43 protein-coding genes and 2 pseudogenes are annotated in these 88369 nt (G+C 65.4%); 23 read left to right on the top strand and 22 right to left on the bottom strand.

Going from position 1 to position 88369, the window contains the following annotated elements; translation table 11 throughout:
• A pseudogene (locus EGJ09_RS20730) lies at positions 1-401 on the bottom strand (electron transfer flavoprotein subunit beta/FixA family protein); the annotation flags it as partial.
• 538 nt (positions 402-939) lie between these two features.
• On the opposite strand from EGJ09_RS20730, the gene EGJ09_RS20725 reads away from it, so the two are divergent.
• Positions 940-2622 carry an electron transfer flavoprotein-ubiquinone oxidoreductase gene (locus EGJ09_RS20725; RefSeq protein WP_080516487.1) on the top strand — a complete coding sequence of 561 codons (1683 nt, stop codon included), beginning with the start codon at positions 940-942 and terminating at the stop codon, positions 2620-2622.
• 69 nt (positions 2623-2691) lie between these two features.
• Here EGJ09_RS20725 and EGJ09_RS20720 read toward each other — a convergent pair whose 3' ends face one another.
• The 5 genes and pseudogenes from EGJ09_RS20720 to EGJ09_RS20700 all read right to left on the bottom strand — a co-directional run bounded on the left by EGJ09_RS20720 (position 2692) and on the right by EGJ09_RS20700 (position 6005).
• Positions 2692-3093, bottom strand: a complete 402-nt coding sequence (locus EGJ09_RS20720) for a type II toxin-antitoxin system MqsA family antitoxin (RefSeq protein ID WP_012315362.1) — start codon at positions 3091-3093, stop codon at positions 2692-2694.
• 2 nt (positions 3094-3095) lie between these two features.
• Positions 3096-3387: pseudogene (locus EGJ09_RS20715) on the bottom strand (type II toxin-antitoxin system MqsR family toxin).
• Between the two features lie 94 nt (positions 3388-3481).
• On the bottom strand, positions 3482-4807 hold the full coding sequence (locus EGJ09_RS20710) for an MFS transporter (protein ID WP_125924679.1): 1326 nt from the start codon (positions 4805-4807) through the stop codon (positions 3482-3484).
• 71 nt (positions 4808-4878) lie between these two features.
• Complete coding sequence (locus EGJ09_RS20705; RefSeq protein ID WP_046785259.1) at positions 4879-5358, bottom strand: response regulator; 480 nt, start codon at positions 5356-5358, stop codon at positions 4879-4881.
• Positions 5359-5528: 170 nt separating this feature from the next.
• Complete coding sequence (locus EGJ09_RS20700; RefSeq protein ID WP_125924678.1) at positions 5529-6005, bottom strand: sigma-70 family RNA polymerase sigma factor; 477 nt, start codon at positions 6003-6005, stop codon at positions 5529-5531.
• 204 nt (positions 6006-6209) lie between these two features.
• Between EGJ09_RS20700 and EGJ09_RS20695 the strand changes: the two genes are divergently transcribed.
• Genes EGJ09_RS20695 through EGJ09_RS20685 form a run of 3 tightly spaced genes read left to right on the top strand, consistent with a single transcriptional unit; the run spans position 6210 to position 10760 of the window.
• Positions 6210-7388, top strand: coding sequence for an efflux RND transporter periplasmic adaptor subunit (locus EGJ09_RS20695; RefSeq protein ID WP_125924677.1), 1179 nt, complete (start codon positions 6210-6212; stop codon positions 7386-7388).
• Positions 7389-9353, top strand: coding sequence for a MacB family efflux pump subunit (locus tag EGJ09_RS20690; protein ID WP_125924676.1), 1965 nt, complete (start codon positions 7389-7391; stop codon positions 9351-9353).
• Between the two features lie 3 nt (positions 9354-9356).
• Complete coding sequence (locus EGJ09_RS20685; protein WP_125924675.1) at positions 9357-10760, top strand: efflux transporter outer membrane subunit; 1404 nt, start codon at positions 9357-9359, stop codon at positions 10758-10760.
• 31 nt (positions 10761-10791) lie between these two features.
• Here EGJ09_RS20685 and EGJ09_RS20680 read toward each other — a convergent pair whose 3' ends face one another.
• Positions 10792-12420: a PvdJ/PvdD/PvdP-like protein gene (locus tag EGJ09_RS20680; protein WP_125924674.1), complete on the bottom strand. Its 1629-nt coding sequence runs from the start codon at positions 12418-12420 to the stop codon at positions 10792-10794.
• A gap of 216 nt (positions 12421-12636) precedes the next feature.
• Between EGJ09_RS20680 and pvdM the strand changes: the two genes are divergently transcribed.
• The 7 genes from pvdM to EGJ09_RS20645 all read left to right on the top strand — a co-directional run bounded on the left by pvdM (position 12637) and on the right by EGJ09_RS20645 (position 33974).
• Complete coding sequence (gene pvdM, locus EGJ09_RS20675; RefSeq protein ID WP_125924673.1) at positions 12637-13983, top strand: pyoverdine-tailoring dipeptidase-like protein PvdM; 1347 nt, start codon at positions 12637-12639, stop codon at positions 13981-13983.
• A gap of 17 nt (positions 13984-14000) precedes the next feature.
• Positions 14001-15272, top strand: coding sequence for an aminotransferase class V-fold PLP-dependent enzyme (locus EGJ09_RS20670; protein WP_125924672.1), 1272 nt, complete (start codon positions 14001-14003; stop codon positions 15270-15272).
• Between the two features lie 12 nt (positions 15273-15284).
• The gene (locus EGJ09_RS20665) at positions 15285-16166 is read left to right on the top strand and encodes a formylglycine-generating enzyme family protein (RefSeq protein WP_125924671.1); all 882 of its coding nucleotides are present in this window, start codon (positions 15285-15287) and stop codon (positions 16164-16166) included.
• 74 nt (positions 16167-16240) lie between these two features.
• Complete coding sequence (locus EGJ09_RS20660) at positions 16241-17896, top strand: cyclic peptide export ABC transporter (RefSeq protein WP_125924670.1); 1656 nt, start codon at positions 16241-16243, stop codon at positions 17894-17896.
• A gap of 119 nt (positions 17897-18015) precedes the next feature.
• On the top strand, positions 18016-24429 hold the full coding sequence (locus EGJ09_RS20655; RefSeq protein ID WP_125924669.1) for a non-ribosomal peptide synthetase: 6414 nt from the start codon (positions 18016-18018) through the stop codon (positions 24427-24429).
• On the top strand, positions 24429-32966 hold the full coding sequence (locus EGJ09_RS20650) for a non-ribosomal peptide synthetase (protein ID WP_125924668.1): 8538 nt from the start codon (positions 24429-24431) through the stop codon (positions 32964-32966). The genes EGJ09_RS20655 and EGJ09_RS20650 overlap by 1 nt, the downstream gene beginning before the upstream one ends.
• 60 nt (positions 32967-33026) lie before the next feature.
• Complete coding sequence (locus tag EGJ09_RS20645; RefSeq protein ID WP_125924667.1) at positions 33027-33974, top strand: alpha/beta hydrolase; 948 nt, start codon at positions 33027-33029, stop codon at positions 33972-33974.
• 142 nt (positions 33975-34116) lie between these two features.
• Here the strand turns inward: EGJ09_RS20645 and EGJ09_RS20640 are convergent, their stop codons facing one another.
• The 3 genes from EGJ09_RS20640 to EGJ09_RS20630 form a co-directional block, all read right to left on the bottom strand.
• Positions 34117-36651, bottom strand: a complete 2535-nt coding sequence (locus EGJ09_RS20640) for a TonB-dependent receptor (protein WP_080952081.1) — start codon at positions 36649-36651, stop codon at positions 34117-34119.
• 372 nt (positions 36652-37023) lie between these two features.
• On the bottom strand, positions 37024-40119 hold the full coding sequence (locus EGJ09_RS20635) for an amino acid adenylation domain-containing protein (protein ID WP_125924666.1): 3096 nt from the start codon (positions 40117-40119) through the stop codon (positions 37024-37026).
• Entirely contained in the window at positions 40116-50330 is a 10215-nt protein-coding gene (locus tag EGJ09_RS20630; protein WP_125924665.1) for a non-ribosomal peptide synthetase, read from the bottom strand. Before EGJ09_RS20630 ends, EGJ09_RS20635 begins: the two co-directional genes overlap by 4 nt.
• 181 nt (positions 50331-50511) lie before the next feature.
• Between EGJ09_RS20630 and EGJ09_RS20625 the strand changes: the two genes are divergently transcribed.
• The gene (locus EGJ09_RS20625; protein WP_125924664.1) at positions 50512-51642 is read left to right on the top strand and encodes a cupin-like domain-containing protein; all 1131 of its coding nucleotides are present in this window, start codon (positions 50512-50514) and stop codon (positions 51640-51642) included.
• 88 nt (positions 51643-51730) lie between these two features.
• On the opposite strand, the gene EGJ09_RS20620 is transcribed toward EGJ09_RS20625, so the two are convergent.
• The 8 genes from EGJ09_RS20620 to EGJ09_RS20585 form a co-directional block, all read right to left on the bottom strand.
• Complete coding sequence (locus tag EGJ09_RS20620) at positions 51731-53122, bottom strand: aspartate aminotransferase family protein (protein ID WP_115274259.1); 1392 nt, start codon at positions 53120-53122, stop codon at positions 51731-51733.
• A 136-nt stretch (positions 53123-53258) separates the two neighbouring features.
• Positions 53259-54581: an ATP-binding protein gene (locus EGJ09_RS20615; protein WP_012315383.1), complete on the bottom strand. Its 1323-nt coding sequence runs from the start codon at positions 54579-54581 to the stop codon at positions 53259-53261.
• Complete coding sequence (locus tag EGJ09_RS20610; RefSeq protein WP_012315384.1) at positions 54578-55261, bottom strand: response regulator transcription factor; 684 nt, start codon at positions 55259-55261, stop codon at positions 54578-54580. The genes EGJ09_RS20615 and EGJ09_RS20610 overlap by 4 nt, the downstream gene beginning before the upstream one ends.
• A 148-nt stretch (positions 55262-55409) precedes the next feature.
• Positions 55410-55976 carry an NTP transferase domain-containing protein gene (locus EGJ09_RS20605; protein ID WP_125924663.1) on the bottom strand — a complete coding sequence of 189 codons (567 nt, stop codon included), beginning with the start codon at positions 55974-55976 and terminating at the stop codon, positions 55410-55412.
• A complete protein-coding gene (locus EGJ09_RS20600) occupies positions 55973-56944 on the bottom strand; it encodes an XdhC family protein (protein WP_125924662.1) in 972 nt (323 codons plus the stop codon). Before EGJ09_RS20600 ends, EGJ09_RS20605 begins: the two co-directional genes overlap by 4 nt.
• A 3-nt stretch (positions 56945-56947) precedes the next feature.
• Positions 56948-58159: a cytochrome c gene (locus EGJ09_RS20595; RefSeq protein ID WP_046785279.1), complete on the bottom strand. Its 1212-nt coding sequence runs from the start codon at positions 58157-58159 to the stop codon at positions 56948-56950.
• Positions 58160-58161: 2 nt separating this feature from the next.
• A complete protein-coding gene (locus tag EGJ09_RS20590; RefSeq protein WP_046785280.1) occupies positions 58162-58698 on the bottom strand; it encodes a (2Fe-2S)-binding protein in 537 nt (178 codons plus the stop codon).
• Positions 58691-61522, bottom strand: coding sequence for a xanthine dehydrogenase family protein molybdopterin-binding subunit (locus EGJ09_RS20585; protein WP_125924661.1), 2832 nt, complete (start codon positions 61520-61522; stop codon positions 58691-58693). The genes EGJ09_RS20590 and EGJ09_RS20585 overlap by 8 nt, the downstream gene beginning before the upstream one ends.
• Positions 61523-61787: 265 nt before the next feature.
• Here EGJ09_RS20585 and dsbD point away from each other — a divergent pair, with 265 nt between their 5' ends.
• The 3 genes from dsbD to dsbG are packed head-to-tail and all read left to right on the top strand — an operon-like array spanning position 61788 to position 65096.
• On the top strand, positions 61788-63500 hold the full coding sequence (dsbD, locus tag EGJ09_RS20580) for a protein-disulfide reductase DsbD (protein ID WP_125924660.1): 1713 nt from the start codon (positions 61788-61790) through the stop codon (positions 63498-63500).
• A complete protein-coding gene (locus EGJ09_RS20575) occupies positions 63500-64336 on the top strand; it encodes a TlpA family protein disulfide reductase (RefSeq protein WP_125924659.1) in 837 nt (278 codons plus the stop codon). The genes dsbD and EGJ09_RS20575 overlap by 1 nt, the downstream gene beginning before the upstream one ends.
• A gap of 1 nt (position 64337) precedes the next feature.
• Positions 64338-65096, top strand: coding sequence for a thiol:disulfide interchange protein DsbG (dsbG, locus tag EGJ09_RS20570; protein ID WP_125924658.1), 759 nt, complete (start codon positions 64338-64340; stop codon positions 65094-65096).
• 818 nt (positions 65097-65914) lie between these two features.
• On the opposite strand, the gene EGJ09_RS20565 is transcribed toward dsbG, so the two are convergent.
• The gene (locus tag EGJ09_RS20565; RefSeq protein ID WP_125924657.1) at positions 65915-78868 is read right to left on the bottom strand and encodes a non-ribosomal peptide synthetase; all 12954 of its coding nucleotides are present in this window, start codon (positions 78866-78868) and stop codon (positions 65915-65917) included.
• A 305-nt stretch (positions 78869-79173) separates the two neighbouring features.
• Here EGJ09_RS20565 and EGJ09_RS20560 point away from each other — a divergent pair, with 305 nt between their 5' ends.
• Complete coding sequence (locus EGJ09_RS20560) at positions 79174-79704, top strand: RNA polymerase factor sigma-70 (protein WP_119687510.1); 531 nt, start codon at positions 79174-79176, stop codon at positions 79702-79704.
• A 79-nt stretch (positions 79705-79783) separates the two neighbouring features.
• On the opposite strand, the gene EGJ09_RS20555 is transcribed toward EGJ09_RS20560, so the two are convergent.
• A complete protein-coding gene (locus EGJ09_RS20555) occupies positions 79784-80797 on the bottom strand; it encodes a GNAT family N-acetyltransferase (RefSeq protein ID WP_125924656.1) in 1014 nt (337 codons plus the stop codon).
• Positions 80798-80861: 64 nt separating this feature from the next.
• A complete protein-coding gene (locus EGJ09_RS20550) occupies positions 80862-81662 on the bottom strand; it encodes an ABC transporter substrate-binding protein (protein WP_125924655.1) in 801 nt (266 codons plus the stop codon).
• Between the two features lie 163 nt (positions 81663-81825).
• Between EGJ09_RS20550 and EGJ09_RS20545 the strand changes: the two genes are divergently transcribed.
• Positions 81826-82371 (top strand): exonuclease domain-containing protein, encoded by a 546-nt coding sequence (locus EGJ09_RS20545; RefSeq protein ID WP_046785288.1) that lies wholly within the window; start codon positions 81826-81828, stop codon positions 82369-82371.
• Between the two features lie 93 nt (positions 82372-82464).
• Complete coding sequence (locus EGJ09_RS20540) at positions 82465-82749, top strand: pyrimidine/purine nucleoside phosphorylase (RefSeq protein ID WP_125924654.1); 285 nt, start codon at positions 82465-82467, stop codon at positions 82747-82749.
• 113 nt (positions 82750-82862) lie between these two features.
• Here the strand turns inward: EGJ09_RS20540 and EGJ09_RS20535 are convergent, their stop codons facing one another.
• Positions 82863-83555, bottom strand: coding sequence for an alpha/beta family hydrolase (locus EGJ09_RS20535; RefSeq protein ID WP_125924653.1), 693 nt, complete (start codon positions 83553-83555; stop codon positions 82863-82865).
• A 49-nt stretch (positions 83556-83604) separates the two neighbouring features.
• On the opposite strand from EGJ09_RS20535, the gene ccoN (EGJ09_RS20530) reads away from it, so the two are divergent.
• From ccoN (EGJ09_RS20530) to ccoN (EGJ09_RS20505), 5 genes are all read left to right on the top strand, one after another.
• A complete protein-coding gene (ccoN, locus tag EGJ09_RS20530) occupies positions 83605-85029 on the top strand; it encodes a cytochrome-c oxidase, cbb3-type subunit I (protein ID WP_012315402.1) in 1425 nt (474 codons plus the stop codon).
• Between the two features lie 13 nt (positions 85030-85042).
• Positions 85043-85651, top strand: a complete 609-nt coding sequence (gene ccoO, locus EGJ09_RS20525; RefSeq protein ID WP_023381403.1) for a cytochrome-c oxidase, cbb3-type subunit II — start codon at positions 85043-85045, stop codon at positions 85649-85651.
• 5 nt (positions 85652-85656) lie between these two features.
• Positions 85657-85848 carry a CcoQ/FixQ family Cbb3-type cytochrome c oxidase assembly chaperone gene (locus EGJ09_RS20520; protein ID WP_125924652.1) on the top strand — a complete coding sequence of 64 codons (192 nt, stop codon included), beginning with the start codon at positions 85657-85659 and terminating at the stop codon, positions 85846-85848.
• A complete protein-coding gene (gene ccoP / locus EGJ09_RS20515; protein WP_046785291.1) occupies positions 85845-86786 on the top strand; it encodes a cytochrome-c oxidase, cbb3-type subunit III in 942 nt (313 codons plus the stop codon). Before EGJ09_RS20520 ends, ccoP begins: the two co-directional genes overlap by 4 nt.
• 368 nt (positions 86787-87154) lie before the next feature.
• Positions 87155-88369 (top strand): cytochrome-c oxidase, cbb3-type subunit I (ccoN, locus tag EGJ09_RS20505; protein ID WP_125924680.1); only part of this gene is annotated, 1215 nt, incomplete at its 3' end.

Below are 88369 nucleotides of genomic sequence, written 5' to 3'. Positions count from 1 at the left end.
AGCGCCGCCAGCATCTGGCCGGTCTGGTTGTTGTCGCTGTCGATGGCCTGCTTGCCGAGGATCACCAGCTGCGGCTGTTCTTTATCGACAACGGCTTTGAGCGCCTTGGCCACGGCCAGGGAGTTCAGTTCGTCAGCAGCTTCGACCAGGATGGCACGATCGGCGCCCAGGGCCAGGGCAGTACGCAACTGCTCCTGAGCAGTGGTCGGGCCGACGGAGACGACGACGATCTCGCTTGCCACGCCCTTCTCTTTCAGGCGCACGGCTTCTTCCACGGCGATTTCGCAGAAGGGGTTCATGGACATCTTGACGTTTGCAAGGTCGACGCCGGAGTTGTCCGCTTTGACGCGAACCTTGACGTTGTAGTCGACCACTCGTTTGACAGCTACAAGAACCTTCATGGATTCCTCGTTACTCTCCGGTGAATAGATAGTCGCCTGGGGCTAAGCCCTGCGATGCGCGTGGGTACAAGGGCACCTCTGAAAACGATGAGCGAGGTGCAATCTTCACGGTGACCGATCAGTCCTGTTGAGACTCTTGCGGCAAATACCCGCGGGTCATTTCCTGTGGTGGCGTGTAAACTCCACTACAAACCGTGTTCTGGCCCGAAAGCCTTACCCCACACCTGGTCTTTAGAGGTGTACCTGCGCCCGGCGATAAGCCTACGGCGAACGTAAAACCGCTCGTATCTTGACCGCAACACCCAATCCGGTCAATACGGCAAATCGGTCACCCTCCAGCCGCGTTCCTTTGATTTTACTGGCCTGCGGCAAATTCAAACAAACGTTTGTATTGGACCCGCCAAGTGGTGTAGATATAATGCGCGGCCAGGACAAAACGGTGTAGTCCATCCTCTGTGCCGCTACAGCTCCGCTCCCGTGAAGCGCGGCGCGCATGATCACGCCACACCCATAAGACAAAGCAACAGCACGAGCCTTGATGAGTAGGAGAGAACCAGTGGAACGCGAATACATGGAATTCGACGTGGTCATCGTCGGCGCTGGCCCGGCAGGCCTGTCAGCCGCCTGCCGCCTGAAGCAGAAGGCCGCCGAAGCCGGTAGCGAGATCAGCGTCTGCGTGGTCGAGAAAGGCTCCGAAGTCGGCGCCCACATCCTCTCCGGTGCAGTGTTCGAGCCCCGCGCCCTGAACGAGCTGTTCCCCGACTGGAAAGCACTCGGCGCACCGCTCAACACCGAGGTCAAGCGCGACGACATCTACGTGCTCAAGGACGCCGGCAACTCGACCAAGGTCCCTGACCTGTTCGTGCCCAAGACCATGCACAACCAGGGCAACTACATCATCTCGCTGGGCAACCTGTGCCGCTGGCTGGCCCAGCAGGCCGAGAACCTGGGCGTGGAAATCTACCCGGGCTTCGCCGCCCAGGAAGCGCTGTTCGATGAAAACGGCGTGGTCCGCGGTATCGTCACCGGTGACCTCGGTGTCGACCGCGAGGGTAACCCGAAAGACGGCCTGTACACCCCGGGCATGGAACTGCGCGCCAAGTACACCCTGTTCGCCGAAGGTTGCCGCGGCCATATCGGCAAGCAACTGATCAAGCGCTTCAACCTCGACAGCGAGTCCGACGTCCAGCACTACGGCATCGGCCTGAAGGAAATCTGGGAAATCGACCCGGCCAAGCACGAACAAGGCCTGGTGGTACACACCGCCGGCTGGCCGCTGGACGTGATGAGTGCTGAGAACACCGGCGGCTCGTTCCTTTACCACCTGGAAAACAACCAGGTGGTGGTCGGCCTGATCGTCGACCTGTCCTACAGCAATGCTTACCTGTCGCCTTTCGACGAATTCCAGCGCCTCAAGCATCACCCCGTGATGAAGCAGTACCTCGAAGGCGGCAAACGCATCAGCTACGGCGCCCGCGCCATCTGCAAGGGCGGCCTGAACTCGCTGCCCAAGATGGTGTTCAACGGTGGCGCCCTGATCGGTTGCGACCTGGGCACCCTGAACTTCGCCAAGATTAAAGGCAGCCACACCGCCATGAAGTCCGGCATGCTCGCGGCCGAAGCGGTGGCCGATGCGCTGATCGCTGGCAGCGAAGGCGGCGATGCGCTCACTACCTATGTCGACGCCTTCAAAGCCAGCTGGCTGCATGAAGAACTGTTCGCCAGCCGCAACTTCGGCCCGGCGCTGCACAAGTTCGGCCCGATCCTCGGTGGTGCGTTCAACTACATCGACCAGAACTGGTTCGGTGGCAAGCTGCCGTTCACCCTGCACGACACCAAGCCGGACTACGCCTGCCTCAAGCTTGCGGCCGACTCGAAAAAGATCGACTACCCCAAACCAGACGGCAAGCTCAGCTTCGACAAGCTCAGCTCGGTGTTCCTCTCCAGCACCAACCACGAAGAGGAACAACCCTGCCACCTGAAGCTGACCGACCCGAGCATCCCGATCGCCAGCAACCTGCCGCTGTACGACGAGCCAGCCCAGCGCTACTGCCCGGCGGGCGTGTACGAAGTGGTCAGCCAGGAGGACGGCAGCAAGCGCTTCCAGATCAACGCGCAGAACTGCGTGCACTGCAAGACCTGCGACATCAAGGACCCGGCCCAGAACATCACCTGGGTTACCCCTGAAGGCGCTGGCGGGCCGAACTACCCGAACATGTAAGCCCGGCCCTTGCAGCAAGAAAAAGCCCCCTGGCCTCACGGCCCGGGGGCTTTCTCGTTCAGGGCTGCCTCAGGCCGTACGGACTTCCTCGAACAACTCCGGATGACGGTCGAGCAGCTTGAACAGTTTGACCAGAGCAACCGGCGGCCTGGTTTTCCCATTTTCGTAGCGAGAGAACGCATTGACCCCACCGCCAAAGATTTCGCCGGCTTCACGCTGGTCGAGGTCGAATTTCTTGCGCACAGCGACAATGAAGTCGGGGTCCACTGCCGCGGCATTGACTTGGCGATTGAATGCGGACATCAAAGTACTGATGCGCATCGCTTCATCATGGCTGAGAACCGCCTCCCCACAGGCTGTACAGTATCCGCCACTGACATTTGGGATAACGGTCGCTTCACCTTTGTATCGATAGGGCATGTCCCGGGTATCAGGTGCAAGCTCCGCCCCCCCACAAACTGGACACTTCATGATTACAACTCCTTGAAAGACACGATGAGCACGTCATCCACCACAGACAGTTTCAGGTACACGTATCCCTTGCCCGTAAGGGGGCGATAAACGTCCTGCCATACGCGGTAATCACCGTGACATGTCATGCTTTTGTGAAAGTCTCTGCGCTCCAGACCGTTGATTATCTCGAGCATGTCCGGGTAATCCATCCCGAGTGCCTGTCCGCAAAGAGGCGGTTGTCGGGCTGATGCGCCCAGCGCTGACCAAGGCCCTGATCCGCTCCAGCGAACAATGAGGCGTTCTCTTTTCCATGAGAAATTAACCTTCCAGGTTAAATTTGGCTAATAGGTTATTCCAATAGCCCCCACCCGGAAGTCTGCCTCACTGCCCGCCAGGCGTTACCCGTTCATTTGTCACCGCACATGAGCGGCATTGGCTCGGCCGCAAATGCCAAAGGTTCCCGGCGGCCAAAGTAGAGGGCCGTGAGCAGCCCCACCGCGCCCATGAGCAGGCAAAAGCCAACGCACACCCACGGGCTCCACGGCATCAACGCTATCAACGCCAACGGCGTGGTACTGGCCCACAAGGCGTAGGCCACGTTGTAGGTAAAGGAAATGCCCGACACCCGGATCTGGGCCGGGAACAGCCCGACCATTACCGACGGCACCACACCCACCACACCACAGCAAAGCCCAGCCAACGCGTAAGCCAGCCACGTCATGCCCCACTGGCCCACGAGGCTCGTATACAAGGCACCGATACCCAGCGGCAGCAGCACGCTGTAGATCATCAGCGCCCGCCAGGCGCCCAGTCGATCGACCAGCAGCCCGGCCAGCACACAACCGATATTGAGAAAAACGATGCCTACGCTGCTCAGGGCGAACGTGTGCGCGGCGGTCATGCCGAAGCGCTGCTGCATTACCGTCGGCGTGATCACCACCAGCACCACCACCGCCGACGTCAACACGCAGGTCAGCAGCGCAGCCGGGATCAACGCCCCACGATGCTCGCCCAGCACCCGTCGCAGCGGGAACTTCACCGGCTGCTCCTTGCGCTCGCGCAAGGCCAGAAACACCGGTGTTTCACTCAGCCAACGGCGCAACCACACGCCGACAACACCAAATACCCCGCCAAGCAGGAACGGGTAACGCCAGGCGTAATCGAGGATTTCCTGGGCGGTAAACACCTGGGCCAACAGTGTCGCGGTCAGTGCCCCCAGCAAATAGCCAAAGGTCAACCCGGCCTGCAGGAAGCCCAGGGCGTAACCCCGCCGCCCTTGCGGTGCGTGTTCGGCAACGAATGTCCAGGCACTGGGCACCTCACCACCGACCGCAGCGCCCTGCAGAATGCGCAACGCCAGCAAGATCAGCGGCGCCGCGTAACCAATCTCGGCATAGGTCGGCATCACCCCGATCAGCAGGCACGGCAGCGCCATCATCAGGATGCTCAGGCTGAATACCCGCTTGCGGCCCAGGTGATCGGCGAAGTGCGCCATGACGATGCCACCCAGCGGCCGCGCCAGGTAGCCGGTGACGAAAATCCCGAAGCTTTGCAGCAGGCGCAGCCACTCAGGCATTTCGGGCGGGAAGAACAGCTGGCTGAGGGTCAGGGCGAAGAACACGAAGATGATGAAATCATAGATTTCCAGCGCGCCGCCCAGCGCCGCCAGGCCCAGGGTCCGGTGGTCGCCACGGCTGAACCGGGGCGGGCGAGCGGTATCGATGGCAGTCATGGCACAGGTCCGCAAATCGGCAAAGGGCAAGAGGATAGCAAATAGCTGCCCCCTTGCCCCGTCCGCTGCGGCTATCGGCTGAAGACCGTGTGGGCGAAGTTCCTGCGCGGGTAGGCCGGCGGGCCACTGCTGGAAAGGCCGGACGGCAAGGCCAGCTTGCCGACCACCACTGGCCCATCGATGAGCGCCATGAAGGACTCAAGGGCCTCGTTGTCCGGCACCTGCGGCAGGCTCACATTCACCGCCTGGCGCTCGGTCTGCGGCACGCTCGGGACCTTCAGATGCCGCGAGTGATACAGCAAGGCATGCTGAATCTGCGTGCTCACCCGGCAAAAGCGCGCCAGGTCGACACCTGCATGGCTGGCCAGTTCGATATTGCCCACCAGCAGGTTGAACGGCTGCAGCGCGCAGTGCACCAGGCGCTGCAGCTCGTCGAAGGAGTCCACCGGGGCAATCCGGTAATAGCCCAGGCCATTGAGCAGCCTCTCCAGCTGCAAGCGCTGGGACGGATGCTCGTCGGCGATCAGGATGCGCAGGGTCTTGTTGGTCATTGTCGGACCTGGGCAGTCAGGTGAATAGGGACACACTCCCTGACCAAACTGCGCCAGTAACAGGCAACCACCAGGGCGGCGCCTGGCGGGGTCAATCTAGATAGTTGTCTTGAAACAGTTAGAAATCAAGTTGCCAGCACACAGAATTTTCACCGGCACACCACCGGTTTTCAGGATTCCCACTGGCGCATGCGCACGCGGCAGTGCTTCATGGCGTTGACGATGTGCTTTTCCACCAGGCTGCGCGAGATGCCCAGGTGCTCGGCGATCTGCTGATGCGACAGGCCTTCGAGTTTGCGCAACAGGAAGCTGTCACGGCAGGGCTGGCTCAATTCATCGAGTGCTTTTTGCATCAGCGCCAGGCGCTGGTCCAACTGCATGTTCTGGGGGGGGGCCGGGGTGTGCCAGCGCTCGTCCAGGTCCAGCACCTCCAGCGGTTCGGACTGGCGCAGCAGGTGGCGGCGATGACGGTCGATCACAAGGTTCAGGGCCGTGCGGTAAAGGAACGCGCGCGGGTGCTCGATCTGCTGCGTACCGGTGCGTTCGAGCACCCGCAGATAGGCATCGTGAGCCACATCCTCAGCCGCCTGGCGGCTGCCCAGGCGCGCGGAGAGGAAGCTCACCAATTCGCGATAGTAATGTTCCACGACGGCACCTGGGGTACGTCCTGACAGGCTCGGACAGGGTCATGTGATATCAGCGTGGGATCTTACAAATTATAATGATTCTCAGCAACTCTCCTCCTCCAGCGCCAGCCCATCTAAATCCGCCCCGCGCGCCTTCGTTTAACTGGCACCTCCGTGCGCACCTTGACCTGGCTGCGTGTGGCCACCCTTTGGCTGGAAGTACGCATGAGACGCATACCCAACATTCGCCGCCACCTGCTGGCTGGCAGCTTCGGCCTGCTGGCCCTTGGCAGCCTGCTGGCCTGGAAGGCGCTCCCTCTGGGTGCCGTGCCCGTGAGTACCGTCGCGGTCGTCCGCGCGGACATCGAAAGCAGCGTCACCGCCCTGGGTACCCTGCAGCCACGACGGTATGTGGATGTAGGCGCGCAGGCCTCCGGGCAGATCCGCAAGCTGCACGTGGAGGCTGGCGATCAGGTGCACACGGGGCAGTTGCTGGTGGAGATCGACCCTTCTACCCAGCAGGCCAGGCTGGACGCCGGGCGGTTCTCGATCGACAACCTCAAGGCGCAACTGGCCGAGCAGCGCGCCCAGTACCTGCTGGCCACGCAGCAGTACCGGCGCCAGCACGAACTGGCTGGCGCGGGCGCCACACGCGAGGAAGACCTGCAGGCGGCCGACGCCCAGCTCAAGGTCACCCAGGCCCGCATCGACATGATCCAGGCGCAGATCCGTCAGGCCCAGGCCAACCTGCGCAGCGACGAGGCGGAGCTTGGCTATACACGCATCTATGCGCCGATGGACGGCACCGTGGTGGCGGTGGATGCCCGTGAAGGCCAGACCCTCAACGCCCAGCAGCAGACGCCTCTGATTCTGCGGATCGCCAAGCTCTCGCCGATGACCGTGTGGGCCCAGGTGTCCGAAGCCGACATCGGCAAAGTCAAACCAGGAATGACCGCCTATTTCACCACCCTGGCCGGCGGCAAACGCCGCTGGAACAGCACCGTGCGGCAGATCCTGCCAATCCCGCCCAAGCCGCTGGCGCACACCAGCCAGGGCGGCGGCGGCCCTGCCAGCGCGATCGCCGGTACTACAGGCAGCCAGGTGGTGCAGTACACCGTGCTGCTCGACGTCGATAACACCGATGGGGCGTTGATGGCCGACATGACCACCCAGGTGTTCTTCGTCGCCGGCCAGGCCAGCCAGGTACTCACCGCGCCGCTGGCGGCACTGGATGACAGCGAGGCCGATGACCTGCGCATGGCCCAGGTACTGGGCCAGGATGGCAAGGTCGAACAACGCACAGTGCGCATCGGCCTCAGCGACCGGCTGCGGGCGCAAGTGCTCGATGGCCTCAGCGAAGGCGAGCGCCTGGTCATCGGTGCGCCCCTGGCCAGCGGAGGTTGAATGGCCGTTCCCCTGATAGAACTGCGCGACATCCGCAAGTCATACGGTGGTATCGACACCCCCAAGGTCGACGTACTGCGCGGCATCAGCCTGAACATCCACCCCGGCGAGTTCATCGCCATCGTCGGTGCGTCGGGTTCGGGCAAGTCGACGCTGATGAACATCCTCGGCTGCCTCGACCGCCCCACCTCGGGCCACTACCTGTTCGCCGGCAAGGACGTTGCCCACCTGGGCAGTGACGAACTGGCCTGGCTGCGCCGCGAAGCCTTTGGTTTCGTGTTTCAGGGCTACCACCTGATCCCTTCAGGCTCAGCCCAGGAAAACGTCGAGATGCCGGCCATCTACGCCGGCACCCCGCCCGCCGAGCGCCACGCCCGCGCAGCCGCCCTGCTTGAGCGCCTTGGCCTGGCCAGCCGCACCGGCAACCGCCCGCATCAATTGTCCGGCGGCCAGCAGCAACGCGTGTCGATTGCCCGCGCGCTGATGAATGGCGGCCATATCATCCTTGCCGACGAGCCGACCGGCGCCCTGGACAGCCACAGCGGTACCGAGGTCATGGCCCTGCTGGACGAGCTGGCCAGCCAGGGCCATGTGATCATCCTGATCACCCACGACCGCGAGGTGGCGGCGCGGGCACGCCGGGTGGTGGAAATCCGCGACGGCCTGATGATCAGCGACTCGGCCTGCGACCAGCCTCCCGCTGCTGCACAACAAGGCCTGCAGGCCGATGACCTGCGCCAGCGCCTGGACCGCGGCGCGACCCTGCGTGGCGCATGGAAAGGCGAGCTGCTCGAGGCCTTACAGGCAGCGTGGCGGGTCATGTGGATCAACCGGTTCCGCACTGCCCTGACATTGCTTGGCATCGTCATTGGCGTGGCTTCGGTCGTGGTCATGCTGGCCGTGGGCGAAGGCAGCAAACGCCAGGTCATGGCTCAGATGGCCGCGTTCGGTTCCAACATCCTCTACCTCAACGGCCGCCCGCCGACGCTGCGCGAGCCAGGCGGCATCGTCACCCTCGATGACGTCGCCGCCATCGCCGAACTGCCCCAGGTTCGGCGCGTCATGCCGGTCATCGGCGGCGACCTGATGGTGCGCCACGGCAACAACAACCAGAGGTTCTACGTTGGCGGCAACAACGTCGAATTCCCCGCCATCCTCAACTGGCCGGTCGTGCAGGGCAGTTTTTTCAGCGAAGCCGACGAACGCAGTGGCGCTGCCGTGGCGGTCATCGGCCAGAAAGTCCGCGACAAACTGCTGGCACCCGGCACCGACGCGCTGGGCCAGTACCTGCTGATCGGCAACGTGCCATTCCAGGTCGTCGGCCTGCTCGCCGGCAAGGGCGCAAGTTCGGGTGACCAGAAGAGCGATGAGCGTATCGTGGTGCCCTATTCCGCCGCTTCCATGCGCCTGTTCGGCAGCCACGACCCGGAATACGTGATCATCGCCGCAGCCGACTCGGCCCGGGTCGCCGAGACGGAAACAGCGATCCACCGCCTGATGCGCAAGCGCCATCAAGGCAAGGACGATTTCGAGCTGACCAACGATGCGGCACTGATCCAGGCCGAGGCACGCACACAAAACAGCCTGTCGCTGATGCTCGGGGCGATCGCTGCGATCTCGTTGCTGGTCGGCGGTATCGGCGTGATGAACATCATGCTCATGACCGTGCGCGAGCGCACCCGTGAAATCGGTATCCGCATGGCCACCGGCGCACGCCAGCGCGACATCCTGCGCCAGTTCCTCAGCGAGGCGGTCATGCTGTCGATGGTCGGCGGGTTGACCGGCATCGTGCTGGCGCTGCTGATCGGCGGCGGGCTGATACTCGCCGACGTCGCTGTCGCCTTCGCCCTGCCCGCCATCCTTGGCGCCTTCGGTTGCGCCGCCATCACCGGCGTGGTGTTCGGTTTCATGCCAGCACGCAAGGCCGCCCGACTCGACCCGGTCAAAGCCCTTACCAGCGAATAATCCATGACACTGCCAAGCCGCATCAGCCTGTTGACCCTGTGCCTGGGCCTAACCGCCTGCAATACACCCCCTGCGCCCTCAAGCGGCATCAGCGCACCGCAACACTGGCAAGGCGAGGCAGCTGCGCCCGCCATCGCACTGCCATCGGGGCACTGGTGGCAGGCGTTCGCCAGCAGCGAGCTGGACCAACTGGTCAGGCGCGCACAACACAACGCCCATGACCTCGCCGCTGCCGCGGCCCGCGTACGCCAGGCCCAGGCCCGCGCCGTGATCGCTGGCGCGCCGTTGCTGCCAGAGGTGCAAGGGGGCCTCGATGGCAGCCGCCAACGCCTGCTGCACGGCGAAGGGTCTGACCAGCTGGACGTCAGTAGCAGCGAACCCACCTACACAGCCTTCGGCCTGCAACTTACCGCCCGCTACGAACTCGACTTCTGGGGCGGCCTGCGCGCGGCTCGGGCGAGCGCGCTGCACGGCCTCGACGCCAGCCGCTTCGACCGCCAGACAGTGGAGCTGACGCTGGTCAGCGCGGTTGCCGACAGCTACCTGCAAGGCATCGCCCTGGAAGAACAGCTGCGCATCGCACGCCTTAACCTGCGCAATGCACGTGAGGTGCTCAACCTGGTCGAAACCCGCCAGCGTGCAGGGTCCGCCACCCGCCTTGAACTGGCCCAGCAGCGCAGCCTGGTGGCAGCTCAGGAGCGCCAGGTGCCGCTGCTCGAGCAAAAGCGGCAAGACAGCCGCATCACCCTCGCCACCTTGCTCGGTGACCCGGTACAGGCCTTGCCGGTCAGCCACCAACCGATCACCACTGTGCAGTGGCCGGCAATCGGCAGCGGCGTTCCCAGCGAGCTGCTGACTCGCCGCCCCGACATCGCCGCTGCCGAAGCGCGCCTGGCCGCCGCCAACGCCAATGTGCAGGTGGCCAGGGCGGCCATGCTGCCGAAGCTGACGCTTGGCGCCAACCTTGGCACGGGCGCGAACACCTTTGCCCAGGTGCTCGACAGTTCCTACTACACACTCACCGCCGGCCTGGTCGCGCCCATCTTCAACAACGGCCGGCTGCGCGCCTCACGCGCGCTGGCCGAAGCCGAGCAGGATGAACTGCTGGAAAACTATCGCAGCAGCATCCTGGCCGGCTTTGCCGATGTTGAAAAAGCCCTTAACGCCATTGAGGGTGTGGAGCGTCAACGGCTGTGGCAGGACGAGGAAGTAGTGCAGGCACGCCAGGCTTTCGACCTGGCACAACAGCGCTATGGGGCTGGCGCCGAGACCCTGCTGACCGTGCTGGAGACCCAGCGCACGCTTTACCTGGCCCAGGACCAGCAAGCGCAGTTGCGCCTGGCCCGCCTGCAGGGCAGCGTGGCGCTGTACAAGGCGCTTGGGGGTGGCTGGCAGGTGCCGCACTGAAAAGGCCGCGCACGGCTTGCGGCCAGTTTTTTCAGCGCTGAGCCAGTTTCAGATTGCGCGCGTACCAGGGGCGTTGCGGGACTTTCGGCCGCAGCTTGGCGAACAGGTCATCGTCGCCAAAGATGATGCGCAACGCCAGCTTCATGGTCTCAGGGTCCATCTCCACGCTGCGCCCAGGCCGCAGCCCCGGTACCGTCGAGCAACCGTGGGTGTCTGGCCCCAGCCACGGGTCGGCCACTTCGACCCAGCGCCCAGGCGCGAACCACGGCACACCATTGACTTCCAGGCGCCTGACCTGGCCCGGGTGGACCCGCTCATGGGCACGGAACCAATCCTCGATACGGTCGTCGATCCAGCCGTGGAAGTGCCAGAACACCGGGTTTACATGGGATGAAAACGGGTCGCCGAGGAAGTCGTTCTCGGCCTGGAACCAACGCGCGGCAAAATCCTCCGGTTTGCGAGCGAAGGGCACTGGCAGGCCACTGGAAGGGTCGCGCGGCACCGAAGCCCAGCGCATGTGCAGCCAGTCGTGCAAACCCAGCTCCATTTCCGACCCGAACTGCCCCAGCGTAAGCGTGCTCAGGTAGTGCGGATCAGTGTACTTCGACTCCCAGACCTGGAAGTTGGCATGGAACGTTTCGGGCGTCTTTATATCGCGCACCCATTGGGTGTACGCGGCATCGTCCGAAGCCAGCCAGGTAGGCGGTAGGGCATTGCCATCATGGTTGTCGAAATAGCGGGCGAAGCCGATACGGTCGCGCTCAAGCTCCGGCTGCGGCAGCGGAAAACGCGGCCAGGAGGGTAGGTCCTGGAGGGCCCGGGCAGCACCCAGCATGTGCCGGTGCATGAAGAAAAAATCCACGCCCGAACCGTTGCGGTCCTTGTGCCGGCCCCGCGCATCGCGTTCATGGCCCCGCGGCCCTGGCTGCCAGCCCAGGCCGCGCAGCGCTGCCTGTTTGTCCTCGTCCAGCTTGTGCCACTTGTCGCGCGAGGCATGCCAGAGCTGATGGAACAACCGATGCTCCGGCGCGATCAGCCTCGCCAGCAAGGCCGGTGCCAGGGGCGCCCGTTCGCGGGCCTCGGGGAAAGGCCGCTTGAGCGCTAGAAACCGGTTGTCCTGCTCGGGCAGCGTCAATGCGCGGTTCAGCGGCAGGATGCGGCCATTGAGTGTCGCCTGACCGGCGTTGCCGAACCCGCCCCAGGCTTCGTCGAGGACCACCTGGCACTCATAGTTCGCCTGCTCCTGGCCCGGCTGCGTCGAAAACAGCCGCCAGCGCAGTGTCCCTGGCTTGTCCCCCAGCAGGTCGCCCATCACGCGATAGCGCGGCTCTTGCGGACCACGCAGGCGCTCGGGCGTGTCCAGATAACCACGCAGGCCACGCCCACTGTGGGCAACGTCCAGCAGCAGCTCCAGCTCCCCATCAGGCAAAACGTGCAGCCCTGCGTCCCTGCCCTGCGCTGTCCAGCGCCAGCACCCGCGCAAGGTGTCGCCCAACTGCTGCAGGGGCGCATCGGCAAGTTCGACAACGGCTTCGCCCGGGGTTTCAGGAAACTGCTCGTCGAACTGCTGGCGCTGCACGTGCCGCACATACAGCGCACCGGGCACCGCCATGCCTGTCAATGCCACACCGGCGATGAACCCGCGTCGAGAAATCGTCATTGCACTACCTGAGCATTCATTGCGGCCATGGAGCACGGCCCGTCCAAGGCTAGAACGTTGTGCAGTAGGCAAAATTTACCGCCGCGAGCGGACGGCCTGTGACGCAGCCAACGATAAATTTGCCCCGCCGTTGTTCGTCCACCTGATACCCAAGCCCTGCCCGCGCAGCAAACCCTGAGCCGGCAGCCGCCCTGATCACCGCGCAACGAGATGGCAATGACCAAGACCCGTTCCCGCAAAGCCCTGTACATCGGCCTGCCCCTGGCCCTGACCGTTGCCCTGGCAAGTGCCGCTGGCTACTTCTACTGGCGGCACCTGCACGCAGGCTACCCGCTCAAGATCGTGCAGCAGGCTGAGGAGCTGCACGAGCACATGCTCTCGTTCGACAGCCATATCACCGTGCCATTGAGCATGGGCAGCGAGGGGCACGAAGTGGACAAGGATGGCCCGGGCCAGTTCGACCTGGTCAAGGCCAACCGCGGCCGCCTCTCTGGTGCCGCCCTGACCGTGTTCGGCTGGCCGGAAATCTGGAACGGCCCGAACGCCCCGCACCGCCCCACTCCCGGCTTCGTCGATGCCGCCCGGCAAGAACAGGAAGGGCGCTACAAGATCATCACCGGCATGGTCCGCGACTTCCCCAACCAGGTCGGTATCGCTTACACCCCTGACGACTTCCGGCGCCTCAACGGCGAAGGCAAGTTCGCCATCTTCATCAGCATGCTCAATGCCTACCCGCTGGGCCACGACCTGTCGCAGCTCGACCTGTGGGCAGCACGTGGCATGCGCATGTTCGGCTTCAGCTACGTCGGCAACAACGACTGGGCCGATTCTTCGCGGCCGCTGCCGTTCTTCAACGACACCGCCGACGCCCTCGGCGGCCTGTCACCGCTGGGCGAGCAGGCAGTGAAACGCCTGAACGACCTGGGGGTGATCATCGACGTGTCACAGATGTCCACCTTGGCACTCGAAGATGTCGCTCGCCTGTCGCGCGCGCCAATCGTCGCTTCGCACTCGGCACCGCGGGCCATGGTGGATATCCCGCGCAACCTCTCCGACAAGGAGATGCAACTGATCAAGCAGAGCGGCGGTGTGATTCAGGTGGTCGGCTTCGGTCAGTACCTAAAGCCGTTGACCCAGCCGGTGGTAGACAAACTCGATGCCCTGCGTGCGCGCTTCGACTTGCAACCATTGCAAGGCCTGACCAATGCCCTGATGCCGGGCGACGCGGTGATCGCCATCTGGCCCGAGGCACGCTTCGGCGAGTATGCAAGCTCGCTGTACGCCATCCTTGAAGACGAACCCAAAGCAACCTTGAAACAGTATGTCGACGCCATCGACTACACCGTGAAAAAGGTGGGTATCGACCACGTCGGCATCGCCTCGGACTTCAACGATGGTGGCGGCCTGGAGGGCTGGAAGGACGTCAGCGAAATTAGCAACGTCACCGCCGAACTGCTGACCCGCGGCTACAGCGAAACGGACATTGCAAAGCTCTGGGCGGGCAATTTCCTGCGCGCCTGGGAGCAAGTCCAGAGCGCTGCCCAGCCTGTCGCCAACCGTTGAGTCGAGCCCTGCCTACCATGAGCAACCGCCGTAGTTTCCTGAAACAGGCCGGCCTGATGGCCGCGAGCCTGCCACTGCTGCCCCAGGCACTGGCTGCAACCAGCACACCGCTGACCGGCCCCGACAAATGGCGCAACCTGCGCACGCTGTTCCCGCTCGACCCACAGGTCGCGCACTTCGCCAACTTCCTGGTGACCGCCCACCCGCGCCCGGTACAGGCAGCGATCGACCGCCACCGTGCCGCGCTGGACCGCAACCCCGCCGCCCTGATGGACTGGGAAAGCCAGTACGAATGGCAGCGTGAGGACGAGGTGCGCGAGTGGGCCGGGCGCTACCTTGAGGTCAAGCCGCGCCAGGTGGCCCTGACCGGGAGCACCACCGAAGGCCTGGCGATGATCTATGGCGGCCTGAAGGTCGGCGCCCACCAGGAAATCCTGGTCACCGAGCACGAGCATTACTCCACCCACAAGGCGCTGGCCTTCCGCGCCCAGCGCCAGGGCACCCTGACCCGCAAGATCCGCCTGTTCGACGACCCATGGACAGTCTCCACCGACCAGGTGCTGAGCACCCTGGACAAAGCCATCCAGCCGCACACCCGCGTGCTCGGCATGACCTGGGTGCACTCCGGCAGTGGCGTCAAGCTGCCGGTGGGTGAGATCGGCGCGCTGGTACGCCAGCACAACCGCAACCGCAGTGAAGCCGAGCGCATTCTCTATGTGGTCGACGGCGTGCACGGCTTCGGTGTGGAGAACGTGCGTTTTGCCGACTTCAACTGCGACTACTTCATCGCCGGCACCCACAAGTGGATGTTCGGCCCGCGCGGTACGGGCATCATCTGCGCGGCCTCCACCGGCATGGAGCACCTCACCCCGACCATCGCCACGTTCTCCCGCGATGAAGACTTCGCCACCATCATGACCCCTGGCGGCTACCACGCCTTCGAACACCGCTGGGCCACCAACGAGGCCTTCAAACTGCACCTGACGCTGGGCAAGGCCGACGTGCAACAGCGCATCCACCAGCTCAACAGCCTGCTCAAGGCGCGCCTCGCCGAGCACCGTCAGGTGCAGCTGGTGACACCGCGCAGCGAGCGCTATTCGGCCGGTTTCACGTTTTTCCGCATCAAGGACCGCGACGCCGATGCCATCGCCGCCCACCTCACCGCCAACAAGGTGATGTGCGATGCGGTGTATCGCGATGTCGGCCCGGTGATCCGCCTGGCCCCCAGCCTGCTCAATGACGAGCAGCAGATCGACCGGGCCATGGCCCTGATTACCCAACAACTCTGACAAGGCACCCCCATGACCGCTTCCCTGCATCGCCTGACCCTGGCCGGCCTGCTGGCCGCCTGCAGCCTGCCGGCCCTGGCAGCACAAGCCGCCAATACCCCTGGCACGGTGTTCCGTGACTGCGACAAGCTCTGCCCGGAGATGGTGGTACTGCCCGCCGGCACCTTCAACATGGGCACCCCGGCCGACGAAATGGGGCGCCAGGATGACGAAGGTCCGCAGCATGCGGTGACCTTCGCCAAGCCCTTCGCCATCAGCCGCTTCCAGGTGACCGCCGAGCAATGGGACGGCTACCTCGAGGCCACGGGCACGCGCATCGCCGACGGCGACGATCGCCCTGGCCGCCGCTGCACCGCCAGCAAGCCCAGTTACAAACAGGGCCCGCAGCAACCGGCAGTGTGCATGAGCTACCACGATGTGCAGGACTACGTGGCCTGGCTGTCGAAAAAGACCGGCAAGCATTACCGCATGGTCAGCGAGGCCCAACGCGAATATGCCGCACGCGGCGCCAGCACCGGTATGTTCCCCTTCCCCATCGACCCGGACAGCACCCTGGAAATCAGCCAGCACGCCAACGTCTATGGCCCCAAGGATGGCTACAGCTATAGCTCGCCCGTGGGCAGTTACCCGGCCAACGCCTTTGGCGTGTACGACATGCACGGCAATGTCTACGAATGGGTCGCCGACTGCTACCACAACAGCTATGAAGGCGCCCCGGCCGACGGCAGTGCCTGGGGCCAGGCCAGCCGGGCCAAGGACAGCTGCAAGGTGGTAAGTATCCGCGGCAACGACTGGGGCGAGGCGCCGATCTTCTCCCGCTCCGGCAACCGCAACACCAATTTCCCGGGCCGCCTGGGTGACTGGCTGGGTGTGCGGGTGGTCCGCGACCTGTGACGGTACGCGGTTAAATTGCCCCGCGGGCCACTCGTCATAACGATGTACTTTTGCCTCTGATCCAGGAATTCAACATGACCTCCAAAACCCGCGGGGCGCTGAGCGAGCTATTCACCCTGCTCAAACCGTTCTGGCCGATCGTCACCCTGTCGGTCGTCATGGGCATGGTCGGCGGCCTGAGCGTTACCGCACTGCTGGCCACCATCAACAGTGGCCTGCACGCCGACGGCGGCCTGAGCAACAGCGTGATCCTCGGCTTCGCCGGGCTGTGTGCGCTGGCCCTGGCCAGCTCGATCTGCTCCGACATCGGCACCAACTACGTCGGCCAGCACATCATCGCCAAACTGCGCAAAGCCCTGGGCGAGAAGGTGCTGTCGGCCCCGATCGAGCAGATCGAACGTTTCCGCAGCCACCGCCTGATCCCGGTGCTGACCCATGACGTCGATACCATCAGCGACTTCGCCTTCGCCTTTGCGCCCCTGGCGATCTCGCTGACCGTAACCCTTGGCTGCCTCGGCTACCTGGCCACCCTGTCACTGCCGATGTTCCTGATGATGCTGCTGGCAATCGGCATCGGCAGTGTCGTTCAGTACATCGCTCGAGGCCGTGGCATCAAAGGCTTCATGGCGGCGCGCGAAGCGGAAGACCGGCTGCAGAAGCACTACCACGCCATCGCCGAGGGGGCCAAGGAGCTGCGCATCCACCGCCCGCGGCGCCAGCGCATGTTCCGCCAGGGCATCCAGGACACCGCCGACGCGATCTGCGCCACCCAGGTCCGCTCGATCAACACATTCGTCATTGCCAAGAGCTTCGGCTCCATGCTGTTCTTCGTGGTCATCGGCCTGGGCCTGACCCTGCAGTTCCTCTGGCCAAGCGCCGACCCCAAGGCCATCAGCGGCTTCGTGCTGGTGCTGCTGTACATGAAAGGCCCGCTGGAACACCTGATCGGCACCTTGCCGGTGGTCAGCCGCGCGCAAATCGCCTTTCGCCGTATCGCCGAGCTTTCCGAGCAGTTTTCTTCGCCTGAAGCGCACCTGCTGCTGGAGGACCACGGCAACAAGCCTGTCGTGGTCGACAGCCTGGAATTGCGCGAGGTGAGCTATGCCTATCAAGCCAGCCCCGGTGCCCAACCGTTCCAGGTAGGGCCGGTGAACCTGCGCATCGCCCAGGGCGACATCGTCTTCGTGGTCGGTGAAAACGGCTGTGGCAAGACCACCCTGATCAAGCTGCTGCTGGGCCTGTACCCGCCGCAACAGGGGCAGATCCTGTTCAACGGCCAGGCCGTCGACGCACAGGTTCGCGACGACTACCGGCAATTGTTCACCACGGTGTTCGCCGACTACTACCTGTTCGATGATGTGGTGCAGGGGGACACGCACATCCCCGACGACGCCAACCGCTACCTGGAGCGCCTGGAAATCGCTCACAAGGTCAGCGTCAAGGACGGTGCGTTCAGCACCACCGACCTGTCCACCGGCCAGCGCAAGCGCCTGGCGCTGATCAACGCTTGGCTGGAAGAGCGCCCGGTGCTGGTGTTCGATGAATGGGCCGCCGACCAGGACCCGACCTTCCGGCGGATTTTCTACACTGAGCTGCTGCCCGACCTCAAGCGCCTGGGCAAGACCATCATTGTCATTTCCCACGATGACCGCTACTTCGACATCGCCGACCAACTGGTGCGGCTGCAGGCCGGCAAAGTCGTCGTCGAACACGCACCCGCCCTCGCCTGAGCCCCACCCGGCGCGCCCCACGCGCGCCGGGTGCAGCTGTTTCGCCACCTGCCTAAATCACCCCCCTGCCCCTTCGTCTCTCTCAGTACGCTTAATTCTCCAGTGATGGCGAGACCGAGATGACACCCCAGAACCGATCCACCGATGACGCGCTGCTGGCCCTGCTCTGCGAACTCGACGAAACCGCCGCTGCCCCTGCCGGCATCGTTGCCCACGGCGCCGACCACGCGCCGCTGTCGTTCGCCCAGGAGCAGCTGTGGCTGCTCGATCAGCTCGACCCCGATGCCGCCACCTACAACCAGCCGCGCGCCTTTTTGCTCCAGGGCCCGCTGCAGGCGCAAGACCTGCAACAGGCACTGGACCGGGTCATCGACCGTCACGACATCCTGCGTACCCGCATCAACGAGGTGCAGGGCCAGCCACGCCAGCAGGTCGACCGCGCAGCGCGGCTGAACCTGCGCTGCGTCGACCTGCGCGGTCAACCACAGCACGTGCTGCGCGAGGCGCTGCACACCGAGGCCGCCACCCCGTTCGACCTCACCCAGGCCCCACTGCTGCGCGCCTGCCTTTACCAGCTGGGCGCGCAACGCCATGTGCTGGCCCTGACCAGCCACCACATCGTCAGTGATGCCTGGTCCAATCCGGTGCTGCTGCGCAACCTCTCGCAGGCCTACGCCAACGTCTGCGCCGGCAGTGACTGTCAGCTGCCTCGCCCAGCGGTGCAGTACCTGGACTTCGCCCACTGGCAGCGCGGCGTCTACCAGGCCAGCCCGGCCCACCAACGCGCTGCCAGCTACTGGCGCCAGTACCTGCAAGGTGGCCTGCAACGGCTGGAGCTGCCCACCGATCACCCGCGCGACAGCCGCCCCGCCACTGCCGCCGGGACCTGCACCCTGGCGTTGCCCGCCGCGCTGTTCAGCCAGCTGCAGGCAGCCTGCCGGGCCAATGGCCTGACGCCGTTCATGGTGCTATTGGCCGCCTGGCAACTGGTACTTGGCCGCCATGCCCGGCAGGAGGATTTCATCGTTGGTGTGCCCAATGCCGGGCGCACCCAGGAACAGGTACAGGACCTGATCGGCTTTTTCGTCAACAGCCAGATCCACCGGGCACGCCTGGACCCGCGCCAGTCCGTTGCCGGCCTGCTCGAGCAGGTGCGCAAGCACGCCCTGGCGTGCCTGGAACATGCCGACTACCCGCTTGAGCAAGCGCTTGCCGAACAACGCCAAGGCACCAACGGCGTACTGTTCCACTGCCTGTTCAACTGGACCAGCGACAATGCCGAGCAGCCCCCGGCCGGTTTCGCAGGTTTGCACATCGAGCCCTTGCCCAGTGCGCCGACTGCCGCCAAGTTCGACCTCAGCCTCAACGTTCAGGCGGGTCGCGAGCGGCTCGGCATCAGCCTCGACTACGATGCCGCGCTGTTCGAGGCAGCCACCGCTTTGCGGCTGGGCGAGGACTGGCTGGCCATCCTCCAGGCCATGCTCGACCACCCCGAGTGCGCTATCGGTGAGCTTCATGCGCAACCTGCCTTGCAGCGTGAACAGTGGCTGGCGGCCGCACAGGGCCCCGCTGGCGATGCCCTCGACGGCCTGGCCGTGCACCAGCAGTTCGCACGCCTGGCGCGCAGCCACGGCGAGGCCGTTGCGCTGGTCGCCGGCGACGCGCGCCTGAGCTACCGCGCCCTCGACAACGCCGCCGAGCGCCTCGCCCGCCGGCTGCAAGCCGCCGGCATTCGCCCCGGCGAGCGAGTGGCGGTGGCCCTGGAGCGCGGCGCGCCGCTGATCGTCGCCTTGCTGGCCACCCTCAAGGCCGGCGCGGCGTACGTGCCGCTGGACCCCCAGTTCCCCGCCGAACGCCTGGCCTACATGCTTGAAGATTGCGGCGCCCCCCTGCTGCTGAGCCAGGCCTCGGTGCTGGCTGCCCTGCCAACGCCAGGCCAGCAGGTACTGCTGCTCGATGACTTCGACCTGCAGGCCACGCACCAGCCCGAACCGGCCCTGGCCCTGGACTGCCCACCGCAGCAACTGGCCTACGTGCTCTATACCTCCGGTTCGACTGGCAACCCCAAGGGCGTGATGGTGCCCCATGGCGCACTGTCCAATTTCGTCGCGGCCATGGCCAAAGCCCCCGGCCTGCACCCGGGCCAGCGCCTGCTGAGCATCACCACCTGCTCCTTCGATATTTTCGGCCTGGAGCTGTACCTGCCACTGTGCACCGGGGCGTGCATGGTGCTGGCCGACAAGCACACCGTGCAGGACCCGGCGGCAATCCTCGACCTGCTGATCAGCGAGCACATCGACGTGCTGCAGGCCACCCCGTCGACATGGCGCATGCTGCTCGACAATGACCCCGACCAACGCCTGCCTGCACTGACCGCGCTATGCGGCGGGGAGGCGCTCGGCGATGACCTGGCGGTAAGGCTGCTGGCCCGTTGCGCCGCGCTGTGGAACCTGTACGGCCCGACCGAAACCACCATCTGGTCGGCGCGCCACGCACTGGCCCGCGCCAGCGCCCGCCCCGAACTGGGCCAGCCGATCGAGCGCACCGGCCTGTTGCTGCTCGACGGCAACCTGCTGCCCAGCCCGCCGGGTGTACCGGCCGACCTGTACATCGGCGGCGACGGCCTGGCCCAGGGTTACCACCAGCGCCCCGGCCTGACCGCCGAACGCTTCGTGCCGCACCCCTATGGCAAGCCCGGCGAGCGCCTGTACCGCACCGGCGACCTGGCGCGCCGCCACGCCAGCGGTAGCCTGGACTTCCTTGGCCGAGTCGATCATCAGGTGAAGATCCGTGGTTTTCGCATCGAGCTGGGCGAGATCGAAGCGGCCCTGCTCACCCTGGACGCGGTGCGCGAAGCCGCAGTGGTCGCCCGCGACGGCGTCGATGGGGCTCAACTGGTCGCCTATGTGGTGCCTGCCAGCAGGCCCGCCGACAGCCTGGCCTTCATCGAACACTGCCTGGCGCCGCTGCGTGAGCAACTGCCAGGCTATATGTTGCCAGCACGCCTGCACCTGTTGCAGGCCATGCCGCTGACACCCAACGGCAAGCTCGACCGCAAGGCCCTGCCGGTGGTCGATGAAAGCCCGGCGCAGGCTCGATACCTGGCGCCGACCACTGACCTGCAACGCCAGGTTGCGGCCACCTGGGCCGAGCTGCTGAAGGCCGAACGCGTCGGGCTGGGTGATGATTTCTTCGCCCTGGGCGGCCATTCGCTGCTGGTGGCGCGGGCAGTCTCGCGCCTGCGCCATGAGCTGGCGCTGAACTTCCCCCTGCGCCTGCTGTTCGACCAGCCGCGCCTGGGCGACTTCTGCCAGGCCCTGGCGCATTTGCAAAAGGCTACGCCGCTGGCCCTGCCGGTGCAGACCGCGCGCGACCAACTGCCGCTGTCTTACGCCCAGGAGCGCCAGTGGCTGCTGTGGAAGCTGGCCCCAGAAAGCAGCGCCTACCACATTCCCAGCGTGTTGCGCCTGCGCGGCCCGCTGGATGTCACCGCCCTGAGCCGAGCATTCGACCAGCTGATTGCCCGCCATGAAGCGCTGCGCACCTGCTTCACCCTCGAAGGTGAACGGCCGCACCAGCACATCCTCGCCCCCTGGTCGCTGAACCTGCAGTGCCAGCCACTTGAAGAGAGCCAGTGCCAAGCCTTTATCGCAGGCCTGCTCGGCCAGCCCTTCGACCTGGCCAACGGCCCGCTGCTGCGTGTAGGGCTGGCGCGCCTGGCGGCCGACGACCACGTGCTGGTGCTGGTGCAGCACCACATCGTCTCCGACGCCTGGTCGATGCAGGTGATGGTCCGCGAGCTGTGCGCGCTCTATCAAGGCCAAGCCTTGCCCGCACTGGCACTGCAATACGCCGACTTCGCTGCCTGGCAGCGTCGCTGGCTGGATGACGGTGAGCGCGAGCGCCAGCTGGCCTACTGGCGCACACGCCTGGCCGGCGAGCAACCGGTGCTCGAGCTGCCCTGCGATCACCCCCGTCGCGACAACGCCAAGCGCCCGGCAGCACGCTTGCATCTGGCATTGCCCACGGCACTGGGCGAAACCGTGCAACGCTTCGCCAGCGCGCACCAGGCGACAGTTCCGATGGTGCTGCTGGCGGCCTGGCAGGCCCTGCTGCACCGCTACACCGGCCAGCCGGACATCCGCATCGGCGTACCGGTGGCCAACCGCAACCGCCTGGAAACCGAGCAATTGATCGGCTTCTTCGTCAACACGCTGGTGCTGCGCGCCGACTGCACGGCCGACCTGTCGTTTGCCGGGCTGCTGGCGCAGACCCGCCAGGCCATGGTCGAAGCCCAAGACCACCAGGACCTGCCCTACGAGCAACTGCTCGAAGCCCTGCTGCCCCAGCGCGGCCCGCAACAGGGCTTGTTCCAGGTGCTGTACAACCACCACCAGGCGGCCGATGCCGCGCCACTGGGTGCGCTGCACCTGGAGGCACTGGACAGCCAGCCGCAGGAGGCCCAGTTCGACCTGGCGCTAAGCACGGCCCAGGGTGAACACGGCCTCAGCGCCAGCTTTACCTACGACCGCACGCTGTTCGACGCCACCACCCTGCAACGCCTGGCCAGGCACTGGCTGAACCTGCTCGAACAGGCCCTGGCCCAGCCAGGGCTGCCGCTCGCACGACTGGCCCTGATGGACCCGGCCGAACGCTCGCAGGTCCAGGACGCCTGGAACGGCGCGCCGGTCGCCCACCCACAAACGCAAGCGCTGGCGGCACGCATCGAAGCCCAGGTACAACGCCACCCGCAGGCTGTTGCCCTGCGCTATCAGGGCCAGGCCTTGAGCTACGCCGAGCTCAACCAGCGCGCCAACCGCCTGGCACACCGCCTGATCGCGGCAGGCGTGGACGCCGAGGTGCCGGTGGGCCTGGCGGCCGAGCGCGGCTTCGCGATGATCGTCGGCTTGCTGGCCATCCTCAAGGCCGGCGGCGCCTACGTGCCGCTCGACCCCGCGCACCCGGCAGAGCGCCTGGCCTTCGTGGTCCGCGACAGCGGCATCAAGGTACTGCTCGACCAGCCCGGCCTGCTCGCCGAACTGCCAGAGTACGACGGGCTGCTGCGCCTGAACCTGGAGGCCGGCTACGACGACCAGCCGGTGGACAATCCCGCGCCGCGCAGCAGCGTCGACAACCTCGCCTACATCATCTACACCTCCGGCTCCACCGGCCTGCCCAAAGGTACGCTGCTCAGCCAGCGCAATGTCCTGAGGCTGTTCAGTGCCTGCGATCGCTGGTTCCGCTTCGACCACAATGACGTCTGGACCCTTTTCCACTCCTTTGCCTTCGATTTTTCGGTGTGGGAGATCTTCGGTGCGCTCCTGCATGGAGGCCGCCTGGTGATCGTGCCGCAGGCCTTGAGCCGCGACCCGCAGGGCTTCCTGCAACTGCTGGTGGATGAGCGTGTGAGCGTACTCAACCAGACACCTTCGGCATTCAAACCACTGACCCAGGCCGCGTGCAGCGCCACCTCGGCAGACCTTGCCCTGCGCCTTGTGATCTTCGGCGGCGAAGCGCTCGACGTGGCTGCACTGCGCCCCTGGTTCGAGCGCTTCGGCGCACAGCGGCCACAATTGGTGAACATGTACGGCATCACCGAAACCACCGTGCACGTCACCTATCGACCGATTGGCCTGGATGACCTGAACCGCACGGTGAGCCCGATCGGCGAACTGATCGACGACCTCAGCGGCTACCTGCTCGACGGCGAACTCGAGCCGGTTCCGGCGGGCTGCGTCGGCGAGCTGTACATCGGCCAGGCGGGCCTTGCCCGAGGCTACCTCAACCGCGCCGGGCTGAGCGCCACGCGCTTCATCGCCAACCCGTTCTCCACCCAGCCCGGCAGCCGCCTTTACCGCACCGGCGACCTGGCGCGCCGCCGTAGCGACGGCACCCTCGAATACATCGGGCGCATCGACCAACAGGTGAAGGTCCGCGGCTTCCGTATTGAACTGGGCGAAGTCGAGGCCAGCCTGCTGGCGCAGCCGGCGGTGGCGCAGGCAGTGGTGATCGCCGACCAGGGGCCCGCCGGCACCCGCCTGCTCGCCTACCTGGTGGCGCATGCAGGCCAGGGCGGCGACACCGGCGCCCTGCGCGCCGCGCTCAAGGCGCAGCTCCCCGACTACATGGTGCCGGCCCATTGCATGTGGCTCGAACAGCTGCCCCTGACCGTCAACGGCAAACTCGACCGCAGTGCCCTGCCGGCACCAGCCGACAGCAACGCCCAACGCACTTTCCGCGCCCCCCACACACCGTTGCAGGAGCAGCTGGCCGGCATCTGGCAACAGGTGCTCGGCGTGCAGGCCGTGGGCCTGGACGACGACTTCTTCGAGCTGGGCGGCCATTCGCTGCTGGTGATCAACGTGGTCTCGCGCATCCAGCTGGAGCTGGGCCGCGAGCTGACCCCACAGGCCCTGTTCCAGCATCCGACCCTTCAAGCCCTGGCGCTTCACCTGGACACCACTACAACTGCGGTCGATGAAAACAAGCTCGACACCCTCGAAGCCTGGCTCGACGAAATGGAGGAACACTGATGGACAGCACTGCCGCTTCGAGAATTGCCAAGCGCTTTGTCCTGCTGCCGCTGGAAAAGCGCCGGCAGTACCTGTTGAAAATGCGCGAGCAAGGCCTGTCGGTGGCCAGCCTGCCGATCCCTCAGGTACGTGAAGCGTTCGACCGCCTGCCGTTGTCGTTCGCCCAGCAACGCCAATGGTTCCTCTGGCAGTTCGACCGCCAGGCCAGCGCCTATCACATCCCCTGTGCCCTGCGCCTGCGCGGCGCACTGAACGTGGCGGCGCTGCAGGCCAGCCTTGAGGCGCTGGTGCGCCGCCATGACAGCCTGCGCACGCGTTTCGTCGAAGACGAGCAAGGCGTCGCGCAGCAGGTCGACAGCACCGTCGCACTGCCCCTGACGCTTACCACGCTCGATGAACAGGCCGTACAGGCCCATATCCAGGCGCGGGTACGTGAACCTTTCGACCTGGCTTGCGGCCCATTACTGCGTGCCGAGTTGCTGCAACTGGGCAGCGATGACCATGTGCTGCTGCTGGTGCAGCACCACATCATCAGCGACGGCCGCTCGATGCAGGTGATGGTCAAGGAGCTGACCCACTGCTACGCCCGCTTCAGCCAGGGCCTGACCAGCCAGTTGCCAGAACCACAGCTGCAGTACGCCGACTACGCCATCTGGCAACGCCACTGGATGGAAGCCGGCGAGCAGGAACGCCAGCTCGACTACTGGCGCCAGCGCCTGGGCAGCGCAGTGCCAGTGCTGGAACTGCCGTTGGACCGGCCACGCCCGAGCGTGCAGCGATTCGACGGTGCGCGCCTGCCGCTGGCCATCCCGCCTGCCCTGTCCCTGGCCGTGCGCCAGCTGGCCCAGGCACGCCAGGCCACATCGTTCATGGTGCTGCTGGCCTCGTTCATGGCCCTGCTGCACCGCTATACCCGCCAGCAGGACATCCGCGTCGGCGTGCCCAGCGCCAACCGCAACCGGGTCGAGGCCGAAGACCTGATCGGCTTCTTCGTCAACACCCTGGTCATCGATGCCCAGTGCCAGCCAACCCTGTCCTTCGAGCAGCTGCTCGACCAGGTCAAAGCCGCCACCTTGCAGGCCCAGGCCCACCAGGACCTGCCCTTCGAGCAACTGGTCGAGGCCTTGCAGCCGGAGCGCAACCTCAGCCACAACCCGTTGTTCCAGGTCATGTTCAACCATCAGGTCGGCGCGCCCCAGCCGAACGAAACAGCCCTCGGCCACGGCCTGGCCATCGAGCCGCTGCCACTGGCAGGCGAGACCGCGCAGCTGGACCTGACCCTCAACACCTTTGAGGACGCCCAGGGCCTGAGTGCGAGCCTGACCTACGCCACAGCCCTGTTCGACCACACGTCCATCCAAAGCCTGGGTGACCACTGGCTGCGCCTGCTGGCGCAAGTGGTGCATGCCCCGCAGCAGGCGCTTGGCGAGGTGACACTGCTGGCCGATGAAGAACGCCAGCGCTTGCTCACCCAGTGGAACGCCACCACCCACGCCTACCCTGCCACGCCGTCGATCCATGCCTTGGTCGAAGCCCAGGCACGCCGCACACCCGATGCCACCGCACTGCTGTTCGGCGACAGCGCGCTGAGCTACGCCCAGCTCAACCGTCAGGCCAACCGGCTGGCCCACGCCCTGATCGCCCAAGGCGTGCGCCAGGACACGCCGGTCGGCATCGCCGCCGAGCGCAGCCTGGAACTGGTGGTTGGCCTGTTGGCCATCCTCAAGGCCGGCGGCGCCTACGTGCCGCTCGACCCTGAATACCCCGCCGAGCGCCTGAGCTACATGGTCGAAGACAGTGGCATCGGCCTGCTGCTGACCCAGTCGCACCTGCGCGATCGCCTGCCGCTGCCGCCCCGGCTGCCCGTGCTCCTGCTCGACCAGGCGCTGGCTGCGCAGCCCGAGCACGATCCGCAGCTGCCGTGCGCGCCCGAGCAACTGGCCTACGTCATCTACACCTCCGGTTCCACCGGCCGGCCGAAAGGCGCGGGTAACAGCCACCAGGCCCTGGCCAACCGCCTGCAGTGGATGCAGGCGGCCTACGGCCTGGATGCCAGCGACACAGTGCTGCAGAAGACCCCCTTCAGCTTCGACGTGTCGGTGTGGGAGTTCTTCTGGCCGTTGATCACCGGCGCCCGCCTGGCCATCGCCGCACCGGGTGACCACCGCGACCCGGCGCGCCTGGTACAACTGATCGCCCAGCATCAGGTCACCACCCTGCACTTTGTGCCCTCGATGCTGCAGGCCTTCCTGCTCGACGACCAGGTTGCCCACTGCAGCAGCCTGCAGCGCATCGTCAGCAGTGGCGAAGCGCTGCCGGTGGAGGCGCAGCAGCAAGTGTTCGCGCAGCTGCCGCAGGCCCAGCTGTACAACCTGTACGGGCCCACCGAAGCGGCCATCGACGTCACCCACTGGACCTGCCGTGACGAGGGCAAGACCGGCGTGCCGATTGGTAAACCGATCGCCAACCTGGCCTGCTGGATCCTCGATGCCGGCCTGCAGCCGCAACCCGCGGGCGTCATCGGCGAGCTGTACCTGGGCGGCGTGGGCCTTGCCCGCGGTTATCACCAACGCCCGGCACTGACCGCCGAGCGTTTCGTTGCCTGCCCGTTCCAGCCTGGCGCACGCATGTACCGCACCGGCGACCTGGCGCGCTACCGCGCCGACGGCGTGATCGAGTACTGCGGGCGCATCGACCACCAGGTGAAAATCCGCGGCCTGCGCATCGAACTCGGCGAGATCGAAGCGCGCCTGATGGAGCAACCCGCCATCCACGAGGCCGCCGTGCTGGCCGTGGACAACCAGCTGGTCGCCTACCTGGTGGCCAAGGCCGGCACACCGCTGCCGGAGCGCGAGCAACTGAGCCAGGCATTGCTGGCCCACCTGCCCGACTACATGGTGCCCAACCAGTGGTTGTTCCTGCAGCGCATGCCGCTGAGCCCCAATGGCAAACTCGACCGCAAGGCCCTGCCCGCCCCGGGGCTGGCGCAGGCACAGGCCAGCTACAGCGCCGCCGAAGATGAACTGCAGGCACGCCTGGTGCAGGTCTGGCAGCGGGTGCTCAAGCGTGAGCACGTGGGCATTGATGACAACTTCTTCGAGCTGGGCGGCGACTCGATCGTGTCCATCCAGCTGGTGAGCCAGGCTCGACGCGACGGCCTGCACTTCACCCCCAAAGACCTGTTCAGCCACCAGACCGTGCGCACGCTGGCCCACGTCACCCTGACCCAGGCCGAACCGGCCGAGGCCGCATACCTGCCGGCCAGCGGGCGCAGCCTGCTACTGCCGATGCAACAGCAGTTCTTCGCCCAGGCCGTACCACAGGCGCAGCGCTGGAACCAGTCGGTGATGCTCAAGGCCAACCAGGCGCTGGCCCCGGCCCATGTGCGCCAGGCACTCGCTGCACTGCTGGCCACCCACGATGCCTTGCGCCTGCGCTTCAGCCAGGTGCAAGGCGAGTGGCAGGCACACTTTGCCCCGCACGTGCCCGACGACGACGTGCTCTGGCTGTTCGAGCCAAGCCAGGGCGACAGCTGGCAGGGCCTGTGCGACCGTGCTCAGGGCAGCCTCGACCTGGCCCAAGGCCCGTTGCTGCGCGCAGTGCAGGGGGTGGTCGACGGTGAGCTGCGCCTGCTGCTGGTGATCCACCACCTGGCCGTTGACGGTGTGTCCTGGCGCATCCTGCTTGAAGACCTCCAAAGTGCCTATTCCCAGGCGGCTGCCGGCCAGGCCTGCGCGCTGCCACCGCGTACCCTGTCGGTGCAGGACTGGGCCCTGCGCCTGCAAGCGCACGCACAGAGCCCGGCCGGGGAGCAGGAAGCCGCCTTCTGGCAACGCCAGTGCGCCGATATCGACAGCACGCTGCCGGTGATCGATGCCGACGCTGCGCTGCGCCTGCGCGACAGCCGCAGCGTCACCACCCATCTGGATGCCGCGACCACCACGCGCCTGCTCAAGGATTGCCCGGCCGCCTACCGCACGCAGATCAACGACCTGCTGCTGGCCGCCCTCGCCCGCGTGCTGCAACGCTGGACCGGCGCCGATGACCATCTGGTGGAACTCGAAGGCCATGGCCGCGAAGCCTTCGCCGACGTCGAGGCCGACCTGACCCGCAGCGTCGGCTGGCTGACCAGCCTCTACCCGGCCCGCATCAGCGCCGGCAGCTCGCTGGCCGAAGCGATCATGCTGACCAAGGAACACTTGCGCGCCCTGCCGGGCAAAGGTGCTTTCTTCGGTGCCCTGCGCAGCTTCGCCAGCCCGGCAATACGTGAGGCCCTGGCCGCGCTGCCCGCTGCGCGTATCACCTTCAACTACCTGGGCCAGTTCGACAGTGGCAACGACGATGCCGCCACGCTGATGCGGCCGATCCCGGCAGACAAAGGCCGCGAACACAGCGCCGATGCACCGCTGCAGAACTGGCTGGCGCTCAATGGCCAGGTGTTCGACGGCGAGCTGCGCTTGAACTGGAGCTTCAGCCAGCGCATGTTCGAGCCGGCTCAACTGCAGCGCCTGGCCGATGACTACGCCGCCGAGTTGCGCGAGGCCGTGGCCCTGTGCGGCCAGGGCGTGCGCCGGGGCCTGACCCCTTCGGACGTGCCGCTGGCCCGCCTGAGCCAGGCCCAGCTGGCCCTGTTGCCCTTCGCCTGCGACCAGGTCGAGGACATCTACCCGCTGTCCACCGTGCAGCAGGGCATGCTGTTCCACACCCAGGATGCCGGTGCCGGGGACTTCTACATCAACCAGACCAGCGTCGAGGTCCAAGGCCTGGAGGCGCCGCGTTTCATCGCCGCCTGGGGCCGGTTGGTGGAGCGCCACGAGATGCTGCGCAGTGCCTTCTGGCAGGCGCCGCAGCTGAGCGAGCCACTGCAGGTGGTGCTGCGCCAGGGCCAGCTCGACGCCCGGGAGCTGGACTGGCGTGGCCAGGCCGTCGAGCCGGCGCGCCTGGCCGCCGCCGCCGAAGCCGAGCGCCGCCGCCCGTTCGACCTGCTCGCCCCGCCCCTGCTGCGCCTGTTGCTGGTGCGCCTGGATGACGAGCGCCACCAACTGATCCTGACCAGCCACCACATCCTCATGGATGGCTGGAGCCAGTCACGCCTGCTCGGTGAACTGTTCCAGTGCTACGCCGGCCAGCCGTTGCCGGCTCAGCAAGGCCGCTACAGCGACTACATCCGCTGGCTGCAGGCGCCGGCGCAACAGGCCAGCGAAGCCTTCTGGCGGCCACGCCTGGCCGAGCTGCAGGCCCCCACCCAGCTGGCCGGTGCGGCCGGCAGCCGCAGCGCCCAGGAAGGCCACGGCGCGCTCTACCTGCACTGGGACGAGCAGCGCACCACCTGGCTGCGCGAGCAGGCCCAGCGCCTGCGCGTAACCCCCAACACCCTGGTGCAGGCTGCCTGGGTGCTGCTGTTGCAACGTTACACCGGCCAACAGACCGTGTGCTTCGGCGCCACCGTGTCCGGTCGCCCGGCCAGCCTCCCGGGTGCCGACAGCCTGCTGGGGCTGTTCATCAACACCTTGCCGATCATCCAGGCACCGCACCCGGCACAAGCGGTGCAGGACTGGCTGCAACAGTTGCAGACCTGCAACCTGGAAGTGCGCGACCACGAGCACACGCCGCTGGTGGACATCCAGCGCTGGGCCCAGAGCAACGGCCAGGCGCTGTTCGACAGCATCATCGTGTTCGAGAACTACCCCATCGATGAACGCCTGCAATCGGCCGGTGCCGCCGGCCTGCGTTTCGGCGAAGCGCAACTGCGCGACGTCACCAACTACCCGATGGACTTGGCGGTGCACCTCAATACCCGCCTGCGTATCGAGTTCCTCTACCGCCTGGACCATTTCCAGGCGCAGCAGGTGCAGGCCATCCGCCGCCACTTCGAAGCCTTGCTCGAACGCCTGCTGAGCCACCCCGAGGCGGCAGTCGGCACGCTCGGCCTGCTCGACACCGTCGTGCAGCCACACGCACAGCCCTGCGATACAGCACAGCATGACCTGGCCAGCCTGATCGGCCGTCATGCAAAGGAGCGTGCAGACCAGGTGGCAGTGCGCTGCGACGGGGTGCAACTGACCTACGGGCAATTGGAAGAGCAGGCCAACCGCCTGGCCTGGACCCTGCTCGAACGCGGTATCGGGCGCGAGGACCGGGTGGGCATCGCCCTGGACCGCTCGGTGCGCACCATCGTTGCTTTCTACGCGGTGATGAAGGCTGGCGCGGCCTATGTGCCGCTGGACATCGATTACCCCGCCGAACGCCTGCAGTGGATCATCGGCGACGCCGACGTGGCCCTGTTGCTGACCGACAGCGTTATCGGCGAGCGCCTGGGCATCGCCCCCGAGCGCCGCCTGGACCTGGACCGGTGCGAGCTGTCCGCGCAGCGTCACGCGCCGCAACAGCAGGCGCTGGACGATCAGCTCAGTTACATGATCTACACCTCCGGCTCCACCGGTAACCCCAAGGGCGTGGCCGTGGCCCGAGGCCCGCTGCGCATGCACTGCCAGGCGATCATCGAACGCTATGAAATGGGCCCGTCGACCCGCGAACTGCTGTTCATGTCGTTCGCCTTCGACGGTGCCCAGGAGCGCTGGCTGTCGACCCTGATCAGCGGGGGCTTGCTGGTGGTGCGTGGCAACACCCTGTGGACCCCGCAGCAGACCTGGGACGTGCTGCATGCCGAGGCCATCAGCATCGCCTGCTTCCCGCCGGCCTATCTTCAGCAACTGGCCGAATATGGCCAGGCACAACCGGCCCCGCCCCCTGTGCGCATCTACTGCTTCGGCGGCGATGCAGTGGCCGATGCCAACTTCGAGCAGGTCAAGCAGGTGCTCAAACCGCAGTACCTCACCAACGGCTACGGCCCTACCGAAACCGTGGTCACCCCACTGCTGTGGAAGGTGCCGGTGACGGCGCGCTGCGAAGCGGTGTATGCACCCATTGGCGTGGCCGTGGGCAACCGCACGCTGCATGTACTGGATGATTGCCTCAACCCGCTGCCGGCAGGCCTGGCCGGCGAGCTGTACATCGGTGGCGAGGGCCTTGCCCGTGGCTATCACCGCCGCCCGGGGCTGAGTGCCGAGCGCTTCGTCGCCGACCCGTTCAGCGCCACTGGCGGGCGCCTGTACCGCACCGGTGACCTGGTACGCCAGCGCCCGGACGGGGTGTTCGACTACCTCGGGCGTTTGGACAATCAGGTGAAGGTCCGCGGTTTTCGCATCGAACTGGGTGAGATCGAGGCGCGCCTGCGCGATATCGCCAACGTGCTCGATGCCGTGGTGGTGGCGCGCGAGGGTGCCAACGGTAAGCAGCTGGTCGGTTACGTGGTACGTGGCGACGGCGAGCGGGCTGTCATCCCGATGCTCGAGTACCTGCGCCAGGTACTGCCGGACTTCATGGTACCGGCGCAACTGATGGTGCTCGATGCCTTGCCGCTAACCCCCAATGGCAAGGTCGATCGCCGCGCACTGCCCGAGCCTCTCATGTGCGAACGCCAGTACCAGGCACCGGCGGATGACCGCCAGCGTGCGCTGGCGGCGATATGGGCCGATGTGTTGGGCCTGGAGCAGGTTGGGGTGAGTGATCATTTCTTCGAACTGGGGGGCGATTCACTGGGTGTGCTCAAGGTGCTCTCGCGCTTGCGCAACCAACCGCAACTGGGCCTGAACCTGAAGCTGCGCGACCTGATCGCCCGCCCGACCATCGCCGAACTGTGCCCGGCCGAGGCGCGCGAGCAGGCGGCGCTCGACCCACTGCTGCTGCTCAACCGCAAGGTCGAACGCCAGGCACCGCTGTTCTGCCTGCATGCAGGCTTCGGCACGGTGTTCGACTACCGCGCACTGGCTCAGCGGCTGGACGGCGTTTGCAGTGTCTATGGCCTACAGAACCGCATGCTGCTCGACCGCCAGTGGCAAGACGAGTCGCTCGAAGCCATGGCCATCGACTACGCCCAGTACATCCGCCAGAAGCAGCCCCAAGGCCCCTACCGCCTGCTGGGCTGGTCGCTGGGTGGCACCCTGGCGCTACTGGTGGCCCGCGAGCTGGAGAGCCAGGGCCAGCAGATCGACCTGCTTGGTCTGGTTGACCCGTATGTACCGGGTGAGCCAGGTGCGGCGCTGGACGAAGACTGCGGCGGCGACCTGCGCGCCTTCCTCGCCGTGGTCAGTGGCCGCCCGGCCGACAGCCTGCCGCTGTTCCCGGTAGCGGCCAATGCCGATGCCACGCAGCTGCAGGCACTGATCGAGCGGAGCCTGGGCGCAGAGGCCATGGACGGCCTGCAAAGCAGCGAGGATCTGGCGCGCACGTTTACCGTCGCCATGACCCTCAAGGCCCTGTCGCTGCAAGTGCACGCCCTGCCTGCGGTACGCGCCAGCCTGGACTGCTGGTGGGCACAGAGCAGCGAAGCGGGCGTCTGCCAGGCCTTCGAAGCGCGCCACGCGATCCACTCCAGCCAGTGCCTGGCCGCAGATCACTACGCCATCGTCAGCCATGGTGCACTGCTCGAAACCGTGCTTCACCGCCTGCAGCCGGTGGCCGCACCAACCCTGTGAGCCTGCGCCCGGCCGCCCTGCGCGGCCGGGCCCTTATCCAACAATGTGAAGGAAACCCGAATGTCCCTGGATGGCGATCTGGAAGCGTTCCTGGAACTGGCCGAACTCGGCCGCCTGACGGGCAAGAGCCAGCCCATGCATCAGTTGGGCATCGCCCAGGCGCGGGCGGAATTTGAAAACGCCTCGCGCCTGCTCGACCCCGACCCTCCCGCCCACGTCGAGGTGCGCGCCCTGCAGTTCAGTTGCCGCGATGGTGCGCAGTTGCCCGCCCGCCTCTACGTGCGCCCGGGCGTCACGCCCAAGGCCACCCTGCTCTACCTGCATGGCGGTGGCTATGTGGTCGGCAGCCTGGACTCGCATGACTGCGTGTGCCGGCGCCTGGCCTGCCTGGGTGACTATGCGGTGTTCGCTGCGCACTACCGGCTGGCGCCGGAGCAACCGTTCCCGACGGCCCTGCACGATTGCCAGGACGCCGCCAGCTGGCTGCAGCACAGCGCCACCGAACTGGGCCTGCCGAGCGCGCTGGTGCTGGCCGGCGACAGCGCGGGGGCAACCCTGGCCACGGTGCTGGCGATCGAAGCCGCGCAACACCCGCAGGCCATGGCAGTGAAAGCGCAGCTGCTGTTTTACCCTGTGGCCGAAAGCAATACCCGGCGCGCCTCGCACCAGCGGTATGCCGAGGGTTATCTGCTGGAGAGCGGCACACTGGACTGGTTCTATGACCATTACCTGGGCGCCGCCCAGGCGCACAATGACTGGCGCGCCTCGCCTCTGCTGCACCCGGCGCTGCCGGCCATGGCGCCGGCGTATGTGAACCTGGCCCAGTACGACCCGTTGTTCGATGAAGGCCTGGACTATGCGCGCAAGCTTGAGGCGAGCGGCACACCGACCACCCTGCGCATAGAGGCGGGGCTGACCCACGACTTTCTGCGCATGTCGGGGATCACCGGAGCGACTGGCGAGGTGTATGCCGCGGCAGGATGCTGGTTGGAGCAGGTGCTGGCCTGATGCGAATCTGGGGCCGCTTTGCGGCCCATCGCCGGCAAGCCGGCCCACAGGTACAGCGCAGACCTCAAGAACTGCGCTGTACCTGTGGGGGCCGGCTGGCCGGCGATGGGCTGCGCAGCAGCCCTGATTACGCTGACTGAAATCAGTACGTCGCCCGTACCGTCAGCATGAAGTTGCGTGGATCGCCATAGTAGTTGCCGTAGGTCGAGGTACCGACTGTCTGGTAGTACTTCTTGTCGAACAGGTTGTTGCCGTTGAGGGTCACGTTCCAGTGCTCGTCGATACGGTAGTCGACCATCGCGTTCCAGATCGCATAACCGCTCTGCTGGTATTCGAAAGGCACATCGGACTGCACTACGTTGCCCAGGCTGTCGTAGGTCGCTGCGGTGCCGCTGACCTTGGTCGCACTCTGGATGTCCACGCCACCCCCGACGCGGAAGTCGTTCAGCACACCCGGCAAGCGGTAGGTGGTGAACAGCTTGGCCATGTGCTTGGGCGTGACGGTGCTTAGCGCAGAGCCCGTGTCGCGGTTCTTGTTGATGTTGAGGGTGTAGCTGGCCATCATCATCCATTCCGGCAGGATTTCGCCGGAGATTTCCATGTCGATGCCCTTGCTGATGGTTTCCCCACCATTGACGTAACAGCAGTTACCGCCGAATGCCACCTGGCTCAACGGGTAGTTCGGGTCCTGCACCGCCTGGTCTTCACGCTTGGTGTAGTACAGCGCAATGCTGGTGTTGACCGCACCGCCAAACAGCTCGCCCTTGATGCCGGTCTCGTAGGTTTTGCCGGTCATCGGGTCGAGGGTGCTGCCAGAGGTCGCAGGCCCGGCCAGCAGGTTCTGCTGTGGCTTGAAGATCTCGGCGTAGCTGGCATAGGCCGCCCATTCGTCCGTCAGGTCATAGACGATGCCGCCAAACGGGGTGACTTTGGTCGGTTCGCGCATGTCCACCCGCGACTGCTGGGTCCAGGTCGACCCGGTGGCGTCTGCCGTCTGGTAGGTCTGGTCGAACTTGTAGCGCTGTGCACGGGCACCGACGATCAGGTGCAACGGCTCGGCCAGTTGCAGGCGCAGGCTCGAGTACAGGCCGTATTGGGTCTGGCTGTTGGGCTTGTAGTCGCGGCTGATGACCGGCCGGGCGCCTGGATCATCCCATGGGGTGGAATCGGGATCGAATACATTGACCGGGCCGCCGGCAGTGGTGAAGCGGCCAGTGCCGCGCCAGCGGCTGTCGATCTCTTGATAGTCGCCACCCACCACCAGGCGGTGGTCGAGGCCGAACATGCTGAAGTCGCCGGAGACGTTGACGTCCCAGAGGTTCTGCTCGCTCCACTGGGTGTTGTAGGTGCCGTAGCGGGTCACGCCGGTGCCGGTGACCGGGTTAACAGAGCCCAGCGTGGTGGCGTTGTTGGTGGTGATGGTGTCGTAGATGTTGGTGTAGCTGAGGTTGAGCTTCCAATCATCATTGAGGCGATGGTCGATCTTGGCGAAATACTCGCGGGAAAAGCCGTCCGCGTACGCCCAAGTGGTAGACAGGCCGGTATGGCGCGGCAGGCCAAGGTCTGCACCGTTGCTGTAGCGTGGCACGGCCGAGGCGGTGCCGGTCTCGTGGACCTTGTTGAAACGCAAGCCTGCGGTGAGCATGGTGTCGTCGGTGACATCGGCTTCAAGCACGCCATAGAAGAACGGCTTGTCGGTGGCACGGTTGTCGACGAAGTACTGGCGGTCCTGGTAGGCCACCACCATACGGCCACGCAGCTTGCCATCGAAGCCCAGCGGGCCGGTCACGTCCAGCTCGCTGCGGTAGTTGTCCCAGCTGCCCGCCGAGGCGGTGAACTTGAGCTGGTAGAAGTCCAGCGGGCGCTTGCGCACCAGGTTGATGATACCGCCCGGGTCACCGGTGCCGCCAAACAGTGCGCTGGCACCACGCAGCACTTCGACATGGTCGAACTCGGCGATGTCGTAGATGTTCGACGCGTAAAAGCTGCCGGCGGTGGTGCCCAACGCCATGGGGGCGGCGCCGTCGAGCTGGATGTTCTGGATCGGGAAGCCGCGTGAATAGAAGTCCTGGATACGGAAGGTGTTGCTCTGCACGGTCACACCCGGCACGGCCTTCATCGCATCGTTGATGTCGGTGAACTGGCGGTCTTCGATGACCTGGCGGGTGATCACCGACACCGATTGCGGGGTTTCCTTCAACGAGGTCGGGCTCTTCGAGCCGACGCTGGTCAGGCCCGGTGTGTAGGAGCCGGTGTTCTCGGTAGCCTGGCCCATCCCCTGGCCCATGATGGTGGTTTCGCCGATAACCAGAGCACCGGCGCCGACATCACTGGTGTCGGTGCTGATCAACAGGACCGAATTGTTCTCGATGCGGTAGGTAAGGCCTGCGCCTTCCAGCAGTTGCGCCAGGGCCTGGTCCGGCTCCATGGTGCCGCTGACCTTGGGTGCACGCTTGCCGCTGACCAGGTCGGGCGAGTAGACCATCTGCAGGCCGGTCTGCTGGCCAAGGGCGATCAGGGCCTGGTCCAATGGCTGGGCTGCGATGTCCACCGCAACCGGCTGGGCATGGGCATGGGCCATGGCCAGGCTCAGCACCAGTGCCGAAGCCCGCAGGCTCCACTTCGATGGCCCGGCGGCCAAGGCTGCCCCCTTGTTTCGCATACGTTTGGACTTCATGTGCGCAACTGACTCCGACTGTTCTATGAGTGTGTAGGTGACGGTCTCGACGTACCGTTTCTATAAGGGCCTTACGCGTTCGAGCGACGCGTTTTCAGCGGCTTACAGGTAAGACGCACGAACGTGAAAAAAACTGATAACTTTTTTCATTTGCGTTCAATTTGTCGATGGCTCGGGGCTGCCTAACCTCGCACTCATGAAAAACCCGAAGGCTAATGCCAGTCGGTCAAGCGATTTGGGGCCGCTTTGCGGCCCATCGCCGGCAAGCCGGCTCCTACAGGTTCAGCGCGGTTCTTGAGGCCTGCGCTGTACCTGTAGGAGCCGGCTTGCCGGCGATGGGCTGCGTAGCAGCCCTATCAAACGCTGTTTGAGCTATGCCGTAACGTTCTTCGCCTTGGCCAGCATCTGCTCCTTTTCCTCAGGGCTCATGCGCTCCAGTTGCAGGCGCGCCTGGGCAATTTTGAGCAACTGCCCGCGGTTTGCCTCGCTGGCCTGCAATGCCTCGGCCAGCCCCGCCACTGTGGGGTGCTCGAAGACCAGCGCCGGCGCCACTTCACAGTTCAACAACTTACGGATCCCAGCCACCAGCTTGATGATCAGCAGCGAATGGCCGCCGGCAGCGAAGAAGTCGGTGTGGATACCGATGCTGTCGCGCCCGAGCAACTGCGCCATGCGCTGGGCCAGCAACGCCTGCAATGCGTCCTGTGGGGCATCCTGCTGGCCGCCCTGCTGCGGCAGCTGCAGCAGCTGCAGCAGCGCGCGACGGTCGAGCTTGCCGTTGGCCAGGCGCGGCAGGCTCGGCAGGCAACGCAGCTGCGTCGGTACCATGGCCGCTGGCAGGCACTCGGCCAGCCGCGCACGCAGCGAGGCTTCATCGAGCCCTTCGGCTTCGCCGTGCACGGCGTAGCAAGCCAGCAGTTCCAGTTGCCCGGGCTGGGTTTCGATCGCCAGCACCGCCCCCTGGGCGACCCCGTCGATCTCCAGCAGGCGCGCTTCCACTTCGGCCAACTCGACACGGAACCCGCGAATCTTCACCTGGTGATCCTGCCGCCCCTGCAGCAGGATGCTGCCATCGGCCTGGTAACGGGCCAGGTCACCGCTGCGGTACAGGCGCTCGCCGGCTTGCAATGGGTTGTCGATAAAGCGCGACGCCCCCTGCTCGTCCCCCAGATAGCCCCGGCACAACTGGCGCCCGGCCACATGCAGTTCACCCAGCTCACCCACGCCCGCCAGTTGCCCTGCAGGCGTCAGCAAGTAAACGCGGTTGCCGGCCAGCACCTGGCCCAGGCTCGCCATCGGCGCCTCGGCCCGCAGTGGCTGGACCAGCACGCCGACGGTGGCCTCGGTCGGGCCATAGTGGTTGAACACCCGAGCCTGAGGCGCCAGCCGTGCGATGCGCGCCAGCAACTGCGCACTCGGCGCTTCGCCGCCCAGTACCAGGGTCGCTGGCAGGCTGGGCTGCGCGCTGTCGAGCAGCGCCGCCAGGTGCGACGGCACGATCTTCAGGCAATCGATACCTTCGTTGCGCACGAACGCGGCAAAGGCCGCCGGGTCCTGCATCACTGCGTCGCTGGCAACGTGCAAGGTGGCGCCAACCTGCAAGGCGCCGAACAGGCTGGTATGACCGAGGTCAGCCGCCACCGTGGCGCTGAACGCAAAGTGCCTGCAGGCCGAAAGGTCCAAGGCCTGCTCAGCGGCCTGCAGGTACCCGGCCAGTTGCCCGTGTTCGATGACCACCCCCTTGGGCTCACCGGTGGAACCCGAGGTGAACAGCACATAGGCCGCCGTATTGGCCGTGAGCGCTTGCGCCTCGAACGGCGCAGAGGTGTCCGCCAACTGCTCGAACAGCGTGGCATCGATCTGCAACTGCGCGCCGGCCAGGCGGCTGACCTGCTCGCGTCGCGCTGCGGGCCAGAGCGGGTCCAGCGGCAGGTATGCAGCGCCGCACTTCCAGCAGGCCAGCACCGCCGCCAGCCAGTGCACCGAGCGCGGCAGGGCCAGGCCGACAACGCTGGCGCTGCCAACGCCCTGGGCCTGCAGGTGCGCGGCCAGCGCAGTGGCCAGCTGGTCGAGTTGCTGCCAGCTCCACCCCTGCCCTTGCTCGATGATCGCCAGCGCCTGGGGCTGTTCGCGCAGCCAGCGGGCGACCCGTTCCGGCAGCAGTTCGGTGACCGCTGGCAGTGCAGCCTGGGCGTTACGCTCAAGCACCAGGCGACGCTGTTGCTCACCGACAAGGCCCAGGCTGGCCAAGGCCGCGTCTGGTGTCTGAGCGATGCTTGCCAGCAGCGTTACGTACTGCTCGAGCAGTAGCTGCGCCAGTGCCGGGCTATGCCACGAGGCCCAGTACTGCAACAGCGCCTGTGGCGCTGCGCGGTCGCTGTCGACTTGCAGCAGCAGGTCGGGGCCGACCCTCGGCGCGTCCATGCCCACTACCTGCCAACCCCCGGCCAGCGGCGGGCAGGCGGGGATCAGGCGAAAACCGATGGCGGCAGGCTCCAGCGCGGGCGTGTGCTCGGGGGTGAAGTATTCCTGCCAAACTGCATGCTGCTCCAACTGCGCGGCCAGGCCGTGCAGCCAGGTACGCAGTGGCAGCTCGGCCTGGTAGTCGACAAGCACCGGCAGCTGCTTGTGATACACCCCTGCGCTGTCGGCGAAATAGGCGTAGTCGCCGCGGCTGTCGTGGCACCAGTTCACCACCTGCGCAGGCTGACCATCGAGCCGCGCCAGCAGCAGCCACCAGGCTGCCTGCAACACCATGTCCAAGGGCAGGCCAAGGCCGGCCAGGTGCTGCACAACGGCCGGGTCAAGCGCGGCGCGGGCCTGCGCGCGCTCACCGCGCGGGCTGCCTTGCGGGGGGCGCCAGGGCAGTTGCTGGGCGCTTGCAGGCTTGCCGTTCAGCGCGTTCCAGTAGCTGCGCGCAGTGCTGGCGTCTTCATCCACCACCACCTCGCTGCGCCACTGCAGGTACTGTTCGAAATCGCCGTCTTCGGCTGTTTTCAGTGCGCCCTGGCAGATCGCCGCAAGGCTTGCAGCCAGGGCCGGCAGGCTGGCAGCGTCAACCAGCGCAGCGAGCACACCAAGTACCAACTGGCAGCGCCCCTCGGCCTGCTCGCACACCAGCACGGCGACGCCCGCCCCGGCCTGCACCTCCACCTCACGCTCGAACCAGGCCTGGCGGCCGGCGGTATCGCCCGCCGCCAGCCACGTCAGGTCCACCGCTGCCGCCTCGCGCTGAAAAAACTGACGCAGGCCGCGATAACCTGCGGCTTGGCCGATGCGCAGGCGCAGCGCGTCGTGCTGGCCCTGCCACAGCTGCAGGGCAGCCCGCAGTGCGGCGGGCGCCGGCACGCTGTCGAGCTGCAAGGTAATGCAGTGCGCCGCGTCCTGCCAGCGGCCAGGCAGTGCAGTCAGCTCGAGCACCTGCATGGGCAACAACGGCAGGCCGCTCGATTCAACGGTGATGTTCATGCTTGCACTCCTGTGCGGTTCAAGGTGAGGGTTTCAAGGTCGGCACGTTGCATCATGTCGCCCATGGCGACGACGATCTTGCGTGGCCCCTGGAACGGGTCGCGGGCATGTGCGGCCAGCATGTTGTCGAGCAGGATCACATCACCGGCCTGCCAGTCGAAACGCACCGCGCACGCCTCGTACAGCTCACCGATCAACGCCATGTCGGCGTCTTCGATCGGGCTGCCATCGCCGTAGTACACCTGACGCGGCATGCGCTCCAGGCCATACAGCGCCAACAAGTCCTCGCGCACGTCGGCATCCAGGCAGAACACGTGGTGCAGCTGCACCTGGTTGAAGAAACTCTTCTCACCGCTGACCGGGTGCTCGATCACCGCCGGGCAAGGCGTGCGGATCTGCAGTTCGTCGTTGTCCAGCCAGCGCCACTGGATACCCGACGCCTGGCAACGGCGCTCGACATCCGCACGCGAGTCGGTCTTGAAAAAATGCTGCCAGGACACGTCCAGCTTGTCGGTGAAAGTACGTACGTAGAGCAGGCCCTTGTCCTCGAAACGCTGGCGCAGGGGTGCGGGCAGGCGCTGATACATCTGCCGGCAATCGACCACCGGGGTGGCACCGCCAACCGGCGAAGGCAGTTCACAGAAGAACAGCTGTTTGCGCGGCCAGCGGTCCTGGTGGGCACTTTCGTTGTGGAAGAGGATCATCTTCTGCTCCGGATACGGCGTAGAGCGGTAGGTGTTCTTGCCGCCTTCCTTCTTAGGCAGGTCACCGTACTGGCCGTACAGCCCAGGCTGCACAGCCTCGGCGAAGGCCTCGAAGTCCTGCGGGGTCTGCAAGCCGAAACCGCGAAACAGAATGCCGCCATGAGCTACCAGTTTGCGTTCGATCTCGGCACGGTGCTTCACCACCCAGTCGGTCAGGCTCACGCCGGGATCGACCGGTTCGATCAGCAACGGAAACGCCTGCCCCGGCACCATCGCAGCCTCGCGCACTGCGCTGGCCGGCCGGGTTGGCGTGCCGGCGCCGCGCTTGAGGAAACTGCCCAGCTTGTCTTTTTTGGGTTGCCCGCCGGCGGCGGCAGGCGCCGCCACGATTTCACTGTGAAGCGCCATAGTGATCTCTCTCAGTTGGATGTGTGGGTTGCCCAGCACCTGGCCCAGGATGTCCAGCCAGCCACGCAGCAGTGCCTGGACCCGTTCTGCCTTGAACAGCTGTGTGGCGTACTGCCAGGTGACGCGCCAGCCGTCCGCGACCGGGTCGATGAACAGCCCCATGTCGAATTTCGAATAGCCGCCCGCCTGCGGCAGCACCTGCACACTCAGGTCGGCCAGGCCGCCATGCGCCAGCGGCATGTCGTTCATCACGAACAGCACCTGCACCAGCGGGTTCATGCCTGGGTGGCGCGGCGCGCCAGCAGCCTCGACGATCAGGTCGAACGGCAGTGCCTGCTGCTCGCTGGCATCGAGCAAGGTGGTGCGGGTGCGCGCCAGCCACGCGGCGAAGTCCAGTTGTTCGTCCAGTTGCGAGCGCAGTGGCAGGACATTGACGAAGAAGCCGATCAGCGCCTCAAGGTCGGGGTGTTCGCGGCCTGCAACATCCGCCCCGAGCAGCAGGTCGTGCTGGCCGCTGGCGCGGTGCATCAGCAGCTGGAACGCCGCCAGCAGCAGCATGTAGGGGGTCACGCCCAATTGCGCGGCCCGTTCGCGTACCGCCACGACCGTAGCCGGCGGCAGCTCGTGATAGAGGTTCTCCCCCGCCTGGGACGCCTTGGCCGGGCGCGGCAAGTCAGTGGGTAACTGCAAGCGCCCGCTGCTACCGTGCAAGGCCGTGCGCCACCACTGCGCCGGGGCCTGCAGCAGCCCGGCACGCTCGCGCTCGGCCTGCCATAGCGCATAGTCGGAGTACTGCAGCACCAGCGGCGCCAGCACGGGCGCCTGGCCACGGGCAAGGGCGCTGTAGCTGGCGATCAGTTCGTTGACCATCAGCGCCATCGACCAACCATCGGAAATGATGTGATGCATGTTGAGCAGCAGCACATGGGCGTCGCCGGACAGGCGCAGCAGGCGTGCACGCAGCATCGGCGCCTGGTCCAGGGGCACCGGCTGACGCACGTTGGCCAGTTGCGCTTCAAGCACGCGCAGCTGTTGCTCGGCGGCAGCCAAAAGGCTCAGGTCGTCCACTGGCAGGTCCAGGTCGACCGCCGCCTGGATCACCAGCAGCGGTTCACCTTCGTCGTCACAGGCCACCGCGCTGCGCAGCACTTCGTGGCGCTGCACCAGCACCTGTAATGCCTGCTTCAGGCATGCGGGCTGCAACGGCCCGTCCAGGCGCAGGCCCAGCGGCATGCCGTACGCCCCGCCACCCTGGGCAAACTGTTCGGCAATCCACAACCGGCGCTGGGCCAGCGACAGCGGTGCGCTGGCCTTGACGCCCAGTGCGCGCAGTTGCGGGCCGGTATCGCTTACCGGCTGCGCCTGGCGCAGGCGCTGAGCGAAATCACACAAGCGCGGGGCGCTGAACAGGTCGCGTACACCGACCCCAGTGTGGCCGTCGCGGTGCAGCCGCGCCACCACCTGCGTGGCCAGCAGTGAGTGGCCACCAGCCTCGAAGAAGTGCTCGAAACGGCCCACTTCGCGCCTGCCCAGCACACTGGCCCAGGCCTGGGCGACCTCGCGTTCGAGCGCATCCAGGGGCGCACTGAACGCTGCTTCAGAGGTGTCGACCTCGATCGACGGCAATGCCTTGCGGTCGACCTTGCCGTTGGGGTTCAGCGGCAAACTGTCGAGCAGTTGCAGGCGTGACGGCACCATGTAGGGCGGCAGCACGGCGCGCAGCGCGTCGAGAATGCGCTGACGCAGCCCGGCATCGGCCTGCGAACCGCTGACCGGTACCAGCCAGGCGGCCAGGTACAGGTCGGCACCTTGACCGCCCGGCATCACCACGGCCTCGCGCACCTCAGGCAGGGCCAGCAGGCAGGCTTCGACTTCACCGGGCTCGACGCGGAAACCGCGGATTTTCACCTGGTGGTCCAGGCGGCCGATGAACACCAGCTCGCCATTGGCCTGCTGCCGCACCAGGTCACCACTGCGGTACAGGCGGCCCCCGCCGACCGTGTCGTAGGGGTCGGGCACGAAACGTTCAGCGGTCAGCGCCGCCTGGCCAAAGTAACCACGCGCCAGGCATGGGCCGCCGATATACAGCTCGCCGTCAGTGCCGGTATCGAGCAGTTGCAAGGCTGCATCGAGCAGGTAAGCGGTACGCCCCGGCACCGGCGTTCCGATCGGCGCATAGCCGGTGTCGATGCGGGTAGACCCGTCGGCCTGCCACAGCAGCGGGGTGATCACTGTTTCGGTAGGGCCGTAGCCGTTGACGATACGCTGCGGCTGCAAGTGGGCCTGGATTCGCTCGAAGCCTTCACGCGCCAGCGCCTCCCCGGCCACGTTCATGCAGCGCACCGGCAGTGCCCGGCCCTGCTGATGCGCCCACTCGGCCAGCTGACAGGCGTACTGGGTGGGGAAGTAGACCACGCTGGCGCGCTCGCGCTCGATCACCTCGAATGCCTGGGCCGCGGTCCAGATCTCATCGCCACGCACGATGCAGCAGGCGCCCTGGCTCAACGGCAACAGCCACTGCTCAGTGCCCCAGTCGAAGTTGATCGACGCGAAGTGCACGAAGCGGTCCTGCGCCGTCACCTGGTACTGGCCGACCATGGTCGCGATGTGCGCGGCGATGGCGCCATGGGTCAGGGCCACACCCTTGGGGCGACCGGTGGAGCCGGAGGTGTAGATCAACCCCAACAGGTTGTCGGCGGTGGCTCGCGGCGCAGGGTTATCGTCCTGCGGCGCCAGGGGCTGGTCCAGCCACAACCACTGGGCCGTGCCTGCCAGCGCCAGTGGCTGCGCGGCGCTACGGGTGCCCAGCACCAGCCTGACGGCGCTGTCGTCGAGCATGTCCTGCAGACGCTGACGCGGGTATTGCGGGTCCAGCGGCACGTAGCCGGCACCGGCCTTGAGGATCGCCAACAGGCCGACAACCATCGCCAGGCCTCGCTCGCTGCACAGCCCTACCAGGTCCTCGGGGCCGACACCCCGCGCGATCAACTGTTGCGCCCAGGCGTTGGCCAAGCCGTTGAGCTGGCCGTATTCCAGCGTACCGTCCTCGGCAACCACCGCAACGGCGCGCGGGTTGTGCGCCGCCTGGGCCTCGATCAGCTGGTGCACGCCCAGTGCCGGAACACTGCCGTCAGCGGCCTGCCATTGACCCTGGCAACGCTGACGGCTGGCGGCATCCAGCAGGCTCAGCTCAGCCAGGCATGGGTTACCCGCGCCAGCGATCGCCTGCAACAGGTGGCCAAACTGGCCAGCCAGGCGCTGCACGTCGGCCAGGCTGAAAGCGTCGTGGCGCAAGCGATAGTCGACCTGCAACTGCTCACCCATGCCCACTGACAGGGTCAGGGCGTAGTGGGGTTGCTCGTGGCTGGCCGGCACACCGAAGCGCGGCCCGTCACCGCCACCTTGCAGCACCTCGGCCACGGGGTAGTTCTCGAATGCCAGCAAGGTGTCGAACAGTGCCTCGCCAGCCCTGCCCGCCCAGCGCTGGATGTCGGCCAGTGGCGTGTATTCGTGCTCGCGCAGTGCCAGGTTGCTGGCCTGCAGCTGTTGCAGCCAGTCGTCCAGGCGCTGCTCAAGGCGCGGGGCGGCCACCAACGGCACGGTGTTGATGAACAGCCCCAGTTGCGCCTCGATGCCCGGCAACTGAGAAGGCCGCCCCGATACCGAAACACCGACGCAGACGGTGTCCTGACGGCAGTGCCGTTGCAGCAGCAAGAGCCAGGCCGCCTGCACCAATGTATTGACGGTAACCTTGCGCGCCCGCGCCGCCGCCTTGATCTGCGCCGATGCAGCGCTGCCAAGGCGTTGCTGCCACAGGCCGTAGCCGGCCGCTTCAACGCTGCGGCGCTGGCTGGCGAGCAGTGTTGGCGCCTGCATGCCCTGCAGCTGCGCCTGCCAGAACGACTGGTCCTGCTGGCGGTCACGCGTGGCCAGCCAGGCCAGGTAGGTACGTGGATGCGCAGGTGCCTGGCGGGGTGCCTGGCCACGGTAGCGTTGCATCACTTCAGCCAGCAACCGGGCATGGCTCCAGCCATCGAGCAGCAGGTGGTGATGGGTGTAGATCATGTGCCAGCGCTGTTCGCCCAGGCGCACCAGGGTGATGCCCAGCAAGGGCGCCTGATCAGTCGCGGCCATGGCCAGGCGCTGCTGCTCGGCCAGGATTTGCAGGTAGTCGGCCGACGCGGCCTGGTCGCGCCAGTCGAGCTGGCTGAACGGCAGCTGCAACTGGCGGCGGATCACCTGCACGGGTTGCTGCACGTCGACCGGCCAGTGAAAGCTGGCACGCAGCCCCGCGTGGGTGTCCAGCGCCCCCTGCCAGGCGGCCTGGAAGCGTTGCGGGTCGAGCTGGTCGATATCCAGGCGCAACTGGTTGATGTAGTCGCCGGCGGCGGCCGCATGCAGGCAGTGGAACAGCAGGCCCTGTTGCAAGGGAGACAGCGGCAGGATGTCCTCGACCTGGGCCAGGTCCACTGCCAGGGCGGCGAGCCCGGTGCTGTCCAGGTTGCTCAGCGGGAAGTCCGACGGCGTGGCACTGGCAACCCCCGGTTGCAGGCAGTGATCGACCAAGGCGCGTAGCTGGCTGGCGAAATCGCTGGCCAGGGCATCGATGGTGACCTCGTCGTACATCGCCTGGCTGTAGCCGAAACTGATGCCCAGCTCGCCCTGGTAGACCTGCCCCTCCACGCTCAGCCAGTTGGCCAGCGGCGCGTCGCCATCCTGCCCCTGCCCGGCCCCCTGAGGGTCGGGCTGCCACAGCGCACCCTTCTCGAACTGGCTGTCGAACTGGCCCAGGTAGTTGAACGTCACCCGCGGTTGCGCCTGGCGCGCCAGTTGCTCGCGTTGCGCCGGTGTGCCCAGATAACGCAGCACCCCATAGCCCAGGCCACGCTGGGGTACGGCGCGCAGTTGTTCCTTGATGGCCGCGATGCAGGCACCGGGCTGTGCTTGCGGACGCAAGGCGACCGGATACAGGCTGGTGAACCAGCCCACGGTACGCGTCAGGTCGATATCCTCGAACAGCTCCTCACGGCCATGCCCTTCGAGCTGCACCAGTACCTGCTGATTGCCGCTCCAGTTGCACAGGGCACGGGCAAGGGCCGCCAGCAGCAGGTCGTTGACCTGCGTACGGTAGGCGCTCGGCGCCTGTTGCAGCAGGGCCTGGGTAATGGCCGGCGGGAAACTGACCCGTACCTTGCGCTCATCCGCCACGCGCGTCTGCGTTACCGCACGGTCACGTGGCAGGGCCTGCGCCCCGGCCTCGCCAAGTGCCAGCCAGTAATCGAGCTGCCCCGCACAGGCGTCGGCATGCCCGGCCAGGCGCTCGGCCCAGGCCTGGTAGCTGCTGGTCCGGGCAGGCAACGGCTGGCCCAGGCAGGCACGTTGCAGGTCTTCGAGCAGGATGCGCCAGGAAACGCCGTCGACCACCAGATGGTGGATCACCAGCAGCACGCGCTGACTGCCGTCGGCCATGGCCACCAGCATCGCCGCCAGCAGTGGCCCCTGATCGAGCCGCAGGCTGCGCTGGGCCTCATCGCACAATGCAGCCAGCGCTTGCTCGCTGCCTGCCTGGCGGTGCCAGAGCTGCGGCACGCCAGCGGAGGCCGGCGCGTGTTGCTGCTGCCATTGGCCATCAGCCTGGGTGAAGCGCAGGCGCAAGGCGTCGTGCTGCGCCACCACCTGAGCCAGGGCCTGCTGCAGCTGCGCCGCTTGCAGCGGTTCGCGGGGCACCAGCAGCACGGCCTGGTTCCAGTGCTGGCGCACCGGCATGGGCGTGTCGAAAAACTGCAGCTGCACCGGGGTCAGGCGTGCCTCGCCCTCAGCCGGGCGCTGGTCGGCCTGGCGACTGTCCACGCTGCCCGCAGCCTGGGCCAGGGTGCGCAGCGTCTGGTGCTGGAACAGGTCACGCGGACTCAGCGCCAGCCCGGCCTGACGGGCGCGGCTGACGACCTGGATAGCAATGATCGAGTCGCCACCAAGCTCGAAGAAGTTGTCGTCCAGGCCCACCTGGGCGATGCCCAGCACTTCGCACCAGACCTTTGCCAGCTGGCGCTCGGCCGCGCTCTGAGGCGCAACATGGGTACCCTGTGCCCCGGCCTCGGGCTGTGGCAGGGCCTTGCGATCGAGCTTGCCGTTGGGTGTCAGCGGCAGGCCGTCCAGTGGCATCAGCTGGCTGGGCACCATGAATTCGGGCAGGCTTTGCAGCAGCCAGTCCTTGAGCTGCCCTTGCCAGCCCTCAGGCGTTGCATTGAGCACCAGGTAAGCCACCAACCGGCGACCATCGAGGGCCAGCACCACGCACTCGCGTACCAGCGCATGCTCGGCCAGACGCGCCTCGATCTCACCCAACTCGATGCGCAAACCACGGATTTTCACCTGGTGATCGAAGCGCCCCAGGTACTCGATCACACCGTCGGCACGCTGGCGCACACGGTCACCGGTACGGTACAGGCGCTCGCCGGTGCCGAACGGGTCGGCGACGAAGCGCTCGGCCGTCAGCCCTGGGCGGCGGTGGTAGCCGCGCGCCAGGCCCACCCCGCCCAGGTACAACTCACCGGCCACACCGACAGCGACGAGCTCAAGGCCGGCGTCGAGCACATAGGTGCGGATATTGGCGATCGGCTGGCCGATAGGCACGCTGTCCTTGCCCTCTTCGACGCAGGTCCAGTGGGTGACATCGATGGCAGCCTCGGTGGGGCCATAAAGGTTGTAAAGCCCCGCTGCAGGCAAACGCGCGAACACCTGGCGCTGGGCGTCCACAGGCAGCGCTTCGCCACTGCAGACGATGCGCGACAGGGTGCTGCAGGCGTGCACACCGGGCTCATGGATGAAGGCCTGCAGCATCGAAGGCACGAAGTGCAGCGTGGTCACCCGGTAGTGCTCGATGGCGCGGATCAGGCGTTGCGGATCGCGGTGCTCGCCCGGCGCCGCGATGGCCAGGCGGGCGCCGGTCATCAACGGCCAGAAGAACTCCCACACCGACACGTCGAAGCTGAACGGGGTTTTCTGCAGCACCGTATCGCTGGCGTCCAGGCCATAGGCTTGCTGCATCCAGCACAGGCGGTTGGTCAGCGCCTGGTGGCTGTTACCCGCGCCCTTCGGGCGCCCCGTAGAGCCGGAGGTATAAATGACATAGGCCAGCTGCGTCGGCTCGACCTTGAGACCCGGGGTGCTGTCCGGCATCGTGTCCAGCACCAGGGTGTCGAGCGCCACGCACTGCACACCGTGCGGCAGCGGCAGGCTGTCGAGCAGCGCCTGCTGGGTCAGCAGCAGGCCGATGCCGCTGTCCTCGATCATGTAGGCCAGGCGCTCCTCAGGGTACTCCGGGTCCAGGGGCACATAGGCCGCACCGGCCTTGAGGATCGCCAGCAAGGCAACGACCATCTCGATGCTGCGCTGAGCCGCGACCCCGACCAGGCTGTCGCTGCCCACACCTTGACCACGCAGGTAATGGGCCAGGCGATTGGCCTGGGCATCGAGCTCGGCGTAGCTGAGCAGGCTGTCGGCGAACAGCAGTGCCGGCGCGTGCGGGGTGCGCTGCGCCTGAGCCTCGATCAGCTCATGCACGCCATACTGCAGCGGGTAGCTGGCAGCCGTGGCGTTCCAGTCCTGCAGCACCCGTTGGCGGGTGGCCTGGTCGAGCATGGGCAGTTGCCATAGCGGACGTGCAGGGTCAGCCACCAACTCACGCAGCACGGTGAGCCAGTGCCCCGCCATGCGCTCGATGGTCGCCGCATCGAACAGGTCGGTCGCGTAAGTGAACGCAGCGCGCAGCACGCCACCCTGCTCGTACGTGTCCAGGCTCAGATCGAACTGGGTGGTGCGGCTGCGCCACTCCAGTGCGGACAGCTCCAGGCCAGAGCCCAGCGTGACCGCAGCCAGGTCGGCCACCTGCGGCTGGTGGTTGTACATCACCTGGAACAACGGCGCGTGGCTCAGGTTGCGCTCCACCTTCAACGCATCGACCAGGCGCTCGAAGGGCAGGTCCTGATGAGCCTGGGCGCCCAGCACGGTTTGCCGCACTGCCTGCAAATAGGCCAGTGCGTCAGCTTGGGCATCCGGTTGCAGGCGCAATACCTGGGTGTTGACGAACAGGCCGATCAGCCCCTCGACTTCTGCGCGATTGCGGTTGGCCACCGGGCTGCCGATGCGCAGGTCGCACTGGCCGGTGTAACGCTGCAGCAGCACGCCGAAAGCACCGAGCAGAACCATGAACAGCGTCAGGTTGTGCTGCGCCGCAAAACTGCGCAATTGCTGAGCAAGCGCCGTGTCCACCACCAGCTCCTGGCGGCTGCCTTTGAAACTTGGCGCGGCCGGGCGTGGGCGGTCGAGCGGCAACTCCAGCACCGGCTGCTCTTCACCCAACGTGGCTTGCCAGTAGGCCAGCTGGCGTTCGAGTTCGCCGGCTTCAAGCCAGCGCCGCTGCCACAGGGCGTAATCGACATACTGGATCGGCAGCGCCGGCAGTTGCGGCTGTGTGCCAGCGGCGCAGGCGTCATAGCAGCGGCTGAATTCGTCGATCAGCACATTCATCGACCAACCGTCAGCGACGATGTGGTGCAAGGTGAGCAGCAACACGTGGTCCTGCTCAGCCAGTTGCAGCAGGCGGATGCGCAGCAACGGGCCATGCTCCAGGTCGAAGGGGCACAGCGACTCGGCCTCGACCTCGGCTTGCACCCGTGCCTGGCGGGCGTCTTCGGCCAGCTCGCGCAGGTCCAGGCGCTGGATCTGCGGCGCGCCCGGGCGGTGCACCTGGCACAGGCGCTCATCGGCCTGCTGCTGGAACACACAGCTCAGGCTCTGGTGACGTTCGATCAGGTGGCTGAACGCCTGCTGCAAGGCGGCCTCGTCAAGTGCTCCCTTGAGGCGGACCGCACCTGGCAGGTTATAGGCACCGCTGTGCGGATCCAGCTGCCAGAGCACCCACATGCGTTGCTGGGCGAACGAGGGTGCAAGACGGTCGTCAGCCCCAACCCCGGCCGGAATAGGGAACTGGGAAAAGTCGATGCCCTCTCTGGCCAGGGTTTCAAGGAACAGGCGGCGCTTTTCCAGCGGCAATTCAATGAAACGGCGGGCCAGTTGCAGGGACTTTTCGGGATTCATCAGCTTGCTTTCCGTACGAGTGGGGTACCACGGGCAGTGCCCGGCTATCCCTACGAAACGGATACAACCTGCAAAAAATTAACACCGCCAACCCCCTGGCCAGCGCCGGGCGGCGCGCTAAATTTCGCAGCCCGCCCTTCGTTCCGTTCTCACACCCCTCCCCCCACGAAGAGGCTGCGCCGTGGAACTGCAACCTTTGCTGAGCAAGCTGTTCGCCAATGCCGGTGCCGTCGGCGTCGAAGGCACCTTCCAATTCATCTTCGGCCCGCAGCAGGCCTACTGGTGCGAAGCTGGTACCCAGCCGCGCACCGAGGCCGGTCGGCATGCCACGCCGGATGTCACCATCGAAGTCACCCAGCAAGACCTGCTGGGCATCATGGCCGGCAGCGCCAACGTCGAAGAGCTGTTTGCTGGCGGCCGGCTGAAAATCGGCGGCAACCTGGGCCTGGCCACTTTGCTTCCGCAAATCATCGACCTGGCGCGCAAGGGGGTGACGGCGCAGAAGACCGACATGAACCAGCGCCATGTCACGCCACCGCGCTACAGCGAACGTGTGTCGGCCAGCCTGCCACAGCTGACCGAGGTAGAAAGAATCCCCGCCGCGCAGCTGGATGCCGAGCGCTTCCAGCGCAACTTCCTGCCGTACGGCACACCGGTGGTGATCAGTGACGCCCTGGGTGAGTGGAAGCTGTTCAACCTCGAGCGCCAGGCTTCGCTGGAGCACTTCGCCGAACTGCAGGGCATCACCCGCCATGGCGACTATGTGAAGAAGACCTTCTCCACCGAGCGCGACTTTCGCTCCACTTCCATGGCAGATTTCATCAACTCGCTGGACAACCCGCAGCCACGCACCGGCAACGGCGAGCCACCGGCTTACATGGGCAACAACATCGTGCCTGCGCAGTTGCTTGAGCTGATCCAGTACCCGCCCTACTTCGAGCGCTCGCTGTACATCGCACCGCGCATCTGGATCGGCCCCAAAGGCACCCTCACCCCTTTGCACCGCGACGATGCCGACAACCTGTTCGCCCAGGTGTGGGGGGACAAGTCGTTCATCCTGGCAGCGCCGCACCATCGCCCGGCACTCGGCACCTGGTCGACCTCACCCAAGGGCGGCCTGGACGGGTGCGACTTCAACCCCGATGCACCGGATTACCAGCGCTTCCCTGACGCGCGCGGGGTGACCTTCCTGCGGGTGCTGCTGCAAGCCGGCGACCTGTTGTTCCTGCCCGAAGGCTGGTTTCACCAAGTGGAGTCGGTGTCGACATCGCTGTCGGTGAATTTCTGGGTCAACTCCGGGCGCGGCTGGTAAGCGGCACAGGACGCGACAGGCATGCCGCGCCAACTCCCGTGGCAGCGGGCTTGCCGAGAAATGGGGCGCAACGCGCCCCCTCGTGAGCTCAGACCGCCGCAGCCAGTGCCTCGGCAAAGCGCTGCGCCACGTCATCGATCTGCTGCGCGCTGATGATCAGCGGCGGCAGGAAGCGCACCACCGCACCGTGGCGCCCACCCAACTCCAGAATGAGCCCGCGTTTGAGGCATTCGCGCTGTACCTTGGGTGCCAGTTCGCGATTGGCCGGTGGGTGGCCCAGCACGTCGCGCGGGCCTTGCACATCGACCAGTTCGACCCCGAGCATCAGGCCACGCCCACGGATATCGCCCAACTGCGGATAGTCGCGTTGCAGCCGCTGCAGGTGATCACGCAGGCGCTGGCCCATGGCCTGGGCATGCTCGGCCAGCCGATGCTCGACCAGGTAATTGATCACCGCCGAACCCGCCGCCATGGCCATCTGGTTGCCACGGAAGGTGCCGGCATGGGCGCCCGGCTTCCAGGTGTCGAGCCAGTCGCGGTACACCACCACCGCCAGCGGCAGGCTGCCACCAATGGCTTTGGACAGGGTGACCACATCCGGCACGATGCCAGCGTGCTCGAAGGCGAACATCCGCCCGGTACGGGCAAAACCGCTCTGAATCTCATCGACGATCAGTGCAACACCGGCTTGCTCGGTGATGCGGCGCACCCCCTTGAGCCATTCGACATCGGCAGGAATCACCCCGCCTTCGCCCTGCACCACCTCCAGGATCACGGCAGCGGGCAGCGGCACGCCGCTTTCAGGGTCGAGCAGCAGGTTCTCCAGGTAATGCAGGTTGGCCTTGACCCCGGCTTCGCCACCCAGGCCGAACGGGCATCGGTAGTCGTAGGGGTACGGCATGAACTGCACCCCGTTGCCCAGCAAGGCACCCAGCGGCTGCTTGGGGCCATGGCTGCCCATCAGGCTCAGCGCGCCCTGACTCATGCCATGGTAGGCGCCCTGGAAGGCCAGCACGGTGCTGCGCCCGGTGGCGCTGCGCACCAGCTTGAGCGCTGCCTCCACGGCGTCGGTCCCGGTCGGGCCGCAGAACTGCACCTTGGCTTCACGGCGCAATGCTTCGGGCAGGATGCCGAACAGGTCCTGAACGAAGCGGTCCTTGACCGGCGTGGTCAGGTCGAGTGTGTGCAAGGGTATTTCATCGGCCAGTACACGCTGGATGGCCTCGATCACCACCGGGTGATTGTGGCCCAGGGCCAAGGTGCCGGCGCCCGCCAGGCAGTCGATGAACTGCCTGCCCTCGACATCTTCGACATGGATGCCACGGGCGCGCTTGAGTGCCAGCGGGATGCGCCGCGGATAGCTGCGGGCGTTGGATTCCTGTTGCTGCTGGCGTTGCAGCAGGGGCGACTCGGTGAACTCGTACAGCGGTTGCGGCGCACTGGCCGGCGGGACCTGGGCAAGGCTGGAAGCAGTCGACATGGGTAAATCCTCGCAAGCAAGCGAATGTGCGGGTAGTTGTCGCTTGGAAAACGCTTGGCTGGGGGGAGGATTTAGCGCTTGTTATGGGATTTTTTGGGGTCTGTACCGGCGATGGGGCCGGTACAGGCGGCGAAGATCAAGCCCCCGAGCGCGCCGGCACTTGCAGCACCACCCGCAAGCCATCGCTCTGGCTGTCGAAGCGCAAGCTGCCGGCACAGCGCTGCACGATCGCCTGGACAATCGCCAACCCCAGCCCGCAGCCACCGCTCTGGCCGTTGCGCCAGAAGCGCTCGGTCAAGTGCTGCAGGTCATCAGCGGCAATACCAGGCCCATGGTCGCGCACCATGAAACCAATCTGCCCGTCGGCCATCTGCACCTCCAGTTCCACTTCAGTATCACCGCCATGGCGCAGGGCGTTGTCCAGCAGATTGCGCAGCGCCGCCACCGCCAGCGGGGCCGGCATGCCGAGGTAGATCTGCGTGGCCTGCTCGGGCAGGCGCAGAACGATGCGCCGGTTGTCACCCCCACCGGCATCCTGCACGGCCTGCCGGGCGACCTGTTCGGCGCTGCACTGCACGCCATCTTCGAACGACAGGCTGCCTTCGACCCGCGCCAGCAGCAGCAGCTGTTCCAGGGTCCGGTGCATGCGGTCGGTGCCCTGTTCTGCATGTTCCAGCGCCTGTTCACGCACTGCGCCATCGGTCATGCGGGCCACCTGCAGGTGGGTCTTGATCGCCGTCAGCGGGCTGCGCAGTTCATGCGCGGCGTCGTCGGTCAGCCGCCGTTCGCGCTCAAGGGTCTGGGCGATGCGCAGAAACAGCTGGTTCTGGGTGTCGAGCAAAGGTTGCAACTCACTGGGCAAGCCCGCCACCTGCAACGGCTCAACGCTGTCGGCACGCCGCCTGCGCAAGGCGTCACGCATGCGATTGAGCGGCTCCAGGCCTTTGCCCAGGCCGATCCACACCAGCCCCAGGCTGCCGAGCAAGGCCATCAGCACCGGCGCCGAAGCTGCCAGCAGGATCGACTGGTTAAGTGCCTCGCGCTCCATGTGACGGTCGGCAGTGGTGATGCGCACATCGCCATGGTTGTAGGTGAAGGTACGCCACAGTGCACCGTCGATGGTCTGGTCGCGGAAGCCGCTTTGTTCATCGTCCATGCCCCCATCATGCTTGTGGTTGCTGGCAAGAATCTCGCCGCGCAGCGAACTTACCTGGCAGGCCATGCCGTCGGGCACGGTGAACTGGTCGGCGGAAAAGTGCGCCTCTTCGCCCTTGGCGGTCAGCGGCTTGGGCAACTGGTCGATCAGCCCGGCAACCATGCGCGCCGAAGCCACCAGGCGCTGGTCGAGGGAGAACATCATCTGCTGGCGCAGGTCGCGCAGCATCCAGGCAGCAGCGAGCACCCAAATGATGATGAACGCGCTGCCCAGAATCAGGCTCAGGCGTACCCGCAGGCTCATGATGCGGCTTCCTCTGGCGCCTGCGCCGGGCCAAGGCGGTAGCCCAGGCCGCGCACGGTCTCGACGATGCTGTTGCCAAGCTTGCGGCGCAAGTGATGGATATGCACGTTGAGGGCGTTGCTTTCGACTTCGTCGCTGAAGCCGTACACGCAGTCCTTGAGCTGTTCACTGGACAGCACCCGGCCCGGGTTCTGCAGCAGCGCCTGGAGCAAGGCCTGCTCGCGCCGCGACAGGTCGACCGGCTGGCCGGCCAGGGTCGCTTCGCAGCTACTGGGGTCGTAGCGCAGCGGGCCATGCTCGATCACGTTCACCGCCCGCCCGGCAACCCGGCGCAGCAAGGTGTGCAGGCGCGCGGCCAGCTCGCGCAGGTCGAAGGGCTTGAGCAGGTAGTCGTCGGCACCGGCCTGCAGGCCGTCGACCCGATCGGTGACCGCATCGCGCGCGGTGAGCACCAGCACCGGCAGGTCGATGCCCTGCTGACGCAAGCGGCGCAACAGCTTGAGGCCGTCTTCATCGGGCAGGCCGAGGTCAAGGATCATCACGTCGAACTGCGCCGCCTGGAGCATGGCACGGGCGGCACCGGCGTTGGCTACGCGGTCGACGGTCAGGCCTTGGGCGGTGAGGCCGGCGCAGATGCCGCTGGCGATCAGGTCGTCGTCCTCGCAGAGCAGAACGTGCATGGTGGGTGCTCCCGGAGTGGTGTGGCTGGCATTGCACTATTGGGGGATTAAGGGGGGATTATGGGCTTTTTTCCGGTAGCGGGTGTGTCGGTTGTTTGAGGCCCGACGCAAGAATTCTAGCGCCGGTGAGATCGAGTGCCGCCCGCGCTCAGCGGTTTACCGCCTCTGGCCGGTCCACATCCTGCAACACCCCGGCGTCCTGCACTTCAAACCTGATGCAACTCGCCGGGTGTGCCTTCACCACAGAACGCGCCCCTTCATCACCCGTCAGGCGTGAAAGCGCCGGCCAGAAATCGCGCCCGAACAACACGGGGTGCCCCTGTTGGCCGTCATGTTCTGGCAAGACGATCGCAGATGCATCGGCAACCGAAACAAGCTGGCCTAATGTTGCCTGAGCGATCCAGGGCATATCGCCCAACAGAACCGCTACCGCCTGTGCCTCACTGTCGATCAACGACGCAGCCCCAGCCGCCAGGCTATGCCCCATCCCCAACCCGGCATCCGGGCTGGCAATGATCCGGCATGCGCCCGGCAAGCCCAGGTCCTCGCCCCGCTCGCCATCGCGCAGTACCACGCGAACATCGCTGAACACCGAGCAAGCCCGCTCGACGCTATGCACCAGCAAGCTGCGCCCGTCGCCCAACGTGGCCCGGCGCTTGTCGCCACCGAAACGCACGCTGCTGCCCGCCGCCAGCACCAGCGCAACGATACTCACAGCGCCGCCCGCTCGATGCCGTTACGCATGCGCAGAATATCGGCCAGCACTGCCAGGGCGATCTCTGCCGGGGTCTTGCTGCCCAGGTTGAGGCCGATCGGTGCGTGGATGCGCGCCAGCTCGCCGCTGGCCAGGCCACCGATGCGCTGCAGGCGTTCGCGACGCTTGTCGGAGGTGGCCTTCGAGCCCATCACGCCAATGTAAAACGCCTCGGTACGCACTGCTTCAAGCATGGCCAAGTCATCGATTTTGGGATCATGGGTCAATGCAACCACTGCCGTGTCGGCATGGCAACCACCGTTGGCGATGAATTCTGACGGCAACTCGCGACGCACTTCGACGCCGTCCAGCACCACGCCTTCGAGCACCTCGTCACGCGGGTCGCAGAGGATGACTTCAAAACCCAGCCCTTTGCCGAACTCCGCGCAATAATGCGCAACGCTGGAATACCCCGCCAACAGCAGCCGCTGGGCGGCGCCCACACGCAGGCGCACACGGGTGCTATCACGTTCGACCCTTGGGCCCTGGCACGAGTCGTCGCTGAGCCGGCGCGTGCCGTCAGGCAGGCTCACCTCGCGCAAAAGCCGCCGCTGGCCCTGCAACGCACCAGCCAAGGCGCGCAGATGCGCCTGCACTTCGCAATCGGCCGGCAGATTTTCCACCAGCACTTCCAGCACCCCGCCACACGGCAGGCGAATGCTCGAACGCCGGTCGCTGCCATCGCCATAACGCACGATCGCGACCGGCTCGGGAAACTCGCCAAGGGCCACGCGCTCAAGGAAGTCTTCCTCGACGCAGCCGCCCGACAGCGAGCCCACCCACTGCCCTGCCTCGTTCACCGCCAGCAGCGAGCCCGGCGCGCGAGGCGCCGACCCGTAAGTGGCAAGCACCGTGCACAACCAGACCCGCTGGCCGTTGCCCGACCACTGCATCGCCTGGTGTACGACCTGCAGATCTAGATGTTGCACGTATTACTCCGCCTTCAGCTCAGCTAGCTGCTGTACGCTCAAATCACCCGGCAATCCGCCCCAGGCCTGACGCAGGTAGTTGACCATATCCGTGACCTGCTCATCACTGAGTTTGTCGGCAAAGCCTGGCATTGGCTGCATGCGTTCGAAGCCTGTGAATTGCTGCTCACGGATACCGTCGAGGATGGCCTTGACCAGGTTGCGCGAGTCCCCCTGACGCAGCACCGTGTTGCCCTGCATGGCCACCGCGATATGCGGCTTGCCTTCGCCGTCGACACCGTGGCAGCCGGCGCAGACGTTGAGGTACTGCTGACGGCCGCGCTTGGCGCTGTCGCTGAGCTGGTCCAGGGGGACTTCCTGTATGACCTTGGCAGGCGGTGGCTGTTCACCCAACAGATAAGTGGCCATGGCAGCCAGGTCGGCGTCCTTGAGATGCTGGGTGCTGTGGTGCACCACCGGGTACATCTCGTTGAACATGCTGCCCTGGGCGCTGATGCCGTGCTTGAGGAAGGTGGTGAGGTCGGGGTGGGTCCAGCCACGCTCGGCCAGGTCCTTGGCCAGCAGGCTCGGTGCCAGGTAGCCATTGAGCAGCCCGCCGGTCAGGCGCTGATCCTGCTGCAGCGCACCAATCGGGTTACGCGGGGTATGGCACTCGCCGCAGTGGCCCATGACTTCGACCATGTACTGCCCGCGCTGCCATGCCGGGCTCTTGCCGTCGGTGGGCTGCAACTGCACGCTCTTGCCGTACAGCATGTTCCAGCCCGACAGGCCCATGCGCACGTTGAACGGGAAGCTGAGCTTGGTCTGCGGTGCCGGGCGGTTGATCGGCGGCACGGTCATCAGGTATGCAAGGATCGCGTCCGAGTCTTCCCGCAAGATCAGGTGGTACGAGGTGTAGGGCATGGCCGGGTACAGGTTGGCGCCGTCCTTGCGTTTGCCCTCGGTGACGGCCGCAAAGAATTCGTCGGCCGTGTAGTTGCCGATGCCGTACTGTTTGTCCGGGGTGATGTTGGTGCCATAGATGGTCCCGAACGGCGAGTGGATCGGCAGGCCGCCGGCATACGGCGCGCCGCCTTCGGCGGTGTGGCAGGCCATGCAGTCGGCAGCACGGGCCAGGTATTCCCCACGTTTGACCAGCGCCTGGTCATCTGCCTGGGCAACCATGGCGACGGCAAGGCCCAGCGCCAGCGTGAGACCGGAACGAACGAACGCCATGCTCAACCCTCCTTGACCAGGCCGAGGTCGTTGAGGACCGTGCGGGTAGCATCGTAATAGCGTACGTAGCCGGTGCAGCGGCAAATGTGATGCCCCAGGCTCTCTTCGATGCGGTCTTCAAGTTCGCTCTTCTTCACCGGTTGGCGCTGGGCACTTTCCACCAGCACGGTCGCCGCGTTGACGAAGCCGGGTGCACAGTAGCTGCACTGGAAGGCGAACAGGTCGACGAACTTCTGCTGGATCGGGTTCAGTGTGAAGTTGCCGGCCTCGTCCTGCTTGGCATGGCTCTCGATGGTACGGACCTTCTTGCCGGCAAAGTAGTGGGCACCGGTGATGCAGGTGCGCACTTCTTCGCTGGTGCCATCGGGGTTGTCGACGATCACCACGCAGGCATGGCAGATACCCTGGCCGCAACCCAGGCGCGAGCCGGTGAGGTTCTGGTGTTCGTGCAGGTAATCGATCATCGCCAGGTCGTCGGGGACCTCGACCGGACCGACAGGTTGACCATTGAGGGTCAGTTGAAGCGGACGGTTAGCCATTGAGGGCCTCCTTGATGCGGGCTGGAGTAATCGGAAGATCGCGAACACGCTTGCCAATGGCATGGGCCACGGCGTTGCCGATGGCACCGACCACCGGGATCATCACCACCTCGGCAATGCCCTTGGACGGGTCGGTGGGCGACAACGGTGGGAGGATCTCGGACGTCTGCTTCCAGACGGCCACGTCCTTGGCATGCGGCAGGCGATAGCGGTTGAAGTTCCAGTCGCCCTCCCCCGGGCCACCCTCATGCAGTGGCATCTCTTCGGTCAGCGCATGGCCAATGCCCATGGCGATGCCGCCTTCGAGCTGGCCCTTGACCAGCTCCGGTACCAACACCCGGCCGCACTCGACCCAGCTGTGATGGTTGAGCACCTGGACTTCATGGGTGCCCTTGTTCACTTTCACTTCGACGATAGTGGCCACCGGGCTGTAGTAAGTGACCATGGCGTTGTTCAACTGGGTGGCCGGGTAGGCGGCGTTCTGCCGGTCGAGCAAGTGGTAGCCGTTGCTGCTCATCTGCGCTTTCTTGGCGTTCGGTGCACCCTCACCGTATTTAACGGCCACGGCATCGAGCGGGAAACGCTCGCGCACGCCGTCGATGACGAAGTCGGCTTCTGCCCAGCTCCAACGGTTGAAACCGTGAACGCTGACGCCGGTGACCAGGCCCATTTCGTGGGCTTTCTTCGCAAGCTCGGCGAAGGGAATAGGCGCCAGCCCGTTGCCGGTCAGCTCACCATTGACCCATACCGCGTTCTCGCGGCGCACCACCAAGGGGTTGGCCTGCCCGCCGAACGGGCCTTGGCGCCACAGTGCCATGGCCGCCGGCCAGAGGCCATGATTGAACAGCACGCGCGCCGCTTCCCGGGTGGCGTGGCTGAAATAGAACGCCGAGTTGGTCGCCGACGATGGCGATGCCAGTTTGCCGACCCAGCGCGGGTTGCGCAGCGCCGCATCCTGCTCGGCCTGGCTGATCAGGTAGGGGTTGCCACTGGTGGCCAGTTGCAGTTCAGGCCACTCGGTCACTGCGGTCTTCACCTCGTCGGCCGAGCGGCCGAGGAAGTCGCTGACCACCAGGGCCTGGGAAGTGGACATGCCGGTGCCCAGTTCGGTGCCGATGTGGCGCAGGCTGATGCGGCCATCGGCAGTGAACTCGACGCTGGCCATCGGCGCTTCGGAACCGGTGCCGAAATCCTTCTGGCAGATGGCAAAGCCCACGCCGTACCAGTGGTCCGGGTCCTTGGCGTCCATCTGTCGCTTGCGCGCGTCACGGTTGCGCCACCAGTCGTGGGCAGCAGCCTTGTCGAGGATCTCGTGCAGGCGCAGAGCGCCGGCGGGCACTGCGCCCTGGGTGTTCTTCATGCCTGACTTCAGCGCATTGGCCCGACGCAGGTCGATGGCATCGACACCCAGGCGTTGGGCGACCTCGTCGACCATCATTTCGGTGGCCGCCATGGTCTGCAGGGTACCGTAGCCACGCATGGACCCTGCCTCGACGCCCCGCGAGTGGTAGGCGGTGACGGACAGGTCGTTCTGCGGCATGTAGTAGATCGACTGCGCCGCCGTGGCCCCGACTGCGGCCACCGACGGGCTGTAGTTGATGCGGCCACCGCCGTCACAGCTCATGTCGGCGCGGAAGATCCTGAAGCTGTTGTCCTTCTTGTCCACGGCCAGTTGATAGCGGATGTCGAAGGCATGACGCTTGATGCCGCTCTGGAACTGCTCATAGCGGTCGTTGGCCAGGCGGACCGGCACACCAGCGCCATACAGCGCGGCAACCGCGGCATAGAACACGAAGATGTTGTTGTCTTTGGAGCCATAGCCCACGGTGTAACCCGGGTGCATGTTGAGGTGTTTGAGGGCGAAGCGCGACGGCTTGATCATGTGCACGCAGTCCTGCGCCACTTCGAACGGGCACTGGGTGGCGACCACGAAGTGCAGCGTGCCGGTGCCGGCGTCGAACCAGCCATTGCCGTTGTCGGGCTCAAGCGCCGCCGGTTCGATGGAAGGCGTCTTGTAGCGCTCATCGAACACCAGCCAGTCTTCGGGCGGGTTGTCCAGTTGCTCGCCGATGCGTTTGGCGTAGAACAGGCCCTGCTCGGTGAGGTCGCCGTGCTGGTTGGGCTGCTTGGACCACACCGGCTTACGGTTGAGAATGGTGGGGAACAGCATGGCGTTCTTCAGGCTGGAGAACTCATCGTCGTCGAACGGCGTGGCACCGCCAACGCGAACGAAGCGGAAGCTGCCATAGGGGTCGCGCTGATACAGCGGGGCCTGGGCCCCGTAGCGGATCGCCTTGTCGTTGAACTGCAGCTTGCGCTTGGCCTGGCGGAAGCGCTCGAAGTCGTTCCAGATCAGGATCGCCACCGGGTGGCCAATGAACATCGGCACCTTGCCAGGTGGCAACAGCGGGTCGGGCGAATGGGCTTCGGGCCAGGCAATGCCGTCCTTTTCCAGGTCAGCGGAGGTGACGATGCGGTCTGGCTGCAACCCGGCGCCGAGCCACTCAAGGTCGTAACCGGCGTAGATACGGTCGGCCTTGGTGGTCTTGAGCAACATGGCGTGCCCTTGCTGCTCGGGCCAGCCGGGCATGTCCTTGGCGCGGATGTCGCGGGCAAAGACTTTGTTGCCGCACACCTTGGACAACGCGTCGTTACGGAAACGCGCCTTGCCGTCGTGGTTCATCCACTTCTGCGGCGAGGTGGTGACACGATCTTCCATCAGTGCGGCGAAGGCCTGGCTGCCGAGCGGCGCCATGCTCACGCCGACACCGGCGATCAGGCCACCTTGCAGGAAGGAGCGCCGGGAAATATCACGGTTGGACATGCTTGATCCTCTGGGCAGGCCGCTGCCTGCCCATCTTTTGATTCTTGTGCTGGAAACGCGGAAGGAGGTGAGCGCCGACATAGGGCGCTCACAAAAACTGACTTTCACGTCAACTTTACAGCACTCAAGTAGGTTTTGGCAAAGTCAAGCAGACAGTATGTCGCGGTATGTCCATGCTCAGCTCGCACGAACGTGGCCACAGGTTAACCTTGGGTTAATCGGCTCAGGCCAGCATGGCCCCGTTCAAATCTGCCAAGGCGAAGACATGCGCGTCCTCCTGCTCTTCCTAACATTCCTTATGGCCGGCCCGCTGCAGGCCAACCCGTTCGACGTAAAGCCCGACTTCCTGCCGGTGAACCAGGCGTTCGTCCTGACCCACGACCGCCAGGCCGACGGCCAGATGCGCCTTTATTTCCAGATCAAACAGGGTTACTACCTCTACCAGAAGCGCCTGAAATTCGACGGCCTGCCCGTCGAGCAGCACCCGCAACTGCCGCCGGCCCTCAACCATCACGATGAATTCTTCGGCGACAGCGCGGTGTACCGCGACCAACTCGAACTGCTGCTGCCCGCCAACGCCCAAGGCCAGTTGCGCCTGGGCTGGCAGGGCTGCGCCGACGCCGGCCTGTGCTACCCGCCGCAAACCACTGTCATCGACCTGGGCGGCAGCGCCGCGCCTGCCACTGACCAGGCCAGCGACCAAGCCCTGGCCAGCGGCCTGCAAAGCGCCAGCCTTGGCTGGAGCCTGCTGGCGTTCTTCGGCCTCGGCCTGCTGCTGGCGTTCACCCCTTGCTCGCTGCCCATGCTGCCGATCCTCGCCGGCCTGGTCATGGGCAACGGCGCCAGCGCACGACGTGGCTGGGTGCTGGCCGGGGTCTACGTGCTGAGCATGGCGCTGGTGTATGCAGGGCTCGGCGTGGTCGCCGCGCTGCTTGGCGCCAGCCTGCAAGCCTGGCTGCAGCAGCCTTGGCTGGTGGGCAGCCTGGCGGCGCTGTTCGTGTTACTTGCCCTGCCGATGTTCGGCGCTTTCGAATTGCAATTGCCAGCCGCCCTGCGTGATCGCCTGGACCGTGCCGGGCAGAGCACCCGGGGCGGCAACCTCTACGGTGCGGCGCTATTGGGGGCACTGTCCGGCCTGCTGCTCGGGCCGTGCATGACCGCCCCGCTGGCCGGCGCCCTGCTTTACATCGCGCAGAGTGGCGATGTGCTGCAAGGCGCGCTGGTGCTGTTCAGCCTTGGCCTGGGCATGGGTGTGCCGCTGCTGTTGCTGGTGACCTTGGGCAACCGCTACCTGCCGCGCCCGGGCGCCTGGATGGAGCGGGTCAAGGGGGTGTTCGGCTTCGTGTTCCTGGCCATGGCCCTGTACACCGTACGCAGCCTGCTCGCCGCACCGCTGCTGCTGGCCTTGAGCGGCGCGTGGCTGATTGCACTGGGCTGGGCCGCGTGGCCGGCCCTGCAGCGCTTGCCTGCCTTGCGCGCCGTACCGCTGCTGGGCGCATTGTGGGGTGGGCTGCTGCTGATAGGCGCTGCCGCCGGGGGCGATGACCTCTGGCAGCCGTTGCGCCCGTTTGCCGGTGGCCCCGCACCTTCGGCCACTCAGCACGCCGAAGATGCGTTTGTCACCGTCAGCCGCCCGGAGGACCTGCAACGTGAGCTCGATGCGGCCAAAGCCCGTGGCCAATGGGTGATGGTCGATTACTACGCCGACTGGTGCGTATCGTGCAAAGTCATGGAAAAGCAGGTGTTTGCCCGTGACGATGTGCAAGCCAGCCTGGCCGGCGTGCACCTGCTGCGCCTGGACGTGACAGCCGATGCCCCCGCCAGCCGCGCGCTGCTGCAGCGCTACCAGGTACCCGGCCCACCCAGCATCATCTGGCTCGGCCCGGAAGGCGAGGAACGCCGCGCACGGCGCATCACCGGCGAGGTGGATGCGGCCGCATTCCTGCAACATTGGGCCCAGACCAGGAGCCAAGGTTGATGCTGACTGTAACCTTGGGGCCCCTGACCATGGCCCTCAATCATCTGTTGATGCTCGCCGCCCTGGGCATCGCCAGCGTGGTCGGCTGGTGGGTCGCCCGGCGTGGCGGCGAAAGCCCGGAGTCGGCGCTGTTCAACCTGTTCCTGATCGGCCTGCTGTGCGCTCGGCTGGGTTTCGTGCTGGTTTACTGGCCAATGTACCGCGATGACCTGGTGCAGGTGATCGACATCCGCGACGGTGGTTTCCTGCTCTGGTCGGGGCTGATCGGTGTCGTGCTCGCCAGCCTCTGGCAAGGCTGGCGCCACCCCGGGCTGCGCCGCCCGCTGGGCTGGGCACTGTTCAGTGGCGCGCTGTTCTGGGGGCTGGCCAGCCTTGGCAGCCATCTGTACAGCAAGGGCACCGAGCTGCCAGAGCTGAGCCTGCGCAATGCCAGCGGGCAATCGGTTGCGCTGCACAGCTACCGCGGCAAGCCGCTGGTGATCAACATCTGGGCGACCTGGTGCCCGCCGTGCCGACGGGAAATGCCGGTGCTGCAACACGCCCAGGGTGAGTACCCTCACGTGACTTTCCTGTTCGTCAACCAGGGCGAGACGCCGGAAAACGTCAGCACCTTCCTCGCCACCACCGGCCTGAGCCTGACCCATGTGCTGTTCGACGGCACCGGCATCCTGGCCCAGCGGGTAGGTTCGATGGCCCTGCCCACCACCCTGTTCTACGACGCCAACGGGCGGCTGATCGGCAGCCACCTGGGCGAGCTGTCCCGGGCCAGCCTGCACCGTGCCCTGGAACCTTTCGAACGGGCCGCTGCGCCCGCCCCTGCCGCACAAGGAAAATGACATGCGACTGACTGCACTGCTGCCCCTGTCCCTGGCCCTGCTGGCCACCCCGCTGGCGCATGCCGAAACCCTGCCCAAGGCAATCGAGCAACTGCAAGCCAAGGGCGCCGTGATCAAAGGCAGCTTCGATGCACCCAATGGCCTGCGCGGTTACGCCGCCGAGTACCAGAACAACGGCATCGCCCTGTACCTCACACCCGATGGCAAGCATGTACTGGTCGGCAGCCTGTTTGACGAACAGGGCCAGGACCTCAGTGCCGCCCCCCTGGAAAAGCTGGTGTACGGGCCCATGTCCAAGGCCATCTGGGCGAAGCTGGAAGAAACCAGCTGGATCGCTGACGGCAAAGCCGATGCACCGCGCAAGGTATACCTGTTCAGTGACCCGAACTGCCCATACTGCAACATGTTCTGGCAGCAGGCACGGCCATGGGTAGAGTCGGGCAAGGTGCAGCTGCGCCATATCATGGTCGGCATCATCCGCGAGGACAGCCCAGGCAAGTCGGCGGCACTGCTGGCCGCCAAGGACCCGGCCAAAGCGCTGGAACAGCATGAGAAAGCAGGCAAGGCCAGTACGCTGAAAGCGCTGGACAAGGTGCCAGAGGCAGTGCAGCAGAAACTGGCGGCGAACCTGGCCTTGATGGAAGAAATGGGCCTGCAGGCCACCCCGGCGATCTTCTATCAGGATGAGCAGGGCAACCTGCAGAGCCAGCAAGGGGCACCGCGGCCGGAGTTGTTGGGGAAAATTCTCGGCAAGCGTTAAATGTTGCAGATTTCGGGTTCTCGGTACTCCTGAGATCGAGCGCCGCGCGGGCGGCGCTCGATCTCGCAAGCGCAACAATACCCCTCCCTGAAAGAAGGGGGGACAAAGCAGGTCCCCTTCCACCCGGCTATTGAGTTGCCCGCCGAAATCATCACGAAACACTAATCACAAAAAAAAACGCTATAAACGCATCGCAATCAATTCAAAGAATAAAAGCGAAAAGTACTACACCACTTCAAGAAAACCTGCCAGAACACCTCAATAAACGACAAGGTCCACCCATCCTACTTAGTCTCTGTAGGAAAACACCTAAGCATTATTCTTACATTTAAAAATCCCAATAAACCGCCGCATCAGTTTCGCTCGCTCAGGGCCGGATTAACACAGGTTGACATTTGCCAACCCTACAGCAACTCTTGACGCAGGCTTACTCTGCAGCCTGGCTGGCTTCAGTCACAGCACTTGATTTGCATCCCAGAGACGAAATGAAAACAATAAGAACCTACAACTATGAAATACTTAACTTTGAACCACCCCCAAACAACAACCTAAAGCACCGGACCTCCCCGCATCGGCCATGCCAGAGGACAAACATCACTCTATTATTGTGCACTCAGCTCATTGGCTACACGATCATCAACGCCACCATTCAAAACAATGAAGAAAACCTCTCGAAACGTATCGAATACTGGGTGACCGCAGCCACCTCTTTGCGGGTAAATCGACTCCCACAGGCTCGCCGCTGTATGTGATACAACGCAAAACCTGTGGGAGCGGGGTAGCCCGCGAAGAGGCCGTTACAGACTAAGCTGTGGCTGTCACAACCCCTCCAGCTCCGCCATCAGATCACTCAACCGATCCACCTTGCCCTCATCCAGCGCGCTGCCCTGCAGCCCACGCACATACTCCGCGAACTCCTCAACCGTACTGCACTCGAACATCGCCCGCAGCGGCACGTTCAACTGCAACTGTTTCTGCACCCGCGAGGCAATCTGCGTTGCCAGAAGCGAATGCCCGCCCAGCTCGAAGAAGTTGTCGTGCACCCCTACCCGCTCGGCCTTCAGCACGTCGGCCCAGATACCGGCGAGCTCCTCTTCCAGCTCGTCGCGTGGCGCCAGGTAGGCCTGGCCATGCTGGCCGCCGATGTCGATGGCCGGCAAAGCCTTGCGGTCAAGCTTGCCGTTGGCGTTGTGCGGCAGGCTGTCGAACCAGCCCCAGTGCAGCGGCACCATGTATTCCGGCAAATCAGCACGCAAGCATTGCTTGACCTGCTCAAGCAGCGCGGCATCGGCGGTGACGCCCTGATGAGCCACCAGGTATCCGACCAGGTGCTTGCCGTTGACACCGTCCTGTACACCCACGGCGGCGTCGCGGATTTCGGCCTGCTCGTGCAGGCGGGCTTCGATTTCACCCAGTTCGATCCGGTAACCGCGGATCTTCACCTGGTGGTCGATGCGACCGACATATTCGAACACGCCATCCGGGCGCTGCCGTGCCAGGTCACCAGTGCGGTACAGGCGCTCGCCCGGCGCACCATGCGGGTGGGGGATGAAGGCCAGAGCGGTACGCACCGAGTCGCCGACATAGCCCCGGCCCACGCCGGTACCGGCTACGCACAGCTCGCCCACCGCGCCCAGCGGTACCAAGGCCTGGTCCTCGCCGTACAGGTACAGGCGGTTGTTGTCGGTTGGCGTGCCGATCGGCAGGTAGCTGCCACGGGTCGAGGCCAGGTCGACGCGGAAGAACGCCACGTCATCGGAGCACTCCGCCGGGCCGTAGGCGTTGACCAGGCCGATGCCCGGGTAGCGCTGCAGCCATTGCGCGGCCAGCTCCGGCGGCATGGCTTCGCCGGTCGGCAGCATCCAGCGCAAGCCGCCCAGCGCCTGATGATCGTTGGCCAGCATGCCCTGGATCAGCGAGGGCACGCTCTCCAGCACCGTGATGCCGGTAGCCTGAACGTGCGTCAGCAGGCCCTGCGGATCGTGGGCGATGGCGTTTGGCACGATCTCGACCCTGGCGCCGAACAATGGCGCGGCAAGGAACTGCCAGACCGAGATATCGAAGCTCTGCGAGGCGGTCTGGGCAATCACATCCTGCTCGCTCAGCGCCAGGTACGGCACCTTGCTCAGCTGGTTGTTGAGCATGCCGCGCTGCTCGACCATCACGCCTTTGGGCAGGCCAGTGGAGCCTGAGGTGTAGATCACGTAGGCAAGATTGTCCGGCCCACTGTGGATACCCGGGTTGTGGCTGGCGATGTTGCTCGATTGCACCTCCTCCCATATCAACAGGCGCGGCCGCGCCACGCCGGCCAGTTCGTCCAGCAACAGGCGCGCCTGCTCGGCACAGGCTGCGCTGCACACCAGCACCGGCGTGCGGCTGAGCTCGACGATACGCTGCAGGCGCGCCGACGGCAGGCCAGGGTCCAAGGGCAGGTAACCGGCACCTGCCTTGAAGCTGCCGACGATCATGCCCAGCAGTGGCAGGCCCCGCTCGGCCAGCAGCGCGACCGGCTGATCGATGCCTGCACCCGCAGCGACCAGCGCATGGCCCAGGCGGTTGGCTGCCAGGTTCAAGCCGGCATAGTCATAGCTCGCCTCCATGCAACGGGCCACCGTGCGCTCTGGGTGCGCGGCGACCTGTGCCTCGAACTGCGCGACGTAGCTCTGCTCCAGGGCATAGGCCCGTTCGGTGCGGTTGCACGCCTGAAGCAGGAAGCGTTCCTCTGCCTCACCCAGCAACGGCAGCTCGCTGACCTGCCCGTCGAAACCTTGCACCAACGCCAGCAACAGGCGCTTGAACTCGGCCAGCAGGCGCTCGACGGTTGAATGGTCGAAGTAGCGCTGGTCGAACGACAGGTGCAGGCCAAGGTCGTCGCCCGGGTAGCACACCGCCGTCAACGGGAAGTTGGTGTGAGTACGGCCCGAGTCCGAGCTGGCGTTGAGGTGCTGGGCGTGGTCGAGCACCGCGGTTTCCACCGGGGCGTTCTCGAACACGAACAAGCTGTTGAACAGCGGCTGGCCTTTGGGCAGTTCGCTGCACTCCTGGATCGTCACCAACGGCAGGTATTCGTACTCGCGCAGCTCCATGTTGCGCTCCAGCAGGCCTTGCAGCCACTGGCGCACGCTGCAGCGCTGGCCCGGTTCGGGCAATTGCACACGCAGGGCGATGCTGTTGATGAACAGGCCGACGGTGCGCTGCATCTGCGGCATGCTCACCGGCCGCCCGGCCACGGTCACGCCAAAGGCGACGTCGCGCTCGCCGCTGTAGCGGGCAAGCACCAGGGCCCAGGCCGCCTGGGCGAAGGTGTTGATGGTCAGTTGGTGAGCCTGGGCCAGTTCGCGCAGGCGCACGCCATCACTTACCTCCAGGCGGGTGTAGCAGTCACCGACCAGCATGCCGTCACCGGCATGGTCATGACGCAGCGGGCGGTCGCTTGGGATCGCCGTGGCGCGCTCGAAGCCAGCCAGGTTGGCCTGCCACCAGCGTCGTGCTTCGCCCAGGTCCTGGCGTTGCAGCCAGCCGATGTAGTCGCGGTAGCGTGGCGGCACCGGCAGCTGGGCCTGGCGGCCTTCGCCGAGGGCCTGGTAGAGCTCGAAGAAGTCGTTCATCAACAACGAGCGGCACCAGGCATCGATGAGGATGTGGTGGTTGCTCATCATGAACCAGTAACGCTCATCGTCCACCCGTACCAGCCGCAGGTGAAACGGCGCCTGGCGCAGCAGCTCGAAGCCAGCCTCGCGCTCTTGCTTGTGCAGCGCTTGCAGGCGTTGTTCCTGGGCCACGTCGTCAAGGCCGCGCCAGTCCTGATAGTCGACAGGGGTGTTACCCGGTTTGTGAATGATCTGCAGCATCGCTTCGCCGGCATTCCAGCTGAACGATGCCCGCAGTGCCTCGTGGCGGGCCACCACCGCCTGCCAGGCCTGGGCGAAGCGCTGCGGGTCGAGGGCGCTGTTGATGCGGTAACGGTCCTGCATGTAGTAGATGCCGGTACCCGGCTCCAGCAGGGTATGCAGCAGCAGGCCCTCCTGCATTGGGGTCAGCGGGTAGACGTCTTCGATTTCGGCAGCCGGAACCGGCAGTGCGTCGATCTGTTCCTGGGTCAGGTGCGCCAGTGGGAAGTCCGAGGGCGTGAAGCTGCCCGTACCCTGGGCCAGGCAGTGGCCGACCAGGGCAAGCAGTTCGTGGCGATAAGCCTCGGCCAGGCGCGCAATGGTCTGCTCGTCGAAACGCTCGCGGCTATAGGTCCAGCGCAACTGCAAGGCACCGCCATAGACCTGGCCGTCGACGCTCAGCCAGTTCGGCAGTGGCGCGTCGAGGTCGTGGGCCAGGCCCGCAGGGGCATCCAGCGGCTGGAACAGCGCCGCACTGTCGAACTGCTGGTCGAACTGGCCGAGGTAGTTGAAGGTGATGCGTGCTTGCGGCAGCGCGGCCATGCTCTCGCGCCCGGCGTCATCAGCCAGGTAACGCAGCACGCCGTAACCCTGGCCTTTGTGCGGCACCTCGCGCAGCTGTTCTTTGATGCGTTTGATCGAGGTGGCGCGGGCGCTGTCGTCCTCACCCGCCTGAGGGTTCAGGCGCAGCGGGTAGGCACTGGTGAACCAGCCCACGCTGCGGGTCAGGTCCATGTCTTCGAACAGCCCGTCACGGCCATGGCCTTCTAGCTGCACCAGCACCTCGTCGTCACCGGTCCAGCGGCAAAGCGTGCGCGCCAGGGCAGTCAGCAGCAGGTCGTTGACCTGGGTGTGGTACGCCGCGGGGGCCTGTTGCAACAACTGACGGGTCTGCTCCACATCCAGGGCGATGGCCAGGGTATCGGCATGCCGCTGCAGGTTGCCGCCCTGCGGGTGATCGCATGGCAGTTCATGGCGCACATCCCCCAGCCGGTCTTGCCACCAGCCGAGCTCATCGCGCAGCGAATCGCTGCCGGCGTAGCTTGCCAGGCGCGCAGCCCAGTCGGCCATGGCGTGGGTCTTGGCCGCCAGCGGCTGACCACGGTACAGCGCCTGCAGGTCTTCGAGCAGCACGCGCCAGGACACTCCATCGACCACCAGGTGATGGATCGCCAGCAACAGCCGCTGGGCGCCCTGCCCGTCGCTGACCAGCAAGGCCCGCAGCAAGGGCCCCTGAGCCAGGTCCAGGCTGCGTTGTACGTCGGTGTACAGGGCCTGACAGGCATTGAAATCGGCCACCGTGGCAGTCCATAGCAGTTGCTCGCCAGGCGATGCGGCGTATTCGCCCTGCCAGCGACCATCTGCCTGGGTAAACCGCAGGCGCAGGCTGTCGTGGTGTGCCACCAGGGTGGCCAGGGCCCGCTCCAGCAGGGCGCTGTCCAGCGGCACGCGCGCCTGAAGCAAGACGGCCTGGTTCCAGTGTTGCGGTTGGGCCACCTCACTGTCGAAGAACCAGTGCTGGATCGGCGTCAGGCCGCTGCGGCCCTGGCGCTGGCCCTGCTCGATGCTGTTCGCCACCTCGCTGCGGCTGGCCACGGCGGCCAGTGTCTGGATGGTCTGGTGCTGGAACAGGTCGCGCGGGGTGAACTGCAGGCCCAGCTGACGGGCCCGGCTGACCACCTGGATGGACAGGATCGAATCACCGCCCAGTTCAAAGAAGTTGTCCTGCACGCCCACGCGGGAGATGTTGAGCACCTCGCGCCAGATCTGCGCCAGTTGCTCCTCAAGCGCGTTCGCAGGTGCCTGGTACTGTTCGCGGGCCTGTTCCAGGTCTGGCAGCGGCAAGGCACGGCGGTCCAGCTTGCCGTTGCCCATCAGCGGCAGGCTGCCCAGCAGTACCAGGTGCGTCGGCACCATGTAATCGGGCAGGTGCTGACGGGCGTGCGCCTTGACCGCTTCGCGCAACCGGGCCTGGGCCTCACTGTCAGCGCTGGCCTGCTTGCACACCAGGTAACCGACCAGCTGTTTGCCGCCGGGCAAGTCGTGAGCCAGCACCACAGCCTCTTCGATATCGGCATGCGCCTGCAGACAGCTCTCGATTTCGCCAAGCTCGATACGGAAGCCACGGATCTTCACCTGCTGGTCGGCACGCCCGACATACTCCACCAGGCCATCGGCGCGCAGGCGCACCAGGTCACCGGTGCGGTACAGGCGCCCACCGTCATGGCTGAACGGATCGGCGACAAAACGCTCGGCGCTCAAGCCAGGGCGGTCGTGATAGCCCTGGGCAAGCCCTACCCCGCCGATGTACAACTCGCCGATGCCACCTTGTGGCAGCAACGCCAGATCATCATCGAGGATATAGGCACTGCGGGCACCGATCACCCGGCCGATCGGCACGCTGCCGGCATCGGCGGGCAAGGTGTCAGGGGCAAGACAAGCCAGGGGCATGACCACCGTCTCGGTCGGGCCGTAGGCGTTGAAGAACTGCTGGGGGGCGAAGGCCTGGCGGATACGCGTCAGGTGCTCGCCGGTCAGCGCCTCACCGCCGGTGATCACCAGGCGTACCGGCAGTTGCTCGCCCTGCCCGGCCAGGTACTGGGCCAGCTGGCTGCCGTAGCTTGGGGTGAAACCGAGAATGCTGACCTTTTGCTCGCGCACCAGTTGGCAGATGTCCTCTGCGCCCCATTGCCCCTGGGCACGCAGCACCACGCGGGCGCCGCACAGCAGCGGCACCAGCAGGCGCTCGCTGGCCGCGTCGAAGTTGATCGAATAGAAGTGCAGTTCGCAGTCGTCGCTGCGCATGCCGAAGGCCTTGATCACCGCCTGGCAATGCATGGCGATTTCGCCGTGGCTGACCACCACACCCTTGGGTTTGCCGGTGGACCCCGAGGTGTAGATCAGGTAGGCCTGGTGCTGCGGCAGGTTGAGGTTGGCCAAGGGTGCATCGCTGTAGGCGGACAAACCTGCGGCGTCGTCCTCCAGGCTCCAGCGCGCTACGCCGTCGGGCAGTTCACCAAGGGTTTCGAGCAGCGCGCGCTGGCTCAGCAGCAGGCCGATGCGGCTGTCCTCGATCATGTAACGCAAGCGGTCGAGCGGGTATTCCGGGTCGAGCGGCACATAAGCGCCACCGGCCTTGAGGATGGCCAGCAGGCCGACGACCATCTCCAGCGAACGCTCCAGCGCCAGGCCCACGCGCACCTGCGGGCCGACCCCTCGCTCGCGCAGGGCTCGGGCCAGGCGGTTGGCCTGCTGGTCGAGCTCGGCATAGCTCAGGTGCCGGCCGGCGAAGGTCAGCGCGCCGGCTTGTGGCGTGCGCGCGGCCTGGGCGGCGAACAGGCCGTGAAGGGTCTGCTCAGGGGCGAGATCATGCTCACCCTGCAACTGGTCGAGCAATACCTGCTGTTCGGCCCCGGCCAGCATCGGCAGCTCGCACAGGCGCTGTTGCGGGTTTTCCAGCAGGCCGAGCAGCAACTGTTGCCAATGCTCGGCCATGCGCGCGATCCGCGGTTCATCGAACAGGTCGCGGCTGTAGGTCAGGCAGCAGCCAAGACGGCCATCGAGGTCGGTCACTTCCAGGTACAGGTCGAACTTGGTGGCGCTAGCATCGTTGACCAGGTAATCCACCTGCATGCCTGCCAGCTCACGGCTTTGCTGGAAGGCCCAGCGCTGCACGTTGCACATCACTTGGAACAGCGGGTTGTAGGCGCTGCTGCGCGGGGGCTGCAGGGCTTCTACCAGTTGCTCGAATGGCAGGTCCTGGTGCGACTGGCCTTCGATGGCGGCCCGGCGCACCTGGTCGAGCAAGGCGGCTGCGGTCATCTGCCCGTCCACCTCGCAGCGCAGCACCTGGGTGTTGAGGAAGGCGCCGATCAGCCCTTCGCTTTCGGGGCGGATACGGTTGGCCACCGGCGCACCGATGCGCAGGTCGCGCTGGCCGCTGTAGCGGTGCAGCAAGGCGGCCAGGGTGGCGGTCATGGTCATGAACAAGGTCAGCCCGCGCTGGCTGTTGAAGGCCTGCACGCGGGCAACCAGCGCCGGGTCCAGCTCGAAGCGGTACAGCTCGCCACGGTGGCTCTGCACGGCCGGGCGTGGCCGGTCAGCCGGCAGGGCCAGGACCGGGTGTTCGTCGCCCAGGCGGGCTTTCCAGTAGGCCAGTTGGCGCGCCCCTTCGCCGCTTTCCAGCCACTGCCGCTGCCAGACGCTGTAGTCCAGGTACTGCACCGGCAACGGCGTCAGTGGCGACTCGCGCTCATCGACGAACGCTTCGTACAGCTCGCCCAGTTCGCGGGCGAAGATGTCCATGGCCCAGCCTTCGGTGACGATATGGTGCAGCGTGAGCACGAAATAGTGCTCGCGCTCCGCGGCCTTGACCAGGCAGGCACGCAGCAGCGGGCCACGCTCCAGGTCGAACGGCTGGTGCGCCTGGGCGTCGGCCAGTTGCTGCAGGCGCTGCTCGCGCAGGGCTGCTGGCAAGGTGCTGAAATCCTGCCAGTCCAGGTGTACGGCGCCTTCGCCGGCCACGCACTGGTAGGGCACACCGTCAATGCTAGGGAACGTGGTGCGCAAGGTTTCATGGCGCACGATCAACCCCTGCAGTGCGCGCTCGAACGCATCCACATGCAGCGTGCCGCGCAGGCGCGCCATGCCGCCGACGTTGTAGGCCGGGCTGTCCGGCTCCATCTGCCAGAGGAACCACATGCGTTGTTGCGAATACGACAGCGGCACAGCCTGGCGGCGGTCGACGCGGGTGATCTCGCCCTGCAGGTTGCGTTCGCCGGCTTCGCGGATGCGGGCGATCTCGGCGCAGAAGGCGCCCAGCTCGCTGGCTTCGAACAGCACCTTCAAGGGCAGCTCGACATCGCAGGCCTGGCGGGTGCGCGAGACGATCTGGGTGGCCAGCAGCGAGTGCCCGCCAAGGGCGAAGAAATCGTCGTGCAAGCCGATGCGCGGCAGGTTCAGCACCTCGCACCAAATGGCCGCAACCTGCTGCTGCAACGCTGTCTGCGGCGCGACATGTTCGCGCTGCTGCCAGACCGGTGCCGGCAGCGCCTTGCGATCGACCTTGCCACTGGGCCCCAGCGGCATGTGTTCAAGCGCGATCAGTTGCGCTGGCACCATGTAGGCAGGCAAGCGTTCGGCCAGGCTGGCGAGCAATGCCTCGGCTTGCCCCGGGCCGCTGTAGTAGCCGACCAGCTGCGCGCCCACGGCGTCCTGATGGATCAGCACCAGCGCTTGCTCGACCCCCGGCTGAGCAAGCAGGCAGGCTTGGACTTCTTCGGGCTCGACGCGAAAACCTCGCACTTTCACCTGTTGGTCCAGGCGGCCGAGGTATTCCAGAGCCTGGGCCTGTACCTGCCAGCGGGCACGGTCGCCACTGCGGTACAGGCGCTCGCCATTGCCATCGGCCTGCGGCACGAAGCGTTCGGCGGTCAGGCCAGGGCGGCCGAGGTAGCCGCGGGCAAGCCCCGCGCCTCCCAGGTACAGCTCGCCTGGCACGCCCGGTGCGGCCAGTTGCAGTTCACCGTCGAGCACACGGCAGATCACGTTGCCCAACGGCCGGCCAATGGGCGAGCGTTCGCCGTCTTCAGCCTGGCAGTGCCAATGGGTGACGTTGATGGCGGTTTCGGTCGGACCATAGCGGTTGTGCAGTTGGACCTGCGGCAGCCGTTGCAGCACGCGGTCGCGCAAGCTCGCCGACAACGCCTCGCCACCGCAGAACAGCCGGCGCAAGCTGCTGCAGCCAGCGGCCAGCGGCTCTTGCACGAACACCTGCAGCAAAGGCGGCACGAAGTGCAGCGTGGTGACCCCGTGCTGCTGCACCAGCGCGGCGATGCGCTGCGGGTCACGGTGCTCGCCGGGGCCGGCCAGCACCAGCTTGCAACCGGTGATCAGCGGCCAGAAGCACTCCCAGACCGACACGTCGAAACTGATCGGCGCCTTCTGCATCAGCACATCGCCCGCATCCAGCGCATAGGTGGCCTGCATCCACTGCAGGCGTTCGGCCAAAGCTGCATGGGTGTTGCCCACGCCTTTGGGCTGGCCGGTGGAACCGGAGGTGTAGATCACATAGGCCAGGTTGTCGCCGTGCAGGTGCAGGCCAGGCGCGTGGCTTGGCCAACTGTCCAGGTGCAGCTGATCGAGGGCAATGGCACTGACGCCATCGACTTGCGGCAGGTTGGCCAGCATGCCGCTGTTGCTCAGTAGCAGGCTGGCCTGGCAATCGCGCAGCATGTAGGCCAGGCGTTCGGCCGGGTAGTCGACATCAAGCGGCACATAGGCACCGCCCGCCTTGAGGATCGCCAGCAGACCGACCAGCAGTTGCGGCGAGCGCTCCACGGCGATGGCCACGCAGCAGTCGGGGCCGACGCCTTTGTCGCGCAGGTAATGGGCCAGGCGGTTGGCTTGTTGGTGCAGTTCGGCGTAATCCAGGCTGCCGCCTTCCCAAACCAGCGCCCTGCGCTCAGGGGTCTGGCGCGCCTGTTCATTGAGTTGCTCGACCACCAGGCGCTGCGGTGCCGGCGCCGGCGCCTGGCCCCAGGCCAGCAATTGTTGGCGGCCTTGCTCATCCAGCAAAGCGACGTCGCCCAGGGCCAGTTGCGGGTCCGCGCACACTTGCTCGAGCAGCGCCAGCAGGTGCTGTGCCAGGCGGGTGACGGTATCTTCGGCAAACAGCTCGGCGGCGTAGTCGAAGGCCAGGCTCAGGCGGCCCAAGTGGTCTTCCTCGCTGTGCAGCTGCAGGTCGAACTTGGCTTCGCGGCTGTGCCACGGCAACTCTTCTGCCAGCAAGCCCGGCAGGCGGCGCAGGGCCGAGAGGTCGCGCTGCTGGAGGTTGAACATGACCTGAAACAGGCCCTGCTCACGGGCGTCGGGCAACGCTTCGAGCAGTTGCTCGAACGGCAGGTCCTGGTGGGCCTGGGCATCGAGGGTCGCCTGCCTTACCTGAGCCAGCAGTTGCGCGAACGGCTGGCGGCCATCGAGCTGCGCTCGCAGCACTTGGGTGTTGATGAAGAAACCGACCATGCCCTGGGTTTCCTGGCGCGGGCGGTTGGCATTGGGTACACCGACACGGATGTCGTGCTGGCCGGTGTAGCGGTGCAGCAGGCCCTGCCAGGCTGCCAGCAGCACCATGAACAAGCTTGCCTGATGTTCGCGGGCCAGGCCCTTGAGGGCTTCGCTCAGCTTGGCCGGTACTTTGACGTTCAAGCGTGCCGCACGGTTTGCCTGCTGGCTGGAACGCGGCCGGTCCGGGTGCAGGTCGAGCACCGGCAACGCGTCGCCCAGCCGGGCTTTCCAGTATTCAAGCTGGCGCGTGCTTTCGCCTTCAGCCAGCCATTGGCGCTGCCAGTTGCCATAGTCGGCGTAACCCAGTGGTAAAGGCGCCAGCGAAGCCTCAAGGCCCTGGCAACGGGCGGCATACAGTTTGGCGAATTCGTCGAGCAGGATGTTCAGCGACCAGCCATCGGCGACGATGTGGTGCAAGGTCACCCACAGCTGATGGTCTTCGTCACCCAGCCGCACCAGGGTCACGCGCAGCAACGGGCCCTGGCCCAGGTCGAACGGTAGCTGTGCTTCGGCTTCGCGGCGCTCGGCCACGTCGGTGGCTGGCAGCCCTTGCAGGTCCAGGTGCAGCAGGGTGAACGCCTGCCGGGGCAGGATGCGCTGCAGCGCCTGGCCGTGCTCTTCGCTGAACACGGTGCGCAACGATTCGTGGCGCGCCACCAGCGCCTGGAATGCGGCATCCAGCGCAGCTTCGTCCAGCTCGCCGCGCAGGTGCAGGCCGGCAGGTATGTTGTAGGCCGCCGACTGCGGCGCCAGCTGCCACAGCAGCCAAAGGCGGTTTTGCGCCAACGACTGCGGCAGGGCCTGCCCACGGTCAAGGCGGGCAATGGTCGCCGTTTCGCCACCCCCCTGGGCGAGGATTGCCGCCACGGCAGCGCTGTACTGCGCCAGGGTCGGTGCTTCGAACAGGGTGCGCAGGCCCAGCGCGATACCCAGTTCATCGGCCAGACGCGCAGTCACCTGGGTGGCAGCGATGGAGTTGCCGCCCAGCAGCAGGAAGTGATCATCGGCGGCGACTGATTCGGCCTTGAGCACCTCGCACCAGAGGGCCGCGATACGTGCCTGCAGGCCGTCGCCGGCAGCGGCAGTTTCACCGGTTTCGACGGGCGTCGGGAAGCGTGCGTAGCAGTCCAGGCTGCCATCGTCCATGCGCAGGCGGCAGGCCGATCGCTGCAGCTTGCCGCTGGAGGTTTTGGGCAAGGCCCCCGGGTTGAGCAACAGGACCACGGCAGGCGCCTGCCGGCAGGCGTCGGCGACGACCTGGCGCAGCGTCTTGATCAGCGCCTGGGGGGTGGACGCCTTCTGAACGTTACGGCTGATTTCCACCGCAACACCGATCCCCTCTTCACCCTGGTCGTCCACGGCAAATACCGCTACACGGCCCTTGCGCAGCACATCGACTTCACGTTCCAGGGTTTTTTCCAGGTCCTGCGGGTAGAGGTTCTGGCCACGGACGATCAGCATGTCCTTCAGGCGCCCGGTGACGAACACTTCACCTTCACGCATGAAGCCCAGGTCACCGGTGCGCAGCCACGTCTGGCCGTCCATTTCGACAAAGGTCCGCGCGCTGGCCTCAGGGTTGCGCCAGTAGCCCGAAGCGATGCTGGGGCCAGCGGCCCAGATTTCGCCAACCCGATTGTCACTCAGCACGTCCAGGCACTGTGGCTCGACGATACGGACCGCATGCCCTGGCTGCGGGTAGCCGCAGCTCATCAGCACGCTGCCCTTGCCGGCTTCTGCACGGTTGGCGGCGAAAGCGTCGCCGTCGAGTTCCAGCGCGCCGATGCCTTGGCCACGGCGGCTGCCGCTGACGAACAAGGTGGCCTCGGCCAGGCCATAACTGGCAAAGAAGCTACTGGGCGTGAAACCGCAGGGGGCGAACTTCTCGGCGAAGGTGTCCAGGCTGTCCTGGCGAATCGGCTCGGAGCCGGAATAGGCCACACGCCAGCGGCTCAGGTCGAGGCCGGCCAAGGCCGCCTCACTGACCCGTTCGCTGCACAGGCGGTAGGCAAAGTCCGGCCCGCCGCTGATGGTGCCGCCGTATTCGCTGATCGCCTGCAGCCAGCGCTGCGGCCGCGCGAGAAAGTAACCTGGCGACATCAGCACACACGGTACGCCACTGAAGATGGGCTGCAGCAGCCCGCCGATCAGGCCCATGTCGTGGTACAGCGGCAACCAGCTGACGATCACATCGTCGGGGTTGAGGTCGATGCCAAACCCATGGCGAATCAACTGCTCGTTGGCCACCAGGTTGCCGTGGCTGACCTGCACGCCCTTGGGCAGGGCGGTGGAGCCGGAGGTGTACTGGAGGAAGGCGATGTCGTCGCCGGCCAGCGCCGGTTCGCGCCAGTCACTGGCCAGGGCCGGGTCCAGGCCATCCACTGTCAGCAACTCAGGGGCGCTGTCTGCGACGAGTGCTTGCAGGCCCTGCAGGCTGTCGTGCAGCGCTGCCACGGTCAGCAGCAGGCGGGGCTCGGCGTCGTCGATGATCGACAGCAGGCGCTCCTGGTGATGCTGGCGCGAAGACTCCGGCGGGTAGGCCGGTACGGCGATGACACCGGCATACAGGCAGCCGAAGAACGCCGCCACATAGTCCGGCCCGCTGGGGAACAGCAGCACGGCGCGATCACCGAACGCGGCGCGGGCCTGCAAGGCTGCGGCGATGGTGCGTGCACGCATGTCCAGGTCCCGATAGCTGAGCACCGCCTGCTCGCCGGGCGCATCGGCCAAAAAGCGCAAGGCGATGCGCTCAGGGGTGTGCGCAGCACGTTGCGCCAGGGCCTGGACCAGCGAGAGCGGGAGTTCGAAGGCGTCCATCATGGGGTGTTCCTGCCAGTGTCTGGGTAAGTCGGGCCGGCTGCCGCGCGTGGTGCGGCGGGCAGCGTCCGGCGGCCGGATGTACACAGGGGAACGGATGGGCAACGCAAGAAATTACCGGGAAGTCGCAGCGACCAGGCGCGAGGAAAGTGACGCGCATCACGATCGCCTGCTTAGAACTGAAACTAATAGATACTCATTAACTTTCGTATTTGACAATCATTATCATTCTGAATAGTTTGTCGCACGTCGTAGGAAGCTTCCCCAAGTGGGGTGCTCCTATTCCCCTCTGTGACAAGGTGATTTCCATGGCGGAACAACTATCCACAAGTAAGTGCGATTCACCATTACTCCAGGCATTCGTCGACAACCGCAGCATCCTGGTCAAGATCGCAGCCCGCATCACCGGCTGCCGCTCACGGGCCGAAGACGTGGTGCAGGACGCTTTTTTCCGGCTCGGCGCCGCCCCCCAGATCACCTCGTCGTTCAAGGCCCAGCTCAGCTACTTGTTCCAGATCGTGCGCAACCTGGCCATCGACCATTACCGCAAGCAGGCGATGGAGCTGAGGTACTCAGGCAGCGAAGAGGAAGGCTTGAACGTGGTCATCCAGAACGCCTCGCCCGAGGCCACGCACATCAACCTGGCGGCCCTTGAGCACATTGCCGAGGCGCTCAACGAGCTGCCCCAGCGCACCCGTTACGCTTTCGAGATGTACCGCCTGCACGGCGTGCCGCAGAAAGACATCGCCAAGGAGCTGGGCGTGTCGCCCACGCTGGTCAACTTCATGATCCGTGATGCGCTGGTTCATTGCCGCAAGACCGCCAGCCGCCAGGCCTGAAGCAGCTGCAAGCTGCAAGATGAATCAGCGGCGACGCGCCCTTCTCTTGCAGCTTGAAGCTTGCAGCTCGAAGCGCCCCCTAAGCCAGCCTGCAGCGATCGAAAAACCGCTCCCGCCCCAGGATCATCAACGCTGCGCGCTTGTGCGGAAAATCGAACTCCTTGTCGCAATGGAAGCACTGGTCGTGCATGTAGCCGATCATCTTGCCATTGTCGGCACGGGGCTCGGCCACCACCCGCTGGGTGCGTGGGTCATCCAGAAACAGGTAGTGCACCAGCGCCGACAGCCAGCTGGCGACCTTGTGCGGACCGCGATGCGCCTGCTCACCCACCAGCATGTGGATGCCGCGGTCGTAGTCGTCAACTTGATAGAACGGCGCGATGCGGTCCTCCTTGGCCCAATAAGCCTCGAAGTAGGCAAATGGCTGATCGTCGAAGCAGCCGATCAAGGTCGCGGTGTGCGGGTCGGCTTCCAGCTTGGCCAGGTATTCGCTGTGCTGCTCCAACGACCCGCCCTCCTGCCAGAATTGCTCCACACGCGGATCGTTCTGCCAGCGATTGAAGCGCTCCAGGTCCTGTTCGAGCTCCAGGGTGCGCAGCGACACCCAACTCCCCAGGCGCGCATCGAAGCGCCGATACACCTCGCCACGGGGCTTGGGTGCGCGGCGCGGGTGGCGTTTGCCATTGCTGATCTGCATCTGTTGCGGGTACGCGCCGCTGACCGGCTGGCCGAGCCAGGGCTGTGGCAATTGCCAGAACATGGAGCGCTCGCACAGGTATACGCCCGGCTGTTGCGTGGTGAGCAGCAGGCCGCTGGCAAGGGCCTCAGGTACAGACTGCGGCAGGTGCCAGGCAAGGCGCTGGCAGGCTGGGTCACGCGACAACAACCAATAACAGGCGGCCCACAGGGCCTGCTGTGGGCGTTCGGGGCACAGGCGTTCAACATGCACCGCCAGGGTAGCGGCTGGCGCCAGGCGCACCTGGATCAGCGGGCGGCCCTCCAGGGTCAGGCTCAACCAGCAATCGCCCTCTTCAGCGCTCAGGCTGCGCCAGCGAGGCTGTGACAAGGGTTGCGAAGCGGCATCGAACGGCATGGTCAGGGCTCACAGAAAATGAAAGAAAGGCTCACTTCTGAAAACGTCACTGCAATCGGGGAATTTAGTCATGGGGAGCGTGGACGGTGATCCGGTAAGGCTGGAAGATGCGGGCCAGCTCGCCGGTGTCACGCAGGTGGCGCAGCAGCGCGGCCAATTGCGCGTCGCTGATAGGCGCGCCGGGGCGCAGCAAAGCATAGTGATGGTAGACTTGGTCGATGCGCGTGGAGGCCATCAACTGGTCGTGACTGGCCGGGTTGCGCGCCAGGAAATCACTGAGGTACGAGCGCGTCACCAGGGCGATGTCGGCTCGGCCGGCCTGCACCATCAGCAGGTTGCTGTCGTGCGAATAGGTCAGCGTGGCGTTGTAGGCCTTGCGCAGGTAGTTGGGGTCCGGGTTGAAACGGGCGAATGCATAGTGGTAGCCGTTGAACAGCGCCAGCCGTTTGCCGGCGAGGTCATCGAAATAGTGCTGGTCCCGGCCATCGGCCCGTTTGGCGACGAACACCTCGGCATCTTCCAGGCCCATGTCCACCGCCTGGTGCGGTATCCGTTGCCAGCCCCACTGCGGGTTTTCGAAGATGGCCATGTCGGTGCGGCCTTGCTGGAAATCGCCAAAGCGCCGCTGAATCGATGTGGGCACCAGCACGAAGCGATAATCTTGCTGCAGGCGGTTCAACGCTTCGACCAGTTGCGGCAGCAGCCCGGTGTCGGCACCCTGCTCGGGGCGAACCGTATAAGGCGGAAAATGCGCAGCCCCGATCTTTACCTCGATGGCGTCGGCAGCCCAGACCGGTGCCGCCAGCCATACCGCGGCCAGCATCAACAGGGTGGTCAAAGCCTTCAGGCCGGGCGCTGGAGTCAAGACGGACACTCATCACGGTTCATACCTGGATGCGCCTAAGCTAGGCGTTTTCCTGGCAAGGCACAACTGCTGGTTATGCCAAAGTGAGGGCATTTTGCCAGGGGATGCCGTGACGCCCGACATTGGCTACGCTGCTTTGGCATGTATGGCGAGGGAGCCTGGTATGGGCCACTGGTTGGTGATCGACCTGGAAGCTACCACCGATGACGGTGGCTGGCCGGTGACGGAGATGGAAATCATTGAAATCGGCGCCAGCCTGGTGACCCGTGAAGGCCGCGAAGTAGACCACTTCCAGCGCTTCGTGCGGCCCCGGCGGCGGCCGCAACTGACGCCGTTTTGCCGCGAACTGACACACATCAGCCAGGCTAATGTGGACAGCGCAGCGCCATTTCCCGAGGTATGGGCGCGTTTCGAACGCTGGCTGGGGCACCATCGCGGGCAGTTGCAGGCCTGGGTCAGCTGGGGTGATTACGACCGCCAGCAATTGCTGCAGGAATGGCAGCAACATCAACTCGACAGCCTGTTGCGCAACCTGCCGCATATCAACCTCAAGCAGCGCTTCGCCAAGGCTCGTCACCTGCAGCGCCCGACGGGCCTCAACGGTGCCCTGCAACTGGCCGGCATGCATTTTTGCGGGCAACAGCACCGGGCGCTGGAGGATGCCCGCAATACCGCGCGGCTATTGCCCTTGAGCTTGCCGGGCATTTGAGCTCAGAGGCGCCTGAAAGCAGATGACGGGGGGGATGGGCTTGGGCATACTGGCCAGCCCTTTTTCATCCCCCTCTTTTTCAGGAGTCGCCCCATGTTCAAGGTCAACGAGTACTTCGATGGTACCGTCAAGTCGATCGCCTTCGAAGGCACTGAAGGCCCGGCCACCGTCGGCGTCATGGCTCCGGGCGAATACGAGTTCGGCACTGCCAAGCGCGAAATCATGCATGTGGTTTCCGGCGCGCTGACCGTCAAGCTGCCGGGTAGCGACAACTGGGAAATCTTCAACGCCGGCGACAAATTCAATGTGGCCGCCGACAGCAAGTTCCAGCTGAAAGTGGCGGTGGACACTGCCTACCTGTGCGAGTACCGCGACTAAGCGGTAGTCTGCACCGGCCTCATCGCCGGCAAGCCGGCTCCCACAGCAACCCCACAATGTTCGAACACTGTGATATCTCTGTGGGAGCCGGCTTGCCGGCGATAAAGGCAACGCTATTCCAACAGGAACCCCGCAACCTTCTCAGCCGCCGCCTGCAAATGCTGCTCATGGCTGAACCCCGAAGCCTTCAGCGGTTTCAGATCATGATCGCCTGTCACCAGCCAGCTCACCTCGATCGACGGTGACAGCGCATACCCCTGCACGGCTTCACGATTACCCAGCGCATCCCGCTCGCCCTGCACGATCAACGTCGGTGTCTGCAAGCCCGCCAAATGCTCGACCCGTGGTTTTTCCGGTTTGCCCACGGCATAGAACGGATAGCCCAGGCACACCAGCGCGTCAGCACCCAACTCGTCGGCCAGCAGGCTGGCCATGCGCCCGCCCATTGACTTGCCGCCAATCGCCAGCTTGCCCGTGACCAAAGGTCGCACCTGCCGGTACACCTCGCGCCAGCATTCGAGCAGCACCTTCTGTGGGTTGGGTGGCCGCTTGCCACCCCCTGCCCTGCGCTCGGCCATGTAAGGGAACTCGAAGCGAACCACCCCTACGCCAAGCGCCGCCAGCCTTTGCGCCATTTCATCCATGAACCCGCTGTCCATCGGCGCGCCAGCGCCATGGGCCAGGATCAGGCACGCCGCAGCACTGCCATCTTGCTGATTCTGCGCCGAATTGCAGTGCAAGCCTGGGACATTTCCGATCTTCGCCCATTGATCCCCGTCAATACCGGCACGTTGCCCATTAATCATGCTTGCCTCGCTGTAAAGCCTGCCAATAACCGTGGATGGGAACCCATACATGAACACAACCAGCAGTACCGCCTATAACTACAAGGTGGTCCGCCAATTCGCCATCATGACGGTGGTGTGGGGAATCGTCGGGATGGGGCTCGGCGTCTTCATCGCCGCCCAGCTCGCCTGGCCTTCCCTGAACTTCGACCTCCCCTGGACCAGCTTCGGCCGCCTGCGCCCACTGCATACCAATGCGGTGATCTTCGCGTTCGGCGGCTGTGCACTGTTCGCCACCTCCTATTATTCGGTGCAACGCACCTGCCAGACCACCCTCTTCGCACCAGGGCTGGCCGCGTTCACTTTCTGGGGCTGGCAACTGGTCATCCTGCTGGCGGCCATTACCTTGCCGCTGGGTTACACCAGCTCCAAGGAATACGCCGAGCTGGAATGGCCGATCGACATCCTGATCACCATCGTCTGGGTCTGCTACGCCATCGTGTTCTTCGGCACTTTGATCAAGCGCACCACCAAGCATATCTATGTCGGCAACTGGTTCTTCGGTGCCTTCATCCTGACCGTGGCCATGCTGCACATCATCAACAACCTCGAACTGCCGGTCAGCCTGACCAAGTCGTACTCGGTCTACGCCGGGGCCACCGACGCCATGGTGCAGTGGTGGTACGGCCACAACGCCGTGGGCTTCTTCCTCACTGCAGGCTTCCTGGGGATGATGTACTACTACGTGCCCAAGCAGGCCGAACGCCCGGTGTATTCCTATCGCCTGTCGATCGTCCACTTCTGGGCGCTGATCACCCTGTACATCTGGGCCGGCCCCCACCACCTGCACTACACCGCGCTGCCCGACTGGGCGCAGTCGCTGGGCATGGTGATGTCGCTGATCCTGCTGGCCCCCAGCTGGGGCGGCATGATCAACGGCATGATGACCCTGTCCGGTGCCTGGCACAAACTGCGCAGCGACCCGATCCTGCGCTTTCTCGTGGTATCGCTGGCGTTCTACGGCATGTCCACCTTCGAAGGCCCGATGATGGCCATCAAGACGGTCAACGCCCTGTCCCACTACACCGACTGGACCATCGGCCACGTGCATGCCGGCGCCCTCGGCTGGGTGGCGATGATCTCCATCGGCGCGCTGTACCACACCATTCCGCAAGTATTCGGCAAGGCACGCATGTACAGCATCGGCCTGATCAACGCGCACTTCTGGCTGGCGACCATCGGCACCGTGCTGTACATCGCCTCGATGTGGGTCAACGGCATCGCCCAGGGCCTGATGTGGCGCGCGGTGAACAGCGACGGCACGCTCACCTACTCGTTCGTGGAAACCCTGGTGGCCAGCCATCCGGGCTTCATCGTGCGTTTCGTCGGTGGCGCGATCTTCCTCAGTGGCATGTTCCTGATGGCCTGGAACACTTGGCGCACCGTACGTGCACCGGCCACCGAGGCCGCCCCTGCCAACGCCCAGCTGGCCTGAGGAGACCTGCCTGATGAAACATGAAGTCATCGAAAAAAACGTCGGCCTGCTGGCCCTGTTGATGGTGTTCGCCGTCAGCATCGGCGGCCTGACCCAGATCGTCCCGCTGTTCTTCCAGGACGTCACCAACAAGCCGGTCGAAGGCATGAAGCCTTACACCGCGCTGCAGCTTGAAGGCCGCGATATCTATATCCGCGAAGGTTGCGTGGGCTGCCACTCGCAGATGATCCGCCCGTTCCGCGCCGAGACCGAACGCTACGGCCACTACTCGGTGGCCGGTGAAAGTGTGTGGGACCACCCGTTCCTGTGGGGCTCCAAGCGTACCGGCCCGGACCTGGCCCGGGTCGGCGGGCGCTACTCCGACGACTGGCACCGCGCGCACCTGTACAACCCGCGCAACGTGGTACCGGAGTCGAAGATGCCGTCCTACCCATGGCTCGTCGCCCAGCAGGTCGACAACAGCCACACCGACACCAAGATGCGCACCCTGCGCACCCTGGGGGTGCCGTACACCGACGAGGACATTGCCGGTGCGCGTGATGCGGTCAAGGGCAAGACCGAGATGGACGCCCTGGTCGCCTACCTGCAGGTGCTCGGCACCGCGATCAAGAACAAGAGGTGAGTGCGATGGAAATGGATATCGGCATGATCCGCGGCGTGGGCACCCTGGTGGTGATGATTGCCTTCATCGGCCTTTCGCTGTGGGTGTTCAACCGCCGCCGCGACCATGATTTCGCCGAAGCGCGCCTGCTGCCCTTCGTCGACGACCGCCTGCCCTCTGCCGGGCAGGACACTGGCATGAGGAGTAATCCCCAATGACTACCTTCTGGAGTACGTACATCTGCGTACTGACCATCGGCAGCCTGATCGGCCTGACCTGGCTGCTGCTGTCGACCCGCAAGGGCCAGAGCAGCAACACCACCGACCAGACCATGGGGCACAGCTTCGACGGCATCGAGGAGTATGACAATCCGCTGCCCAAGTGGTGGTTCTGGCTGTTCGTCGGCACCCTGGTGTTCGCGGTGGGCTACCTGATCCTCTACCCGGGCCTGGGCAACTGGAAGGGCGTCCTGCCCGGCTACGAGAATGGTTGGACCGGCGCGAACGAATGGCAGAAGGAAATGGACAAGGCCGACGCCAGGTTCGGCCCGATCTTCGCCAAATACGCGGCCATGCCGGTCGAGGAAGTGGCCAAGGACCCGCAGGCATTGAAGATGGGCGGCCGCCTGTTCGCCTCCAACTGCTCGGTGTGCCACGGTTCGGACGCCAAAGGCGCCTATGGTTTCCCCAACCTGACCGACAACGACTGGCGCTGGGGCGGCGAGCCCGAAACCATCAAGGCGTCGATCATGAATGGCCGCCACGGCGTGATGCCCGCCTGGGCTGAGGTGATCGGCGAACAGGGCGTGGCGGATGTAGCCGCCTACGTGCTGAGCAACCTCGATGGCCGCAGCCTGCCGGAAGGCGCCAAGGCTGATGTGGCCAAGGGCAAGGAGATCTTCGCCGGCAACTGCGTGGCCTGCCACGGGCCCGAGGGCAATGGCACCCCAGCCATGGGCGCGCCTAACCTGAACCATCCGCAGGCGTTCATCTACGGTTCGAGCTTTGCCCAGCTGCAGCAGACCATTCGCTATGGCCGCCAGGGGCAAATGCCGGCCCAGGTGGATATCCAGGGCAACGACAAGGTGCATTTGCTGGCGGCTTATGTGTACAGCCTTTCGCAGGGTGATATGCCTGCAACCGTGACTGCCAAGTAACACCCCGGGGCCGCAAAGCGGCCCCAGCACCTCCCCGCCCCTAGCCCCGCCTTGCACCCCCTCCGAACAGAACTAAGCTTGTTGCCACAGTGGCCTTCGCTGTCAATCCAGCGAAGCAGACGCGGTGCATCGCCTGACGCCGCCTGGAAAAAAAGCTTGACCGATCGATCAGAAAAAGATGAAAAACGGTACACATTACAAATATTTATTTGTGTACAATCGCCCGAACCCTATTGCCGCGGGACACCGGCATAAGGGCCCGGACACGGGTCGGCGCAGGGCTCCTTGCGTTGCCATAACCCTGGCGGTTATCGATACTGGCGCCGATTTTTCAACCAACAAGAACACCAAAACCGTGGAACCTTAGAATGAGCACAGCAATCAGTCCGACTGCTTATAACTATAAGGTCGTCCGCCAGTTCGCCATCATGACGGTGGTCTGGGGGATCCTTGGCATGGGCCTGGGCGTTTTCATCGCCTCGCAGCTGGTGTGGCCGCAACTGAACCTGGACCTGCCCTGGACCAGCTTCGGCCGCCTGCGCCCCTTGCACACCAACCTGGTCATCTTCGCCTTCGGCGGCTGTGCGTTGTTCGGCACCAGCTACTACGTGGTGCAGCGAACCTGCCAGACCCGGCTGATTTCCGACAGCATGGCCGCCTTTACCTTCTGGGGTTGGCAGGCCGTGATCGTCGGTGCGCTGATCACCTTGCCGATGGGCTACACCACCACCAAGGAATACGCCGAGCTCGAGTGGCCACTGGCGATCCTGCTGGCCATCGTCTGGGTGACTTACGGGCTGGTGTTCTTCGGCACCATCGTCAAGCGCAAGACCAAGCACATCTACGTCGGCAACTGGTTCTACGGCGCCTTCATCGTGGTTACCGCGATGCTGCACATCGTCAACCACATCTCGCTGCCGGTGAGCCTGTTCAAGTCCTACTCGGCCTACTCCGGCGCCACCGACGCGATGATCCAGTGGTGGTACGGCCACAACGCCGTGGGCTTCTTCCTCACCACCGGCTTTCTGGGGATGATGTACTACTTCGTGCCCAAGCAGGCCGAGCGGCCGATCTACTCGTATCGCCTGTCGATCGTCCACTTCTGGGCGCTGATCACCCTGTACATCTGGGCAGGCCCGCACCACCTGCACTACACCGCGCTGCCCGACTGGGCGCAGTCGCTGGGCATGGTGATGTCGATCATCCTCCTGGCGCCGAGCTGGGGCGGCATGATCAACGGCATGATGACCCTCTCCGGTGCCTGGCACAAACTGCGCACCGACCCGATCCTGCGCTTCCTCGTGGTATCGCTGGCGTTCTACGGCATGTCCACCTTCGAAGGCCCGATGATGGCCATCAAGACCGTGAACTCGCTGTCGCACTACACCGACTGGACCATCGGCCACGTACACGCCGGCGCGCTCGGCTGGGTGGCGATGATCTCGATCGGCGCCGTGTACCACATGATCCCGCGCCTGTATGGCCGCGATCAGATGCACAGCGTGGGCCTGATCAACGCGCACTTCTGGCTGGCGACCATCGGCACCGTGCTGTACATCGCCTCGATGTGGGTCAACGGCATC

This window comes from Pseudomonas sp. p106 (assembly GCF_003936645.1).
Taxonomy (GTDB): Bacteria; Pseudomonadota; Gammaproteobacteria; order Pseudomonadales; family Pseudomonadaceae; genus Aquipseudomonas; species Aquipseudomonas putida_E.
The sequence above is the reverse complement of the archived record's forward strand: the minus strand, read 5'-3'. Positions and strand labels throughout refer to the sequence as shown.

Excerpts from the sequence above, each read along its gene's own strand:
- EGJ09_RS20725 (WP_080516487.1), top strand. The coding sequence starts at position 940 with ATGAGTAGGAGAGAACCAGTGGAACGCGAATACATGGAATTCGACGTG.
- EGJ09_RS20720 (WP_012315362.1), bottom strand. The coding sequence starts at position 3,093 with ATGAAGTGTCCAGTTTGTGGGGGGGCGGAGCTTGCACCTGATACCCGG.
- EGJ09_RS20710 (WP_125924679.1), bottom strand. The coding sequence starts at position 4,807 with ATGACTGCCATCGATACCGCTCGCCCGCCCCGGTTCAGCCGTGGCGAC.
- EGJ09_RS20705 (WP_046785259.1), bottom strand. The coding sequence starts at position 5,358 with ATGACCAACAAGACCCTGCGCATCCTGATCGCCGACGAGCATCCGTCC.
- EGJ09_RS20695 (WP_125924677.1), top strand. The coding sequence starts at position 6,210 with ATGAGACGCATACCCAACATTCGCCGCCACCTGCTGGCTGGCAGCTTC.
- EGJ09_RS20690 (WP_125924676.1), top strand. The coding sequence starts at position 7,389 with ATGGCCGTTCCCCTGATAGAACTGCGCGACATCCGCAAGTCATACGGT.
- EGJ09_RS20685 (WP_125924675.1), top strand. The coding sequence starts at position 9,357 with ATGACACTGCCAAGCCGCATCAGCCTGTTGACCCTGTGCCTGGGCCTA.
- EGJ09_RS20680 (WP_125924674.1), bottom strand. The coding sequence starts at position 12,420 with ATGACGATTTCTCGACGCGGGTTCATCGCCGGTGTGGCATTGACAGGC.
- pvdM (WP_125924673.1), top strand. The coding sequence starts at position 12,637 with ATGACCAAGACCCGTTCCCGCAAAGCCCTGTACATCGGCCTGCCCCTG.
- EGJ09_RS20670 (WP_125924672.1), top strand. The coding sequence starts at position 14,001 with ATGAGCAACCGCCGTAGTTTCCTGAAACAGGCCGGCCTGATGGCCGCG.
- EGJ09_RS20665 (WP_125924671.1), top strand. The coding sequence starts at position 15,285 with ATGACCGCTTCCCTGCATCGCCTGACCCTGGCCGGCCTGCTGGCCGCC.
- EGJ09_RS20660 (WP_125924670.1), top strand. The coding sequence starts at position 16,241 with ATGACCTCCAAAACCCGCGGGGCGCTGAGCGAGCTATTCACCCTGCTC.
- EGJ09_RS20655 (WP_125924669.1), top strand. The coding sequence starts at position 18,016 with ATGACACCCCAGAACCGATCCACCGATGACGCGCTGCTGGCCCTGCTC.
- EGJ09_RS20650 (WP_125924668.1), top strand. The coding sequence starts at position 24,429 with ATGGACAGCACTGCCGCTTCGAGAATTGCCAAGCGCTTTGTCCTGCTG.
- EGJ09_RS20645 (WP_125924667.1), top strand. The coding sequence starts at position 33,027 with ATGTCCCTGGATGGCGATCTGGAAGCGTTCCTGGAACTGGCCGAACTC.
- EGJ09_RS20640 (WP_080952081.1), bottom strand. The coding sequence starts at position 36,651 with ATGAAGTCCAAACGTATGCGAAACAAGGGGGCAGCCTTGGCCGCCGGG.
- EGJ09_RS20635 (WP_125924666.1), bottom strand. The coding sequence starts at position 40,119 with ATGAACATCACCGTTGAATCGAGCGGCCTGCCGTTGTTGCCCATGCAG.
- EGJ09_RS20630 (WP_125924665.1), bottom strand. The coding sequence starts at position 50,330 with ATGAATCCCGAAAAGTCCCTGCAACTGGCCCGCCGTTTCATTGAATTG.
- EGJ09_RS20620 (WP_115274259.1), bottom strand. The coding sequence starts at position 53,122 with ATGTCGACTGCTTCCAGCCTTGCCCAGGTCCCGCCGGCCAGTGCGCCG.
- EGJ09_RS20615 (WP_012315383.1), bottom strand. The coding sequence starts at position 54,581 with ATGAGCCTGCGGGTACGCCTGAGCCTGATTCTGGGCAGCGCGTTCATC.
- EGJ09_RS20610 (WP_012315384.1), bottom strand. The coding sequence starts at position 55,261 with ATGCACGTTCTGCTCTGCGAGGACGACGACCTGATCGCCAGCGGCATC.
- EGJ09_RS20595 (WP_046785279.1), bottom strand. The coding sequence starts at position 58,159 with ATGGCGTTCGTTCGTTCCGGTCTCACGCTGGCGCTGGGCCTTGCCGTC.
- EGJ09_RS20590 (WP_046785280.1), bottom strand. The coding sequence starts at position 58,698 with ATGGCTAACCGTCCGCTTCAACTGACCCTCAATGGTCAACCTGTCGGT.
- EGJ09_RS20585 (WP_125924661.1), bottom strand. The coding sequence starts at position 61,522 with ATGTCCAACCGTGATATTTCCCGGCGCTCCTTCCTGCAAGGTGGCCTG.
- dsbD (WP_125924660.1), top strand. The coding sequence starts at position 61,788 with ATGCGCGTCCTCCTGCTCTTCCTAACATTCCTTATGGCCGGCCCGCTG.
- EGJ09_RS20575 (WP_125924659.1), top strand. The coding sequence starts at position 63,500 with ATGCTGACTGTAACCTTGGGGCCCCTGACCATGGCCCTCAATCATCTG.
- dsbG (WP_125924658.1), top strand. The coding sequence starts at position 64,338 with ATGCGACTGACTGCACTGCTGCCCCTGTCCCTGGCCCTGCTGGCCACC.
- EGJ09_RS20565 (WP_125924657.1), bottom strand. The coding sequence starts at position 78,868 with ATGATGGACGCCTTCGAACTCCCGCTCTCGCTGGTCCAGGCCCTGGCG.
- EGJ09_RS20560 (WP_119687510.1), top strand. The coding sequence starts at position 79,174 with ATGGCGGAACAACTATCCACAAGTAAGTGCGATTCACCATTACTCCAG.
- EGJ09_RS20555 (WP_125924656.1), bottom strand. The coding sequence starts at position 80,797 with ATGCCGTTCGATGCCGCTTCGCAACCCTTGTCACAGCCTCGCTGGCGC.
- EGJ09_RS20545 (WP_046785288.1), top strand. The coding sequence starts at position 81,826 with ATGGGCCACTGGTTGGTGATCGACCTGGAAGCTACCACCGATGACGGT.
- EGJ09_RS20540 (WP_125924654.1), top strand. The coding sequence starts at position 82,465 with ATGTTCAAGGTCAACGAGTACTTCGATGGTACCGTCAAGTCGATCGCC.
- EGJ09_RS20535 (WP_125924653.1), bottom strand. The coding sequence starts at position 83,555 with ATGATTAATGGGCAACGTGCCGGTATTGACGGGGATCAATGGGCGAAG.
- ccoN (WP_012315402.1), top strand. The coding sequence starts at position 83,605 with ATGAACACAACCAGCAGTACCGCCTATAACTACAAGGTGGTCCGCCAA.
- ccoO (WP_023381403.1), top strand. The coding sequence starts at position 85,043 with ATGAAACATGAAGTCATCGAAAAAAACGTCGGCCTGCTGGCCCTGTTG.
- EGJ09_RS20520 (WP_125924652.1), top strand. The coding sequence starts at position 85,657 with ATGGAAATGGATATCGGCATGATCCGCGGCGTGGGCACCCTGGTGGTG.
- ccoP (WP_046785291.1), top strand. The coding sequence starts at position 85,845 with ATGACTACCTTCTGGAGTACGTACATCTGCGTACTGACCATCGGCAGC.